General features: G+C 62.1%; 109 protein-coding genes and 3 tRNA genes. 46 read left to right on the top strand and 66 right to left on the bottom strand.

Features of this window, described 5'->3' with window-relative positions; all coding sequences use genetic code 11:
* Positions 1–12 precede the first annotated feature (12 nt).
* Positions 13–612, top strand: coding sequence for a hypothetical protein (locus LDN75_RS00565; RefSeq protein ID WP_223935277.1), 600 nt, complete (start codon positions 13–15; stop codon positions 610–612).
* Positions 613–705: 93 nt separating this feature from the next.
* Here the strand turns inward: LDN75_RS00565 and LDN75_RS00560 are convergent, their stop codons facing one another.
* From LDN75_RS00560 to LDN75_RS00550, 3 genes are read right to left on the bottom strand one after another with little or no spacing between them, the layout of a single operon-like run.
* Complete coding sequence (locus tag LDN75_RS00560) at positions 706–1,281, bottom strand: DUF3618 domain-containing protein (RefSeq protein ID WP_223935276.1); 576 nt, start codon at positions 1,279–1,281, stop codon at positions 706–708.
* Positions 1,278–1,709 (bottom strand): phage holin family protein, encoded by a 432-nt coding sequence (locus LDN75_RS00555; RefSeq protein WP_223935275.1) that lies wholly within the window; start codon positions 1,707–1,709, stop codon positions 1,278–1,280. The genes LDN75_RS00560 and LDN75_RS00555 overlap by 4 nt, the downstream gene beginning before the upstream one ends.
* On the bottom strand, positions 1,706–2,707 hold the full coding sequence (locus LDN75_RS00550) for a hypothetical protein (RefSeq protein ID WP_223935274.1): 1,002 nt from the start codon (positions 2,705–2,707) through the stop codon (positions 1,706–1,708). The genes LDN75_RS00555 and LDN75_RS00550 overlap by 4 nt, the downstream gene beginning before the upstream one ends.
* Positions 2,708–2,869: 162 nt before the next feature.
* On the opposite strand from LDN75_RS00550, the gene LDN75_RS00545 reads away from it, so the two are divergent.
* Entirely contained in the window at positions 2,870–3,952 is a 1,083-nt protein-coding gene (locus LDN75_RS00545; protein ID WP_223935273.1) for an aromatic acid exporter family protein, read from the top strand.
* 18 nt (positions 3,953–3,970) lie between these two features.
* Here the strand turns inward: LDN75_RS00545 and LDN75_RS00540 are convergent, their stop codons facing one another.
* The gene (locus LDN75_RS00540) at positions 3,971–5,002 is read right to left on the bottom strand and encodes an NAD-dependent epimerase/dehydratase family protein (RefSeq protein WP_223935272.1); all 1,032 of its coding nucleotides are present in this window, start codon (positions 5,000–5,002) and stop codon (positions 3,971–3,973) included.
* Positions 5,003–5,036: 34 nt separating this feature from the next.
* Positions 5,037–6,638: a D-glycero-beta-D-manno-heptose 1-phosphate adenylyltransferase gene (gene rfaE2, locus LDN75_RS00535; protein WP_223935271.1), complete on the bottom strand. Its 1,602-nt coding sequence runs from the start codon at positions 6,636–6,638 to the stop codon at positions 5,037–5,039.
* Positions 6,639–6,752: 114 nt separating this feature from the next.
* On the opposite strand from rfaE2 (LDN75_RS00535), the gene LDN75_RS00530 reads away from it, so the two are divergent.
* Positions 6,753–7,904 carry a glycosyltransferase family 9 protein gene (locus LDN75_RS00530; RefSeq protein WP_223935270.1) on the top strand — a complete coding sequence of 384 codons (1,152 nt, stop codon included), beginning with the start codon at positions 6,753–6,755 and terminating at the stop codon, positions 7,902–7,904.
* Here LDN75_RS00530 and LDN75_RS00525 read toward each other — a convergent pair.
* The 7 genes from LDN75_RS00525 to LDN75_RS00495 are packed head-to-tail and all read right to left on the bottom strand — an operon-like array spanning position 7,870 to position 14,721.
* Positions 7,870–8,565 carry an SDR family oxidoreductase gene (locus LDN75_RS00525; protein ID WP_223935269.1) on the bottom strand — a complete coding sequence of 232 codons (696 nt, stop codon included), beginning with the start codon at positions 8,563–8,565 and terminating at the stop codon, positions 7,870–7,872. The two genes, LDN75_RS00530 and LDN75_RS00525, sit on opposite strands and share 35 nt — an antisense overlap.
* Positions 8,566–8,606: 41 nt before the next feature.
* The gene (gene rfaE2, locus LDN75_RS00520) at positions 8,607–10,025 is read right to left on the bottom strand and encodes a D-glycero-beta-D-manno-heptose 1-phosphate adenylyltransferase (RefSeq protein ID WP_223937688.1); all 1,419 of its coding nucleotides are present in this window, start codon (positions 10,023–10,025) and stop codon (positions 8,607–8,609) included.
* Positions 10,026–10,039: 14 nt separating this feature from the next.
* A complete protein-coding gene (locus tag LDN75_RS00515; RefSeq protein WP_223937687.1) occupies positions 10,040–10,732 on the bottom strand; it encodes an SIS domain-containing protein in 693 nt (230 codons plus the stop codon).
* Positions 10,733–10,761: 29 nt separating this feature from the next.
* Positions 10,762–12,030, bottom strand: a complete 1,269-nt coding sequence (locus tag LDN75_RS00510; RefSeq protein ID WP_223935268.1) for a glycosyltransferase — start codon at positions 12,028–12,030, stop codon at positions 10,762–10,764.
* Positions 12,027–13,061, bottom strand: coding sequence for a glycosyltransferase (locus tag LDN75_RS00505; protein WP_223935267.1), 1,035 nt, complete (start codon positions 13,059–13,061; stop codon positions 12,027–12,029). The genes LDN75_RS00510 and LDN75_RS00505 overlap by 4 nt, the downstream gene beginning before the upstream one ends.
* Positions 13,058–14,146 carry a glycosyltransferase family 9 protein gene (locus LDN75_RS00500; protein ID WP_223935266.1) on the bottom strand — a complete coding sequence of 363 codons (1,089 nt, stop codon included), beginning with the start codon at positions 14,144–14,146 and terminating at the stop codon, positions 13,058–13,060. The genes LDN75_RS00505 and LDN75_RS00500 overlap by 4 nt, the downstream gene beginning before the upstream one ends.
* The gene (locus LDN75_RS00495) at positions 14,143–14,721 is read right to left on the bottom strand and encodes an HAD-IIIA family hydrolase (protein WP_223935265.1); all 579 of its coding nucleotides are present in this window, start codon (positions 14,719–14,721) and stop codon (positions 14,143–14,145) included. The genes LDN75_RS00500 and LDN75_RS00495 overlap by 4 nt, the downstream gene beginning before the upstream one ends.
* A gap of 107 nt (positions 14,722–14,828) precedes the next feature.
* Between LDN75_RS00495 and LDN75_RS00490 the strand changes: the two genes are divergently transcribed.
* Entirely contained in the window at positions 14,829–15,779 is a 951-nt protein-coding gene (locus tag LDN75_RS00490; protein ID WP_223935264.1) for a glycosyltransferase family 9 protein, read from the top strand.
* Between the two features lie 48 nt (positions 15,780–15,827).
* On the opposite strand, the gene LDN75_RS00485 is transcribed toward LDN75_RS00490, so the two are convergent.
* On the bottom strand, positions 15,828–16,598 hold the full coding sequence (locus LDN75_RS00485; protein WP_223935263.1) for a sigma-70 family RNA polymerase sigma factor: 771 nt from the start codon (positions 16,596–16,598) through the stop codon (positions 15,828–15,830).
* Positions 16,599–16,739: 141 nt separating this feature from the next.
* Between LDN75_RS00485 and LDN75_RS00480 the strand changes: the two genes are divergently transcribed.
* Positions 16,740–17,480 (top strand): GAF and ANTAR domain-containing protein, encoded by a 741-nt coding sequence (locus LDN75_RS00480; RefSeq protein ID WP_223935262.1) that lies wholly within the window; start codon positions 16,740–16,742, stop codon positions 17,478–17,480.
* 41 nt (positions 17,481–17,521) lie between these two features.
* On the top strand, positions 17,522–17,971 hold the full coding sequence (locus LDN75_RS00475; RefSeq protein WP_223935261.1) for an SRPBCC family protein: 450 nt from the start codon (positions 17,522–17,524) through the stop codon (positions 17,969–17,971).
* Positions 17,972–18,024: 53 nt separating this feature from the next.
* Here the strand turns inward: LDN75_RS00475 and LDN75_RS00470 are convergent, their stop codons facing one another.
* Entirely contained in the window at positions 18,025–18,870 is an 846-nt protein-coding gene (locus LDN75_RS00470; protein ID WP_223935260.1) for an HAD family hydrolase, read from the bottom strand.
* Between the two features lie 350 nt (positions 18,871–19,220).
* Between LDN75_RS00470 and LDN75_RS00465 the strand changes: the two genes are divergently transcribed.
* Positions 19,221–20,129, top strand: coding sequence for an endonuclease domain-containing protein (locus tag LDN75_RS00465; RefSeq protein WP_223935259.1), 909 nt, complete (start codon positions 19,221–19,223; stop codon positions 20,127–20,129).
* A gap of 34 nt (positions 20,130–20,163) precedes the next feature.
* Here the strand turns inward: LDN75_RS00465 and serS are convergent, their stop codons facing one another.
* Complete coding sequence (gene serS / locus LDN75_RS00460; protein ID WP_223937686.1) at positions 20,164–21,444, bottom strand: serine--tRNA ligase; 1,281 nt, start codon at positions 21,442–21,444, stop codon at positions 20,164–20,166.
* A gap of 55 nt (positions 21,445–21,499) precedes the next feature.
* Here serS and LDN75_RS00455 point away from each other — a divergent pair, with 55 nt between their 5' ends.
* On the top strand, positions 21,500–22,561 hold the full coding sequence (locus LDN75_RS00455; RefSeq protein WP_223935258.1) for a diacylglycerol kinase family protein: 1,062 nt from the start codon (positions 21,500–21,502) through the stop codon (positions 22,559–22,561).
* Here LDN75_RS00455 and LDN75_RS00450 read toward each other — a convergent pair.
* The 3 genes from LDN75_RS00450 to LDN75_RS00440 form a co-directional block, all read right to left on the bottom strand.
* Complete coding sequence (locus tag LDN75_RS00450) at positions 22,558–22,788, bottom strand: hypothetical protein (protein ID WP_223935257.1); 231 nt, start codon at positions 22,786–22,788, stop codon at positions 22,558–22,560. The two genes, LDN75_RS00455 and LDN75_RS00450, sit on opposite strands and share 4 nt — an antisense overlap.
* A 118-nt stretch (positions 22,789–22,906) precedes the next feature.
* Complete coding sequence (gene pheA / locus LDN75_RS00445; RefSeq protein ID WP_223935256.1) at positions 22,907–23,836, bottom strand: prephenate dehydratase; 930 nt, start codon at positions 23,834–23,836, stop codon at positions 22,907–22,909.
* A 48-nt stretch (positions 23,837–23,884) separates the two neighbouring features.
* A complete protein-coding gene (locus LDN75_RS00440; protein ID WP_216924267.1) occupies positions 23,885–24,211 on the bottom strand; it encodes a rhodanese-like domain-containing protein in 327 nt (108 codons plus the stop codon).
* 140 nt (positions 24,212–24,351) lie between these two features.
* On the opposite strand from LDN75_RS00440, the gene LDN75_RS00435 reads away from it, so the two are divergent.
* The 3 genes from LDN75_RS00435 to LDN75_RS00425 all read left to right on the top strand — a co-directional run bounded on the left by LDN75_RS00435 (position 24,352) and on the right by LDN75_RS00425 (position 28,090).
* Positions 24,352–25,095, top strand: a complete 744-nt coding sequence (locus LDN75_RS00435; protein ID WP_223935255.1) for a peptidase E — start codon at positions 24,352–24,354, stop codon at positions 25,093–25,095.
* Positions 25,088–26,527 carry an amidase gene (locus LDN75_RS00430; RefSeq protein WP_223935254.1) on the top strand — a complete coding sequence of 480 codons (1,440 nt, stop codon included), beginning with the start codon at positions 25,088–25,090 and terminating at the stop codon, positions 26,525–26,527. Before LDN75_RS00435 ends, LDN75_RS00430 begins: the two co-directional genes overlap by 8 nt.
* A gap of 63 nt (positions 26,528–26,590) precedes the next feature.
* Positions 26,591–28,090 (top strand): peptide MFS transporter, encoded by a 1,500-nt coding sequence (locus LDN75_RS00425; RefSeq protein WP_223935253.1) that lies wholly within the window; start codon positions 26,591–26,593, stop codon positions 28,088–28,090.
* Positions 28,091–28,197: 107 nt separating this feature from the next.
* On the opposite strand, the gene LDN75_RS00420 is transcribed toward LDN75_RS00425, so the two are convergent.
* Positions 28,198–28,866 carry a DUF4190 domain-containing protein gene (locus LDN75_RS00420; RefSeq protein WP_223935252.1) on the bottom strand — a complete coding sequence of 223 codons (669 nt, stop codon included), beginning with the start codon at positions 28,864–28,866 and terminating at the stop codon, positions 28,198–28,200.
* A gap of 254 nt (positions 28,867–29,120) precedes the next feature.
* Between LDN75_RS00420 and pgm the strand changes: the two genes are divergently transcribed.
* On the top strand, positions 29,121–30,782 hold the full coding sequence (pgm, locus tag LDN75_RS00415) for a phosphoglucomutase (alpha-D-glucose-1,6-bisphosphate-dependent) (RefSeq protein WP_223935251.1): 1,662 nt from the start codon (positions 29,121–29,123) through the stop codon (positions 30,780–30,782).
* Between the two features lie 94 nt (positions 30,783–30,876).
* Here the strand turns inward: pgm and LDN75_RS00410 are convergent, their stop codons facing one another.
* Both LDN75_RS00410 and LDN75_RS00405 read right to left on the bottom strand, forming a co-directional pair.
* On the bottom strand, positions 30,877–31,395 hold the full coding sequence (locus LDN75_RS00410; RefSeq protein ID WP_223937685.1) for a 2'-5' RNA ligase family protein: 519 nt from the start codon (positions 31,393–31,395) through the stop codon (positions 30,877–30,879).
* Positions 31,396–31,571: 176 nt separating this feature from the next.
* The gene (locus LDN75_RS00405; protein ID WP_223935250.1) at positions 31,572–32,177 is read right to left on the bottom strand and encodes a malonic semialdehyde reductase; all 606 of its coding nucleotides are present in this window, start codon (positions 32,175–32,177) and stop codon (positions 31,572–31,574) included.
* A gap of 259 nt (positions 32,178–32,436) precedes the next feature.
* Between LDN75_RS00405 and LDN75_RS00400 the strand changes: the two genes are divergently transcribed.
* Both LDN75_RS00400 and LDN75_RS00395 read left to right on the top strand, forming a co-directional pair.
* Positions 32,437–33,786, top strand: coding sequence for a solute carrier family 23 protein (locus tag LDN75_RS00400; protein WP_223935249.1), 1,350 nt, complete (start codon positions 32,437–32,439; stop codon positions 33,784–33,786).
* A 205-nt stretch (positions 33,787–33,991) separates the two neighbouring features.
* Positions 33,992–34,558: a type 1 glutamine amidotransferase domain-containing protein gene (locus LDN75_RS00395; RefSeq protein ID WP_223935248.1), complete on the top strand. Its 567-nt coding sequence runs from the start codon at positions 33,992–33,994 to the stop codon at positions 34,556–34,558.
* Between the two features lie 5 nt (positions 34,559–34,563).
* On the opposite strand, the gene LDN75_RS00390 is transcribed toward LDN75_RS00395, so the two are convergent.
* The 8 genes from LDN75_RS00390 to LDN75_RS00350 form a co-directional block, all read right to left on the bottom strand.
* On the bottom strand, positions 34,564–35,565 hold the full coding sequence (locus LDN75_RS00390) for an IS481 family transposase (protein WP_223933164.1): 1,002 nt from the start codon (positions 35,563–35,565) through the stop codon (positions 34,564–34,566).
* A gap of 1,161 nt (positions 35,566–36,726) precedes the next feature.
* The gene (locus LDN75_RS00380) at positions 36,727–37,785 is read right to left on the bottom strand and encodes a galactosyltransferase-related protein (protein ID WP_223935246.1); all 1,059 of its coding nucleotides are present in this window, start codon (positions 37,783–37,785) and stop codon (positions 36,727–36,729) included.
* Positions 37,769–38,923 carry an MFS transporter gene (locus LDN75_RS00375; RefSeq protein ID WP_223935245.1) on the bottom strand — a complete coding sequence of 385 codons (1,155 nt, stop codon included), beginning with the start codon at positions 38,921–38,923 and terminating at the stop codon, positions 37,769–37,771. The genes LDN75_RS00380 and LDN75_RS00375 overlap by 17 nt, the downstream gene beginning before the upstream one ends.
* 52 nt (positions 38,924–38,975) lie before the next feature.
* A complete protein-coding gene (locus LDN75_RS00370) occupies positions 38,976–39,521 on the bottom strand; it encodes an NUDIX hydrolase (protein ID WP_223935244.1) in 546 nt (181 codons plus the stop codon).
* A complete protein-coding gene (locus tag LDN75_RS00365) occupies positions 39,518–40,249 on the bottom strand; it encodes a hypothetical protein (RefSeq protein ID WP_223935243.1) in 732 nt (243 codons plus the stop codon). The genes LDN75_RS00370 and LDN75_RS00365 overlap by 4 nt, the downstream gene beginning before the upstream one ends.
* Positions 40,239–41,207: a hypothetical protein gene (locus LDN75_RS00360; protein ID WP_223935242.1), complete on the bottom strand. Its 969-nt coding sequence runs from the start codon at positions 41,205–41,207 to the stop codon at positions 40,239–40,241. The genes LDN75_RS00365 and LDN75_RS00360 overlap by 11 nt, the downstream gene beginning before the upstream one ends.
* 14 nt (positions 41,208–41,221) lie before the next feature.
* Positions 41,222–42,916: a carbamoyltransferase C-terminal domain-containing protein gene (locus LDN75_RS00355; protein WP_223935241.1), complete on the bottom strand. Its 1,695-nt coding sequence runs from the start codon at positions 42,914–42,916 to the stop codon at positions 41,222–41,224.
* Entirely contained in the window at positions 42,909–43,958 is a 1,050-nt protein-coding gene (locus LDN75_RS00350) for a hypothetical protein (RefSeq protein WP_223935240.1), read from the bottom strand. The genes LDN75_RS00355 and LDN75_RS00350 overlap by 8 nt, the downstream gene beginning before the upstream one ends.
* A gap of 706 nt (positions 43,959–44,664) precedes the next feature.
* Between LDN75_RS00350 and LDN75_RS00345 the strand changes: the two genes are divergently transcribed.
* Together LDN75_RS00345 and LDN75_RS00340 are read left to right on the top strand one after the other, a co-directional pair.
* The gene (locus LDN75_RS00345; protein ID WP_223935239.1) at positions 44,665–44,988 is read left to right on the top strand and encodes a hypothetical protein; all 324 of its coding nucleotides are present in this window, start codon (positions 44,665–44,667) and stop codon (positions 44,986–44,988) included.
* Between the two features lie 11 nt (positions 44,989–44,999).
* Positions 45,000–45,551: a dihydrofolate reductase family protein gene (locus tag LDN75_RS00340; RefSeq protein ID WP_223935238.1), complete on the top strand. Its 552-nt coding sequence runs from the start codon at positions 45,000–45,002 to the stop codon at positions 45,549–45,551.
* Between the two features lie 173 nt (positions 45,552–45,724).
* Here the strand turns inward: LDN75_RS00340 and LDN75_RS00335 are convergent, their stop codons facing one another.
* The gene (locus LDN75_RS00335; RefSeq protein WP_223935237.1) at positions 45,725–46,168 is read right to left on the bottom strand and encodes a hypothetical protein; all 444 of its coding nucleotides are present in this window, start codon (positions 46,166–46,168) and stop codon (positions 45,725–45,727) included.
* Between the two features lie 91 nt (positions 46,169–46,259).
* Positions 46,260–46,703, bottom strand: coding sequence for a YdeI/OmpD-associated family protein (locus LDN75_RS00330; protein ID WP_223935236.1), 444 nt, complete (start codon positions 46,701–46,703; stop codon positions 46,260–46,262).
* A gap of 95 nt (positions 46,704–46,798) precedes the next feature.
* Here LDN75_RS00330 and LDN75_RS00325 point away from each other — a divergent pair, with 95 nt between their 5' ends.
* On the top strand, positions 46,799–47,056 hold the full coding sequence (locus LDN75_RS00325; RefSeq protein ID WP_223935235.1) for a DUF2630 family protein: 258 nt from the start codon (positions 46,799–46,801) through the stop codon (positions 47,054–47,056).
* Between the two features lie 23 nt (positions 47,057–47,079).
* Here the strand turns inward: LDN75_RS00325 and LDN75_RS00320 are convergent, their stop codons facing one another.
* Positions 47,080–48,222, bottom strand: coding sequence for a glycerate kinase (locus tag LDN75_RS00320; protein ID WP_223935234.1), 1,143 nt, complete (start codon positions 48,220–48,222; stop codon positions 47,080–47,082).
* Positions 48,223–48,276: 54 nt separating this feature from the next.
* On the bottom strand, positions 48,277–49,239 hold the full coding sequence (locus LDN75_RS00315) for a D-2-hydroxyacid dehydrogenase family protein (protein WP_223935233.1): 963 nt from the start codon (positions 49,237–49,239) through the stop codon (positions 48,277–48,279).
* 190 nt (positions 49,240–49,429) lie between these two features.
* Here LDN75_RS00315 and LDN75_RS00310 point away from each other — a divergent pair, with 190 nt between their 5' ends.
* Positions 49,430–51,268: a sugar-binding domain-containing protein gene (locus LDN75_RS00310; RefSeq protein ID WP_223937684.1), complete on the top strand. Its 1,839-nt coding sequence runs from the start codon at positions 49,430–49,432 to the stop codon at positions 51,266–51,268.
* Positions 51,269–51,329: 61 nt separating this feature from the next.
* On the opposite strand, the gene LDN75_RS00305 is transcribed toward LDN75_RS00310, so the two are convergent.
* Positions 51,330–52,127: a glycerophosphodiester phosphodiesterase gene (locus tag LDN75_RS00305; RefSeq protein ID WP_223935232.1), complete on the bottom strand. Its 798-nt coding sequence runs from the start codon at positions 52,125–52,127 to the stop codon at positions 51,330–51,332.
* 13 nt (positions 52,128–52,140) lie between these two features.
* Positions 52,141–52,410, bottom strand: a complete 270-nt coding sequence (locus tag LDN75_RS00300; protein ID WP_223935231.1) for a hypothetical protein — start codon at positions 52,408–52,410, stop codon at positions 52,141–52,143.
* Between the two features lie 134 nt (positions 52,411–52,544).
* Here LDN75_RS00300 and LDN75_RS00295 point away from each other — a divergent pair, with 134 nt between their 5' ends.
* Positions 52,545–53,411 carry an SDR family oxidoreductase gene (locus LDN75_RS00295; protein ID WP_223935230.1) on the top strand — a complete coding sequence of 289 codons (867 nt, stop codon included), beginning with the start codon at positions 52,545–52,547 and terminating at the stop codon, positions 53,409–53,411.
* A gap of 7 nt (positions 53,412–53,418) precedes the next feature.
* On the opposite strand, the gene LDN75_RS00290 is transcribed toward LDN75_RS00295, so the two are convergent.
* The 4 genes from LDN75_RS00290 to LDN75_RS00275 are packed head-to-tail and all read right to left on the bottom strand — an operon-like array spanning position 53,419 to position 56,640.
* Positions 53,419–54,228, bottom strand: a complete 810-nt coding sequence (locus tag LDN75_RS00290) for an HAD family hydrolase (protein ID WP_223937683.1) — start codon at positions 54,226–54,228, stop codon at positions 53,419–53,421.
* A gap of 41 nt (positions 54,229–54,269) precedes the next feature.
* On the bottom strand, positions 54,270–54,797 hold the full coding sequence (locus tag LDN75_RS00285; RefSeq protein WP_223935229.1) for a YbhB/YbcL family Raf kinase inhibitor-like protein: 528 nt from the start codon (positions 54,795–54,797) through the stop codon (positions 54,270–54,272).
* A 38-nt stretch (positions 54,798–54,835) separates the two neighbouring features.
* Positions 54,836–55,777 carry a carbohydrate kinase gene (locus tag LDN75_RS00280; protein ID WP_223935228.1) on the bottom strand — a complete coding sequence of 314 codons (942 nt, stop codon included), beginning with the start codon at positions 55,775–55,777 and terminating at the stop codon, positions 54,836–54,838.
* A gap of 41 nt (positions 55,778–55,818) precedes the next feature.
* Positions 55,819–56,640 (bottom strand): alpha/beta hydrolase, encoded by an 822-nt coding sequence (locus tag LDN75_RS00275; protein ID WP_223935227.1) that lies wholly within the window; start codon positions 56,638–56,640, stop codon positions 55,819–55,821.
* Positions 56,641–56,750: 110 nt separating this feature from the next.
* On the opposite strand from LDN75_RS00275, the gene LDN75_RS00270 reads away from it, so the two are divergent.
* From LDN75_RS00270 to LDN75_RS00260, 3 genes are all read left to right on the top strand, one after another.
* Entirely contained in the window at positions 56,751–57,857 is a 1,107-nt protein-coding gene (locus LDN75_RS00270; protein ID WP_223935226.1) for a RelA/SpoT domain-containing protein, read from the top strand.
* Positions 57,858–57,864: 7 nt separating this feature from the next.
* The gene (locus LDN75_RS00265) at positions 57,865–59,361 is read left to right on the top strand and encodes a SulP family inorganic anion transporter (protein WP_223935225.1); all 1,497 of its coding nucleotides are present in this window, start codon (positions 57,865–57,867) and stop codon (positions 59,359–59,361) included.
* 89 nt (positions 59,362–59,450) lie between these two features.
* Positions 59,451–60,443 (top strand): bile acid:sodium symporter family protein, encoded by a 993-nt coding sequence (locus LDN75_RS00260; protein ID WP_223935224.1) that lies wholly within the window; start codon positions 59,451–59,453, stop codon positions 60,441–60,443.
* A 16-nt stretch (positions 60,444–60,459) separates the two neighbouring features.
* On the opposite strand, the gene LDN75_RS00255 is transcribed toward LDN75_RS00260, so the two are convergent.
* On the bottom strand, positions 60,460–61,464 hold the full coding sequence (locus tag LDN75_RS00255) for a LacI family DNA-binding transcriptional regulator (RefSeq protein ID WP_223935223.1): 1,005 nt from the start codon (positions 61,462–61,464) through the stop codon (positions 60,460–60,462).
* Positions 61,465–61,593: 129 nt separating this feature from the next.
* Here LDN75_RS00255 and LDN75_RS00250 point away from each other — a divergent pair, with 129 nt between their 5' ends.
* The gene (locus LDN75_RS00250) at positions 61,594–62,850 is read left to right on the top strand and encodes a D-arabinono-1,4-lactone oxidase (RefSeq protein ID WP_223935222.1); all 1,257 of its coding nucleotides are present in this window, start codon (positions 61,594–61,596) and stop codon (positions 62,848–62,850) included.
* A 92-nt stretch (positions 62,851–62,942) separates the two neighbouring features.
* Here the strand turns inward: LDN75_RS00250 and LDN75_RS00245 are convergent, their stop codons facing one another.
* The 4 genes from LDN75_RS00245 to LDN75_RS00230 are packed head-to-tail and all read right to left on the bottom strand — an operon-like array spanning position 62,943 to position 68,541.
* Positions 62,943–64,703 carry a biotin carboxylase N-terminal domain-containing protein gene (locus LDN75_RS00245; RefSeq protein ID WP_223935221.1) on the bottom strand — a complete coding sequence of 587 codons (1,761 nt, stop codon included), beginning with the start codon at positions 64,701–64,703 and terminating at the stop codon, positions 62,943–62,945.
* Between the two features lie 7 nt (positions 64,704–64,710).
* The gene (locus LDN75_RS00240; protein ID WP_223937682.1) at positions 64,711–66,381 is read right to left on the bottom strand and encodes a 5-oxoprolinase/urea amidolyase family protein; all 1,671 of its coding nucleotides are present in this window, start codon (positions 66,379–66,381) and stop codon (positions 64,711–64,713) included.
* An 18-nt stretch (positions 66,382–66,399) separates the two neighbouring features.
* The gene (locus tag LDN75_RS00235; RefSeq protein WP_223935220.1) at positions 66,400–67,734 is read right to left on the bottom strand and encodes an MFS transporter; all 1,335 of its coding nucleotides are present in this window, start codon (positions 67,732–67,734) and stop codon (positions 66,400–66,402) included.
* Positions 67,735–67,782: 48 nt separating this feature from the next.
* The gene (locus tag LDN75_RS00230) at positions 67,783–68,541 is read right to left on the bottom strand and encodes a 5-oxoprolinase subunit PxpA (protein ID WP_223935219.1); all 759 of its coding nucleotides are present in this window, start codon (positions 68,539–68,541) and stop codon (positions 67,783–67,785) included.
* Positions 68,542–68,746: 205 nt separating this feature from the next.
* On the opposite strand from LDN75_RS00230, the gene LDN75_RS00225 reads away from it, so the two are divergent.
* Positions 68,747–69,385, top strand: a complete 639-nt coding sequence (locus tag LDN75_RS00225) for a GntR family transcriptional regulator (RefSeq protein WP_223937681.1) — start codon at positions 68,747–68,749, stop codon at positions 69,383–69,385.
* 28 nt (positions 69,386–69,413) lie between these two features.
* Here LDN75_RS00225 and LDN75_RS00220 read toward each other — a convergent pair whose 3' ends face one another.
* Positions 69,414–70,139 (bottom strand): LysR family transcriptional regulator substrate-binding protein, encoded by a 726-nt coding sequence (locus LDN75_RS00220; protein WP_223935218.1) that lies wholly within the window; start codon positions 70,137–70,139, stop codon positions 69,414–69,416.
* A gap of 33 nt (positions 70,140–70,172) precedes the next feature.
* On the opposite strand from LDN75_RS00220, the gene LDN75_RS00215 reads away from it, so the two are divergent.
* Positions 70,173–70,622: a DUF5997 family protein gene (locus tag LDN75_RS00215; protein ID WP_223935217.1), complete on the top strand. Its 450-nt coding sequence runs from the start codon at positions 70,173–70,175 to the stop codon at positions 70,620–70,622.
* A 52-nt stretch (positions 70,623–70,674) separates the two neighbouring features.
* Here the strand turns inward: LDN75_RS00215 and LDN75_RS00210 are convergent, their stop codons facing one another.
* Positions 70,675–71,055, bottom strand: coding sequence for a VOC family protein (locus LDN75_RS00210; RefSeq protein WP_223935216.1), 381 nt, complete (start codon positions 71,053–71,055; stop codon positions 70,675–70,677).
* A gap of 79 nt (positions 71,056–71,134) precedes the next feature.
* Here LDN75_RS00210 and LDN75_RS00205 point away from each other — a divergent pair, with 79 nt between their 5' ends.
* Positions 71,135–71,698: a hypothetical protein gene (locus LDN75_RS00205; protein WP_223935215.1), complete on the top strand. Its 564-nt coding sequence runs from the start codon at positions 71,135–71,137 to the stop codon at positions 71,696–71,698.
* 84 nt (positions 71,699–71,782) lie between these two features.
* Here the strand turns inward: LDN75_RS00205 and LDN75_RS00200 are convergent, their stop codons facing one another.
* The gene (locus tag LDN75_RS00200) at positions 71,783–73,159 is read right to left on the bottom strand and encodes an NAD(P)/FAD-dependent oxidoreductase (RefSeq protein WP_263422412.1); all 1,377 of its coding nucleotides are present in this window, start codon (positions 73,157–73,159) and stop codon (positions 71,783–71,785) included.
* Between the two features lie 107 nt (positions 73,160–73,266).
* Here LDN75_RS00200 and LDN75_RS00195 point away from each other — a divergent pair, with 107 nt between their 5' ends.
* Positions 73,267–74,028 (top strand): TetR/AcrR family transcriptional regulator, encoded by a 762-nt coding sequence (locus tag LDN75_RS00195; RefSeq protein WP_223935213.1) that lies wholly within the window; start codon positions 73,267–73,269, stop codon positions 74,026–74,028.
* Between the two features lie 24 nt (positions 74,029–74,052).
* Here the strand turns inward: LDN75_RS00195 and LDN75_RS00190 are convergent, their stop codons facing one another.
* Positions 74,053–74,739 carry a hypothetical protein gene (locus LDN75_RS00190; RefSeq protein WP_223935212.1) on the bottom strand — a complete coding sequence of 229 codons (687 nt, stop codon included), beginning with the start codon at positions 74,737–74,739 and terminating at the stop codon, positions 74,053–74,055.
* 182 nt (positions 74,740–74,921) lie between these two features.
* Here LDN75_RS00190 and LDN75_RS00185 point away from each other — a divergent pair, with 182 nt between their 5' ends.
* On the top strand, positions 74,922–76,049 hold the full coding sequence (locus LDN75_RS00185; RefSeq protein ID WP_223935211.1) for a mandelate racemase/muconate lactonizing enzyme family protein: 1,128 nt from the start codon (positions 74,922–74,924) through the stop codon (positions 76,047–76,049).
* Positions 76,050–76,059: 10 nt separating this feature from the next.
* The gene (locus tag LDN75_RS00180) at positions 76,060–76,758 is read left to right on the top strand and encodes an FCD domain-containing protein (RefSeq protein ID WP_223935210.1); all 699 of its coding nucleotides are present in this window, start codon (positions 76,060–76,062) and stop codon (positions 76,756–76,758) included.
* A 119-nt stretch (positions 76,759–76,877) separates the two neighbouring features.
* Here LDN75_RS00180 and LDN75_RS00175 read toward each other — a convergent pair.
* Positions 76,878–76,960 (bottom strand) — tRNA-Leu (locus LDN75_RS00175).
* Between the two features lie 386 nt (positions 76,961–77,346).
* Here LDN75_RS00175 and LDN75_RS00170 point away from each other — a divergent pair.
* From LDN75_RS00170 to pknB, 7 genes are read left to right on the top strand one after another with little or no spacing between them, the layout of a single operon-like run.
* The gene (locus LDN75_RS00170) at positions 77,347–78,096 is read left to right on the top strand and encodes a DUF3662 and FHA domain-containing protein (RefSeq protein ID WP_223935209.1); all 750 of its coding nucleotides are present in this window, start codon (positions 77,347–77,349) and stop codon (positions 78,094–78,096) included.
* A 5-nt stretch (positions 78,097–78,101) separates the two neighbouring features.
* Complete coding sequence (locus LDN75_RS00165; RefSeq protein ID WP_031216763.1) at positions 78,102–78,581, top strand: FHA domain-containing protein; 480 nt, start codon at positions 78,102–78,104, stop codon at positions 78,579–78,581.
* 3 nt (positions 78,582–78,584) lie between these two features.
* On the top strand, positions 78,585–80,189 hold the full coding sequence (locus tag LDN75_RS00160; protein WP_223935208.1) for a PP2C family serine/threonine-protein phosphatase: 1,605 nt from the start codon (positions 78,585–78,587) through the stop codon (positions 80,187–80,189).
* Entirely contained in the window at positions 80,186–81,616 is a 1,431-nt protein-coding gene (locus tag LDN75_RS00155) for an FtsW/RodA/SpoVE family cell cycle protein (RefSeq protein ID WP_223935207.1), read from the top strand. Before LDN75_RS00160 ends, LDN75_RS00155 begins: the two co-directional genes overlap by 4 nt.
* Positions 81,613–83,070: a penicillin-binding protein 2 gene (locus LDN75_RS00150; RefSeq protein WP_223935206.1), complete on the top strand. Its 1,458-nt coding sequence runs from the start codon at positions 81,613–81,615 to the stop codon at positions 83,068–83,070. Before LDN75_RS00155 ends, LDN75_RS00150 begins: the two co-directional genes overlap by 4 nt.
* Positions 83,067–84,908 (top strand): protein kinase, encoded by a 1,842-nt coding sequence (locus LDN75_RS00145; protein ID WP_223935205.1) that lies wholly within the window; start codon positions 83,067–83,069, stop codon positions 84,906–84,908. The genes LDN75_RS00150 and LDN75_RS00145 overlap by 4 nt, the downstream gene beginning before the upstream one ends.
* Positions 84,909–84,917: 9 nt before the next feature.
* The gene (pknB, locus tag LDN75_RS00140; RefSeq protein ID WP_223935204.1) at positions 84,918–86,825 is read left to right on the top strand and encodes a Stk1 family PASTA domain-containing Ser/Thr kinase; all 1,908 of its coding nucleotides are present in this window, start codon (positions 84,918–84,920) and stop codon (positions 86,823–86,825) included.
* A 28-nt stretch (positions 86,826–86,853) separates the two neighbouring features.
* Here the strand turns inward: pknB and LDN75_RS00135 are convergent, their stop codons facing one another.
* From LDN75_RS00135 to LDN75_RS00125, 3 genes are read right to left on the bottom strand one after another with little or no spacing between them, the layout of a single operon-like run.
* A complete protein-coding gene (locus LDN75_RS00135; protein WP_223935203.1) occupies positions 86,854–87,495 on the bottom strand; it encodes an aminodeoxychorismate/anthranilate synthase component II in 642 nt (213 codons plus the stop codon).
* A 10-nt stretch (positions 87,496–87,505) separates the two neighbouring features.
* A complete protein-coding gene (locus LDN75_RS00130) occupies positions 87,506–87,661 on the bottom strand; it encodes a hypothetical protein (protein ID WP_223935202.1) in 156 nt (51 codons plus the stop codon).
* A gap of 3 nt (positions 87,662–87,664) precedes the next feature.
* Positions 87,665–88,489: a class E sortase gene (locus LDN75_RS00125; RefSeq protein WP_223937680.1), complete on the bottom strand. Its 825-nt coding sequence runs from the start codon at positions 88,487–88,489 to the stop codon at positions 87,665–87,667.
* Between the two features lie 158 nt (positions 88,490–88,647).
* Between LDN75_RS00125 and LDN75_RS00120 the strand changes: the two genes are divergently transcribed.
* The 7 genes from LDN75_RS00120 to LDN75_RS00090 all read left to right on the top strand — a co-directional run bounded on the left by LDN75_RS00120 (position 88,648) and on the right by LDN75_RS00090 (position 93,463).
* Positions 88,648–88,902, top strand: coding sequence for a cell division protein CrgA (locus LDN75_RS00120; protein ID WP_223935201.1), 255 nt, complete (start codon positions 88,648–88,650; stop codon positions 88,900–88,902).
* A 45-nt stretch (positions 88,903–88,947) separates the two neighbouring features.
* Complete coding sequence (locus LDN75_RS00115; RefSeq protein WP_223935200.1) at positions 88,948–89,457, top strand: methylated-DNA--[protein]-cysteine S-methyltransferase; 510 nt, start codon at positions 88,948–88,950, stop codon at positions 89,455–89,457.
* Positions 89,457–90,020 carry an RNA polymerase sigma factor gene (locus tag LDN75_RS00110; protein ID WP_223935199.1) on the top strand — a complete coding sequence of 188 codons (564 nt, stop codon included), beginning with the start codon at positions 89,457–89,459 and terminating at the stop codon, positions 90,018–90,020. The genes LDN75_RS00115 and LDN75_RS00110 overlap by 1 nt, the downstream gene beginning before the upstream one ends.
* A complete protein-coding gene (locus LDN75_RS00105; protein WP_223935198.1) occupies positions 90,017–90,646 on the top strand; it encodes a methylated-DNA--[protein]-cysteine S-methyltransferase in 630 nt (209 codons plus the stop codon). Before LDN75_RS00110 ends, LDN75_RS00105 begins: the two co-directional genes overlap by 4 nt.
* Positions 90,643–91,359, top strand: coding sequence for an alpha-ketoglutarate-dependent dioxygenase AlkB (locus LDN75_RS00100; protein WP_223935197.1), 717 nt, complete (start codon positions 90,643–90,645; stop codon positions 91,357–91,359). The genes LDN75_RS00105 and LDN75_RS00100 overlap by 4 nt, the downstream gene beginning before the upstream one ends.
* A gap of 103 nt (positions 91,360–91,462) precedes the next feature.
* Positions 91,463–92,080: a DNA-3-methyladenine glycosylase I gene (locus tag LDN75_RS00095; RefSeq protein WP_223935196.1), complete on the top strand. Its 618-nt coding sequence runs from the start codon at positions 91,463–91,465 to the stop codon at positions 92,078–92,080.
* 744 nt (positions 92,081–92,824) lie between these two features.
* Positions 92,825–93,463, top strand: a complete 639-nt coding sequence (locus LDN75_RS00090) for a GyrI-like domain-containing protein (RefSeq protein WP_223935195.1) — start codon at positions 92,825–92,827, stop codon at positions 93,461–93,463.
* Here the strand turns inward: LDN75_RS00090 and LDN75_RS00085 are convergent.
* Both LDN75_RS00085 and LDN75_RS00080 read right to left on the bottom strand, forming a co-directional pair.
* Positions 93,450–94,304, bottom strand: a complete 855-nt coding sequence (locus tag LDN75_RS00085) for a rhomboid family intramembrane serine protease (protein ID WP_223935194.1) — start codon at positions 94,302–94,304, stop codon at positions 93,450–93,452. The genes LDN75_RS00090 and LDN75_RS00085 overlap by 14 nt on opposite strands.
* Before the next feature lie 21 nt (positions 94,305–94,325).
* On the bottom strand, positions 94,326–94,868 hold the full coding sequence (locus tag LDN75_RS00080; RefSeq protein ID WP_216924370.1) for a peptidylprolyl isomerase: 543 nt from the start codon (positions 94,866–94,868) through the stop codon (positions 94,326–94,328).
* A gap of 153 nt (positions 94,869–95,021) precedes the next feature.
* Here LDN75_RS00080 and LDN75_RS00075 point away from each other — a divergent pair, with 153 nt between their 5' ends.
* Both LDN75_RS00075 and LDN75_RS00070 read left to right on the top strand, forming a co-directional pair.
* Positions 95,022–96,002: a hypothetical protein gene (locus LDN75_RS00075; RefSeq protein WP_223935193.1), complete on the top strand. Its 981-nt coding sequence runs from the start codon at positions 95,022–95,024 to the stop codon at positions 96,000–96,002.
* 145 nt (positions 96,003–96,147) lie between these two features.
* Positions 96,148–97,023 carry a glycosyltransferase family 2 protein gene (locus LDN75_RS00070; protein ID WP_223935192.1) on the top strand — a complete coding sequence of 292 codons (876 nt, stop codon included), beginning with the start codon at positions 96,148–96,150 and terminating at the stop codon, positions 97,021–97,023.
* Between the two features lie 56 nt (positions 97,024–97,079).
* Here LDN75_RS00070 and LDN75_RS00065 read toward each other — a convergent pair whose 3' ends face one another.
* Positions 97,080–97,988, bottom strand: coding sequence for a DMT family transporter (locus LDN75_RS00065; RefSeq protein ID WP_223935191.1), 909 nt, complete (start codon positions 97,986–97,988; stop codon positions 97,080–97,082).
* Positions 97,989–98,107: 119 nt separating this feature from the next.
* Between LDN75_RS00065 and LDN75_RS00060 the strand changes: the two genes are divergently transcribed.
* A complete protein-coding gene (locus tag LDN75_RS00060) occupies positions 98,108–100,111 on the top strand; it encodes a beta-N-acetylglucosaminidase domain-containing protein (protein ID WP_223935190.1) in 2,004 nt (667 codons plus the stop codon).
* A 120-nt stretch (positions 100,112–100,231) separates the two neighbouring features.
* On the opposite strand, the gene LDN75_RS00055 is transcribed toward LDN75_RS00060, so the two are convergent.
* The 11 genes from LDN75_RS00055 to dnaA form a co-directional block, all read right to left on the bottom strand.
* A tRNA-Ala gene (locus tag LDN75_RS00055) sits at positions 100,232–100,307 on the bottom strand.
* A gap of 71 nt (positions 100,308–100,378) precedes the next feature.
* Positions 100,379–100,498, bottom strand: coding sequence for a DLW-39 family protein (locus tag LDN75_RS00050; protein ID WP_223935189.1), 120 nt, complete (start codon positions 100,496–100,498; stop codon positions 100,379–100,381).
* A gap of 46 nt (positions 100,499–100,544) precedes the next feature.
* Positions 100,545–100,618, bottom strand: a tRNA-Ile gene (locus LDN75_RS00045).
* 113 nt (positions 100,619–100,731) lie between these two features.
* On the bottom strand, positions 100,732–101,436 hold the full coding sequence (locus LDN75_RS00040; RefSeq protein WP_223935188.1) for a DUF3566 domain-containing protein: 705 nt from the start codon (positions 101,434–101,436) through the stop codon (positions 100,732–100,734).
* On the bottom strand, positions 101,433–104,102 hold the full coding sequence (gene gyrA / locus LDN75_RS00035; protein ID WP_223935187.1) for a DNA gyrase subunit A: 2,670 nt from the start codon (positions 104,100–104,102) through the stop codon (positions 101,433–101,435). The genes LDN75_RS00040 and gyrA overlap by 4 nt, the downstream gene beginning before the upstream one ends.
* Positions 104,103–104,165: 63 nt before the next feature.
* Positions 104,166–106,244, bottom strand: a complete 2,079-nt coding sequence (gene gyrB, locus LDN75_RS00030; RefSeq protein WP_223935186.1) for a DNA topoisomerase (ATP-hydrolyzing) subunit B — start codon at positions 106,242–106,244, stop codon at positions 104,166–104,168.
* Positions 106,245–106,582: 338 nt separating this feature from the next.
* A complete protein-coding gene (locus LDN75_RS00025) occupies positions 106,583–107,137 on the bottom strand; it encodes a DciA family protein (RefSeq protein WP_223935185.1) in 555 nt (184 codons plus the stop codon).
* Complete coding sequence (gene recF, locus LDN75_RS00020) at positions 107,124–108,317, bottom strand: DNA replication/repair protein RecF (protein ID WP_223935184.1); 1,194 nt, start codon at positions 108,315–108,317, stop codon at positions 107,124–107,126. Before recF ends, LDN75_RS00025 begins: the two co-directional genes overlap by 14 nt.
* 23 nt (positions 108,318–108,340) lie before the next feature.
* Complete coding sequence (gene gnd, locus LDN75_RS00015) at positions 108,341–109,225, bottom strand: phosphogluconate dehydrogenase (NAD(+)-dependent, decarboxylating) (protein WP_223935183.1); 885 nt, start codon at positions 109,223–109,225, stop codon at positions 108,341–108,343.
* Positions 109,226–109,325: 100 nt separating this feature from the next.
* Complete coding sequence (gene dnaN / locus LDN75_RS00010; protein ID WP_223935182.1) at positions 109,326–110,450, bottom strand: DNA polymerase III subunit beta; 1,125 nt, start codon at positions 110,448–110,450, stop codon at positions 109,326–109,328.
* Between the two features lie 563 nt (positions 110,451–111,013).
* Complete coding sequence (gene dnaA, locus LDN75_RS00005; protein WP_223935181.1) at positions 111,014–112,435, bottom strand: chromosomal replication initiator protein DnaA; 1,422 nt, start codon at positions 112,433–112,435, stop codon at positions 111,014–111,016.

Here is a 112,435-nt window from a genome sequence, read left to right as displayed (position 1 = left end):
ATGTGATCCACTATGTTCACTCTGACCATCAACCAACGCGACAGTCGTCGGGACGGTGACCTCGTGCCCGAGCTCCTCAAGGACCTGCGGCATATCCCGGCACGGCTCGACTTCGACCGTTCGGTTGAGGATGAGGTGCAGGGCATCGTCGAGTCCGGCCACCAAGCTGTCGACACAGCATTGATCGCCCTCCGCACGGGTCAGTGGTACGTGGGAATCGGCGTGGGGCCCATCAACGAACCCCTTCCCAACCAGGTCAAAGATGCTTCCGGTCACGGCCTGGTCTATGCCCGGCGGGCTGTTGACCGTCTCCGCAGCGGGAAGGAACGAATCCCCGTTGCTGTTGATGGTCCGTTCACGGCATTGGCAGCAGAAGCCGAAGCTGTATTGCGGCTTCTCGGACACATCGTGCAGCACCGGAGCGCGGCCGAGTGGCGGGTGCTGGACCTCCTCACTCCCGGTGTCCGCGGCCAGCAAAAGGCCGTGGCGCACGAGCTCGGCATCACCACGCAGGCGGTCAGCAAGGCCTTGGCCCGCGCGCAGTGGGTGGAGGAACACGCCGCGCGGCCAGCCGCAGCACGCCTGCTGCAGATGATCCTCGAAGTGCACTAATTACCTGCCGCGCACCCAACTGAGTCGCAGTTAATGCCGTTTTGAGGGCTCAAGACGGCATCTGCTGCGACTCAGTTGGGTTGAGCCATGCGATTACTGGTTGCCGAGGTTGTCCCTGGCAGTCGTGGCACGATCCTGGACATCCGCAGCCGCGGCCTGTCCTTCGTCCTTAACGTTGGCAGCTGCCTCAGTGGCGCTGTCTTTGACGTTCTGGAGAGCGTCCTGCGCTGGCTCCTTGAGGTGCTCCGCCATCTCCTGCGCGGCGTGGCTCAGCTCGTCGGTCAATGGCTGGGCCGCTTCCTTGACTGCCTGTGCAGCCTCGCGCTCCGTGTCCGACGGTGGGATGAGGGCGGAAACCAACAGACCGGCACCGAAGGCGATCAAGCCGGCGGCGATGGGGTTGCCTTGGGCCTTTCGTGTAATCACCTGGGGTGCGTCGCCAATGTCCGAAACCACCCCGGAAACAGCGTCCTGGGCTTCGTGGGCTGCGTGGGCCGCCCGGTCCTGCACATCGTCGCGCGCGCCAAACACGGCCGTCTTGATCCTGTCCACCCTCCGGTTAACGATGTGCGAGGGAGTGACCTTGTCAGCAACGGCGTCAACGTTGGTACTGAGCCGCCTGCGAGTTTGTTCGATGTCGGCGCGCAGGGCGTCGGGGTTCTGCGTCATCGTGTCTCCTCAGTATTCGGTTTGAAGGTTGGAGGTATTTCCTTGACTGTCTCGGTGGTGCGCGGCATGCCCTTGATAGTGTTCAGTTCCTTCCGACCCATCGAGGCAAGCACCGCCGCGACTATGCCCCAAATGACCGCCACAACAACTGCGGACCATCCCAGGCCTATGAGCTGACCCAAGGCCCACCAAAGCGCCAGGGACAGGAACAACATGGTCAAATGCCCGGCCCAAGCGGCTCCGGCCATCATCCCGGCGCCCTTTCCGGCCTTGGTGGCCGATTCCTTGAGCTCTACCTTGGCCAGCTCGACTTCCTGCCGCATCAACGTGGAGACGTCGCGGGTCAGGTCGCTCAGCAGTTCGCCGAGGGGTACGGTTTCCGCTTTGATGTGTGCTTCGGTGGGAGGAAGGTCGGCGGGACCACTCATCGGGGACCTCCATATACGGGATCATCGGGATCGCTGGGATCGTCGGGACGTGCGAGCGGATCACCTTGCGCCTTAACCCCGCCGGCTTCGGTTTCCGGGTACGGGACGGTTGATCCCTCGAGGCCACCGGTGGTGCCAGCGCCATATCCCGTGTCCGCTCCGGCACCAGCGGTTGTTCCGGCGGCACCCGTCGTTCCGTATCCACCCGTCGTTCCGTATCCAGCGGTTGTCGCCTGTGGTCCGGGCAGGTCAACTGCCGGAGGCGACACAGCCCCACCCTGCGTGGGGTAGTACCTGGCACGTGGCGTCTGGGTGGTGGCATCCGATGTACCGGTCCCAGTCATGGGCGAGTTGTCGGCCATCCCCCGTCCAAGCCGTCCGGCGAGGACACCCGCACCGGCGGCCAACAGTAAGAACGTGCCCGGCTTGCGGCGGGCAAAGCTCTTCACCTCATCCAGGAGGGAGCCCGGATCCCGGTTCTCCAACCATTGGGCAATGGAGGAAGACCGTTGGGCCGCTTGCTGGACCAAGTCCGTGGCCACCCCACCGTCTTGGGACGCATTGGCCATGGTGGATAGCTCGTCGGAGATGGACCGCAAGCCTTCGGCAACCCTCTGCTGTTGGGTAGCGGCCTGCTCTGTCAGCTCACCCTTGGTCTGCGTCAGCAACTGACGCGCGTTTATCTTGACTTCCTGGGCCACGTTTCCGGCCTCGGCCTTGGCTGTTTCGACGACCCCGCCAGCTGCATCGCGCGCTACTTCAGCTACTTCGGCAGCCTCTTGCTTGGCGGAATCAACGGTCCCGGATCCCCCGGTCGTGCTTCCGTAACCGGTGCCTCCATAACCGGTGGTTCCCGCTTCGGCGTCGGTTTCCATGCCGGTGGGTTCGGTTTCGACCGGCGAGTCCAGGTAACTTCCCGAATATGGCTCGGTCCCTGCGGGGACCCCAGTTCGTGGCGCCGCGAAGCTTCCGTCCTGCGGCGATTGGCTCTCAGTCATTGTCGCTCTCTTTCCACAGTTGGCAGGCTGCGGACAGCAGCCGGGATAGTAAGTATCGTTACTATCAATGGGTGTGTACCCGCTTGCGGGGGATTCAATCGCCCCATACCGAATCGAAATCCCGACTCGACACACGGAGCAAGACCTGCCAACGTTGGATCAATGAGCCACAAGCCCTATAGGCGGCGGCTGATTCCCGCGCTTCGAAAAGCCGTAACGCGTCACCGACTCCTGTTCGCCGTCAAAACCGCTGCGGCGGCCGGACTGGCCTGGTACCTCGCGCCCTTCATGCCAGGTCCTGCGGCGTCCTACCCTTATTACGCACCGCTCGGCGCGCTGGTGAGCATGCATCCCACAGTGGCGGATTCCGCCAGGAACGGCCTGCAGAGCCTCATGGGCCTCGCCTTGGGCATTGGCATGGCTTTCGCCGTGACCACTGTGGCAGCACCCACGGCATTGGCAGTTGCCTTGGTGGTGGGATTGGGCGTGATCATCGGTGGTCTCCCCCGGCTGGGCGCCGCCTCCGAATGGGTTCCCATGGCGGCCCTGTTCGTCCTTGTCCTTGGGGACTCCAATGCAGAGGGCTTCTCCTTTGCCTACGTCCTGCAAATGGCCATGGGTGTTGCAGTTGGCTTCGCTGTCAATTGGCTGGTGTTTCCACCGCTGCACCTCGAAGGAATAGACCCCGCCCTGGCAGGGCACCAACGGGCTTTGTCCCAACAATTGAAGGACATGGCACGCGCCATGGAGGAATCGTGGCCGCCCAACCATGAAGCGTGGGCCAGTCGCAGCGGCGAACTGGCAGCAACCGCCGCAGCAGTGCGGACCGCCGTCCATGAAGCGGAATTGAGCGCAAAAGCGAACCCCAGGTCCCGGCGTCGTGCTGGCCGCCTGCCAAGCGATCTGGCTGGCTTGCGCACTGTGGAGCGGCTGACGTTCCACGTGCAGGACATCACGGACGTCCTGGCCAGCGTGATCTGGGAAGAGGACGCCGGGACCGTCATTCCGGACAGCGTCATAGCGAATCTGTCCGAGGCACTGGAGGCGGTGTCAAGCGTCATTGATCAGTGGCGTGACGGGGAAGCCGGGGAATTGAAGAGCCATTTGGAAGGGGCGAAGGAAAGCGTATCGGCTCTCGGGGATGCGGTCACGGAAGCTGCTGCTGGCCAGGCCTCGGTGAACGCGGCGGCGTCAGTGGCCATGAGCCTGCGCAGAATCATCACCGTGGTTTCCACGGCGGATTAGAAGCCCCGAACGGCAAAGCTAGCGTGGCGTCAATGGCGGCGAGGCCTTCCGTCCCTTGCCGGCGCCGAGGCCATCCAGCACTTCCGTCAGGGCCTCAATCGATGACCGATGCGGCATCCAGCCAAGGAGGCTGTGCGCACGGCTTGTGTCCATGATGGGTGCGCCTGCCGCCATATCCACCCAGCCGCCGTCGGTCACCTGCAGCCGCAGCCGCCAACTGAACTCGACGACGGCGCGGAGTACCGGAAGCGGTAAGGGCAGCTGCCGCCGGGCTTTGAAAATCCAGGCCAAGGCGTTGGGATCCAGCACGGGTTCTGCGGCGATATTGAAGGCCCCTTCGGCGCGACGTTCCAGCACACGCCAGTAAGCATCGGCGACGTCGTCGGCGTGGACTGCCTGGAAGACCAGCTCGTTGGGGATAGGGAGGATAGGCAGCCACGGCTTACGGGGGATAAGCCGCGGGAGGACCTTCCCCAGGAAGTAACGGCCCACTTCACTGCCTGCCTCGGAGCTGAAGATCAGCGCCGGGCGCAGCCGGGCCACCACAATGTCCGGGTTCTCCTTGGCAAAGCCATTCAGGAGCCGCTCTTGCGCTGCTTTGTCCACACTGTAGTGGGACCGTTTTATGCCGCCCGCCGGCCAACCCTCTTTGGTTCTTTGGTCCTTGGGAGCCGGCGAATAGGCACCAACAGAAGAGGCACCGACGACGTGCTTTACTCCGGCTTTCCTGGCCGCGCCCAATACGTGGGCTGTTCCCGCCACGTTGGTCCGGCGCAGAAGCTCGCGATTATGGTTGGGCTGGATCAGCCAGGCCAAATGCACCACTGCGTCAGCACCTGCGAAGGCCGCCTCAAGCGCTTCACGGTCCCTGTAGTCGCCGACGTCCAGCGTGTGCCACTGCACTCCGTTGTACGGGGCGGCATCCTCAGGTTCGCGTCGCGCTATGCCCACGAGTTCTAGGTCCGCGCCCTCTTCCGAACGGGCGGACTGCAATCGCTTCAGCAATGCCGTGCCCGCGTTGCCGGTGGCTCCGGTGATGACTATGCGCATGAAACTCTCCTCCGATTTGGTTGCCGGACCAGCGTCAGGACTCCTGGCTCTCGCCCGTGGCCCTGATACGCTCCAGCACCGCCGTCGTGGAGTGTTCGGGGACGTAATCAAGGATGGTCACGGTGCCGCCATAGCGCTCCACGGCCGCGGTCTCGGCCAGCATTTCGGGCGTGTAATCCCCACCTTTGGCGTACACATCGGGCTGCAGCAAATCGATGAGCGGGATGGGAGTTGGGGTATCGAACACCGTGACATGGTCCACGCAGCTGAGCGCGGCGATCACGGCCGCACGGTCCGCCTCGGGGTTCACCGGCCGGTCCGGTCCCTTCAGCTGCCGCACTGAGGAATCGCTGTTAAGTGCCACCACCAGGACATCGCCCAGTTGCTTGGCTTGGTTCAGATAGCGTGTGTGGCCGCGGTGCAGGACGTCGAAGCACCCATTGGTCAGCACGATCCTACGGCCCTCCCGGCGGTGCGCCTGGACCTGCCTGGCCAGTTCATCGGCGGTCAGCGCAGTATCGGCGAACCCACCAAGGTGCCGGGCAAGTTCGTCCGTGGTGCATACGGAGGTGCCGGGGCGGTGGACCACCACATCGGCAGCGGCCTGGGCGAGGTCCACGCTGGTAGTCAAGGGCAGCCCCGCCGCCCGAGCCAGGGTCAGCGCAGCTACAAACGTATCGCCGGCACCGGAGGCCTGCTTCTCGGCTTCCGGTCGCGCCCAGGTTCGGTGGCTGGCGCTGAGTCCATTTGGGCCCGCGCCGTCCGTATCGATGCCGCTGGAATCCGGACCGCTGGAACGCAGCGTCAGCGTCCCATCCCGGTCCAAAGTTACGACGACGGCGTCCGCCCCTGAGACGCGTAGGAGTTGATCTGCGTGGGCCTCCACAAAGGGGCAACGGGCTGCGCCACCGGGAAGCTCAGTTCCAAGCAGACCGGCAGCTTCCTGGGCATTCGGGGTGGCGAGATCCGGCTTGAGTTCCGCCCAGCGGGCAGGATGATGGGCATCGACCACTACCAGCGTGCGTTGCCTGTGGCCTAGGTCGGCCCGAAAACCAGGGGACCCCATTTGAGAACCACGGCCGGGTCCAAGGGAATTCATCAAAGCGGCGCGCACCGGCCCCTCCAGCGCACCGGCCTCGTAGTCGCAGAGCACCACGGCGTCGGAACCCGCCAGCGCTCCCGGGATGGCGGCCGCCAACTCCTCCAGGCCTTCCGAAGGAATCTCAGTGGCGGCGTCGTCCAGGCGAAGCATCACCTGACCGGCGCTGCTCACCCGGAACTTGGTGGTGGTGACCATTCCTGGATGCCGCAGCACGCTGGATGTGTCTACGCCAGCCGCTGCGAGTCTCCCAAGGAGTTCCTCCCCGGCGGAATCCTGGCCCACCAACGAGGCAAACCTGACGTCAGCTCCGAGGGCTGCCAGGTTCATGGCAGTATTGGCGGCTCCTCCGGGAGCGAAGTTCCGGCGCTGAACCTGGACCACTGGGGCGGGAGCTTCACGGCAAAAGCGCTCAATCAGCCCATCCCACCAACCGTCCAGGATTGCGTCGCCAACAACTGTCACCACGGGCCTTTCCTCAGCCAAGCTACGTGGCAGCCATTCGGCCAAGCCTTCTTGATTGGATAGCCGTGCCATTGGGTACCTTCCGGTAGAGGCGGCATGTTCCTGCTCCCCTCAGGTACCCCACAGCCCCGCGGTTCACACGCCGGGTTCGTGAGTTTTCCAACTCCTTGACGAAGGGAAGCCCAGATGGTTGTTGAACCGAATTCAGGCGTTGGCCCTGTGCTGGAGAAGTTCGCGGACGTGGAAAGGATTGCGGTCCTCAGGGGCGGCGGTTTGGGCGATGTGATCTACACCTACCCTGCGCTCCATGCCCTGAAAGCGGCCTACCCCGAAGCTGCCATCACGCTCTTGGGCACGCCGATCCACGCGGCGTTGGCGGCCAGTACGGATGGGCCCGTTGATGACGTCGAGATTCTCCCGTTTGCCAAGGGCGTCCGCGACCGAGACCCAAAAGACGAGACCGCGGAGAGACTGGCCCAGGAGGAATTCTTCGCCTCCATGCGCGCCCGCAAGTTTGACCTCGCGCTGCAAATGCATGGCGGCGGCCGGTACTCCAACCCTTTCTTGCTCCGCCTGGGGGCGCGGCACACGGTGGGCACCCGAACCAAGGATGCCGAGCCCCTGGAGCGCAACCTCGATTACATCTATTACCAAAACGAGCCCGACCGGTGGCTTGAGGTAGCCGGCCTGGCCGGCGCACCAACCATCATTTCCCCACCTTTGCGTTCCCTGCCCGAACACCAGCAAAACATCAAGCGCCTGCGTGACCCAGGGCGGGCTTCCCTCCTTGTGCTCCACCCGGGTGCCACCGATCCCCGGCGGCGATGGCCGGCGTCGTACTTTGCTGAAGCCGCGGCGACCATCGCGCAGGAAGGTGCGCAAGTTTTGGTCGTGGGTGATCGCTCCGAAAAGGCACTGGCACAGGAAGTAGCAGAACTAGCCGCGGGCCAGCTGATCGCCAGGGACAAGGATACGGTGCGCTCAGTCGCCGGTGAACTGGAGCTCGGCGAACTCGCGGCGCTCCTGGACACGGCCACCGTGATGCTGGCCAGCGACAGCGGCCCCCGGCACTTGGCGCAAGCACTTGGAACACCAACCGTAGGGATCTTCTGGGTAGGCAACGTCTTCAACGCAGGACCCCGGGGCCGGAGCCTGCACCGCCTTCAGATGTCGTGGGTGACCGAGTGCCCGCGCTGTGGAGCCGACGTAACGCAAGTGGGCTGGTCAGCACGGCACTGCGGCCACGACGACACCCTGATCAGGGGCATCGCCGTGGCGGACGTTGTGCAGGATGTGCGCGACCTTATGGCCACGAGCCTTCTTCTGCGGGGCAAATAAGGAGCTCGCGAACTTCGCTGCCAAACGGCTGCGACAACGCGAACACCACGGCCTGCGCCACATTGGCAGGATCATTGAGCTTGGAATCGTCCTGCGGCTTGTACTGTTCGTCGCGGTCATCAAAGAAGTGCGTCTTCATGCCCCCGGGAATGATGGTGGTGACCCCTATGGCTCCCCCGGTTTCGGCGGCCAATGCACGGCTGAAGCCGATCACGCCGAACTTGGAGGCGCAGTACGCCGTGGCATCCGGCAGTGCGCGCAAGCCCAGTGTCGATGCGATGGTGATGGCCCTGCCTTTGGATTCCTTCAAGTAAGGCAGCGCCGCACGGACCACGGAAACGGTGCCCAGGAGGTTCACTCCAATCACCTTTTCCCACTCCGCCGCGGGAACGTCGGCCAGCTTGCCGCAACGGTCGATGCCCGCAGCGGTCACCACGCCGTCCAGGCCGCCGAGGGTCTCGGCTGCCTCCTTCACGGCCGCTTCGACTGATTCACGGTTGGAAACGTCTACTTCCAAGGCTTTCGCTCCCGAGACGTTGCCGATATCGCGATCGAACACGAAGGGAGTGCCTCCGGCGTCACGGATGGCATCGACGATTGCAGCGCCAAGGCCGGAGCCGCCTCCGGTGACGATGACGCGGCCGGGAATTTGGGTGTTCATGCGGTTCCTTTCGGTGGTCGGTTCATTGCAGGCAGTTACGGTCAGCTGACTTTGGCCAATGCTTCGGCCAGGCCACTGGTGGAGCGGGCCGGATGGAAGGGCACTGTGACGCATCGCCCTCCCCACACCGCCACGAGGCTGGCTTCAGGCAATTCATCGGGTTGGTAATCCCCGCCTTTGACCCAAATATCCGGCCGGAGTTGGTTCAGGCAGGCTTCGGGAGTGTCCTCGTCGAAGACCACTACGGCATCGACGCAGGACAACGCGAGCAAGAGTTCAGCCCGGTCCTCCATGCTGACGATCGGCCGGTGCGGGCCCTTGAGGCGCCGCACTGAATCATCGGAATTCAAGCAAACGATGAGGCAATCTCCCATGTCGCGGGCCGCGGCCAACGTGCGGGCGTGACCGGCATGCAGGAGGTCGAAGCAGCCGCCGGTCGCCACCACCGTCCCTCCCTTCGCGCGGACCGCCCGCGCGAGTTGGACCCCGGGTTCCAGGCCGGGGAAGCGCCCAAAAAGCTCGACGACGGGACCCGCCGTTGCCCTTGCGTCCCCTCCAACTGACGGGGTGCTGGTATCCATGGCCAGGGAGGAGGCCCCGCCCTTGGCGAGGAACGCGGAAGCATCTTCGACAGCCCTGGCCGCAGCAGTCGGCGGCGCGAGCCCCTTGCCCAGATACACGGCCAGGCTCCCGGCCAGGCGGTCCCCCGCGCCACAAGGATCGTCCACCATTATCTTGGGAGCGGGGATGATCTTGCCCAGCCCCGAAGCCTCCACTAGAACCGCACCGTCCTCGCCCGTCGTGACCAGGACAGCATTGCTGCGCCAGCGTTCCAGCAAATGTTTCCCCGCATCCGCCGCGGCGGCCCGGGACGGATCGAGCCCGCCCGCCTTCGCAGCGGCCCGGGCCTCTCCGACGTTGGGCGTCACGACGGCGACACCCGGCACCGGCTCCGCACCGGCAGGGTGCGGATCCCACACCACCGGGACGTGGTGGGCAGCATCGGCGAGCGCGGTGCGGATGTCGATGTTGTCTGTCATTCCGCGGCCGTAGTCGGCCACGACAATCGCTTCCGCGGAGGCAATGGCAGCGAGCATCTCCCCGGTGCATGAAGGGGAAGGGGCGGGCGCGCATCCTTCATCGAACCGGACCACGGGGTGGGTTCCAATTCGCACCCGGGTTTTGGTGGGCGTTGGGGCGAGCGGGACTCCGGTGAGTACGGCGACACCGGCCAGGGCGCGCCTGAGGTAGCTCGCGCCGTCGTCGTCCGATACCGCGGTGACCAGGGCGACGTCGTGACCATCACGCGCAAGCAGGGTAGCCACCAGTCCGGCGCCGCCTGCCCGACGCCGGATGTCGGCGACGTCCACCACGGGCACGGGAGCGTCGGGGCTGAGGCGCGTGGCGGTGCCGTTGATGTCCACGTCCAGGAGGACGTCTCCGACCACTGTTACTTTCATGGCCACGGCTACTTTCATGGCTTCGCTCCGTCTGCGGCCGTGCGGGGCCCGGCCCGTCTCGCGACCTCCGCATCGAAGGCACGGCATACCGCATGGACGGCAATGAGGTGGCCTTCCTGGGCGTTGGCTGCGATGGCATCCACAGTGATGGCTTGGTCGCAGGCGTCTGCCAGCGGGTTGGGTCCGGCGCCGGTCAGCGCCCAAGTGGTGATGCCGCGTTCCCCTGCTGCACGGACGGCGGACAGGAGGTTGGGGCTGCGTCCACTGGTGGAGAGCAGGATGAGGACGTCCCCTGCCCGGCCGTGTGCCCTAACCTGCCGGGCAAAGACTTCCTCATAGCCGTAGTCGTTTGCCAGTGCCGTGAGGGCGGAGGTTTCGGCATGGAGGGAAATCGCGGAGAAGGGTGCGCGTTCGGCGTCGAACCTGCCCACGAGTTCGGCGGTCAGGTGTTGGGCTTCGGCGGCCGATCCCCCATTGCCCGCGGCCAGAAGCCGTTGTCCCGACAAGAGCCGGTGGGCGAGTTCTGTTCCCCAGTCGGAGAGGCGGCCGGCCTGCGAGCGCAGCGACTCAAGCGCCGGAAGCACGTTGTCCAGGTGGATGGTGACCTCGGATGCGGTCTGTGGTCCGCGGAAGTCTGTTGACTTTGTATCCGTGGACCCGCTCCAGCCCGCGGGCACGGTATCGGGGACAGGCTGCGTGTTCGGCATGATCCTCTTGGGAACGGTCGATTCCGTAGTCACAGGGCTGTTCCTTCCAGTGGTTCCAAGCCTTCTCTTGCCTGCCGGGACACCCCCGCTGCCAGGACGGACCGGTACGCTTTCTCGGTGTCAGCCGCAATGCGGTCCCACGAGTAGCGGGAGCGGGCCCGGCGGATTCCTGCCCTGCCCATCTCGGCACGCAAGGCGGGGTTGGCGAGGAGGCGCCCCACGGCGTCGGCAATTGCTTCGGGGTCCCGCGGCGGCACGTGCAGTCCGGTTCTCTGGTCGACGACGGTCTCCCGGAGTCCGCCGACGGCAGCGGCAACCACGGGTACTCCGCAGGCCATGGCCTCAAGGGGAACAATGCCGAACGGTTCGTACCACGGCGTGCACACCACGGCATCGGCGCTTCGGAAAATTCGGGGCATGGCGTCGCGTGGTACCTGTCCCCGCATGGTCACCTTGTCCTCCACACCAAGTTCCTTGGTCAGTGCGCGGAGGCGCTGGGCTTCCGGGTCCTCTTCGAGGTTCAGGGCGTCGCCGGAACCTCCGACGATCAGGAGTTCGACGTCGTCGAAACCAGCATCGGCCAGGAGCGGCAGCGCCTGGATCACCAGGTCCACGCCTTTCCTGGGAACAAGGCGGCCCACACTCAGGATGCGGTGCGTGCGGGACCGGCTCTCTGGTTCTTCAGTGCCCGGGAAGAGATTCAGGTCCACACCGCATGGTGCGATGGAAATCCTGGACCGGCCGATGCCGAGGGCTTTCAGCTCGAAGACCTCGTCCGGGCAGGTGGCGATCACCCAGTCCGCGGTGCGCCCGACCCATGGTTCCAACCACGCACGCGCGGGTGGGCTGGTGTCAGCTGAACCTTGGTGCCTGCGCTTGACCGAACCCAGTGCATGGAAGGTCTGGACCACCGCGATGGGCTCAGCGGCGGCCGCCCGCCGGGAAGCCTGGATCGCGGCCAGGCCGGACATCCAGAAGTGTGCGTGGACCACGTCCGGGACCAAACCCGCCCAGTCGTTGCAAATGCCATCCGCGAGCTCGCCCATGAAGGGCAGCAGCTCGTCCTTGGGGATGTGGCGGGCCGGGCCGGCGTCGACGTGGACCACGGTGAGTCCCGGCGCAACCTGCACCTTTGCAGGGAGGTCGGGAGCATCCCGCCGCGTGTACACGGTGACCTGGTGGCCGCGGCTGGCCAAGCTGGATGAGAGGGCCGCCACGTGGACGTTTTGTCCCCCTGCGTCCACGCCCCCCAGGGCGGCCAACGGACTGGCGTGTTCGGAAACCATGGAGATCTTCATGGGTGCGTCCTCTCTGTGTCATGGTTGATGGACTCCAAACCGCGTTGCGGGCGGCGTTCCGGGAGATCGGCCAGGAGTTCATCCCAGGCCTGATGAAATTTCGCGAGCCCATAGCGTTCCAAAGCTGCCGCCCGGGCCACCATCCCCATCGCGTGGGCGTCATCGGGCTCGTCCAGCATCCGGCGGGCGAACCGTTGAAGTTCGTCCACATTGTTCGAGACAAGTCCGGCTCCCTCCGGGACAGCGCGGGTCGCCTCAGTGGTTGCGAGCGCCAGGACCGGCATTCCGAGGTGCATGGCTTCGAGCAGGGCCAGCCCGAGCGAAGTCCAACGCAGGGGATGCAGGTAGAGGCGGCAGCGGGCAAGTTCCTGATGCAGCCCGGGAGCGGGGAGATCCCCGGAAATCCTCAGGCGCTCCTCGCTCAGGCCAAAACCCTTCAGGTTCAGCGCTTCCGGCAAGGCTTCGGTCCCCATCCCGAACACCCGCAGCGGCCCTACGCCGGCGAAGCCCGGGAGGAGGTCCGTGCCCGTCACCCGGCCGCGGCGGACGGGCTCGTTGACAACCACACCCATTTCTTCGCTTTCACCGGTATAGAGCAGGCCGGGATCGGGGATGCCGTGCTCGATCACCACTGTCGGCGTGGATCCGGTGTCCCAGAAGAGCTGGTTGAAGTGCGTCACATGAACCACCGGGATGTCGTGCTGATCGGCCAGTGGATGGAGTGTGAACGGGACGTCGCCTTTGGGCGTGTTGTGCTCAAGGTAGACGGCAGGCAGGTCAATGCCGGGCCTGCGGCCAAGCTTCCGGGCCACGGCCGCAATCTCCTCGGGACGTTGCAGGACCACCACGTCCACGCTGTCCGGATCGACGGTATCGAGGTCAATCTCCTGCGCGGCCATCGGCCACTCACGGCCACCCCGCCCCAAACCCCAAGCACCGCCGTCGGGCTCTACCGGAAGGAGGTATTCGTGTTGGCCCCTGACGAAAGCCTCCATCCATCCTCCGTGGATGTGCCAGACCAGGATCCTCATGGTTTCCACACCTTCCTTCGGGTACTGAGGGAGGAAACTCCCCCCAATAGCCGTTCCACCGCCTCCAGGACCTGTTCCGGGGTGACCGAACTGAGGCAGGGGTGGCCCGGAACCGGGCAGGTTCGTGCCCGCGTGTTCCTGCACGCTGCTTCCTGGTCGCCGAGCAGTTCCAGCGGAACGCCGTAGGGCGCCCAACGAATGGCTGGAACCACGGGGGCGAACAGGCACACCACCGGCGTTCCGACCGCTGCGGCAAGGTGCGCGGGTCCCGTGTTGCCGGTGACCACGACGGCGGCGCCCGCGAGTACCGCCGCCAGCGTGCGCAAGTTTGTCCTTCCCCCGAGATTGTTCGCCGAAGGCCCCGCCACAGTTGCCGTCAGCGATGTTTCGCCCGGCGCACCCGTGACCACCACGCGGTGCCCGTACGCTTCAAGGAGTTCCACTGTGGCCGCGTGGTGGAGTGCAGGCCATGCCCTCGCCGGAGCGGCTGCGCCAGGATGGACCACGATGTATGGGCCCTTTTGGGTGAGTTCGTCCACCAGCTCTTCGGGTTCGCCCATCGGCTTGATGTGCAGCTTGGCGTCGTCCCCTTGGGGAAGCTGAAAGCCGGCCGCCTGCGCAATCCCCAAAGCGCGGACCACTTCAGGTTGGTCCTCGGGGAAGTCTTCGCCGGGTTTCAACCGGATGTCCAGGAGGGAGCCAGCATAGTCAGTGGAGGCGCCCGTGATGTGTTCGACGCCTGCCAGCCGGAGCAACAGTGCCAGCGGAAGCGGGGACTGGTGGAAGGAAGTGAGGATCACGGCTTCCTCAATCCTGGAACTGCGCACGAACTCGATCAGGCCATTGGTCAGTTCAGCGGTCGCAGCCGGCGGCGGATTGACGATCCATGGACACGACCATGTGTGGATCTGCGTCACTCCCGGGAGCATTTCCGCGGCACCGGCACCTTCGGGGCCACAGAGGAGGACGACGTCGTTGGCTCGGCTGCCGTCCGGCCTGCTTCCGTTCGCCACGGCACGCACGGCGGGTCCGGCGAGGAGGACATCGCCCATGCTGTCCAGCCGGGCCACCAGGACGCGGCTCATGCAGGTGGGTCCTGCCTGGCGTCGGGTTTCCGCGATGCTCCCCCCGTCGCCGCGCCCAACAACAGCTCGACGGCGCCCTGCAGGTTCTCCGCCACTACCTCTGCAGCTTCGATTTCCTCGATCCGGGTTACGTGGGTGGGCACCAGTACGGCATGCGAGCCAGCCGCGGCCGCCGCTTCCATGTCTGCACCGATGTCGCCAACAAAGGCCACCTGGGAAGGGTGCAGCCCCAGCGTGGAGCACGCGGCGAGAATCATTCCCGGCGCAGGCTTACGGCAGGCGCAGCCATCCACTGGACCGTGCGGGCAGATTTCCCACACATCGAACGGGCCGAGGAGCTCGTCCACGCGCTGGTTCACAGCGAGGACCTGATTCATGGTCAGCAAGCCACGGGCAATGCCCGACTGGTTGCTCACGACACCTGTTGCCAGTCCGGCCCGGCGTACGCGCTCCAGTGCCGGAAGGGCACTTTCCATGGGCCGCACCAGTTGCGGGTCGCGGTTATATGGCACGTCAACGACGAGCGTCCCATCGCGGTCAAACAGGACCGCTTTCAACGTTCCAGTTCCTCCCATACCCGCAACGTTCCCCAGTTCTCCCGACGCTAAACAGTGCGACGACGACAAGTTTCCCGGGGCCCCGGCGTCCACAGAGGCCGTTAGACTCCTAGCGGGAGGCCACCATGGACAGAGCCGAAATGACCGGACAACCCCTGCTGCTTGCCCTGCGCGCCTTGAAACTCGGGGACCTCCTGGTTGCCGTTCCGGCGCTGCGCGGACTGCGCCGGGCGTTCCCGGAACACCGGATTTTGTATGCGGCGCCAGCTTGGATTGCCGAGGCCCTTGACCTGGTAGGCGGCATCGACCACCTGCCCACGCCGGGCCTCGATGACCCCCTGGCCATTCCCCCCGGCGCTGTGGACATCGCCGTGAACCTGCACGGGAATGGACCCGAAAGCCGCCAACGCATCAACGAACTTCAAGCCACGCGGGTGCTCGCGCACCAAGCGCCGGGGCTCGACGGGCCGATATGGACAACCGGCATCCCCGAGCGCGAGCGCTGGACCCGTTTGCTCAATTGGCACGGCATCGATGCTGATCCCCTGGACTACCGCCTCAACAAGCCAAGCGTTCCCTCACCCCGGCGCGGCGCCACCGTAATCCATGTGGGTGCCGCGTACGGCAGCAGGCTCTGGCCCATTGAGCGATTCGCGGAAGTCGCCGTTGAGCTCTCCCGGGCAGGGCACGATGTTGTGCTTACCGGTGGCACGTCAGAGCGCGAGCGCGCAATGGCGACTGCCGCCTTGGCGAACCTCAAGGGAGCAAACCTCGACGACGTCGTGCTGGCCGGGCGACAGGGCCTCGCAGAGTTTGCAGCGACCATCGCCGATGCCCGGCTTGTGGTCTCCGCGGACACCGGCGCCGCCCACTTGGCGTCCGCCTATGCCCGCCCGTCCGTAGTCCTCTTCGGCCCGGCTCCCGCCGAAGAATGGGGTCCGCCTCCCGGACCGCACGTGGTGCTCACCGCCGTCGAACTCCGCCGCGGTGACGTATTTGCCGCCGATCCCGATCCAGCGCTCCTTGCCGTGACCGTTCGTGATGTGTTGGAAGCCGTGGAGGGACTGGGCTGCTGAGTCTTGACGGCTCTTGTTGTGGCACTGGTTCTTGTTGTGGCAGTGTTCTTAAGGCGCCGTTCCGTCCTGGAGGTGCGCTTCCTCATCCAGCAATTGCGTCTGCAGGGACACCAGGATCCTGGAAAGCCGCCGCGAGACCTGCATCTGGGACATCCCCAGTGCCTCGGCGATCGTGGACTGCGTTTCCTCCCGGTAGTAGCGACGGTAAAGGAGGTGTCTGTCTTCCGCATTCAAGCCCCGGATTGCATTCCGCAGCGCGAGCAGATCCTCCAAGCGATCCGTAGGGCAGCCGAAAGCTGAAAGGAATCCTTGCAGGCCGTCGCGGCCCTCCGCAGCCGGAGCGTCGAGGGAATCCGGCCGCTTGCTGGTGCCGGCCATCAACGCTTCCCTGACTTGGCAGGGTTCCAGCCGAAGGTCCATCGCCACTTCTTCGGGCGTTGGAGTTCTCTGCAGCTTCTGCGTCAGTTCCTCTGTTCTGGCGAGCACCTGGCGCCGCACATCCTGGATGGGCCTCGGTGGCCGCACCACCCAGCAGTGATCGCGGAGATACCTCTTGACCTCACCCGCAATGGTCGGGGCGGCATAGGCCGGGAAGCTGACGCCTTTGCTTTCGTCATATCCTCGCGCCGCCTTGATCAAGCCCATGTACGCAACCTGCCGGACGTCGTCGAGGTCGTGCGTGTGGGCTGAATACCTGGCGGCAATGGACTTTGCAAGATTGAGATGGTCCAAAACCAAGCTGTCCTGGAAACTTTGGCGGATGGTGCTCTCCGGCGCAGGGTGCCGGGCTTGGACGTCGAATGGTCGGGCTTGTCGCATGTGGCTTCAATCCTTAGACCTGCTGGGGTAGGTGAGCCCACGTCAAGACTCCTTAAAAAGAGAAGCACACTTACTATTAGCTTTCAACGGGTATTCAGGACTACGCTCGAAGGGTAGCCTCGTCCAGGATCGGAGATCCACGTGGAAGACCAACAACTCACCGAGCCCCAACTTGTTGCAGCGGACATCCAGGACCTACTCCTCGATACACCGGACGTGGAAGCCTTCCTTACCGAGCTGGCACGCCACTCCGCGGCGATATTCTCCCAGCCGGGCAACGAAGTATTTTGCGGCATCACCCTGCTCAGACATCGCGCGGCCGCCACAGTGGCCAGCAGCAGCGAACGCGCGCAGATGCTGGACGAACTCCAGTACCAGTTCGCTGATGGCCCGTGCATCCATTGCTGCCAGCAGGGCACGCAAGTACACATTCCGGACTTCGAAAAAGACAACACTTGGCCTGACTACAACGAAATGGCCGTGGCGAATGGTGTTCATTCAGTCCTGGCTGTGCCCTTCCCAATGGCGGATGACTCGGCACGGGCCGGGCTCAACCTCTACTCCGAACGGCCCAACGGCTTTGACCAGGCCGCAGTGCAGCGGGCCAGTGATTATGTCCAGCAGGCATCCAAGGGCCTTCAACTGGCGGTGCTGATCGCGCAGCATAGCCAGACCGCCGCCAACCTGCGCGCGGCCATGGCATCCCGGACGGTCATCGACGTCGCCACGGGCATCATCATCGCCCAAAATAGGTGCAGCCAAGCTGAAGCCGTGGAGCTCATCAAAAAGGCCTCAAGCAACCGGAACGTCAAGCTCCGGGACGTGGCTCAGGCAATCGTTGACTCAGCCGGCGGCGGCCCCGTCCAAACCCATTTCACTTAACCCCTCACCTAAACCAGAACAATCCAAACGAGGTGTGTCCAATGCAAACGGTCACGAAGGCCATCGAGGTAGAGGTGCCGGTATCGGTCGCCTATAACCAATGGACCCAGTTCGAAAAGTTTCCCGAGTTCATGAGCGGCGTGGAAAGTGTCCGCCAGATCGATGATTCAACACTGCACTTCTCAACCAAGGTGGGCGGGGTAAGGCGCGAATATGACGCTCGCATCACCCAACAAGTTCCGGATACCGTGATCGCCTGGGAAAGCATCGACGCACCACGCAACGCTGGCTCAGTCCGCTTCGACAACCTTGGACCCGGGCACTGCGGCGTCAACGTGACCCTGGAATGGGAGCCCGAAGGATTCGTGGAGAAGGCCGGCGCCGCGCTCTCCGCAGACGAGATGCAGGTGGCCGCGGACCTGGACAAATTCAAGGAATTCATCGAGGACCGCGGCCACGAAACCGGTGCTTGGCGGGGGCGGGTGGACTAGTGCGCGGTTCTTCCGGGCTGAGCTGGCCGGCTGTCCGGGCTGCCGTGCGGCTGTTACAGCAGGCTACGCAAAACCAGGGCGGCGCCGTCGTCGAATACTGACGCGGTGACCTCGTCCGCGACGGCGATTACTTCCTCGGGAGCTTGGCCCATGGCCACTCCCCGGCCAGCCCATGTAAGCATCTCGATGTCATTGCGGCCATCTCCCACTGCCACCGTGTTGACCTGTTCCGTGCCGATCTTCTGGCGCAGTGCCTCAAGGGCGCTGGCCTTGGTAACGCCCTCCGCGGCAATGTCCAGCCACGCAGTCCAGCCCACCGAGTACGTCACGCCTGAAAGGCCGATGTGACGGATGGCGTGGTTGAAGTCGTCCGAAGTGTTGTCACTGCTGAAGACCACCACGCGCACGGCTGTGGCCTCCAACATGGTCTGGAAGTCCACTCCGATTGCCTCGACGCCGAAGCTGGCATCCTGGAAGCGCTCCGTGGAGAGGAAGTTCCCATCCTCATCCTCCAGCGCGTACTTCGCGTTGGGCAGGCGTTCGCGAAGTGCCCTTAGCGCCGGGGCGGGATCGAACGTTGCCTTGTGGATGATCTCGTAGCCGGTTTCAAGGGTGGGATCCAGCCGGAGGGTCACGCCGCCGTTGCAGCACACGGCGTAGCCGCGTTCCAGGCCGATCTGTTGGATGATCGGAAGGGTTGCATTGAGGGACCGGCCGGTGGCGATCATGACGTCGTGGCCGCTGGCGACCACTTGCTGCGCGGCGGTCCGGACACCTGGGGACATGTGGCCATCGTGGTCGACGAGCGTGCCGTCAACGTCCAAGGCGATCATGAGTTTGTTGTTGTCATTTGGCTGGTCATCGATGCCAGCAACTGGTGTATCAGTCAAAATAGTCATGGTTCCAGTAGATCAGACACCTCTGACACCGCACTAGGACCGAGGACACAGCACCGGATTAACGCCGCGTGAACACTCCGCGCCTAGCCCCAGCCAGACACCCTCCACCGGACAATTCACCTTCGCGCGCGGAGGTGAACTGTCCGCTGGTGGGTGAAATGCGATGAGCTTTTCCACATAGCCCCACCTGTCGGTCCCACGGGCCCCCTCTTCCACCGAAGGTTGTTTCCATGAACGAAACAGCCGAGTTCCTAGTGTCCGCCCAGCAGAGAGCCAACACGGGAGATATTCGTTCGCTCAGCAGGCGATTTACGAAGGGTGAACTAGTCAGAGTGCGCAAGGGAGTCTATATGGACAAGAGCCGGTGGATCTCTCTGAAGCCTTGGGAGCGCTACTCCGCGACCATCAGGGCAGTCGCTTTGGAACTCCCTTCTGCACACTTTTGCTACGAGACGGCAGCCGTGCTCTGGGGGATGCAGGTTGTCGGGATCCCGGCGCACATCCATTTGGCCAATTCGTCATCCGGCCACGCTGGTTCCAAGCGATCGACCACTAAGGCCTCGGGAGACACGAAGTCGGGCAGCACAGGACTGGAGGGCATCAGGAGTTACGGCATCTATCGCCATGCCTACCAAGCGAGCCCAGTGCACCTGACCGGGCTGACCGTCACGGACCTTCACTCAACAGCGGCTGACGTAATGGCCCGGCTTCCCTTCGCACGGGCGGTGGTTCTAGCGGATCACGCCATCAGCCAAGCAAGGTTCGGACCGTCGGCCGCCAGCGTTAAAGACCTGCGTCATGCAGGAGGGAGCCTGGCATCCGGCGCCAAGAGACGGTGGGTCAGCTCGGTCCTTGACTTCGCCGATGCTCGCTCGGGTTCAGCGGGTGAGTCCCTGAGCCGTGCCCAAATGCATCTACTTGGTTTTCCAGCCCCCGAGCTTCAGACGGAATTTTATGACGCCTTGGGATTCGTTGCCCGGACCGATTTCTACTGGCGGGGACTCAAGATTATTGGCGAGTTCGACGGAGAGGCAAAGTACCTCAATGACGAGTACCTCAACGGGGGAACTGCACGTGAAGCCGTGCTCAAGGAGAAGAAGCGCGAGGACAGACTCCGTGCCATGGGCTTCCAGGTAGTGCGGTGGGACTGGGCAACAGCCATCAGGCCGGAGAAGCTGCTTGCAAAGCTCGAAGCAGCCGGACTTTCCAGGACAGGAAACCCCGCCCTACGGACCATTCACCGCCGGGCGCGAGGGTGAGTGGTCCGTTGGACGGGGTCTGCCGGGAAGAGAACTACAGGACCGGCAGAACCTCAAGCCCGCCAATGTACTTCTGCAGGGCCTTGGGAACGTTGACCGAGCCGTCCGGGTTCTGGTGGTGCTCAAGCAGGGCCACAATCCAACGGGTGGTGGCCAAGGTGCCGTTCAGGGTTGCCACGGCGCGGGTGCCCTTGGCAACGCCTTCCTCGTTGATCACGCGTTCGCGGATGTTGAGGCGGCGGGCCTGGAACGTGGTGCAGTTGGACGTAGACGTGAGCTCGCGGTAGGCGTTCTGGGTGGGAACCCAGGCTTCACAGTCGAACTTGCGGGCCGCGGACATGCCGAGGTCGCCCGCAGCTGTATCGATCACGCGGTAGGGAAGCTCGCACTTGGCCAGCATTTCCTCTTCCCAGGCAAGCAGGCGTTCGTGTTCTGCAGCAGCTTCCTCAACAGTGGTGTAGATGAACATCTCCACCTTGTTGAACTGGTGCACCCGGATGATGCCGCGGGTGTCCTTGCCGTGCGAACCGGCTTCGCGGCGGTAGCAGGAGCTCTGGCCGGCGTAGCGGATGGGGCCCCCGGAGAAGTCCAGGATCTCGTCAGCGTGGTAGCCGGCGAGGGCCACTTCCGAGGTTCCCACCAGGTAAAGGTCGTCTTCAGCGAGACGGTAGATCTCGGCGTCGTGCTTTACGTCGAAACCGGTGCCCTGCATGGTCTCCGGCCGCACCAAAGTGGGGGTGATCATCGGGACGAAGCCGGCCTCGATCGCCTGGTCCATGGCCATCTGCAGCAGAGCCATTTCCAAGCGGGCACCCACGCCACGCAGGAAGTAGAAGCGCGCACCGGAAACCTTGGCGCCGCGTTCCATGTCGATCGCACCAATGAGCTCACCGATTTCCAGGTGGTCCTTCGGCTCGAAATCGGTGAACTGACGGGGTTCGCCAACGGTCTTGACCACTACGTAGTCGTCCTCGCCGCCCTCGGGCACGCCGTCCACGATCAGGTTGGGAATGATGCGCAGCAGCTCTTCCTGCTTGGCCTGGGCGGCATCCGCCTCCGCGGAAGCGGCCTTGACCGAGTTGGCCAGTTCCTTGACCTCGGCCAGCAGGGCCTGCTTTTCCTCGCCCTTGGCCTGGGCCACCTTCTTGCCGAAGACATTTTGCTCGGCGCGGAGGGTTTCGTAGCGGATCAGCGCGGCGCGGCGATCGGAGTCTGCGGAGATGATCGCGTCCACAACGGACTCATCGGCGCCACGGGCGCGCTGGCTGGCACGGAACTTGTCCGGATTTTCGCTGAGGTCTTTTACGTCGATCACCACACAAGAGTATCGAATCTGACGTGGCCGCCCAGGACGATAGTGTTGGAGCAGCATGAGCGACTGGATCCTGTACGTGATTCTCGCTGGGGGCGTGGTATTTGCCGTCTCCAGTTGGTGGGGTGTGCGCCGATTGCGGGCCCGGCACATCAGGAGCGCGGTTCGGGAGGGCACCCACAAACCCGAGCCTGGGCACCAGAAGGTTGCGGTGGTCCTCAACCCGGTGAAAAACAAGTCGCTCGAGGCCCGCCAAGCAATCATCGACGCTTGCGACCTCGCCGGTTGGGACAGCCCGAGGTTCTTTGAAACCACTCTGGAGGACCCCGGTTACGGGCAGTCGCGCCAAGCGCTGGAGTACGGGGCCGACGTCGTTCTTGTGTGCGGCGGCGACGGTACAGTGCGCGTGGTGGCTGAGTCTCTGGCGCATAAAGGCGTGGCGATGGGCCTCATTCCCCTGGGCACCGGAAACCTCTTGGCACGCAACGTCGAACTGGACGTCAACGACATCGCCGATTGCATCCAGATCGCCCTCTTTGGCCACCAACGCTTCATCGATACCGCCAGCATGGGCATAGACAACAGCATTACCGGAGAATCATCCACGCATACATTCCTGGTGATCGCGGGTATGGGCCTGGATGCCGAGGTTGTTGGCGATACCAAGGAAGACCTGAAGAAGACCGTGGGCTGGCTGGCCTACACCGAGGCCGGGGTCCGGCATTTACCCGGCCGGCGCAAGCGGGTCACCATCACCATGGATGACCAGCCGGAGCAGGCCAGGAAAATCCGGAGCGTGCTTTTCGCCAATTGCGGCCTGATTCCGGGTGGCATTGACTTCATTCCGGAAGCCATGATCGACGACGGCATGCTGGACATCGTCGTCATGAGCCCGCGCAGCGCATTTGGATGGATCGCCATGTACGCAAAGATCCTGTTCAAGCACAAGCGGAACCTGCCGGTGATGAATTTCTACCGCTCCGGCAAGGTCACCATCCGCAGCCAGGAACCCATGGCGACGCAACTCGACGGCGACCCCGCGGGTGAGGCAACCGAGGTCACCGTTCAGGTCCAGCCCGGTTCGTTGCTGGTGCGGGTACCGAAGGCTCAAACCCTCTAGACTGCGCCCTTCTCGGGTTGCGCCGCATTCGCTGCGGCTGCTTCGGCCGCCGCCTTCGCTGCAGCCCGGGCCTCGGCCTGCTCACGGATCATCGCTTGTTCTTCTTCAAAACGGAGTCGATCCGCGCGGTCAGCTTCGTCGCCGTCCCAGTCGTCCTTGTTCTCGCCGGAGGGCTTGGGATTGACGATCATGCCCTGGCCGTCTTTGTCATCTCGGTGGACAGTCATGACCGCTCCCTTCTTTTGGGCATTCATCCATTGCTTATGGATCAGGCAAGCATACGCACACTTGCATCACTGCGAAAGGGGTTGAAGGTTCAATTATTTGCAGCCACGCAAAGGCGGCCTAGCCCTTCAGAATTGCTTCGACCCACGCATGGGCAGAGGCAAATGCTGCGTCCGAAGTATGCGGGGCCACCACGGCGGCTTGCTTGTCGGCACGCGCATATGAGCCCAGGAAGCGAGTTGCCGGGCTGATCCGGTGAAGACCCGCGAGGGCGTCGGCAACACGGGAGTCCGACGCATGACCGTCCGCATCGATGCTGAAGAAGTAGTGGCCCAGGTACTGGCCAGTGGGGCGTGACTCGATGCGGCTAAGGTTCACACCTCGCGATGCGAATTGGTCAAGGATTTCCATGAGTGCCCCCGGGTGGTCCTCCGGCAGTGGGACAACAACGGTGGTTTTGTCCGCGCCCGTTCGTTCGGGCAATGTACCCGGCTTGCTCACCAGGATGAAGCGGGTGACTGCATCGGGGTTGTCTCCGATGTTTTCGGCCAGAACATTGAGCCCAGATTGTTCCGCCGCAATTAGCGGGGCGCAAATAGCGGCATCGTAGGGGGCGTCTCCCTCCAGGAGGCCCATGGCAGATGCTGCGGTAGAGGAACCGGGTACATAGTCCGCGTTCGGAATATGTTCGTCCACCCAGAGGCGGCACTGGGCCCACGCATGGCCGTGTGTGGAGATGCGCTTTATATCGGAAATCACGACGCCGGGCCTCGCCACGAGCACGAACGTAATAGGAACCAGGGCCTCGCGGATGATCCGGAGTTCGGGCCCTGTGGCAATGGCATCCAGCGTTGCAGTGACGCCGCCCTCCACCGAGTTCTCAATGGGAACCATGGCAGCATCGGCCTCACCATTGCGCACCCGCTCAAGGGCCGTGTTCACGTTGGTGCAAGGAATGCGGGTGGCATCAGCGGCGCCGGGGACCTGCATGAGGGCGGCCTCAGTGAACGTTCCTTCCGGGCCCAGGAACGTATAGGTAGGTGCTGACATGGGAATATTCCTTGCTGGTTATGCGCGGGAGAAGGTCTGGAGCCGGTGCTAGAGAACCACTGGCTTAAGGCCGTTGTCCGACACCATGGGCCGGCCGGCCTCGAACCACATGTCCATACCACCGGCAACGTTCACGGCGGAGTAGCCTTGGCCCACCAGCCACTGCACTACGCGGAAGGAACGGCCACCGGTCCTGCAGATGACGAAGAGGTCGTCGTCGGGGTCCAGTTCATCCAACCGGGCGGGCAGTTGGTCCATGGGAATATGACGTGCGCCCTCAGCATGCCCGGCAACCCATTCATAGTCTTCACGAACGTCAAGGATGCTGGCATCAGCCGGAATGTCGCCCACAGGCACGGTTTCGAAGTCGCTCATGGCGTTTCCTTCCCATCGATTTAGGTCACCATCCAGCCTAGTCCCAGAGGCCACCCAGCGAGACGCCGCTTGCGCGGCGGAGTCCCGGAGCTAAGACTGGGACCCAAAGACTCCCTGAATCGGCTGTTAGGAGCAGGACAATGGCGGCTGGCCAACCCACCATCCTCGCAACATCCGGCGGTTACAAGCCGGGCAGCCGGACCCGCATCGAGTTCGACCACCTCATGCATTACGCCGTGGAGCTTGCCGGCGTAAATGGCCGCGCACCGCGGGTGACCCATATTGGCACCGCATCGGGCGATCAACGCTGGTGGGCGGCAGAAATGGATCAGGCCGCCCGCATTGCGGGGTTTGATTTCACTCATCTCAACCTCTTCACCATGCCCAACATTGAGGATCCGGACGCCCATCTCCTTGAGCAGGACGTGGTGTGGGTCCACGGTGGCTCGGTGGTCAACCTCCTTGCCGTGTGGAGGGCGCACGGCCTGGATGGAATATTGCGGAAGGCTTGGGAAAGCGGCGTGGTCCTGGCTGGCGTTTCCGCAGGTTCCATCTGTTGGTTCAAGGGCGGCGTGACCGACTCCTTCGGCCCTGAACTGAAGCCTGTCACCAACGCACTTGGCTTCCTTCCCTACGCAAACGGCGTCCACTATGACTCTGAACCCACCCGCGCCCCTGCCATCCACAAGTTGGTGGCAAACGGCACGCTCGGCGAGGCGCACTGCACGGACGACGGCGTGGGTCTGGTTTACCGGGGCACTGAGCTTGTGGAGGTGGTGTCCGAAGTCAAGAACAAGGCCGCCTTCCGGGTGACCGCGGGTGCGGGCGAGAGCGTAGACGCCATTGCTGTGGAGGAACGGTTGGAGTCGCGTTTCCTTGGTTGATCCTTCCCCGGCAAAGCTGCAGCAGCTCACCGCGGTGCAGCTTCGCGACGCCCTCGCATCCGGTGAGCTCTCGGCGAGGGAGGCCACCGCACATTTCCTCTCCGTCATCGAGGCACGCAACAAACACTTAGGTGCGTTTGTCACGGTCACGGCCGAACAGGCAATGGACGGTGCCAAGGCTGCGGACAACCTGCACGCGCAACTCTCCCGCACACACCGCCTTTCCGAATTGCCCCTCCTGCACGGCATGCCCCTTGCCTTCAAGGACCTCACGGACGTGGCCGGCATTCCCACCACCCATGGCAGCGCTGCCCTGGAGCACAAGCCAGCGCCGGAGGATGGCGCCCTCGCAGCCACCTTGAAAGGCCAAGGCGCAATCTCGCTGGGCAAAACGCAGGTTCCGGAGTTCGGGCTCACCGCGTACAGCGAAAACCGCATCGCACCGCCGTCGCGCAATCCGCATTCCTTAAGTCGAAGTTCCGGCGGTTCGTCAGGCGGAAGCGCTGCCGCGGTGGCGGCTGGCATGGTTCCTTTCGCTCCCGGGACCGACGGCGGCGGGTCCATCCGCATTCCTGCCGGGGCCTGTGGGCTGGTGGGGCTCAAGCCAGGCCGGGGCGTAGTGCCGTCCGGGGCAAGTGCTGGGGATGCTGCAAAATTGGTGGTCGCCGGACCACTTGCGCGCACGGCTGCGGACGCGGCGCTGCTTATGGACGCGCTGGTCCCGCAGGAACAAGCGCCCGACGGCGGTTACCTCGCCAACGTTGGCCACGCGCCGCTGCCCCTCAAAGTGGGCGTGAGCCTGGATAGCCCATGGGCCGGAGTGTTTCCTTTCGACGTGGAGCAGGAAGCAATGGACTCCCTGGCCCGGGGAATCCTGCTGCTTGAGGAGGCCGGCCACCGCGTCGCGGAAGCGGAGATCCGGTACGACAACCGCTACCCCGATGCGTTCACCGCTGCCTGGACGGCCGGCGTCGGGAGTGCCCGGATAGCACCCCAGCGGGAGGCGCTGCTGACGCCGCTGACCCGCGTATTCCGGCGTCGGGCGCAACAACGCAGCGCGTTGAAAGTGAATGAAGCCCTGGGTTTCCTGCGGCAGTTCGAGCACGACACGATCGCGCAATACGCGGAGTGGGACGTCATCCTCATGCCCACGCTGGCGCAGACACCGCAGCCGATCGGTTGGTTCACCGGCGGCGGCCACAGTGGCGAGCCGTGGCCCAGCGAGTGGGCCGGTGACGCGGACGAAGACTACAAAAGGCAGTGCGAGTACGCGCCGTGGTCCTCCATGGTCAATGTGTGTGGGTTGCCGGCCATCAGCATTCCCGTCCACGTGACAGCGAGCGGCCTGCCGATGGGCATTCAGGTGATCGGCAAACCGGGCTCTGAGCTGCAGCTTCTTCAACTCGCGGCGGTTCTGGAGTCCTTTAAGTAGGCGGGCCTGTGCGGCTGTCTACCATATGGATAGTGGTTGCCATGGGCATCCATCGATGTGACAATGCCCGCAGTCAATGCCAGCATTGAGGAAATGAGCACACCTCTAACCACGGCTACGTCCCAAAAACCATCGGGCGATACCTCATTCTTCGGCCACCCAAAGATGCTGGCCAGCCTCTTCTCCGTAGAGATGTGGGAGCGATTCTCCTTCTACGGCATGCAAGGCATCCTGCTTTACTACATGTACTTCACCGCCGAGCAGGGCGGGTTGTCAATCGACAAGGGCCTCGCCGCCGGCTTGGTTGGCGCTTATGGTGGCGGCGTCTACCTGTCCACGATCCTGGGCGCATGGCTCGCAGACCGGATCTTCGGTTCCGAAAAGGTCCTCTTCGGCTCGGCCCTCATGATCATGGCCGGCCATATCGCCCTTGCCCTCCTGCCTGGCATTCCCGGACTGATCGCCGGCCTTGTGCTCGTGGGCATCGGATCCGGCGGCCTGAAAGCCAATGCCACCGCGCTGGTCGGCAGCCTGTACGGCGAGAAGAATGAACGCCGCGACGCCGGCTTCTCCATCTTCTACATGGGCATCAACATCGGCGGACTCATCGGCCCGCTGGTCACGGGCTGGCTCCAGGAGAGCAACGGCTTCCACTGGGGCTTCGGCGCAGCAGCCGTGGGCATGGCGATCGGCCTTGTCATCTACTCGCTCGGCCGCAACAAGCTCCCCGAGGAAGCGCACCGCGTTCCCAACCCGCTCCCGGCCGCCGAACGCACACGGTACGGGCTGATCTTCCTGGGCATCCTCGCGATCATAGGAGTGCTGCTGGGCACGGGGATCGTGAATGCCGATAACCTTGCCCGCAGCATGGCTTACGCTGCCATCGGCGCCTCGGTGATCTACCTTTTCCTGATCTTCCGCAGCCCCAAGGTCACGGGCCTGGAGCGCAAACGTGTGCTCGCGTTCATCCCGCTGTACATTGCGTCGGCCGCGTTCTGGGCCCTGTTCCAGCAGCAGTTCACGTTCATTGCCGTGTACTCCGAGGAGAAGCTGGACCGCAACCTGTTCGGTTGGGAAATGCCGGCGGCCTGGGTCCAGTCCATCAACCCGGTGTTCATCATCATCTTCGCCGGTGTCATGGCTGCCCTGTGGACCAAGCTGGGCTCCAAGCAGCCGAGTTCCCCGCTGAAGTTCTCGGCGGGCCTGCTTATCATGGGCCTCGCCTTCCTCTGCTTCATCCCGCTGGCTGGCGAGGGCAAGACCCCCCTGCTGGCACTGGTGGGCATCCTGTTCCTCTTTACCCTGGCGGAACTCTTCCTTTCCCCGATAGGTCTGTCCGTGAGCACCAAGCTCGCTCCGCAGGCATTCCACACCCAGATGGTGGCGCTGTTCTTCCTGTCCGTCTCCCTGGGCACCACCCTGGCCGGCATCCTCGCCGGCCTTTACAACCCCGACGACGAACTCCCGTACTTCCTGGGCATCGGCGGCGTGGCAGTGGTATTGGCTGTGGCCCTGGCTGCTGGATCCCCGGCGATCAAGAAGTTGATGGGCGGCGTGCGGTAGCCTTCGGGCTACGCAAACGGCTAACGCCACCCAAACGGACAACGACGGCGACCCTTGCGTTCGGTGGAATTCCCACCCGGGCGAGGGCCGCCGTCGTTCGCGTTTGCCTAGTAGCGGTAGCTGGTGGAGGCGCCGATCGCGGCAAAGAAGAAGATCAGGACCACCACCGTGATCGCCACGCCGACGTAACCCATGATCAGGCCAGCAATCGCCATGCCCTTGCCTGCGGGTTCGCGGTTGAGGGCAAGGTGGCCCAGGATGACAGCTGCGATCTGCGGCAGGATGAAGAACCCGAAGCCAATGAATGTTGCAATGCCGCAGCACATGCTCGCAATGCTCAAGCCCTTGGGCTGGGTGGGCATGGCGTAATAGGCGGGCTGGCCGTAGGGGTTCTGCTGGCCATAGGGCTGCTGCTGGTAGGGCTGCTGCTGGTACGGGCCCTGGTTGTATTGGCCTTGGTTGTATTGGCTCTGGTTATAAGGGCTCGGCGGCTGGCCGTAGGGCGATGGGCTCGGCTGGCTGTAGTCACCGGGCGTGTACGCGCTCTGGCTGGATGTGCCCTGGCTCGGACCACCCTGGCTGGCTGGTGGGACCGGCTGCGTGTAGAAGTCGTCCTGGCCTTGGGCGTTCTGCGTGTACGCATTCTGGTCGTACGGCGGAAGCGGCTGGGTGGGTGAGCTCGGCTCCGGCGCGCTGAATTCGGCGGGTGGGATGTACTGCGGTGGTTCGTAGCCCGCCGGTTTGTCCTCGTTGCCCTTGGATGGTTGGTCTGACATGGGAATCCCCCTCGCTAAGTCTTTGTTTCCCACACTACCGCCGCCGGGTGCGCCGCATAAGGTAGCCCGGCTCGTGGCGCCACAGCCGCCTCCGGGCATCCCGGGGCGGAATCCTCCCACTAAAGCCGCAGCTCGTAAACGCAAGGTAAATCTTTGGCTCATCCGGCGCCACATCACCGCCATTCTGCGTCACAGGGGCCGGATCCCCGGACATTTGCTGTCAGCGGACGGGGTGGTCTGGCATGCTGGACGACATGGCTAGCCGAGCGGGCACAGTTGCCCTTCCCCAGGACCTTGTTGACATCACAGCCCTGCTGGACGCGTACTTCGACGTCACTCCGGATTTGGGCGATCCCGCGCAACGCGTGGCGTTTGGAACGTCAGGACACCGCGGATCCAGCTTGAAGTCGTCGTTCAACGAGCCCCACATCCTCGCGATCACGCAGGCAATCGTTGAATACCGCGGCCGCCAGGGCATCACCGGACCGCTCTTTATAGGGCGTGATACCCACGCCCTGAGCGAGCCCGCGCAGAACTCCGCGCTGGAGGTCCTCGCGGCCAACGGCGTCACCGTGTTGGTAGATGCCCGCCACGGCTATACGCCCACTCCTGCCCTGAGCCACGCGATCCTCAAGTACAACCGCGAAGCCGCGCCGGGGACGCCCCAAGCCGACGGCATTGTGGTCACCCCCAGCCACAACCCGCCCGGCGATGGTGGCTTCAAATACAACCCGCCGCATGGCGGCCCTGCCGACACCGACGCCACCGGCTGGATTGCCGACCGCGCCAACCAGCTTCTCGAAAACGGCCTTCGCGGCGTCAAGCGAATTCCGTTGAACGATGCTTTGAACGCGGACACCACCGGAAAGTTCGACTTCCTCAGCAGCTACGTTGACGATCTCCCGTCCGTCCTGGACCTCGACGCGATCCGCAACGCGGGCGTCCGTATCGGCGCCGATCCAATGGGCGGCGCGTCCGTTGACTACTGGGGTGAGATCGGCGAGCGGCACCAGCTCAACCTGACGGTGGTGAACCCCACGGTCGATCCTCAGTGGGCCTTCATGACCCTCGACTGGGACGAGAAGATCCGTATGGATTGCTCGTCGCCGTCGGCTATGGCGTCGCTCATCAAGCGCATGGCTTCCTCGGACGGTGGCCGCTCGGCTTACGATGTCGCCACGGGTAACGACGCCGACGCCGACCGCCATGGCATTGTCACGCCGGATGGTGGTCTCATGAACCCGAACCATTACTTGGCCGTAGCCATTGACTACCTGTACCGCAACCGCAGTGGCTGGAATCCCGAGTCCGTCGTGGGCAAGACACTGGTTTCGTCCTCGATCATCGACCGCGTTGCTGCCGGACTTGGGCGCAAACTGGTTGAGGTTCCTGTTGGCTTCAAGTGGTTCGTTCCCGGCCTGCTGTCCGGCGAGGGTGCCTTCGGTGGCGAAGAGTCTGCCGGCGCCTCCTTCAACAAGCGCGATGGCAGCGTCTGGACCACGGACAAGGACGGCATCCTGCTTGCCCTGTTGGCCTCGGAGATCACGGCCGTCACCGGCAAGTCTCCGTCGCAGTTGTACAAGGGGCTGACGGATAAGTTCGGCGCGCCGGTCTACGCCCGAATCGATGCCGCTGCCACGCGCGAGCAGAAGGCCAAGCTGGGCAAGCTCTCGGCATCCGACGTCACCGCCACCACCCTGGCCGGCGAGGACATCACTGCCAAACTCACGGAAGCCCCAGGCAACGGAGCTTCGATCGGCGGTTTGAAGGTTGTCACCGAGAACGCCTGGTTCGCGGCCCGCCCCTCCGGCACCGAGGACGTTTACAAGATCTATGCCGAGTCCTTCAAGGGCGCCGAGCACCTTGCCAAGGTGCAGGAGGAAGCCAAGGCGCTGGTGGATGGGGTAATTGCTTAAGTTCTGATTCGCTGGCGACGCGCATTTTCGCTGGCGACATGGAAACGGGCTGAGGCCGCTTGGATGTGGGTGGCCCCAGCCCGTTTCTGTGTCTTCAAGCAGATTGCGTGTCCTCAGCCTCTGCAGCGTCCTGGGTCCAGAGCCTGAGGATGCGCCGGATGGTGTGGTTGCCTTCCGGCGCCATGTCCACCAGCGCAACCTGGTCAAGCACGACGACGTCTCCCGGCTTTGGGCGCTTGCCGTCGTGATGAGAGATGTGCGGCCGGTAGCGTTCGAGGACGTAGTTCGGCGTAGCAATGCGCCCGCCCACGCTGACCACGGCGTCGAAGAGTTCCTCGTGCAGGCCTTGGAGCAGCGGATTTTGTTCCACCAGGCTCACCGGGATGGACCCCATATGGCCGAAGCCTGCTTCTTCGCCAATGATCAGTTGCGTTCCGAGGGCTCCCTGGACCGGCGCCTCGGCCAAGTCCGCGAGGACATCGGCGACGTCGGCACTCACGTCAGTTCCGACGTCGAACCTTAACAACGTGATGTGAAGCGGCCAGTCGCTGCGCGGAAACACCAGCCCTGGCCGTACTGGCTCCGTAAACGCCACCCAGATGAGGTTCCGCATAGCCATAGTTTGCCACTCAGCGAGTCAGAACTGACGGGATCTGCGAGAGGGATGCCAAAATATGCGCAGGAAGTGAGAGCGCAACTGAAACCCCCGGATCCTCGCTCACATCGTCGCCTTTAAACGACGATGCTCTCGCACATCACGTGCGAGAGCATCGTCGGAATGCACAAAAACTAGACCGTGCGGACAACGTCCTCGTAGGCGAACTTCGGCTTTGCTTCGCCCCAGGCGTCCGGGCCGGGCTGGCCAATGTTGACGACGAGGAAGCTCTTCTGGTCACCCTCGGGGAAGAATTCGGCGTCGATCGCGGAGAAGTCGGCGCCGGTCATCGGGCCAGCGGCGAAACCGAGTGAGCGGACGGCGAGGATGAAATAGCCGGCCTGCAGGTGGGCGTTGTTGTTGCCCGTGGTGGCGGTGAAGGCGGGGTCGGCGTCGTACATGGCCTTGGGGGCGGCGTAGACGGGAAGGAACTTGTCCCACTGCTCATGCCACGCGGTGTCGTAGGACAGGATGGCGACCAGCGGGGCGGAGGCGGTCTTGGCCTGGTTGCCCTTGGAGAGGGCGTCGACCAGCTTGGCGCGTGCCTCATCCGAGCGGACGTAGGTCACGCGGAGGGGCTGGGAGTTGAAGGCGGTGGGGCCGAACTTGGTGAGCTCGTAGATGGCGCGGGCCTGCTCGTCGGTGACCTCACCGGCAAAGCTGTTCGCGGTACGGGCTTCGGCAAAAATGGCGTCGACTGCTGCGGCGTCAATGACTGCTTCTTCGTGGGCGATCGTCATTCGTGAACCTTTCGCTGGGCCCTTGCCTTTGGGGACGGCCGGGCACTTCTGCTTTCCATGGTTGCAACTTCAACTTCCGTTGTCCTCTTCCCGTGACGGCCCGTGACGTTGCGCACACTGCGTGACTCCGCGCGTCGGTTCGTTGCGTTGCGAGGCCCGTGTTGCGCCCTATTTGGCGCGCGAGGCACGTAGAGGAGGCCCCGCAACGGCGGTAATGTTGCACCGAACCCATCACTTCTCCTCTGGAAGGCTCCCGGCCATGACTCTGCTCGGCACCAAATGGAAGCTTCATGGCAACGGAAAGTCCATCCGGCCCGGCCACGTGGTGGCACCCGAGGAGCGGCTGGCCTGGCCCCTGACCATCGGCGTGGGCATGCAGCACGTCGTGGCGATGTTCGGCGCGACCTTCCTGGTCCCGATCATCACCGGCATGCCGCCGGCTACCACCCTGTTCTTCTCTGGTATCGGCACGCTGCTGTTCCTCGTCATCACCAAGGGCCGCGTGCCCAGCTACCTGGGTTCGAGCTTCGCCTTCATCGCGCCGATCCTGGCGTCGCAGCAGCAGTACGGCGTTCCTGGCGCGCTGGGCGGCGTGGTGCTGGCCGGCGTCGTACTGGCGCTTATTGGTGCGATCGTCCAGAAGTTCGGCGCCGAATGGATCAACCGGCTCATGCCGCCGATCGTCACCGGCGCGATTGTGGCGCTGATCGGCCTCAACTTGGCGCCGGCCGCGAAGAACAACTTCGACGCCGCTCCCGTCACCGCGCTGATCACCCTGGTCACGATCATGTTGGTCAGCGTGCTGTTCCGCGGAATCCTGGGGCGCCTGAGCATCCTGGTGGGCGTTGTGGTGGGGTATCTCGTGGCGATGATGCGCGGCGAGGTGGACTACGCGAAGATGGACGCCGCCGCGTGGGTAGGTCTTCCGCAGTTCCAGACGCCCGAATTCCACTTGGGCGTCGTGGGCCTGTTCGTCCCGGTGGTGCTGGTCCTCGTGGCCGAGAACATTGGGCACGTGAAGTCCGTGGCCGCGATGACCGGTCAAAACCTCGACGGCGTCTCCGGCCGCGCGCTGATGGCCGACGGCGCCGCAACGGTACTTGCCGGTTTCGGCGGCGGTTCCGGTACTACGACTTACGCGGAGAACATTGGCGTCATGGCCGCCACCAAGGTCTACTCGACGGCGGCCTACTGGGTGGCCGGTATCTTCGCCATCCTGCTGAGCTTCTCCCCGAAATTCGGCGAACTCATCGCGACCGTCCCACCCGGCGTCCTGGGCGGCGCCGCGACCATGCTCTACGGCATGATCGGCGTGCTCGGCGTGAAGATCTGGGTTCAGAACAAGGTCAACTTCTCCAACCCGGTCAACCTGACCACGGCCGCTGTGGCTTTGATTATTGGCATTGCCGATTACACGTGGACCATTGGGGAGCTGAAGTTCACCGGCATCGCTCTTGGTTCCGCGGCTGCACTTGTGATCTACCACGGCATGAAGAGCCTGGCCCGTTGGCGCGGGACCGTCGCAGAGCCGGAAACCGAGACGACGGGGCTGCCGCCTGCGGTGAAGTCGGCGATGAATGCTGCGGCGAAGCGGGGGAAAAAGAAGTAGGGGCAGACCCGGAGACCGGCAGTCACCAGGCTCATGGTGGTGGCGATGCTGGTGACCAGCGGTGCGCCCCCGGAATTAACGGCAAATGAATACTCAGCTTGCTTACTAAAATGACCTTCCCTAGGCTTGAACAAGTCAGACAAACAACTCTCACAGCGGCGGCCCGCGCTCAAAAAGCAATCCGCCGCGCAATGGAGGAGGAACAATGTCAGAACACAGCATCACAGGCAAGAAGGTCGCATTCCTTCTGACGGACGGCGTGGAGCAGGTCGAACTCACCAGCCCCTGGCAAGCCGTGAAGGACGCTGGGGGCCAGCCAACGCTCGTGGCACTTTCGAAGGGAAAGCTGCAGGGATTCAACGGCGTGGAGAAGGGTGACACCTTCGACGTCGACCTTGCAGTCGCCGACGCCAATGCATCGGACTTTGACGCCCTGGTACTCCCCGGCGGCGTGGTAAACGCCGATCACCTCCGCGTGGACAAGGATGCGCAGAACTTCACGCGCGCCTTCTTCGAGCAACACAAGCCGGTGGCCTCGATCTGCCACGGACCGTGGATCCTCATCGACGCGGGCGTCATCAAGGGCCGCAACGTCACCTCCTATCACACGCTCCAAACCGACATAAGGAACGCTGGCGCCAACTGGACCGATGAAGAAGTCGTGGTGGACCAAGGCCTCGTCACCAGCCGGAATCCGGACGACCTCCCGGCGTTCAACCGCAAGGTAGTAGAGGAAATCTCCGAGGGCCAACACGCTGGCCAGACCGCCTAGCTGTACTAACCCGGTTGGTTGGTGACGCGGCTGATGGGTGAGGCGCCTTTGAGTGCAGTGTGTGGCCTGCGTTGATTGTAGTGCTCGATGAAGCTCGGGTAGCAGGCTTGGCGTTCGGCTTCTGAGGTGTAGGTCTGGGCGTAAGCCCATTCTTCTAGAAGGATGCGGTTGAAGCGTTCTACTTTGCCGTTGGTCTGGGGCCGGTAGGGTCTGGTGCGTTTGTGTCGGATACCTGCCTCCGTCAAGGTCTGGGCAAAGAGTCGAGACCGGTAGCAGGAGCCGTTATCGGTGAGCACGCGCTGTATCTTCACCCCGTGGGCTGCGAACGCGGCGATCGCGTTACGCATGAAAGCGGCGGCGGTTTCCTTGGTCTCATCGGCGCGGATCTCTGAGTAGACGTAGCGGGAGTGGTCATCGACGGCATGGTGGATGAACGTGTACCCACGGCGCAGGCCTCTGTTCGTGCGGGCGCCTTCAGCCAGATTCCGGGCCCGGGAGTTCGCTTCCCCGGCCACCCGGCCAAGGCTCCTATGGCCGCCGCCATCGGGGATCCTGCCGAGCTTCTTCACATCGACGTGGATCATTTCCCCGGGCCAGGCGTATTCATAGCGGCGGGCGCGTTCTCGGCGGATCCTGATCCCGGTGGCACGGTCCGTGAAACGCAGGGGTGGGCAGTGATAGCGGTGCAGGATCCGATGGACCGTGGAGATGTTCAAGTGCAGGTGGTAAGCGATCCTGGCCGGTCCCCAGCGCTTGGACGTCCGAAGGCCCACGACGCGATGTTCTATCCGCACTGAGCTGCGGTGCGGGCAGCTCAGTGGTCGGCTGGGACGATCCAGCATGCCGGCTTCCCCGAACTCGACATAGCGTCCCGCCCAGCGGGCCGCGGTCGGCACGGAGACATTGAATCGTTCGGCGGCGCGGCGCAACGGCAAGTGAGCATCCACCACGCACCGGGCGAGTTTCAGACGACCGGCAGGGGTAAGGATCGCGTTAGAGTGGGACACGAGGACCTCCTGGATTGTGTAACTGCTCTCGACAAGCACCACACAACACCCGGAGGTCCTCTTATTGCGTCACATCAATCCCGTGTCACCAACCTGCCGGGACACTACACCTAGCGCGCACCCAGCAGACCCACATAACGTGAGTGCCGCCGTCGAACGTTCACAGCGGACGACGGCGGGGCTTGGCGTCACTGCCCTCCCCGAATGCCTACTGCCTGCGCACAGCACCGGCTGGCATGGGTTCTTGCGGGCGTGCGGGAACAGTGAACAAGGGCATCAGCCACTGAATCATCGGCCCATCAGCAGGATCGCTGCAAAAAGTATCGACCAGCTGAGGGATACTGGCATGCTGCTGACGCCGCTAGTTCCGCACCGGACAATCGTCCAGAAGATGAGGCTTACTCAGGATGGTACGGGGAGTACCGAAAGGGCTCGCCCGTCGTTGACGCCTACAAGGAACTAACAGAGAAGATCATCCGATGACAGAGAGTATGAAAGACAGGCCGGTCCTTCCAGCCCGTCGCGGCCCCAAACCGGCGCCGGACGAGCGCCTGGATCCCGTAGACATCGTCTCGCCCGCACTAAGACTCAACCCGCTGCCGCGCCCGCCCTCCAACAGACTCCCACTGCTGCGACGACAAAGAAACGGGAGGCCACCATCGCAATCGGCCCTCGAATCTCCAATCGGTTATGGAACTGCTGGACCAAGCTGTTGCTGAACATGGGATCTCGCAGCGGAAAGCTATTGAGGATGCCATCGTTGCCCGCTGGGGGCCGAAAAGCTGACGGACAGTCGCGCGGTGCTGGCCTGGCAAATTGGAGATCGTGCAGCAGGAGCGGGCCGGGGTCTTGGTAGTAGTGGAACAGGATTGAACGCTAAGCCTCGTGGTTCGGTAGTGTGAGGGCGCTCCGGTGGAATTCCTCAGTGATGATCAGGCCGCAGTTTTTGGGCGGTTTAGGGGTGAGCTGGCGCGGGCGGATCTGGCGCGGTTCTTCCATCTCGACGCTGCACGCCGCAGCGCTTACACCTGGATCGACGGGTGGTACAACGACCGAAGGCGCCACTCCAGCATCGGCTGTCTCAGCCCGTTAGAGTACGAATGCCGCCAACTCACACTGGCAGCCTAACCAACTAACCACCTGTCCGGGCTCGGGGCAGGCTCAGGCGAGTGAGTCTGTGTACGGATTCATGTCGGGACGCTGATGAGCCAAGTGAAACAAATCACCCCTGAGCCGACCAACACATCTCGCCGCATTCAGCCTCATGTGAAAGTCCCGATCTTCCCCTCCCCAGCCAATAAACGATTCATCAAAGCCGCCAATGGCTCGGAAGTCTCTAACGTTGGTAGCGACGCAAAGACCTCGAGGATCCGCTAGTGCATAGCCGGAAAGCTCGATGACGGCGTCGGGTGTGTCGTGATTGCGCAGATCATCGGAGGACTTGCTGTCGAGAAAAAGCCCTCTGTTTCCCGGCACGAAGTTCCTCCCCTCCTCTTGCCGAGCGTGGACGATTAGCTCAATAAAGTTGTCAGGCAGATAGAGATCGCCGTCGAGAATCAGAATATCCTCGTCACCGTTGGATGATGCAACACCCCGATTTACGAGCATCGATTTGTTGAACGGACCCGAATGTTGAACGTATACATATTCATCGACCAGGCATGAAAGCAAGTCCTCGTGACGCTCAGAGATGTCGCCTTCCACGACCACGATTCGAATTTGTTTCCGTAAGGTTTGTTGATTCAGACGGTCGACGAGTGTGATCAGATTCTGAAACCGAGATTGCCGCGTTGAATCGTCTCGAAATGGCACTACGACGCGAATCTGAGGTCCTGAGACTACCTTGTCTTTGGTCGCCGTCTGGATCGAAAAGGTAAAGGGACTAGTGAAGTAGATGAGCCTTGCGCCTTCACGCACGCGCTCAGCAAGTTCCCGAGTTTTACCGTTCACATTCGCTTTGCTCAGCTCGAGCGACATGACAGCGGTTCTGTACAGGGCTCGCGATTGAGGGGCGTCCAGATTTTGCAGGGTTGACCAAGAAGGGTCGCCAGGCAGTACCTCGGACACCGCAATACGAGCAGCTTCGTAAAGCAGCTCTGCCTGTTTCCAGCGCGGAAGACTTTGGGCAGGCGCGTTGATGTCAACAGCCGTTATTGCGGCTGCGGCTATCAACTCACAGTCGTCTTGTCTAGCGGACTCATCCTCATCGAAGCTTTGCATGCCATTCCTTCAGTTGGGGGATCAATTGGACGAAGCCACCCGCTCCGACTAGCAGAATCAGGGCAACCCACATAAAGAGGGGCGTCTCGACCCCTACTCCTACTAGTAGCGGCGCAGCGGCATATGACAGGGTCCAGGAGAGTTGAAAGACGGCCATGAAAGGGATTTCGCGGCCGGGGGGCGATGCCAGTACAGCTGCTTGCGACGCGGCTGGTTTTGAGAGAATTTCCGCCAGTGCTATACCGACCACTGCGATGAGAGCCGCCGATCCCGTCACTGCGAAATTGTGGCTACGAGAAGACAGCATCACGGAGCAGAGGATGAGAGAGGCAAGGACTAGGACGTACGTCGTTCCCATGACGGTTGAATCTGACCAGCTATTGGTCGCTTTTCTGATAGGGATTTGCAGGAGAGCGATCACGCCATAACGCACGGCGAGCACAACTGTGGCCCAGTAAACGGGTAATCCGAGGCCGGCCACGAGCAGGAGCGGAAAGACTACAGGCGTCACCGCCCAAGCAACTGATAAGAGTGTCTGCCCTGTCAGGAGACGCATAAATGAACGGTTTGCCAAAGGTTCAAGTACATCCTTGAAAGAAGTTTTCTCCAATGGAGCCCACTTCTCGGATCTCAGCCATGCGACAGCCAGCATAGAGAGCGTCTTGCTTGCGATATTGGCTACCACTGCCCAAGTCAGTGCGCGCGTTGAACCGCTGGCCAAAAGCACAGTCGCAGCGATCGAACCGATTGCCACGGCGCCTGTACGAACAGCATTCGCCGTCGCCAGCCAGCTCCCAACCCTGTCGCGGCCGAACATCGAGGCAACAAGCGCCGGCCACGCGGCGCCATATACCTTGTCACCGAACATTCCGACAAAACTCGCTACCGCTGCCAAGGGGGACGAATAGGCAACCAGATAGAGGCCAGCTCCTACTGCAGAAAGTAAATTGCTGGTCTGTAGCCCGCGACGCGGCCCGAGTCGACCCACCAGCTGGCCCGCGCTCGGAATCGTACAGATGGCCACGAGCGCCCCGACGGTTACTGCGGCACCTGCGTCGACCGAGTCGAGTCCATTATGTCGAATGAGCACTAGGAGAGAGATCGGGAGGAAGAAGCCAACTCCTACGGCATCAACCATGACCGCGCCGAAGAGAAGAGAGTTGTTTCTCTGGGCGGTCGGGGCTCTGTCGCTAAACACCGAGAAGGCCCTTCGCCGTAGCGCTCTGCCAAGCTATGAGAAGAGACGGATCAACAAGCTCGCCCGCCGCGATCATTTCCCTGACATGGGACTTCTTAACGCGCCGACCTGCTACTCGTTCCCAAGGGTCGTCTAGAGCAGCCAGGCCTTCCTCCGCGACTTTGGCGAGAAACAAATAAACCGGCCAAGCTGACCGTCCAGGATTAGGGAAGAAGTGTTGAAGGGCCACTATGGAATCAATGCTTAGTCCGAGCTCTTCCTGCACTTCACGGCGCGCGGCAATCTCAGGAAGTTCTCCTTCCTCGCCGGCACCTCCCGGTAAGTCAAAAATCCAGGCGTTTAGAGGGAAGCGGTACTGGCGGGTCAAAAGTATTTCATCGTCTTGCTCGATCAGCACGGCCACGGCGAAGGGCATGCTCTCGTCAACTTCGTAATGGCCCAACTCGCCGCTGGGCAGGCGAACGAGGTAGTCGGTCAACTTCACGCGACCTGCGTACGCCCTGGTCGCCTCCAGCCGGTCCCAGCGAGCTTCATTCATAGGTCTTCTTCTTTCATCAGGGCGTCGACGTGGAGGAACGTTTCTTGGGGTGTCTCGACCGACACAACATGCGCTGCGGAGTTGCGGATGGGCTCGTCGTTACCTCCAGGCCCGAAGTCATCACCCATATAGGTCAGGTCTTCAAGGGCAATGCCCCATCTCGTCGCCAGCCATTCCAACGCTCGCAATTTATTCCAATTGTCGGCTACGACAGAGACCGACCGCTGTCCCGCCCGGTAGACGTTAACTCCAAGGTTGGCCCGGCCTGCAAGAAGAAAATATGCGTCGCGTGCTTGGCCCTCGCGCGATTGTTGCGCCGCGGTCTCGGATGTGAAGGACACGAGAACCTGACTTCCGGACATCGAGCGCATCGGGTTTGGAAGGCCGAGCTCGCGGGCAACCGACTTAGCGAGGGCCGTTAGGGAATCAACGGAGCTAGCAGATGGTCCGGGGGGCTCGGGCGAGGGATGCCCCTCCGGAATCCGAGAAGTTCCCCCGTCGGGCAAAAGAATCAGATTATCGGAAGATGCAAACGTCCATAAAACCGACGGGATGCGTTTCCGAAGGTCTTTCGCGGGCGCGCTCGTGATGATTCCCATGCACGTTCTTCCGACGGAAAGAATCAGGCCAAACCGATCGGAGATGTCCTTACCAATTGGAGCTTTCGGGTACGCCAAAGTGCCGTCAAAATCGAAGACAAGCGACCGATTCCGAACATCAGGTGGCATGAGCAGCAATCCTCTTGGAGATTGATAGGTAGGGGCCCAGCACAGCTACCGCGTGGTCAAATCCGTCTTGGCGAGTGGTGGTGAGATGGTTTGCAATATTGCCTAGGACGCGGAAGCCCCGGTAAACGTCGAACCGCGCCCGCCAATGCGGGTCGTTTCGAAGCCATGCTTGGAGCGCGATGGATTTTAAGGCGGCCGTCAAAACTTCGCCCTCCTTAAAGGGATGACGCATGGGCGTGGCAAATCCAGAGTCCGCCAGAGCTGGCCAAATCGACTCTGCAAAGACACAGAAAGATGCCAGATCCATGATTGGATCCCATAAAGGGACCCCTTGATACCAGACCCCACGCACGTCTAGAAACGTCGTTTCTGGCCCATGGAGAATGACGTTTGAAGGCACAAAATCACCGTGAACGGCTATTGAAAGTCTGGCCCGTTGATCCACATTTTGGCTGTCGATGGCACGCGAGACCCAGTTCGAGGAGTCCGCTACGACCTGATCGAGCAGCGAAACGAGAGAACGCGTCGAAGGTTTCAAGGATAGGTGTGTCTTGGCGATGGCTCGCTTAAACCGGCCCTGCCGCTCCAGTGCTTCTGCGCGAAGGAAGTTGATTCTATGCTCGGCCTCCTGGTGCCACGGCTTCCGTAGCGTGAGAGCAAGATCGAATAATGCGTCAACAGCATTGGCAATGGCGTCGTCCCCATGACTGGATTTATCGAGGTACGAGGACAACGTTTCACCGCGCACAAAAGTCATGTCAAAGCCAGTGTCGAAGGTCCGAATGACCTCTGGGTACATGCGCAGATTGTGAGTGTCATGCATGTAGTGCAGGTGTCTCGCCTGTTCCAGCAAAGGGGAGGCGTCCGCCCCTTCTTCTGCGGTTTTACGCACGATGAGATTTCGCGCGTCAACACCCGCCAGAATTTCTACTTTTCGCCCTGCGTCCGTAGGGATCACACGAGACGCGACATTCATCTGACAGCGGGGGGAAAGTGCGATGGAACGCGGGTTACGAAATGGCCTTCCAGCCAGAGGCCGTCGAGAGGCATTTCATGGAGGGCACGGAGCGCCTGGAGAGGAGTCTCGACAATGGGCTCACCGCGCCTGTTGAACGACGTGTTTACCAGGATCGGCACCCCTGTGATGGCAAAGAACTCGCGAAGCGTTCTTGTAAGAAAGCTGTCTCCTTCTGAGGGCACCGTTTGAACTCGCGAGCCGCCGTCAATATGAACTACAGCAGGAGCTGATGTCTTGCAGAGTTCAGTTGCCTGCGCGACTTTCAGCATGAAAGGGTCCGCTGCACTCGACGGCTCGAAGTAATCGCTAAATTCACTATCCAGGATGAGAGGAGCTATGGGGCGGAAAGGCTCCCGATATTTGATTTGACGGTTAATCCGCTCCCTGACCATGCTTTTGCGCGGGTCGGCCAGAATTGAGCGGCCGCCAAGGGCGCGCGGTCCGAATTCGGATGACCCCTCGAATACGGCAATGATTTCCCCATCTGCCAAACGGGCAGCCAGTTGTTCAGGACTCATCAGGCTCGGCTCAACAAGAAGATCCGGGTAGAACATTCGTACTTCTGCGCGGCCCGCATCTGCAGCGTACGTTTTGGACGGCCGAGCGACCCGATCATCGACTGCTTTACCTCGGAAGGTGACCTGAACTTCGGCATCACGTTCCTTTGCGAAGAGATAAAGGGCGCCAAATGAAAGACCGGCATCGCCGGAGTGAGGTGGGATAAGCACTTTCCTCCCGTCGGCTGCTGCCCGTGCGGCAAGAACTCCGTTGGCAACCGTGTTGAGCCCACAACCGCCGGCAATTGCTAGCGTTCCAGTGGGGGCCTCGTCGCGAAGGAGCTCGTACCCGCGCAGCAGCACCCTCTCGAGAATCGTCTGAACCGTCGCTGCCAGATCCGCATGAGTGGCGAAGGTGTCACCATCGCGGTCTTTGATTGCTTGAAGCTCTTCTAGGAAGCCATCGAAGGGGCTGAATTGGAAGAGCGAGTCCAGCGAGTCTCCAATCCGGGCATGCTTAGCAAATTCATCCAAGTACTGAGGACTACCCCAGCCTGCTAGCCCCATCGTTTTGCCTGACTCGAGGCCGGCGAACCCAACAGCTGCATTGACGATCTCGTAAATCTGTCCTACCGAATTGGTGTAGCCCATTGGAAACATTGTGTGTTCGACAAATCCTTCGCCGTACGTCCCACCAACACGGGTGAAATCGCCTAGCGAGGACACTGCATAGAACGTGAATGTCTCACGCTTGGCGCGCATATCCGGGCCCGGATGTTCGGCGACCGACCCAAGCCCGTCATAGACGATGACGCCTCCTTCTTCTCCTGGCGAAGTCAGGAGCCACGCGGATGCCGCGTGAGAAAGGTGGTGAGGGTAGAGGGTTAACTGATCCGCCGCGAACATTGAGCGGACCCGATGCGGGAGCAAATCGCTTGAGACAACTGAATGAATATCGTCTAGTCCGATTCCGGCGTAATCCAAGCAATACTGAATGGCTCCCCGGATAGGGTTTTGGAAGCCGTTACCGAGGCCGTACTTAACCCGAGAGATACGTTCCTCTTCGATAGCAACAATGATGTCGTTGCCGTGCATGAGGGCAGCTGAGTAGTCGTGCGAAGACCCACCAAGGCCAAGAATCCAGTCAGCCATTTACGTGTGCCTCCGTCTTGTTCGTTGTCTTTTGCGCTGCGGATTGGTAGCCCTCGATGCTCGAGCGGAGCGCATCGAGTATTTCGATATCAACGGACGGCTGTCCCATCTCGGCGCGTCTTCGGTCGACCTCGCTTCGAATCCGCTTCCCAGTTTCCGAACTGAATATGTAGTGTCCGGACAAGATGGCGAGCGTTTCGGGATCGTATGTCTTGCCTGCCACGATCCAGGACGTCCATCTGCCTGATTCCACTGCAGCACTGACGAAAGCCTCACGGAGATCACGGGCCTCTAGGTCCCGCATTGCTTGGAGAAGGACACGTGTCTCGATGACCCCGAACTCAGGCGCAACGTTAATAGCATCTACGCCGGCCGTCATGAGCTGGGTGACCTCGGAGGGGTCTAAATAGTCAACGTTGTGAGCCTTCAGCTGGACAGAGGCGTCATGGCAGAGTGCTGAAAGGACACTGATTCCGTCGAGGACCCTGTTCCGGTCACCCCGCACCAGGGCGCCGGTATTCTTGTCCTCGACCACCTTCGTGCCCGTCTGGGCAACGACAAAGACAGGCATCGGCAATTCTGCTGCGGAAAGACCATCAAGGGCTCGGTTCAGATCCACTTGAAATTGCCGGGGATCGTTCATCTCCTCGCCTTGAACCTCAAAGCCAATTTCGAAGGAAATGTCTCGACCCTTGAGGCGGGCATGCTCCCAGGCCCCTCTGTAGAGCAGCGTTAGTCGATCGAGGGCGCTTTCGATATCGACTGAACCGCTCGACGCCTTGGACGTGTCGATATGCAGAAGGTTGAAGCCCGCATCGATATCGCTCCGGAAAGAGGCGAGTGCATTCTCGAGCTCCACCACTGGATCAGCAGACCATTGAAGTGGTTGCTGCCAAGGTCCTCCGTGGTCGCGGCAGATTGCAATGAGGCCGGAGGGGTCATTTGCGGAAAGAGAAGAGGCGAACTCGGCCGAGGTCCAATTTTCCACATACCCGCCGCCTGCCTCTTTATGGTCAATCTGGCGACGACTTGCAATCGCCATGATTGGCGCCTGTTGCCGATAGGCAACATCAGTCATGGCTTGAACGGTAAGCCGGGACATTGGACCTACCCCAAGGCGTGGTAACTGGGAATTAAATGGGTTATTCACTGGTCCCCACAACTTCTCCGTATGTCTACTAGATGCGTCTGGCTCGGAAAATTATTCCCGCTGGGCCAAGCCAGACCGTCTTCCGTGCGAACGGTCTTAATGACACCAATCATTCTTGTTCCGTTTACCGGGATTTACTCTAACACCTCGTCGAGGGGTCGCTGCAGAAAACGGAAATTACAATGGAATAATCCCGACTGTAAGCCTGATCAGAAGTCATAATAAAGAAATAGGAGGATTTGGCGTCATGATCGCTGGGATACCATCACTGTATTTTGGGGGCACTGCATGTAAGGGTAATCCAGCGACCGGTCATACCCAGGATGCCGACCTGGTTCGGCTGTTGAGCGTCCGTGACGTAGCTGAGCGTTCGGCCGGTTAGCTGACCAGTCCCATCGGCTTCTTCGGCCGATGCGGGTCAACGTGACGCCGGCAAGTGCTTATGACGCTGACCCTGAAGCGCAGCGCAGAACATCGACGCCTGCGTTAACAGTGGCCCGGCTGGCGGCCACCGCCGACGCAAGCCGTGCCGCCGTAATGTTGCGTAGGTCACACCGTGCACATACGCTGGGGGACGCTGCAGCGTGGCAGCAACCTGATGAAAGGCAGCACATTGACCAGCGAGAAGCTCTCCGTCGTTGTTCGAGTCGACGTTGACGGCGAACAGATCCAGATTGCCGCAACCGGTCACGTCACTACTTCGAGCGTGCAGGGCTTCTACCCCGTGGTGCAGCGAACCAAGAGCCTTGCCGGCGGCCTGAACGTCGAGATGGACCTTTCCGAAGCCACCGTTGACAGGGACGCGCTCGGCAAACTTCAGGTCTACGCGGAACTCTTCGAAGTTCCCGTCCGCTTGAACCCTGAGTCGAGCAACGTCACTGAACTGCCGTCCCGTCGTCGCCTGGCAACGGCCGCGGCCTAAAAGGAGAACCCATGCGCAAAGTTACCGCCGGTCTTTTCCACTCCGTGGATGGCGTAGTTCAGGACCCGTTCAAGTTCCAGTTCGACAGCTTCGACGATGAGCTGGGCAAGGGACTGACCAAGATGATCAACACTGTGGACACAGTGGTGCTAGGCCGCATCAGCTATCAGGAGTGGGCCGGATATTGGCCCAATGCTTCGCAAGACGAAGATTTTGCCGCATTCATCAACCCCGTGGAGAAGTTCGTGGCATCCCGCACGCTGTCCGAGCCCCTCGAATGGGAAAACTCGCACCTCATCAATGGTCCGCTGGAGGAGTTCGTCACCGACCTCAAAACGCGCGACGGTGGGGAGATCGCCGTGTGCGGCAGCATCTCCCTGGTGCGGCAGTTGCTCTTCGCAGGCATCCTGGATGAGCTCACGCTCATGACGCATCCCGTGGTGGCTGGCACTGGGCGGCGGCTCTTCGAGGACGGCGATCCACCGAACAGGCTCGAACTCAAAGACCAGTACGCAACGAGCAAGGGCAACGTGGTGAGCACTTACAGCCTGCGCAAGGAGTAAACCGCCCGACGGCGCGGCAACTAGTCCTTCACATCCTGGGCAGGATTCACATGGACGATGATGACCCGCTGGTCTTTAGGGCCGTCCTGAAAAGTAGTCCCCCAAGCAGCCGGTCAGGACGAAGGACATGGCAACGATACTGAGGGCCCCGAGCAAGCGCTTCCGGAACAAGTTCACTTCCGCCTGCCCAGTTCCAGCAGATCCACATCCACGCTCCCTGCACCTGGCTTGGGTGAGCCCCGTTCCTTGCGACGCCGGGTTGCCCGATACTCATCCCTGCTTAGGCTGAACCCATACCAAGCGATAAACGCTGCAAATGCCATAGGCCATAGCGCACCCCATCCAGGCCCGTCTCCCTGCCACGCAGGTGCCAGGAACATCGCGAACGCACCAACAAAACCCATAAACCCAAAGGCGGCCAGGACCGCCATCCCCCACCAGGTGCTGACCTGCGCCTGACCACGCCCTGGTGTAAACCCGATCTCGTCCGAAGGGTAGCTGTGAAGCTCACCCGTGCTGGTCCTGCGCAGTACCCGCTTCTCGCCGCGCGCTACAGCATCCTTATGCTCGGCGTAGACGGCGTCATCGCGTCGGTCACGCTCTCGGTCATAAACCACGGTGCAGTCCCCCCAAGATCCAAAAAGTCCAGCCTATCGCCCGGACGCACGACGGCGGCAGGCACCTCACGCGGGACCGGCAGCCAGGATGCTACTTCTTCCCCGCCTTCAAATCCGCAACGACCTTCGCGATCCGCCGAGCCCGGGTATCTTCCGTCTTGGCGTCCCCAATCGGCTCCACGTATCGGCGTTGGGCACTGTAGTTCAACGTTCCGTAGAACGCCTTGGCCTCGGGCTCAGCCTCAAGGGCCGCAGCAAGATCGTCCGGAACCTCGATCACACGCGGCTGGGTGTCCACTTGCAGATCCACGTCCACGGTGTCGCCCGCGGACGTGCCGGTCAGTTCCCTGTTCGCGGAGCTGACTCCCACCATGTATTTCCCGCCCATCACCGCGATGCTGCTGCGGTAGCTCTGACCGTTGATGGTCACGACCACAGGGGGCCGCTTTCCGGCATCAAGCGCACTAACAACGTTCTCAGGAACCACAATGCCAGCCTTGTTGCCATCGCCGACGATGGTCGTGGTGAATTTCATGTCCCAAGTATGCCGTCGGCCACCCGTAGACGCATCCCGCCGGCCAGACTACGTTCGGTATAAGCAATTACCCAGTGAATCAAGGAGAGCAAACCGTGGACGAGCAGGACCTTCTGGAACGGATTCAGTCACTCGTGGAAGAGGAGCACCGGCTGCGTGATGCAGCGGTTGGCGGGGGAATTGAGGATGACGTCGACGGCGACGGCGGCCGCGCCCGCTTGGCCCAGCTTGAGGCTCAACTCGATCAGTGCTGGGACTTGCTCCGCCAACGGCGGGCCAAGAAGAGCGCTGGTGAGAATCCCGACGAGGCCGAACCCCGCCCGATCAGCGAAGTCGAAGGCTACAGGCAGTAGCCTTCGACCCGGCAACGAAGAGGCTACGCCCCCTCAAGCACCTGGCTGGTAGCCCACGCAACATACTTGGCCGCATTGGCAACGGCGTCGGCGACGTCGGGAACACCGTCCTTGCGCTGCGCGACGTCCAGCAACTGTGCCGCTGCCACGATCCCGTGCTTGGCCAGATCCTCGGGCGTTACCGTGATTCGGCCGGCCACAGCGACCACGGGTATGCCGTGCACGCTTGCGGCGTCGGCCAAGGCGATCGGGGCCTTGCCGGTGAGTGACTGCTCATCCATGGAGCCCTCGCCCGTGATCACGAGGTCAGCCTCGCTTAGGTGCGATGCCAAACCGGTCAGCCCAGCGACCAGCGCGAAACCGCCTTCAAGAGCGGAGTCAGTAAAGGCAAGGAACGACGCCGGGAACCCGCCTGCCGCCCCGGCTCCCGGAACGTTGACGTCCCGGCCCGTGGCTTCCCGAAGGAGCGAGGCCCAGTTGCGGAGACCGGCGTCGAGCTTTTCGACAGCGTCTTCATCGGCTCCCTTCTGCGGTCCGAAAACATGAGCGGCACCATCCGCGCCGAACAGCGGGTTTTGGACGTCGACGGCGATCCGGAACTTCGCGTTCTGCAGTCGCGGATCCAGCTCGGAGACATCCAGGGCAACGACGTCCGCAAGGAAACCTCCGCCAAGAGGCACCACATTTCCGGCAGCGTCCACGGGTTTGAGCCCCAGCGCACGCAAGGCGCCACTACCGCCGTCGGACATTGCGGAACCGCCAAGCCCCAACACAATCTCGGTGGCGCCGGCGTCAAGCGCTGCAGCGATCAGCTGTCCGCACCCGTAGCTGTGGGCACGGAGCGAATTGTCGGGGGTGGGCTCCATAAAGGCCAACCCGGAAGCCTGCGCGGTTTCGATAACGGCCGTCGCTCCGCCGAATGAATCTTTGCGGATGGCCCAGGAAGCTCCGACCGGCTTGAGAATCGGACCCACAACGGCGTGGTTCCGTTCCTCGTAGCCAGCGGCGATAGCGGCGTCGAGGGTTCCTTCGCCGCCGTCCGCTACCGGGAATTGGGTGGTTACGGCGTCCGGATAGACGCGGAGGGCGCCCTCGGCCATGGCCGATGCGGCTTCGGCTGCGGTCAGGGATCCCTTGAATTTGTCCGGGGCTATGAGGATACGCATGGGTCCATCTTGCCAGCTTTGCTCGGAAAGCGTTTCCCGATTACGAAGATTAAATCAGTCGTTCAAGGTCCGAATGGGAGCGCCCGCCACCCATGCCTTAACGTCCTCAAATGCACCGCCGTAAAACTGCCGGTAGCTTTCGTGCGTCACGTAACCGATGTGTGGCGAGAGCACGGTACGCGAGGAATGAAGCAAAGCATGTCCAGCGGGCAGAGGCTCCTCGTCAAAGACGTCCATGGCAGCGCCACGTATCCAGCCTTCCTCCAGTGCACGAATCAGCGCGGCCTCGTCCACCAGTGGCCCGCGGGCGGTATTGACGAGTACGCCTTCGGGACCCAGGAGCCTCAATTCTTCCGCACCTACGACGCCCTCCGTCCGCTCGGACAGCCGCAGGTGCAAGGTCACGACGTCGGACTCCCGGAACAGCTCCTCCTTGCTCACCTTTCGGGCACCGGCAGCCTCGGCCGACTCCGCAGTGAGGTTCTGGCTCCACGCCAGAACATCCATGCCAAAGGCTTTCGCGTAGCCCGCAATCCGCTTCCCAATCTTGCCAAGGCCGACGATTCCCAGCGTCTTGCCTTCGAGTTCAAACCCGACGGCGGTCTGCCAGTCGCCTGCCCTCAGCGAGTTTTCCTCCACAACCAGGTTGCGGGCAAAAGCGAGCAGCAACGCCCACGTCATCTCCGGTGCCGCTGCCGGGGAACCGCCCGTTCCGCACACCAGGATGCCACGCTCCGACGCTGCCTCAAGGTCGATCGCGGCATTGGCCATGCCCGTGGTCACGAGGAGTTTCAGGTTGGTCAATGACTCAAGCACGCGACGAGGGAAGCGCGTCCGTTCGCGCATCGCCACAATGATGTCGAACGGCGCCAAAGCTGCCACAGCCTGCTCTTCCGAAACAAAAGGTGCGCTGAAAACGCTGACCTTCACGCCGTCGTCGAGAAGTGAATCCCAAGGGGCGTAGTCGCTGGCGACCTGCTGATAGTCATCAATGATGGCCAATCGGAAACTCGTCACGTCAATCTCCTCGCGCGGCGGCTGGTGGTACAAACACCATCTCACGTCAGGAATCCGATTTCGCGGCGACTGACGATTTAGTGCCGTACAGAGAGTACGGCACCTGGTGGGTGCACATTCTCCGGTGATGCGATTGACTGGAAATTGAACCCCCTCCCCTTTTGAAGGAGATGCGTTGACAGAGCCCAACATGATGCCGGCCCTACCTAAGCCCGAGCATCCCCGTCCCCAACTTGTCCGCAAAAACTGGATGAACCTCAATGGAATCTGGGGTTTCGAGATCGACGCCGGTGACTCGGGTTTGGAGCGCGGCCTCGCCAAGCGCGAGCTCACCAATGAGATCCTGGTGCCGTTCGCGCCGGAATCAACGCTTTCGGGAATTGAGCACGTGGATTTCATGGAGGCCGTCTGGTACCGGCGTACAGTGACCATCCCCCAGGAGTGGGCTGGCCAGAACGTCCTCCTGCATTTCGGCGCCGTGGATCACGACGCTACCGTCTGGGTCAACGGAATTGAGGTGGCCCGCCACAGGGGTGGCTTCACCCCCTTCACCGCTGATCTTGGTGGAGTGGCCGAACCTGGCACGGACGCGGTCATCGTTGTCCGGGCCCGCGACTCCCGGAACGAACCGCAGGCCCGCGGCAAGCAGGCAACCTGGTACAACAACACACATTGCCAGTACACCCGCACCACTGGAATCTGGCAGACGGTCTGGATGGAGGCTGTTCCCGAGGTCTACATCAAACGCCTCCGGATGACCCCCAACCTTGCCGACTCAAGCATCACTCTTGAGGTCCCGATCAGCCAGAACCGCGCCGGGCACACGCTGACGGCCGTGCTCAGCGATAAGGGCGACGTGAGGGTGGAAGCCACGGTCAAGGCCGATGTGGACCTCACGCCCACATTGCGGCTCAGCATTCCCGCTGAATCCTTGCGTCCTTGGTGCATTGAGGATCCCTTCCTTTATGACCTCGAGGTGACGGTGCGGGACGCTGCCGGCAACGCTACTGACAGCGTCAGCAGCTACGCAGCAGTTCGTTCGGTGGCTCTTGACGGCAAGATGGTTCGTATCAACGGCAAGTCCGTGTTCCAAAGACTGGTACTGGATCAAGGCTATTGGCCGGAGTCGCTGATGACCTCGCCTGATGACCGCGCGCTAGTCAAGGACATCGAGTTGTCCATGGCCGCAGGCTTCAACGGTGCACGACTCCACCAGAAGGTATTCGAAGAGCGCTTCCTCTACCACGCAGACCGCCTCGGCTACCTTGTCTGGGGCGAGTTCGGCGACTGGGGCGTCTCCGGAGGAGGAACCATTGGGCACAACCAAAAGCCGACAGCGAGCTTCGTAGCCCAGTGGCTGGAGGTGTTGCAGCGGGACTTCAACCACCCCTCGATCATCGGATGGTGCCCCCTCAACGAAACGCACCAGGTCCTGCACGATCGACTCACGGTTTTGGACGATGTCACTCAGGCCATGTTCCTCGCCACCAAGCTGGCCGATCCCACGCGGCCTGTCATCGATGCCTCCGGATACTCTCACCGCATCCGCGAAACCGACATTTACGATTCCCATTCCTACGAGCAGAATCCGGAGAGGCTCCGGCTCGAGCAGCAGGGCCTTGCGGAGGGGAAACCGTTTGTGAACCGGAACCCGCAGGGAGAGGATTACTCCGTGCCCTATGCCGGCCAGCCGTACTTCGTATCCGAATTTGGCGGCATTTGGTGGAGCGAGGCCGAAGTCCGGCAAGCGGCAGCTGAACCGGGCCTGGGAACCGACGTGTCGACGTCGTGGGGTTACGGCAAGCGCGTCAGCAGCGAGGAGGAGTTTTATGCCCGCTTCGACGGACTATGTGGCGTGCTGCTGGATAACCCGGACATGTTCGGTTATTGCTATACCCAGCTAACGGACGTCTTTCAGGAAAAGAACGGCATCTTCACCTTCGATCGCAGCCCCAAGTTTGACCTTGAGCGGATCCGGGCCAGCCAGGTCCGCCCGGCCGCCATCGAAACCCGCCCAGATGGCACTTAATGACAATGTTGCAGCCTGGGACTGTCATCAACTGCCACTTCGGCGGAGCTTTTTGGGAGTGCTAGACCCACTGACCGCGGCGTACCAGGACTTCCTTGAGGAGGTCCAGCCGATCCGACACGATTCCGTCCACGCCCAGGTCCAGGTGTCGTTCCATCTCTGCGGAATCGTTGATGGTCCAGACGTGCACTTGGACGCCCACTCGGTGTGCGCGGCGAACAAAAGCGGCAGTCACCACCGGAAACCGACCGTACCGGGCCGGAACCTGGAAAGCGTCGACGCCGGTGAGCACCTTGCGGGCCAGGCCCGCCGGCAGCGCGGGGCCAAGGAGTACGAAGAGCGCGGTCAAAGTGGTGCCAGCCGACGAAGCCGTCCGCTGGCTGAGGAGCTTCAAGACGGCACGACGACGCCGGTCAGAGAAACTCGTGACCAGGACGCGGCCATGGATGCTGTGCTTCTCGATTGCCTCAGCGGTCGATATGACGGAATTCCAGTCCTTCACGTCCAGGTTCAAGCGCGCATCGGGAAACGCAGCTACGAGATCGTCAAAAGTCGGCACGGGTTCCACTCCGCCGATGCGGGCCTTGGCTACCTCGGCTGCCGTTAACTCGGCGATACGCCCGGTCGAATCTGTGACCCGGTCCAGGGAAGCATCATGGAAAACGAGCAACACGCCGTCTGAAGTGGTGTGTACATCAGTTTCAAGATGCAAGGTGCCGAGCTCAACCGCGGCCCCAAACGCAGCCATGGAGTTCTCCATCCCATGCAGGGAGAATCCCCTGTGGGCAAAGGCCAGCGGGCCCACAGTGCCATCCTTGCGGAGGAAATAGGGCAGCGTCACACCCGTAGCGTAGCCCATGGTGCAGGCTCCGCTACGACTCCTCGGAAACGGTCACCTTCTCCTGGGGAACGATCGCCACGCCGTCACTGACGTGCACCAGCGTGCGGCCGCGACCGCCGTCGAGCTCCACCCAGACTGCCGTTGCGTCGCCGGTGCCAGCATCCACAACCCCGGCCGATTCGTAACCGGGCGTCAGCGTGACGCTGACGCGGTCGCCCTGACGGAGTGACCTCCAGTGGTGATCCGGCTCGATGCGCCGCAATGGAGCCGTGTTGAAATCGTTGATCCTACGCTTGGCCATGGTTCCCCTACACAATCAACAAGCTAAACGGGTCTGTGGCTGAAAGCCTACGGGCGCAAGTTGAACGCGGGTTGTATGGAGACTGGGAACTTAGTGACAGCTTTGGGATAGGTCAGGGCTGCGAAACTAGTGGCATGACTGTGTTGATTGCCGGGTGCGGCGACCTTGGAACCGAAGCCGGACTGCGTTTCGCCGAGTTGGGCCACGATGTGATCGGGCTCCGACGCTCTCCAGAAAAGCTCCCCGCCGGAATACGAGGCATGCATGCGGACCTCTCACGTGGAGTCCCGATCCTGCCAGCGGATGTGAAGATCGTTATTGTGTCTATCGCCGCTGACTCGTCCACTGAGGAGGCATACCGCGCGGCGTATATAGACGGTTTGCATAATATTCTGGACGCCTTGGACCGCGATTCCATTGAACCGAGACGCATATTGTTTGTCTCCTCCACCGCCGTCTACAAGGACTCCGATGGAGCGGTGGTGGACGAGACCACACCCACTGAGCCCACGCGTTTCAGCGGCAAAGTGCTGGTGGAGGCCGAAAATCTGCTGCTCGCCCGAACCCGCGGGACGAGGACTCAACCGATCGTCCTGCGGCTCGGCGGCATTTATGGCCCAGGACGAACACGACTGATCAGCCAGGTCCTGTCCGGCCAAGCCGTGATACCGGCGCAGCCCCGGCACACAAACCGAGTTCACAGGGACGACGCCGCGGCCATGATCGTGCACCTCGCCACTATGGAGCAGGACCCTGATCAGGTCTACGTGGGCGTGGACGACCACGCAGCCGAGATGGGTGACGTCATGCGGTTCTTGGCCCTGGAATTGGGAAACCCGGAACCACCAACCGCAGTGGAAGACACCGCGTCCAATCCCGGCCCCGGTGACAAACGCTGCTCCAACCAGCGACTGCGCGAGACTGGATTCGAGTTCGCCTTCCCCACGTATGTTGAGGGCTACCGCGCCGTGCTGGCAGGCCAGGGTATACGTCACCCGTGATGCACGGTTAGACCGTCTGCTCCGTCAGTTTCGCCTCGAGGATCTGGGCCACGCCGTCGTCGTCGAAGTGCGGCGCCTGCTGCCCCGCGGCGAGGATCGCTTCCGGATGGCCACTGGCCATCGCGTAACCGTGGCCGGCCCAGCGGAGCATCTCGATGTCATTCGGCATGTCCCCGAAGGCCACCACGTCAGCAGCCCCGATCCCCAGAGACTCTGCGTATTTGGCGAGTGTGACGGCCTTGTTGATGCCGGGAACGGACATCTCAAGCATTGCGGTTCTCGGTGCCGAGTGCGTGGTGCTGACCAAGTGGGCAACGGCGGGCTGAACCTCGGCAAGGAATTCGTCCGGTGTCCCTTTGCGGGTTATCGCCAGGAACTTCACGACGGCGTCATCCGCAGCCAGCGTCTGGGCCAACGGTGCGGGAGTGAATTCGGCAATCAGCTCGCTGGTTTCGTTCTCTATGAAGCCAGGCTCCAGCTGAAAACCCGTCAGAGTTTCCACGGCGAATAAGGCATCCGGCCGGAGGGACTTTATGATGCGCCGCGCCTCGAAAATGGATTCGACGTCCAATGTGCACGAGGAAATGGGCTTCTCAGTTTCCAGATCCCAGACCACTGCGCCGTTGGAACAGATCACGATGCCGCTGTGCCCAAGTTGCTCCTGGAGCGGGTACAGCCAACGCGGCGGCCGGCCGGTGACGAACACAAGTTCCACCCCGGCGTCCCGGCATGCTTTGAAGGCCTTGACGGTTCGATCACTGATCTTGCCGTCATGACCGAGGATGGTGCCGTCAATATCACTTGCTACGAGCCGCATCATGTCAGTCTACGTGGCTGTTGAGAACCCAAATGCCGCCGCTAACGTTCGAACATGCCCGTAATGGTTCCCCGCGCCAAGGTATGCGCCGGAAGGGCTGAGGCAAGTATGCGCGCTTCGGAATTCTTTGGTACGCCCAGGTCCTCCACATCCAAGGCATGTACGGCCACTATGTACCGATGAGGCCCATGCCCCTTCGGTGCGGCCGCCCCAAGGTAGCCGGCGCGGCCGCCGTCGTTCTTTAACTGGAAGGCACCGGCGGGCAGGGCGTGACCGTCCTGGCCACCGGAACCGGCCGGAAGACTTGACACCTCGGGGGGAATATTGAGCACAGCCCAATGCCAGAACCCTCCAGGATCCGGAGCATCCGGATCCAGCATTGTGACTGCGAAACTCCTCGTTCCGTCAGGAGCTCCGCTCCAGCTCAGCTGTGGAGAGATGTCCTTGCCGCCGGCGCCTAGAATTCCGCTCCGCTGATCGGGACCCAAGGTTTCACCATCGCGGAATGACTCGCTCGTGACCTGTAATTCGGGCACGGGCGCCGAGGCGTAGGGGTCGTGGTCCTTCATGGTGCACCTCCAATCGGCCGGTCTTCCCGGCTAGAGTTTTAACTGGCAACAGCACGGTGGTTCAGCTCAGCCCGCGTGGGCGGATTGGCTCCGGCCCGGGACACCGTGACGGCGGCGGCACGGGTCGCATGGTCCATGATTGCGGCCAGGGTTTCGGCCGGCATGGCCCTCAGTGCCCCGCGGTTTTGCGCGCCGTCCAGCCCGCGGTCAACGATCGCGGACAGCAATCCCGCCATGAACGAATCGCCGGCACCAACGGTGTCTACGACCGTCACGGAAGGCGCCGGCACCTGGGTCTCTCCGGTGGCTGTCGTTCCCCACGGTCCACGCGCGCCCCGCGTCACCACCACCAGCGCGGGGCCTCCTGTACCGCCCAAAGACAACCAGCGCCGAGCCGATTCCAGTGGGTCGACGCCCGGGTACAGCCATTCGAGGTCTTCGTCAGAGGCCTTGACGACGTCGGAGAGCACCACGAAGCGTTCGGCCTGCCTTCGTGCGTACTCGCGGTCGGTGATGATGCTGGGACGGCAGTTGGGGTCGAAACTGATGGTGCAGCCCGGGTGGGCATGCTCGACGGCGGCAAGCACGGCCGCGGCCCCGGGCTCCAAAGCGGTGGCTATCGAACCCGTATGCAGCAAGGTGGCGCCCTGCAGCATGAGCGGCAACCGCTCCGCAAGGCCCGGCAAGTCCCAGGTGAGGTCGAAGGTGTAGGTGGCGGCGCCGTCGTCGTCGATCAGTGCGGTGGCCACGCTGGTGGGTTTGCCGTCGGGCGGAAGGGGAACCATCACCGAACTGGATCGGAGGTGCGCGGCAACGGAATCGCCGTACGCGTCCTGGCCAAACCGCCCGATGAACTGCACGGGGTGATCCAAACGCGCCAAGCCAACAGCGACGTTGAGCGGACTGCCACCAACGTGCGCCTCGATTCCGCTGGGGCGCTGCACGACGTCAACCAAGGCCTCGCCAATCACAGTCAGCATGGGACCACTCTGCCAGAGGAAGGGCGGGCCCTACCAGTGATTCAGGAGAGCAAGCGCTGCACCAATTCGCGGCATTTCTTGTAGGCCACGGCCTTGGGGTCTATGAGATCGAAATGGTCGCCCGGGACACGCAGCAGCTGCGCGGCACTTCCGGCTGCCGTTGCCGCCGCGACATAGGCCTCGGACTGGCTGGCAGGAACGTCTTCATCGTCCGTAGCGTGGACGGCGAAAACTGGAACATTAATGGGCAGGGAGCTCATGGGATCGGCGTACTTATGCCTCTTGGGGTATCTGGCGGAATCACCGCCCATGAGGTTGCAGACAGCACCGTTGCTGAGATTCAGTTTTTCCGCGGCGGCAAGGTCCAGGAGGCCGGACTGGCTGACGACGCCCGTTAGATGGACGGCGTTATCCTCGGGTCCCCGCACGAGCTGGCGGTCGGCGTCGGGCGTTCCGATGGCTGAAAGGCGCTGCCGTCCGGCCGCCCACACAGCCAGATGACCCCCGGCGGAGTGGCCTAAGGCCACCACCTTGCCCAGGTGGAGCTCGTGCTTTTCGGCGATTTCGGCGAGATGGTCAATGCCGGCCAGAATATCTTCGAAGGTATGGGGCCAACCACCGCCGTTGCCGGCCCGCCGGTATTCAAGATTCCAGGCGGTAATTCCATGTGCCGCGAGGTCGCGGGCCAGGGGCTCACCGAGCTCGGCGCCGTACTGTGAACGCCAATAGCCGCCGTGGATCACAACTGCGACACCACCCGCGACAGGTGACGCGCCGCGATGGTTTCCGTTGTTCGGTTCAGGTATGAAGAGTTCGCCCCACTGACTGGGGTGTTCGCCGTAGCTGTACTTGTGCCGCAACATTGCGCCCTCCTTTGTACCGAGCCTATCGTGACGTCCCGCAACTTTGGCTAGGGGCACCCCGACGGCGGGTGGCCCGCTCCAGTGTCAGACCCGCCCCGTAAGCTGGGGGCATGGCAAGCAATTGGGACAGCCTGGACCAGGACCAGCGCGATGCAGTGAATGCGAACGTGGCGCTTTATGAGCGTGTTCGCCCTGCCCTGAAGCGGGTCACGCGGGATGTGTTGCTGACCTTGCGGGACATGCTTAACGACGCCGAGGTCACTCCCCTGTTCGTCACTGGGCGAACCAAAACGGTGGAGTCGTTCCGCGAAAAAATTTCCCGCACGGATGATCCCTTGGAGCCGGGCGGCCCTCGCATCCTCAAGTTCCCTGACCCGTTCCGCACTTTGAACGACATGGTGGGCATCCGCGTCATCACCAAGCTGCCAGCCGAGAACGCTGCCGTGGCCAACATCATCAAGCGGCAACGCCAGCTCTTCGATTGCCGGGGAGACCGTGAAAAGGACATCGGCTCCATCGAATCGGGCACGTACGGATACTCCAGCCGGCACCTCATCCTTCGCACCATCCAGAACGAGGCCGTCAAGGAATACCAGCACGTGTTCAATCCGGACATGCCCGCCAACGGCAGCTACTTCTTCGAGTGCCAGATCCGCACCGTCTTTGCGCACGCCTGGAGCGAGATCGAGCACGATATCCGGTTCAAGGCGGAGGATCCACGCGCCTGGACGCCACATTTCGATCGCCAGTTCACCGCCACTGCGGCCATGTTGGAAACCGTGGAGAGCGCCTTCGCCGACCTCCACGAGCGTTACGAAGAAGTCCGAGGCTATTGGGACCTGGAGGGAGAGGGCGCCTCGCCACTGACTCCCAACCGCGTTCGGGACGTGTGGCGTACGCTCCTGCCTCACGTTGACCGAAAAGTTGATGACGACTGGGGCTGGGCTGCCGAACTCCTTGCGGCCCACGGACTCACCAAAACCGTGGAACTTGCCGGGCTGCTTAGTGCAAACCGGATCACCGAGGTCCGCAAAGCCCTGGACCACCGCTATTCTCCCGGCCCCGACCGTCTCCTGGACGACCTGCTGCTGTGGCAATACGGAACCGAACACATCGACCTCACCGCTGAGGCGCCCGACGTCGTTCCGCACCCGCGGCGCGACAGCCTCCAGCGGCGTCTTAAGCAGATTGAGCGTTACCGCCAGACCGCACTGTAAGGACGCCATGACACCCGAGCAACTCATGTCACTGCGGGCGACCTTCCGCTCGCCCCGCCGCCTGCTGACGGAATCCCTTGCGGGACTGGTTGTGGCACTGGCGCTCATTCCGGAGGCCATTGCGTTCTCGATCATCGCAGGCGTGGATCCCCGGGTTGGACTGTTCGCTTCCTTCACCATGGGCGTGGTGACTGCCGTTGTGGGTGGTCGTCCAGCCATGATCTCCGCGGCGACGGGTGCCGTGGCCCTGGTCATCGCTCCCGTGATGAAGGAGCACGGGCTCAACTACTTGATTGCCACGATCATCCTGGCTGGTGTCTTCCAGATCATCCTTGCCGTCCTCGGCGTCACGCGGCTCATGCGGTTCATTCCGCGCTCGGTGATGATCGGATTCGTGAACGCACTGGCAATTCTGGTGTTCATCTCGCAGATGCCCGAACTCTTCAATGTCCCCTGGATGGTCTATCCGATAGTTGCCGTGGGATTGGTCATGGTCTTTGGCCTACCCCGGCTGACCACGGCCATTCCCGCGCCGCTCGTAGCGATCGTGGTCATCACCTTGGTCACCGTTCTGGGGCACATCGACGTTCCTACGGTCAGTGACAAAGGCGAACTTCCCCACAGCCTGCCAGGATTCTTCCTGCCCGATGTCCCACTGAACCTGGAGACGTTCCAGACCATCGCGCCCTTCGCGCTGTCCATGGCCCTCGTTGGACTGTTGGAGTCACTTCTGACGGCCAAGCTCGTGGACGACATCACGGACACGCGATCCAATAAAACAAGGGTTTCCTGGGGCCAGGGGGTGGCCAACATCGTCACAGGGTTCCTTGGTGGCCTGGGTGGTTGTGCGGTGATCGGACAAACAATGATCAACGTCAAGGGATCCGGCGCACGGAGCCGGCTCTCAACATTCCTGGCCGGCGCCTTCCTGCTGGTCTTGGTGGTTGTCCTTGGCGATGTGGTGGGCATGATTCCCATGGCGGCCCTTGTTGCGGTGATGATCTTCGTTTCCCTGATCACCTTCGAATGGCACTCTATTCGCCTGTCCACGTTGAAGCGGCTGCCCAAATCGGAAACCGCCGTTATGCTCGTCACCGTTGCCGCTGTGGTGGCGACGCACAATCTGGCGGTGGGTGTCGGCGTCGGCGTTTTGACCGCGATGGTGCTGTTTGCCCGGCGCGTTGCGCACTTCGCGACTGTCGAGCGGACGGAACTGGAGCTAAACGGTGAAACGGTGGCCACGTACACGGTGGACGGCGAACTCTTCTTCGCTTCGTCCAATGATCTGTACACCCAGTTCGACTATGCAAAGGATTCTTCGGACGGCATAGATCGGGTGGTGATCGATCTTCACAACTCGCACATCTGGGACGCTTCGACCATCGCAGTGTTGGATTCGGTCACTGAGAAATACCGCAACCACGGGCGCGAGGTGGAGTTCATTGGCCTCAACGAGGCGAGTATCCGAATGCGTGAGCGGCTCGCAGGCAAGCTGAACGGCTAACCCAACCGAGACGACGGATGTCTGACATATACGCCCGTGAGGATGTAACGAAGTCGTCCGGCTTGAATGCTAAGTGTGAGCATGGATGAATGCTTGAGGCAACGAATTCCCAGACGGAAACAGAGTCAGCCCCTCCCCTGAACGCGGCCCTCGCCGCAGAGGCCAAGATAGCGCGCATAGCCGTGACGGTTTTCCCGCTCCTGGTGGTGCTGGCTGGGGTCCTCGGGTTCCTGCTTCCGGACCTGTTCAAGCCCATGGGCCTCGCCGTGCCATATTTGCTCGGTGTCATCATGTTCTGCATGGGCCTCACGCTGACGCCGCCCGACTTCGCTTCCGTGGCGCGTCGACCGTGGGCGGTGGCACTCGGCATCGTGGCCCACTACGTGATCATGCCTGGAGCGGGCTGGTTGATTGCCGTCCTGCTTCAACTACAGCCCGAGCTCGCTGTTGGCCTTATCCTTGTGGGCTGCGCACCCTCCGGTACGGCGTCCAACGTGATGGCGTTCCTGGCCAAGGGCGACGTAGCCCTGTCCGTCGCTGTTGCCTCGGTTTCCACCCTGATCGCTCCCATCGTCACACCGGCACTGACCCTCCTCTTGGCCGGTTCGTTCCTGCACATTGATGCTGGTGCCATGGTGCTGGACATCGTGAAAACCGTGTTGCTTCCGGTGATCGCAGGCCTGCTCGCCCGGCTGTTCCTCTCGAGGCTCGTCGCTAAGGTGCTGCCGGCACTTCCCTGGGCTTCCGCCGTCGTGATTTCACTGATCGTGGCGGTCGTGGTGGCTGGCAGCGCCAGCAAGATCGTTGCCGCCGGTGCCATCGTGTTCCTGGCAGTCGTCCTCCACAATGGCTTTGGGCTGGGCCTGGGTTACCTGGCCGGTAAGCTCGGCCGCCTCGACGACAAGGCCCGCCGCGCCCTGGCATTCGAGGTCGGCATGCAGAACTCGGGTTTGGCCGCGACGCTGGCCACCGCACATTTCAGCCCGCTGGCAGCGCTGCCGTCGGCCGTGTTCTCGCTGTGGCATAACATCTCGGGCGCAATAGTGGCTGCTTGGCTGGCTCGCCGCCCGCTGAAGGACTAGCGCCCCCGGGATCCAGCTAACCCCGGGTGGTGCCGCGCCGATGGAGTGTCCACGGTGACGGGAGGCGGACGCCCTCGGGCGGAGTTGCTCCGGCAAGGCGGTCCAGGAGCATCCTGACCACCTTCTCGAAGATAGGATCCGGACCCACTGTGGTCAACGGCGGATCGTATTCCTGGCCCTCCGTGGAATTCCCGACGCCGACGATTTGGATGTCCTCCGGTACGCGAAGTCCCAGTCGGTAGGCCGCGCGGATCGTCTGAAGGGCTTCCATATCGTCAGTGCAAAGGATGGCCGTGGGCCGGTCCGGTAGCTGGAGCAACTCAAGGGCAGACTGATACGCGATATCCGGCCGATGCTGGGAGGTGCGGACAAGGGATTCGTCCAGCGGTATGCCCGCCCTTTCCAGTCCGGCAGCATACGCCGCAAAACGACTCTTGACCCTGCCCGCAGGCGCCGCCCGGCGAATACAAGCGATCCGGCGGTGTGACGCCGCAAGGAAGTCCATGCCCTCCTCCAGCCCTGCCTCGGATTCGGGAGCAAGGACGTCAAATCCGGCTGGCTTCATGGTTCCTGAAATCACCACTTGGGCGACACCCCGGCGGGCCAGTTCGGTGACGGTTTCATCCTCGGCAGTGGCTTCCGGGAAGTAGCCGATGATGACGCCATCAGCACCGCCGGACATCATGAATTTTCTCCAGTCCTCACCCAAAAGGATCACAGGCTGGTAGCCGTGCTGCGGGAGGATCCGTGCCGCCGCTGCCGCCAAGGCGCGATCCCACGGCCATTCCAGGTTGCCGATTGCCACCGCAACAACATCGGTCTTGCCACGCCGCATGCCGCGCGCCGCCTGATTGGGAACGTAGCCCAGCTCCTTGACGGCCGCCAGAACCCGATCCTGCGTGGGCTGGCTGATCCGCGTGGTGCCCCCATGACGCCCCGAAAGCACATAGGAAACGGTCGTCAGGGATACGTCCGCCGCCGCCGCCACATCCCGGATAGTGGGCTTGGATCCCTTGCTCACGTGCTGCTCCTGATAGACGTCGGATTTCTTGAACTCTATCTTCAACCAGTTGGACACCTCTTGACGCAATTAGTTGTGAACGTTAACAATTACGGGAGCCAGCAAGTAGCCAAGTGGGAAGATCATTCAATGAAGAACTGGGCAGGAAACCTCGAGTACTCGTCCGCGGAAGTCCAGCGGCCCACGTCGGTGGACCAGCTGCGCGCCCTTGTGGCCAACGCGCCCCGGATCAAGGCCCTCGGTTCCCGCCACTCTTTCAACAAAGTGGCGGACACCGATGGCACACACGTTCTCCTGGATGCATTGCCCCAGGAAGTTGTCCTCAACAAGGACAAGGGAACCGTCAAAGTCAGCGGGGGAACCAGCTATGGCGCCCTGTGCCGGGCGATTGAAGAGCAGGGTTACGCCATCCACAACCTCGCATCGCTCCCCCACATCTCCGTGGCCGGCGCTATCCAAACCGGAACGCACGGCAGTGGGGTCAACAATCCCTCCCTGGCTGGCGCCGTCGTGAGCATTGACCTGGTGCGTGCAAACGGCGAGCTGGTGACGCTCACCGAGGACGACGACGAGTTCCCGGCCAGCGTAGTAGGAGTCGGCGCTCTGGGCATTGCCACGGGACTGGAATTGGCTGTCCGGCCGAGCTATCAAATGCGGCAGCGCGTGCTCACGGAATTGCCGTGGGACCGGGCGCTGGCCGATTTCACGAGCATCGCCTCGGCCGCGTACAGCGTCAGCTTCTTCACCAACTACACCGGCGACGCCATCCCGCAGGTGTGGTTCAAAGCCCTGGATTCCGAGCCAGCCCTGCCTGACCTCTTCGGTGCCACCGCGCCTACGGCCGCGCTCCATCCGCTGCCCGGCATGTCAGCCGAGAACTGCACGGGTCAACTGGACGAGCCCGGCAAATGGCTGGACCGGCTGCCCCACTTCCGCCATGAATTCACGCCGAGCAATGGTGAGGAACTCCAGAGCGAGTTCCTCCTGCCACTGGACCAAGCCCCGGCTGCCCTGGAGGCTGTGCGTGAACTCGCTGACAAGCTGGCACCTCTGCTGTTTATCTCCGAAATCCGCACAGTAGCCGCCGACGAGTTCTGGCTCAGCCCGTTCTACCACCAGCAAAGCGTTGCACTGCACTTCACATGGAAGCCGCTGCAGGCCGAGGTGGAGGCGGTACTCCCCGAACTCGAGGAAGCACTGCGTCCCTTCGGCGCGAGGCCACACTGGGGAAAGCTCTTCACGCCAGGCCTGTACGACTTCGCCACGCTCTACCCACGCTTCGAGGACTTCTGCAGCCTTGCCGTCACCCACGATCCCAGCGGCAAGTTCCGCAACGGCCTACTCGACAACATTTTGGGAGCCGCAACCTCGTTGCTTGGCCGCTAATCCGTTGCTGCCGAACAACGAAATAGCGGGTTAGCGACCGCCCAGCCCACGCCCGGGATTTGCCCAGGACGGGATGAGTCAAGCCAGCCGGTCTAATCGATGTGCGCCAGCACAGCGCCCGCCGTCACCACTCCACCGGCAGCCGACAGAACGGAGGAGAGTGTGCCCCCGCGATGTGCGGTGACCTGGGTTTCCATCTTCATGGCTTCGAGGACCACCAACGGATCACCGGCAGACACCTCGGCTCCTGGTTCGACGAGCCACTTCACAACTGTTCCCGCCATGTTGGACACCAAGGCGCTCTCGGACACGGCAGCCTCACCGGCGTCTGAAGCCGGCAGTCCTGTCACGTCCGAAGCCGCGGGAAGACCCTGCCCGGACCGTGCCCAGCCGTCCAACAGGTCCGCCGGAAGTCCTACAGCAAGCCGCTTGCCGTCGACGTCCACAGTGATGGTGCGGCGCGTCCCGCTTGGGGCAACCACGTTGTACTCCGGATCAACCGGGATCTGATCCGCGAAGTCTGTCTCGATCCAACGCGTGTGGACGCGCAGCCCAGCCACGGAGGTGAAATCAGCGGACTCCACCACCGCGCGGTGGAACGGCAAAACGGTGGCCAGTCCAGTGATCTCCATTTCGGCCAGAGCACGCCGTGCGCGGCGCAGGGCTTGCTGCCGGTCGGCACCCGTGACAATCAATTTGGCCAGGAGCGAATCGAACTGTGGCGCTATGTACGAGCCCGGGCGCACGCCGGTGTCCAGGCGAATTCCGGGACCCGTGGGCGCTTGGAACGAAACTACGGTGCCGGGAGAAGGCAGGAAGCCGCGGCCAACGTCCTCGGCGTTGATGCGGAATTCAAAGGAATGCCCGCGCGGGGACGGGTCCTCGGTAATGCTCAAGGGCAAGCCGGCTGCGATACGGAACTGTTCCTGGACGAGGTCGATCCCGGCCGTTTCCTCGGTAATCGGGTGCTCCACCTGCAGGCGGGTGTTCACCTCCAGGAAGGCCACGGCGCCATCGGCCGAGACCAGGAATTCAACGGTTCCGGCACCGTAGTAGCCGGCCTCGCGGACGATTGCCTTGGCGGCATCGTAGATCTGCTGTTGCTGGGAGTCACTCAGGAAGGGCGCCGGAGCTTCCTCCACGAGCTTCTGGTGGCGGCGCTGGAGCGAGCAGTCGCGGGTTCCCACTACCACCACGTTGCCGTGGACGTCGGCGACCACCTGGGCCTCCACGTGCCGGGGCCGGTCAAGGTACTGCTCCACGAAGCACTCGCCGCGCCCGAAAGCCACCACGGCCTCGCGCACAGCGGAATCAAAAGCTTCCTCTACCTCGACGAGCTCGCGGACCACTTTGAGCCCGCGGCCACCCCCGCCAAAGGCAGCCTTGATGGCCACCGGGAGTCCGTGTTCCTCGGCAAAGGCACGGGCTTCAGCAGCAGTGGCAACTGGTCCATCACTTCCGGCCACAAGAGGGGCACCCGCACGGACAGCTATCTCGCGGGCCGTGATCTTGTTGCCCAACTGGCGGATCGACTCCGGCGAGGGACCGATCCACTCAAGTCCGGCGTCGAGCACTGCTTGCGCAAAGTCCGCGTTCTCGGAAAGGAAACCGTACCCGGGGTGGACGGCGTCAGCTCCCGACCGTTCGGCAACGGCGAGCAGTTTCCCAACGTTCAAGTACGTCTCAGCGGGGCTGTTTCCACCCAGGCTATAGGCTTCATCGGCGGCAGCCACGTGCATTGCGTCGGCGTCGATGTCCGCGTAGACGGCCACGGACGAAATGCCGGCGTCATCGCAGGCACGGGCTACTCGGACGGCAATTTCTCCGCGGTTCGCAATCAGGACCTTGCGCATCAAATACTCACTTCTCTGGGGTCTTGGTGAAGTCGGGGGAATCGGGGACGAACCGGAACCGGATCCGTCCGCCAATAGGGACCTGCCCGGCGAGGTCAAGGTGTTCGTCGCGCACCACGCCGATCACGGGATATCCGCCGGTGATCGGGTGGTCGGCCAGGAACAGAACGGGGAGGCCGGCGGGGGGGATCTGGAGGGCTCCGGCCATGGTGCCCTCGCTGGGGAGCTCGCCCTCGCGGGCACGATTCAACGGTGTGCCATCCAGTCGCATGCCCACGCGGTTGGACTGCGGCGTGACAAGCCATTCCTGGCTTGTTAGCGACTCGATCGCGGACTGGTCGAACCAGTCTGCGCGCGGTCCTGGAACGACATCGAGCACAGTGACACCGGCACCCGGGAATTCCGGTTGCAGCTCCGGGCTTCCAACCGCCGTGGAGGCCGTGGCATCGCCCGCCGGGAGCTCCTGTCCAACCAGCAGTGGCGCAGGTCCGATCCCGGACATCGTATCGGCTGACCGGCTCCCCAGGACTTCCGGAACCGCTATGCCGCCGCGGATTGCGACGTAGTTCCGGAATCCGGACCCGGGCGGTCCCAGGGTGAGTACTTCGCCGTCGAGCAGGGCGAAAGGCGCGGCCATAGGGACGGTGCGTATTTCGCCTACGTGGGCGTCGGCAGCGGACTCCTCGGATTCAGCCCACGACGGCGGCTGGATAGTCAGCGTCGTCGGCGCACCGGTAACGGCAATCACCTGATCCCCGACAGCTTCCACGCTTAGCCCGCCGTTGACGGCCTCTATCGCGGCGGCCGATGAGCTGTTGCCGACCAGCCGGTTGGCGCGGCGCAGCGACGCCCTGTCCAAGGCACCGGCAGCGGAGACCCCCAAGGCCCCGTAACCTCTGCGGCCAAGGTCCTCGATGAGGCTCTGCGCGCCGGGGTTGAGTACCCGCAGCCCGGAGTCCGTGTGGTGATCAGCCTCGGGTTCAGATTCGTGTTCCGCGCTGGCTGTGACAACTTCCCGAACAGCGCGGTACTGCACCCTGTCGCCGGGACGAACCAAGGCCGGTTGGGCCCGGTCCAGGTCCCACATCCGGGCTCCCGTTCGGCCAATTAGTTGCCAACCGCCCGGGGAACGCCGCGGATAGACCGCCGAGTACTGGCCGCCGAGGGCCACCGATCCAGCGGGAACTGCCGTGCGCGGTGAGGGGCGGCGGGGAACCGTGAGGGCATCGTTCTCGCCCACCATGTAGCCGAACCCGGGAGCGAAGCCTGCGAAAGCAACTGTCCAGATCTGCCCGGTGTGCGCGGCAACCACGCCCTCCACGCTCAGTCCGGTGAGTTCCGCGACGTCGGCGAGGTCATCGCCGTCGTAAACGGTATCGATGACCACCAGCCCGGAGTCAGTAACCTCGGGTTTGGTGAGCTCGAGTTCCAATAGCCGCGCGCCGATGGCGCGGGTTGCGGCCGCGGATTCGCCAACGACCATAACCGTTTCGGCCGCTGCCAGCACGTCAACCTGGCCAGGGAGCGGGGACTTGTAGAGCATGTCCTGCAGGGCAAGTACATCCTGCAACCCGTCCAGCTCGGCCAGGACGGCGCGGGTGCCAACGGGTCGCACGGAGCGGACCCTTTTCGCTGTACTCGTTTGCTTCGCGGTGGTCGTTTGCATCACGGTCTCCATCATCGGCTTCGCCGCCTATTAGGCGGGCGATTCCTGAAGCAGGCGAACGTCTTCTTCGGGCTTCGGATCCCGGCCCAGAAGCATGCCCACGATCGTGACGATGGCAGCCAGGAGGATGTATGCGGCGATCAAATACCAGCCGCCGGATGCCGCGCCGTAGAGAGCGGTGAAGATGATGGGCGCAATGGCCCCACCAATCACGCCAGCCAGGGTGTACGCCAGCGAGCTGCCGGCATAGCGGAGGCGGGCTGGGAACTGCTCAGTAATGAACGCTGCCTGCGGGCCGTACATGAAGGCGTGGAGGGCCAAGCCAATGACGGTACCGATGGTCAGCATGGCCACGGACTTGCCCTGGATCATGAGGAAGAAGACCGGGATGTAGGCAGCTGTTGCTGCAGCGGCAATGCCGTAGACGAGGCGGCGGTTGAACCGGTCCGTCAAGGCGCCTGCCAGCGGGATCAGGAAGAGCTGGAACGCGGAGCCGATGAGGATGGCGGCAAGGACATTGCCGGTGGTCATGCCCAGTTGCTTGGTGGCATACACAGCGACGAACACGGTGAACAACGCGTAGAGGATGTCAGGGCAAACGCGGGAGAGCGCCGCGGAGACCAAGGCCTTGGGCTGGGTGGTGAAAACTTCCTTGATCGGCGCCTTCGGACGCTCGCCATGGGCCTGGATTGCCTTGAAGACAGGGGTTTCTTCGAGCTTGAGGCGGATGATCAGGCCAAAGACCACCAGAAGTGCTGAGGCGAGGAAGGCGACGCGCCAGCCCCAGGAGAGGAAGGCTTCATTGCTCAGCGAAGCAGCAAGTATGGCGAGGACGCCATTGGCCATCAGGTTGCCTGCAGGCGGGCCGATCTGGGCAGCGGAGGACCAGAAGCCACGCTTGTTGGGGTCGCCGAATTCGCTGGACAGCAGAACCGCTCCGCCCCATTCGCCGCCGACGCCGATGCCCTGGGCGAGGCGAAGAAGCACCAGGATAGTGGGTGCCGCCACGCCAATCACCGAGTAATCGGGCAGTGCGCCGATGAGTACGGTCGCAACGCCGATGAGCACCAGGGTGAACACCAGGACGTACTTGCGGCCAATCTTGTCGCCCAAGCGGCCAAAGATGACGCCACCGATCGGACGGGCCAGGTAGCCCACCGCAAAAGCGGAGAAGGAGAGCAGCAGTGCGACGAACTCATCATTGCCCGGGAAAAAGATCTTGGGGAAGACAAGTGCTGAAGCCACTGAGTAAATGGCGAAGTCATAGTACTCAAGCGATGTGCCTGTGAGGCTGGCTATGTAAGCCTTGAGGGCGCCGGCTGGTGGCTTCCTTGTCACGGCTTTTGCTGCGTTGGTGCTGGTCATGGTTTCCTCCGGGGGATGAGGGTTTTGTAGCGCGGGGCCCGGGATGGGCTAGACGAACGAGCCGATGCTTACGCCGGCGTCGCCGAGTGCGGACTTCACAGCGGTAGCCATTGCGACGGCTCCCGGCGAGTCACCATGCACGCAGATGCTCTCTGCGCGGATCTTCAGGATGGAACCATCGATCGTCCTGACGGACTGATCGGTGGCCATCCGCAAAACGTGCTCCGCTACTTCAGCGGGGTCATGCAGGATCGCGCCTGGCTGTGAGCGCGAGACGAGGGTTCCGTCCGGGTTGTAGGAGCGGTCCGCGAACGCTTCAGAAACGCCACGGAGGCCGGCTTCCTCAGCGAGACGCAGGACTTCGGAACCTGGAAGGCCGAGGATCGGAAGGTTGGGGTCAACCGATTTCACGGCGTCGACGACGGCTTTTGCCTGCGCCGTATGCTTGACGATCGCGTTGTACAGGCCGCCGTGGGGCTTGACGTACTGGACGGTTGCGCCGGCTGTTGCGGCCAACGCCTGCAGGGCGCCGATCTGGTACACGACGTCGTCGGCCAGTTCCACGGGATCGATGTCCAGGAAACGGCGGCCGAAACCCGCCAGATCGCGGTAGCCAACGTGGGCGCCAACCACGACGCCGGCCTCAGCCGCCTTCTTGCAGGTGCTGCGAATAACGCTGGGGTCGCCAGCGTGGAATCCGCACGCAACGTTGGCACTGGAAACAGACTCAAACATGGCGGCATCGTCGCCGAGCGTCCAACGTCCGAAGGACTCTCCAACGTCGCTGTTCAGGTCGATGATTGCCATGGTGTGATCCCTGTCTCATGAAGTGCGTTACATCTAGGATGCACCAAAGTGTTGGATTGTTCAACAATTCAGCAATCCTAGTTTTCGGCAATCGTGTAAATTTTGAGTCATGGCCAGTGCAGATCAGGGATTTCGCGAATCGCGCGGTGCTTCCGCTGCCTCTGTCGCAACCGGCAACGCGGGCATCAGCGGCGCCCGGGCCCGTATGCGCATAGCCGTCCCGTCCGTTGCCGAGCGGGTGGCTGATGAACTGCGCTATCAACTTGCCGAAGGCATGCTGCTGCCCGGCACCAAATTGACTGAAGCCGCAATCGCGGAGGACCTCGGCGTATCCCGGAACACTGTGCGCGAAGCCTTCGCCGAGCTGGCCAGCGAGCGTCTGCTGGTGCGTCAACCGAACCGGGGCGTTTACGTGGCCACGCTGGAAGCCGGCGACATCCACGATGTCTACACCGTGCGCAGGGCCATCGAGGTCAGCTCCATCCGGGCCGGAGGCTCCCCGGAGCGCATCGCCGCGGTGAGGGCCGCCGTCGAAGAAGGCAAACGCGCTGCAGCGGCAGACGATAACGAAGGCCTCGGCAGCGCCAACCAGCACTTCCACGGCGCGATCGTTGGCCTTGCCGAGAGCGGGCGGCTCAACACGATCATGGCCCAGGTTCTCGCCGAGATGCGGCTGTACTTCCACAAGGCCACGGTCAATGCGAACTTCTACAGCGACTGGCTCAAGGAAAACGAGCAGATTTGCTCAGCTCTGGAATCAGGCGATCTCGACCGCGCCGGGGACCTTCTACTCGCCTACCTCAACCGTTCGGAGCAGCAACAGAAGGCAGTTCACGGCGAATAGCCGTAGATTCCCGGCGTGGGCAGGAGCCTTAGCGCTTGCCCTTCTTGCGCGAACCCTTGCCGCGGCCCTTGTCCGGGTTCGGGGCATAGCGTTGCGCCACCGCGGGCTTTTTGGCGCCGCCCCCACGACGATCCGGCTTGGGCGCCTTCTTCGGCTTCTCCTGCTGGGCCGACGGCTGACGGGAACTCTGCGCGGTCCGGCCACGCACGATCCCAATGAACTCCTCGATCACCGGGCTATCCGTTCCGGCAAGCCAAGCGAGGCCAATCTGCGTCCCAGGAGCGCCAGTCAGAAGCCGCATCACAGTCTGCTTGTTGTTAAAGTGCCGGGCGACGGACATAGGCAGGATAGCCAATCCGGCTCCGGATGCCACCATCTGGAGGGCCATGGACGGCCCGCCCATTTCCTCCACATCCAGGAAGTTTTCCTCGGACAGGTCCTCCAGCGCGACTTCTTCAAACACGGAGATCTCGTGCCCCTTGGGCGCCACCACCACCGGCTGCTCTTCATAGAGAGGAATGACATTCAGGCCTTCGCGGTCCACCGGCAACCGCACAAAGCTGAGGTCAGCGGAACCGTCACGCAGCACCGAAAGTTGCGCACCGTCGTCGGACATGAACGCGTGCAACGGAACGTCCGGCATCCGCTCTTCCCAGCGCCGGATCCATTTCCCAGGCGTCACACCCGCAACATAAGCGAAGCGAAGCTCGGTGGGGGGCTCGGTGAATTGGGCGGATTCTTCAGGTGCTGGCACACACTCACAGTACCGGCCAGATACCCTTGAAGCATGACGTCCTCCAACTCCCAGTCCATGAAGCCGGCAACCGTAGCCAAGAAACTCGGCATCTACCTGCCCGCGACACCCCAGGAGTTCCAGGATTCGTCCATCTCCCGCGAAGAATTCGCCGAACTCCAAGCCAACCCGCCGGAGTGGCTCGCTGAACTCCGCCGCAACGGTCCGCACCCGCGCCCGGTTGTGGCACAGAAGCTGAACGTCTCTATTAGCGGCCTCGCCCGCGGTGGCGTGGAAGAAGCCCTCACGACGGCGGAAATCACCGAGCTGCTGCAGGCTCCGCCGCAGTGGCTGGTTGTGGAGCGCGCCACCCACGCTGCGGTCCGCGCTGAGGCCCAGCGCGTCAAGGATGAAGCCGCGAAGAAGGCGGCCACGAAGGAAGCCAAGGACAACGCGGCCGCCAAACGCGATGCCCCGAAGACGTCGAAGCGGGATCACGCATAGCTTTTGAGTTGGCTGTGGCCGGGACCCGTTGGTCCCGGCCACAGCTGTTTAACTAGTCCTGATGGAGCTGGACGAAGTTCCCGCAGCCGTCGTCGAAGACTGCGCTGATGCCGGAGAAATCCTCAGCAGGTTCGCCCTGGAACGTCACGCCGGCAGCCATCAGGCGCTCATATTCAGCCTGGACGTCAGCCACGCCAAAGGTGATCGCAGCGAGCCCGGCCTCGTGCAGAGCGTTCATGTAGTTGGCACCTATTGGGTTGTCACTGGGTTCCAGCAGGAGTCCCACGGAGCTGTTGTCTGCGCCAGGGTCCTTGATGATGAAGAGGTTGTACTCCGGCATGGCCATCAGGGTCTCGAAGCCGAGCGTCTCCGTATAGAAGGCATGGGCTGTAGCGGGGTCCTTGACGTGGATGCTGCACATTTTCAGTCTCATGGTGCCTAGGCTACGCCCGGGGACGGACACAGGCGCATACTGAAATCACAGCAGCGCGTACTCGCTTGGAGGTGGTCCAATGCCCGCCATGATGCTCCTGTGGGGCGTAGCCTTGGTGCTCGCAACAGCGGCAACCACGTTCGTTCTCCACAGAAAACTCACGCATGGGCGCGGCCCGGAACCGGACACGATCTTCTGGGATCTCTTCGCGGGCCTGGTGGTGATTCTTCCCGCCATCCTGGTTCCCGCAGTGGAATGGGCGCCAGCCGGACTCATCATGGTCTTCGTTGCGGTGGCCACCGCAGCGGGAACATTGGCCTCCAGCCGCCGGGTGGAACGGATCCACGCAGCCGAGCCCCGGCGTCGTCCTGGCTTTGCGGAAGCAGCGGCCCGCCACGCGAGCATTCTCCAGCAGTGGCGGCGCTACGAACTCGATCCTGGGCAAGCAATAGACTTCCCGGCAATGACGGACGTAAGAGCGGCCGAGACAGCGGCACTTGCCCGTGCCATGCGCGAGGCCGAGCGCTGCAGGGTGACGCCCGGGACTGACTACCGGGCCGCCGTCGAGCGTCTTGCCCAGGCACTGATCGAAGCGGAACGTGCGGCAGGCGTACCGCCAGCCGGACTATCCACGCCGAGGTGACAAACACCAATTCCCGTGCGGGAACGTGGGTGTTTAGTGCCACCTCGGCGCGTGTCCCAGGCGGAGGGCCAAATCCGCCGTGTCCTAGCCGACCGGCAGTGCGCTCAACTTGTTGGCCTCGACGATCCGGGCAGCGGTCGCCTGGCCCATCCGGACTGCGCCGTCAACGTGCTGGTAGCCCTCGGCGGCGAGGTCGGACGAGGACCAGTAGATCGGTCCCACGTTCGTGTGCTGGTCCTTGCCGTAGCGGTGGAGTCCGCCGAGGTCGTAGCTGGAAGCGTACGCTCCGCGGGTCCATTCCTCCGAGCCCCAGTCGGATTCGTAGTAGACCTCGGGCGTGAGGGCCTTGTCGCCCAGGAATCCGGCGATCGATTCCAGGACGGCCTTCTTGCGGTCTTCGGCGCTGAGCTCGAACACGGCGTCGGCCTTTTCGTCGGACACGAAGCCCACCAGCGTGCCGCGGGAGTCGCCGTGGTTGGTGTTGTCGTAGACCTCCTGGACCAGGGCGCCGGCGCTGAATCCCGTGCCGGAGAGGCCGTCTTCGCGCCAGAACGGCGTGCTGTAAACGGCGTGGACCTTGATGACAAGGCCCAGCGACTGGTGCTGGTGCATCTGGTGCTGGCGGCGCGGCAGCGGCGGGTTGAAGGAAACGCGTGAGTACAGGTTTGGTGGCACCGCCATGATCACATACCGTGCGTTCACCGTGGCCTGCTCCGATTCAACCGTCACGCGGTCGACGTCCCAGTTGATGGTGCGAACCGGGCTGTTAAGTACGACGTCGGAACCCAGCTCGGCTGCCTGCAGCAGCGAAACCTGCTGCATACCACCAATAACGCGCTTGTCGAGGATGAAGTCTTCGTCCGTCAGGTGTGTAAAGGAGCCTGCGGAAGCGGCCATGAGGACGGCCTGCAGCGCCGAGAAGGCGTGTGCGGGCTTTGTCAGCATGCCGCCGGCGATGAAGAGCCCGATGTTATTGCAGGCTTCCTCGTCATTCGAATTCTGGCGGAGCCAGTGGTGGAAGGAGATGGTGTCCAGCTCGCGCGCCTTGGGGTGGGCCCAGGGCTCGGTGGGGCCGATCTCCGCCGCGAGGCCGTCCAGGATGGCCACCAACTTGTCCATCTCGGCCTTGGTTGTTTCGTTCACAGGGAAGGTATCACCGGTGTACTGGACGCGCTTGCCGTCGGCGCCGATGTAGACGGACTCCCCGTCGCGGTACCGGGGGTACATTTTCAGTCCGAGCTCGTCCAGCAGATCCATGAGGGCTGTCTGGTCCGGGGATACCCACTGGCCGCCGATCTCCAGCATGGCGCCGTCGATGGTGTCGGTCCAGGTGCGGCCGCCCACGCGGTCACGTGCTTCAAGCACTGCGACGCTGAGTCCGGCCCTCTTCAATTCGCGTGCCGCCGTCAACCCTGACGGTCCGGCACCGACGATCACAACGTCGCGATCAAGATTTTGCATGATGTCCTCTCCGTGGCCGTCCGTGGTGGCTGACCAATAAATGAATGGCATTCATTTATATTTGATAATAGCCGCCAAGTCCGCGAGTGGGAAGACCCGATGGAATAATGCTGGAGATACAGGCAGCAGAAAGGCTTCCGATGCCCGCACCCACACCCGCTCCAGAACCCGAGCCGGGCGCTGCCCCAGCTTCTGCCAGTAAGGCACGGCGGCGCGCCGGACGGCCCATGGCGCGAATCCTGGACCAGAACGGCATCACGACGGCGGCCCTGGAGTTGATCAGCAGCAAGGGTTACGACGGACTCACCATGGCAGCCCTGGCACGCTCGCTGGGCGTGGCGCCATCCGCCCTCTACAACCACGTAGCCTCCAAGGACGACGTGCTGTTGCTGGTGGAGGACCACCTGGCCGCCATGGTTGATGTGTCCGCCTTTGGGGTGGAGCCGTGGGATGTTGCCGTACGCCGCTGGGCGTGGTCCTACCGGGATGTGTTCTCGGAGCATACGCCGCTGATCCCCGTCATTGCCGTGCTCCCGGTGGCGAACGCCCCGAAGACCCTGGCGATGTACGAGGCCGTGACCGCCGGATTCCGCGACGCCGGGTTCCCGGAAGAGAAGATCATTTCGGCAATTGTTGCCTTGGAGGCCTTCGTGTTCGGGGCCGCGTACGACGTCACCGCGCCCGAAGACATTTTCGACGCCGGCTCGCTTGCCGACCAGGTGCCCAACTTCACCGCAGCCGTGGACAGGCTCGCCTTGGAGCGGCACCCACGGCCCACCGACGTTGCTTTTAGCTTGGGGCTTGAGGCCCTGATCACCGGGTTCGGGGCGCTGCGGGGAGCCCCTACCGATAGCTCAGGCGACCAATAGCGCAAATGGGGACACGTCCAGGATTCAGCGTTCCAAAGGGTTCACACGGATGCTGATGACCGATGGTTCCACGGCATCGTAGGCAATGTCGTAGGTGACCGCCAACCCGGTAGACGTGCCTGGACCCAGCCTGTAGTTCAGCAATTCGGCTGGGCTACGGGTCTTGTTGACGTTCTGGAGCCAATATTCGGCATCATCGGCGTCGAGACCATAGCGGGAAACGGCGTCACGAACGTCCTTTTCCAGATCCTCCCAGTTATCCAAGCGGTGGTAGAAGGCAACCTCCTTGAAATCAGGACGGGTGGAATCCGTTGCGAACCTCAGGGTGTCGGAGCTTCCAGACACCGTTCCCCGCGGACCGGCGATGCTGATCTGGATCTGGCGCCCCTCCTCAGCAAAGATCAGGGGGCCTTTGGCAGCGTCCGCGGGTAGGCCAACGGCCTCCTTGTCGAGTTTCCCCGTAGTCATGTCCAGCTTCGCGGATCCCTGGGACTTGATGCGTTCGGCCCCGCTGGCCGTCAAGGTATCGAAGCCACCGCCAGCTGGCGTAGACGATCCATGGGGGTCGGAAGCAATCCCTGAACAGCCGATTAAGACGAGCGACAAGGCTATGGCGCCCAGGGCCTTCACCAGGCTTTTCCGGGCCCTTCCCAAAACGGCTGCCTTGCCCGCGGCCTTGCTGCCCCGGGTGCCGATGTGATCGATGGCCACCTTAGTCCTAACGGCTGTTTCTTGTACTTGCATCACAGGGAGTCTACGAGCACAGAGGCGGATCGCGCCCAACGCGCCCCGTTCCCCGGTGATTCCGGAGCCGTCGAAAATTACTTGTACTACAAGTTAATAACTTGTAGCCTAAGTGTCAGGCAAGGATGCCTCGCCCCTTTAGGAGAACCATGAGCCCTGTAGATCTCATTCGCCACATCAAACTGTCAACGGCCCGTTTGCCCCTCACCGTGCCCATAAGCGACGCCAAGGTCTTTACCGGCCGCCAGAAGCCGATGACCGAAGTAGTGTTCCTCTTCGCCGAGATCACCACGGAGCAGGGCCATAGCGGCATTGGGTTCAGCTACTCAAAACGCGCCGGCGGTCCTGCCCAGTACGCCCACGCGAAGGAAGTTGCCGAGGGCATCATTGGTGAGGACCCCAACGACATCGGCAGGATCTACACCAAGCTCCTCTGGGCCGGAGCCTCAGTGGGCCGCTCAGGTGTAGCAACCCAGGCCCTGGCTGCCATCGACATCGCGCTTTACGATCTCAAAGCCAAGCGCGCCGGACTCCCCCTGGCCAAACTGCTGGGCTCCTATCGCGACTCCGTCCAGACCTACAACACCTCCGGCGGCTTCCTTAACGCCACACTGGACGAGGTCAAGGCACGCGCAACGCAGTCCATAGAGGAAGGCATCGGCGGCATCAAGATCAAGGTGGGACTGCCGGATTCCAAGGAAGACCTCCGCCGCGTGGCTGGCATCCGCGAGCACATCGGCTGGGATGTACCCCTCATGGTGGACGCCAACCAGCAGTGGGATCGCGCGACTGCCCTGCGCATGGGCCGCCAGCTCGAGGAATTCAACCTCATCTGGATCGAAGAGCCGCTGGATGCCTACGATTTTGAAGGCCACGCGCACCTTGCCCACGTTTTGGACACGCCCATCGCCACTGGCGAAATGCTGGCCTCAGTCGCGGAACACAAGGGCCTCATCAACGCCAACAGTTGTGACATCATCCAGCCCGACGCCCCTCGCGTCGGCGGCATCACCCAGTTCCTGCGCCTCGCTGCACTTGCGGATGAGCGCGGCCTTGGCCTGGCTCCACACTTTGCCATGGAGATCCACCTGCACTTGGCCGCTGCCTATCCGCGGGAACCCTGGGTGGAGCACTTCGACTGGCTGGATCCCCTCTTCGAGGAACGCCTGGAGACCAAGAATGGCCGGATGATCGTTCCGGACCGCCCCGGACTGGGCGTTACGCTCAGCGGGCAGGCCCGCGCCTGGACCACCGAATCGGTGGAATTCGGCGCGTAATCTTGAACCCATGAGCCGAAACCTGACCGCGGATCTCGCCGCCGACCTTCGCAACCGCATCGTCGACGGCGCCATCCAGCCAGGCGAGAAGCTCCCGAGCGAAAACACCCTCATCAACGAGTACGGGGTGAGCCGGACAGTGGTCCGCTCCGCCCTGACCCGTTTGCAGGCAGAGGGCCTTGTTGAAACCGAACGTGGGCGGGGCAGCTTCGCGCTGACCCCGCCAGCGGACGGCCCTACCCAGGCCCCCGGGACGCGTCCCGTCTCCAGCATGGAAGACCGGTTGCAGATGCTCGACTTCCGGATCGGCGTCGAGACCGAAGCAGCAGCGTTGGCGGCCCTGAACCACACGGGGCACCAATTGAAGGCAGTGCATGGTGCGCTGGAGCAATTCACCGCGAGTTCCGGCCACCCGGCCCACTCCATGAAGGCTGACTTCGAATTCCACCGGGCCGTTGCTGCAGCCTCAGGAAATCCCTTTTATACGGACTGCATCACCGCCCTGGGTCAAACAATGATCACCATGCCACGCACGCGCCTCCTGGGCGGTGAAGAGCAGGACTCCCGCGAACGGTTCGAACAAGTGGTCCACGAGCACTCTTCTATATACGCAGCCATCGCCGACGGGGACCCAGCCGCTGCCGCGGCAGCGATGCGCCTTCACCTGAGCAATTCACGACGCCGGTTCAAGGGTTCCGCACGCAGCTGACGGGGCAAGCCGGAAGTCACCATCACCGGACAAATCCAACCGTCCACGGGACAAGTCCAAAGGTCCACAGGACAAAGCAAAAGAGCCCCGATCCTAAGACCGGGGCTCTTTCAATTGCGTGCGCGAGGGGGGATTTGAACCCCCACACCCTTTCGGATACTGGCACCTGAAGCCAGCGCGTCTGCCGTTCCGCCACTCGCGCGCAACTTCTTTTTCAGGACGTTCCGCCGGTCTCCCAGCTTCGTTTCCTTCAAAAGCAGCGAGATCAAGCATAACGGACATTCCAGACAAAACACCAATCGAGTCCCCGCCTTGCTGGGAACAACGCTGTCGTGAGGTCCAAAGCCGCACAACTTCTGCCTAACGGCACGGAAATTTCACACCCTCGCTCCCCCGTCAGGTCGGGCCGGACGCGAACTTTTCCGAGTCGTAAGGCGTTGTGGATTAAGGCCATTCCCAGACACTCCCAGTAGTATCGGGAAGTGGAAGGGCCGTTCGGCGCTCACTTTGCTGTGTGCGTGGACGGGTCGAAGCACCGAGTATTGAACCAGGCACAGTGGGTGCCGCGGCGAGGAAAGGAGAAGAGCCATGGGTTTGCTGGACAAAGTCGAGCGCGGCATTGAAAAGGCTGTCCGCAACGTCTTCTCCACGGGGTCGCGGGCGCGTGTTGAGCCGGTGGAAATCGCGAGCAAGCTACGGCGCGAGCTGGACAATAAGTCCATCACCATCGCAGCCGGGCGCACTCTCGCCCCCAATGTGTTCGACGTCCTCCTCAGCGACGAAGATTTCGGACGCGCCCAGGAGTGGGGAACTCCGCTGGCCGAAGAACTGTGCGATGTCGTCATCCAGCACGTTCGCAGCCAGGGCTACACGCTCCAAGGTCCTGTCCGGATTTCGTTCCGTCGAAACGAAGAGGAACGCGCCGGGCACTTCGAAATAACTTCGCGGACCGAGAAATCCTCGGACGATGCCGCTCCGGCTCCGCAGGCCCCACGCCCGAATGTTCCAGCTGCACCCGCCCGGCAGCCCACCCGACTCCAGCCCGTCCTGGACATTGGCGGCCAGCGGTATTCCCTCAATGCCCAGTCAGTCGTCCTGGGACGCTCTTCGGAAGCAGACATCCTCGTGGATGACACCGGAGTTTCCAGGAAGCACCTTGAGGTCCGCACCCAGAACGGCACTACGTGGGCCGTTGACCTTGGTTCCACCAATGGCAGCTACGTCAACGGCCACAAGGTGGATGGCAGCGTGGAACTCACCGACGGCTCCACCATCACGATGGGACGTACCAAGATTATTTTCCGCCTCCTCCCCCAGACCACGGGTGGCCACGCGTGAACGACATCAGCGAACTGACCATCACGGCACTTCGCTTCGGTTTCCTGCTGCTGCTGTGGGTGTTGATCTTCAGCATCGTGTCCACCATGCGGCGCGACTTCCAGATCGGCCGTAAGGCAGTAACCGGAGCCCCCACGGCACGCGAGGTCCGCAAGCACCCCGAATTGGCTGCGTCCCCGCCGCCTGCCATCCAGCATGCGCGCAACCTTGTTGTCACTGAAGGCCCGCTCAAGGGCACCACTGTTCCCCTGGCAGCCAGCCCCATCCTGTTGGGTCGCGCGCAGGAAGCCACGCTGGTCCTGGAAGACGATTACGCATCCGGCCGGCATGCACGCTTGTTCCCACAGGGCAGCCGCTGGTTCATTGAGGACCTCGGGTCCACCAACGGCACCTACCTGGCCGACCAACAGCTCACCCGTGCCTTGCCGGTGGAGCTTGGCGTTCCGGTGAGAATCGGCAAGACGGTTATTGAATTGAGGCCGTAGTCCATGGCTTCTCCCGAGACCCCCGAGGGCAAGGAAAGGCCTGCGGAGCGCCCGTTGATCATGCGCTACGCCGCGCGCTCCGACGTCGGACGGATCCGCTCCAAGAATGACGACTCCGCTTATGTGGGCCGCCATCTTGCGGTCGTGGCCGACGGCATGGGTGGTCACGCCGGCGGCGACGTCGCCTCTGCCTCCACGGTGCTGGACATGATCCACCTTGATCATGACGACTACCCGGACGGCGCAGACACGATCCTCGCCGATGAGATCCAGACCGCCAATTCGCTACTGTCGGAGTTGGTGCACCAGAATCCCAAACTCTCCGGCATGGGCACCACCGTCACGGCCCTGCTCCTTGAGGACCGTAAACTGCATTTCGCCCACATCGGCGATTCGCGGGCCTACCGCCTGCGGAACAAGAAGTTCGAGCAAGTCAGCATCGACCACACGTTCGTTCAGCGCCTCATTGATGAAGGCCGCCTCAGGCCCGAGGAAGCCGAAACACATCCGCACAAGAACGTCCTGATGCGCGTCCTGGGCGACGTCGACGCCAGCCCGGAGCTGGACTTGGACGCCCTCGACGTCGAGCCGGGCGAGCGTTGGTTGCTCTGCTCAGATGGCCTCAACTACGTCGCAGGCCACGTAGTTGAGCGGGTGGTCCGGGAAACCAAGGACCTTCGGGAATGCGCGGAAATCCTCGTGAACCTCACGCTGGAAGCCGGCGCCCCGGACAACGTCACCGTGGTCGTGTTGGAGATTGTTGAGGAGACCGACGACGACGTCAACACGGCCGCCGTCGACGTCGTTCCTCCGGCGGCGCTGGCCGCTCTGGACGAGCCCGAATCTCCTGCTGCCGCTAAACCGACGGAAGGTCCCACCTCCACAGTCGAGCTCACCTCGGAGAAAGCGGAGCCTGCGGACGAATCCGGAACGTCCAACGAGCCACCTGCCATCACTGACCCCCACCTGGGTGAACACCTTTCCGCTGAGGTACTCCGCGAAGAGTTGGCCAGCCGTCCTCATGAGCTGGTGGGCGCTGCGGCCACAGCAGCCGAGACCGGATCAATCCCAACCGTGGCGGGCCGCACTGTTGCACGACGCGCCGCCACTGTTTTGACCCACAAAGCCGAACAGGACCGCCTGGAAGTCGAAGAACCGGCAAGACGCCGCATCCGCTGGCTCATGCCCTCTGTCGCAGCTGTTGTTGTGCTCGGCGTCGTTGTTGGCCTCTGGCTTGGCTACGCTTGGACCCAGACCCGCTATTACGTGGGCGAGTACGATTCCCGCGTGGCGATCTTCAATGGCATTTCACAGCGCCTCGGACCTATCCAGCTGTCGCGGCTGGAGGCTGTCACTGACCTCCGTGTTGAGTCTCTCCCCGAGTACGGCCAACAGAGTGTTCGCCAGACCGTTCCGGCCGGAGACCTTAGCGACGCCCAGCGCATTGTCGAGAACCTGAAGAACTACGGCAGTACGTCGGGATCCTGCCCGAGCACCACTGCTTCTCCCACTCCTACAACCACCACGAGTGTTCCCATTCCAAGTACCGCAGCCGTTGCCAGCCCCACGCCTTCGCCCGTTCCGACTCCCTGTGGGGCGGCCAAATGATCCAGACTGAAACTGCACCCAAGGCGCGCCGGAACGTTGAACTGGCGCTGATCGTGCTTGCGCTTGCCGTTGGTATCGGCGCCAGTGCATTGGTGAGCATCAATTCCCAAAGTGGGCTGGACAGCGACTTCTGGTTCCAGTCGAGCCTACTCGCCGTCGCCGCCTTTGCCTTCCACGTCGTCCTGAGGCTTCGGGCTAAGTATGCCGATCCGGTAATACTTCCCATCGTCGTGGCACTGAATGGACTCGGCCTTGCTTTGATCCACCGCATGGACGGGCCCGGGGACGACACCGGAAACAACCAACTCCGTTGGACGCTTATTGCCATGGCAGTGTCCATCGCCGTGATCTGGTTCCTCAAGGACCACCGAATCTTGCGCCGGTTTACCTACATTTCCCTCGCGGCCAGTGCTTTCCTGCTGATCCTCCCGCTGGTTCCAGGTATCTCTGCCGGCGAAGTACTGGGTGCGAGCGTTTGGATCCGGATCGGCCCGATGACGTTCCAGCCCGGTGAAATCGCCAAGATCACGCTGGCCATATTCTTCGCCGGGTATCTTTCCTCCAACCGGGACCTGATCCTCCTGGCCGGCCGGAAGATCGGCCCCATGCAGTTCCCGCGCTTCAAGGACCTAGGTCCGATGATCACAGCCTGGTTGGTGAGCATTGGCGTCCTCGTATTCCAGCGCGACCTCGGATCATCGGTACTTTTCTTCGGCCTGTTCATTGTGATGATCTACGTCGCCACAAGCCGTATCTCGTGGGTGGTGATCGGCCTTGCCCTGATCCTTGGCGGTGGCTTCATAGCTTCGAAGATCTTCTCGCACGTGGCCTTCAGGATCGACAGCTGGATCAACGCTTTTACCCCTGAGGTCTTTGGCAGGTCACCCGGTGGCAGTGGCCAGATCGTGCAGGGCTTGTTCGGCATGGCTGATGGCGGCTTGGTGGGCACGGGCCTTGGCCAAGGCAGGCCGGATCTGGTTCCCTTCGCCAACAGCGACATGATCGTGGCACTCATCGGCGAAGAACTCGGCCTCATTGGCCTGTTCGCCGTCGTGATGCTCTACCTGCTGCTTTTCACGCGCGGTTTCCGTGCGGCGCTGGGCACCCGCGATGCGTTCGGCAAACTGCTGGCGTGCGGACTCTCCTTCGCGATCGCGCTCCAATGCTTTGTGGTCATCGGCGGCGTCACCCGGCTTATCCCGCTGACTGGCCTCACCACGCCATTCCTCGCCGCTGGTGGTTCCTCGCTCCTGGCCAACTGGATCATCGTCGGCCTCCTGCTCATGATCTCCAACACGGCCCGCGGGCCTATAGATACAACTCCGATGGTCAATAAACCCCCTGCAAGCAGTACCAACCCGGCCGCACGCAAGCCGGCCGCTGTACCCACACCGGGCGCACCCACGGAGGCGGTGAAGCACCCATGAACCAGGCCATTAGAAGTTCCTGGATGGCTGCCGTCGCCATGTTCGCGTTGATCTTCGGCGCCATTAGCTACGTCCAGGTCATTGGCGCTGACGATCTTAACGCCAATCCTTGGAACCAGCGGGCCATCCTGGCCTCGTTCTGCAACGACCGCGGGGCAATCATCGTCGGCGGCAAGCCAATTGCCGAATCTGTCGCGGGAAACGAGTCCTGCGCATTCCAACGCAAGTACACTCAGCCGGAACTTTATGCCGGCATCACTGGGTACTTCTCCCGGGGCTTTGGTTCCACGGGGTTGGAACAGTCCCTCAGTGACCAGTTGGCTGGCAATTCCGACCAGCTATTCCTGGACCGTGTCAGCCAGATGTTCCTGGGCAATGAGCCCAAGGGCGCCTCGGTGGAACTGACGTTGGATCCCGCCATCCAGAAACTTGCCTATGATCTCATCCCGGAAGGTCAGCGTGGATCGATCGTAGTGACCAACCCCAAAACCGGCGCCATCCTGGCCATGGTTTCCAAGCCGTCCTACGATCCCAACCTGATCGCTACTCATGACAGGGCCGCCGCCGCGGCGAACTACGCACAGCTGAACCAGATTCCTGGCATCAACTTGAATCAGAACGTCAGCGGACCAACGGGGAATTTGTTGTCGCCCGGCTCCGTGTTCAAGCTCGTCGATACTGCGGCCGCCTTGAATTCCGGCAAATACAACAAGGACAGTGAACTGCCGAACCCCAGCAGCCTGCCATTGCCGGGCTCAAGTGCGAGCCTGCCTAACTACGCTGGCGGTAACTGCAACGTCCGTGAAACGGCCACTTTCTCCTTCGCACTGGAGCAGTCCTGCAACACTCCCTTCGCGAGCATCGCGCTGGACCTCGGCCAGGACGCCATCCGGGCGCAGGCAGAGAAATTCGGCTTCGGCGACACCTTCGGTGACCAGCTCAAGCTCCAGCAGGCCGTCAGTGTCTTCCCCCATGACTTGGACCAGGCACAGCTTGCCCAGTCGTCAGTGGGCCAGCGCGACGTCAAGGCAACCCCGTTGCAGATCAACCTGATGACGGCGGCGATCGCCAACGGTGGTGTGCAGATGAAGCCCAACCTGATTAAGACAGTTCGTGCTCCCGACCTCCGGGTGATCAGCGAGTTCAAGCCCGAGGCCCTCCGTACGAGCACCACCCAACCCATCGCAAACCAGATCACCCAATGGATGAGCAGCGCAGTCTCCAACGGCATCGCCAGCGGCGCTGCCGTCCCGGGAGTCCAGGTGGCCGGCAAGACCGGTACAGCCGAACTCGGTGATTCAGGTTTGAACAACTCTTGGTTCACCGGGTTTGCCCCGGCGAACGATCCGCAAGTGGCCGTCACCATCGTCATGGAAGGTGTGGATGTGCTCACAGGCGCCAAGCTAACCAGTCCGAACGCAAAGAAGATTTTTGAGGCGGTGTTGAATAAGTGAGACCTACTTCGGGAATCACACTCGGCGGCAGGTTCCAGCTGACCAGTCGCATTGCGATTGGCGGCATGGGCGAGGTCTGGAAGGCCAAGGACCAGATCCTGGGAAGGATCGTTGCCATCAAGGTGCTCAAGGAGGAATACACCGGAGACCCCGGTTTCCTCCAGCGTTTCCGCGCCGAAGCCCGCCACACGGCACTCCTTAACCACGTGGGCATTGCCAACGTCTTCGACTACGGCGAAGAAGCCGGCTCTGCGTACCTGGTCATGGAACTCGTACCCGGCCATCCGTTGAGCGGCATCCTTGAGCGCGAGCAGGTCCTGTCTCCTGACATGACCCTTTCGATCATGGCCCAGACGGCCCGGGCACTGGCAGTGGCTCACGCACAGGGATTGGTCCACCGCGACATCAAGCCGGGTAACCTCCTGATCACGCCGGACAACCGGGTCAAGGTCACCGACTTCGGTATCGCCCGCCTTGCCGACCAGGTGCCGCTGACCCAGACCGGGCAGGTCATGGGGACCGCCCAGTACCTTGCTCCGGAGCAGGCAACAGGACAGACAGCCACTGGCTCGTCCGACATCTACTCGCTGGGCGTCATTGGTTACGAATGCCTCACCGGCCACCGTCCGTTCTCCGGTGAGTCGCAGATCGCTATTGCCCTTGCACAGGTCAATGATGCTCCGCCGCCGCTTCCGGAGACGCTGCCCACTCCGGTACGGGCCCTCCTGATGTCCATGCTCGCCAAGGACCCCAAGAACCGTCCGGCGAACGCCATCAAGCTGGCTGAGGCCGCTGAGGCTATCCGCAACGGCGACATCACCACCGCACATGCCGCTGTACCGGGAATGCTCCTCTTCGAAGCCTCCACTGGACCCATCACGGCACCGGTCAATACCGCCACGGCTCCCACCGGCGTCGTTACGTCGCCGTTTGGCAAGGAGCACTCGACGACGTCGACTTCCGCACTCCCGGTGCTCGGCGCCGCTGCCGCTGTTGGAGGCGCTGCCGGGGCTGCTGTTGGAGCTTCCTCGGACAACCCCCTGTCGCGCGCGAATGCGCTTGAGGCAGAGCGGCAGCTGAATGACGAAGAAGAAGTTATCTACAGCGATGACGATAATTACGACGACGTCGAGCCTGAGCGAAAGAAGCGCAGCCCCTGGACCTGGCCGCTCGTTGCCCTGATCCTGTTGGTGCTGTTCGCACTGGTCGGTTTCCTGATTTCTCAGTCGGGATTCTTCTCCCCGAATCCGGGTCCGAGCGAGTCCACATCCGCAAGCGCAAGCCGGAGCTCCAGTCCAACGTCGCAATCGGCCAGCCCAACGCAGACGTCCCAGTCACCATCCCCAACGCCGACGCAGTCCACTCCCCAGAAGATCAACCTGATTCCTGAGGAGTACCTTGGACAGCCGTTTGAGACCGTCCGCAGCCAGCTCGTTGGATTGGGCCTGCAAGTAAACGGGCAGGAAGTATTCAACACTGCCGCGGTAGGCACAGTAACGGACCTTAACCCCACCGGTCCTGTTGATCCTGGGGAAGTTATCACCGTCCAGTACTCCAAGGGTCCAGAAATGGTGTCGGTGCCCAGCATCGGTGTCGGCCTCAGCGAGGAGGAGGTCCGTGGATTGATCGAAGCAGCGAACCTTCGGTGGGTCCCGGGTGATCCTGTCAACGGTGCCGTCGGCCAGAAACCGGGCACCTTCGTACGGTCCGAGCCTGCTCCTGGAACAAAGGTTGCTGCTGGTTCGGTAGTCACGTACCACCTGTCCAAATCGGTTGTACCGAGCAATCCGACGTCCCCGAGTGCCAGCCCCAGCGGCTCCGGCAGCCCCAGCAACTAAGTAGCCGCCATGTCTACGCCACGGCCCGGTCCAGCGCACCGAGAGGAGAGCACACCTCTCTCTTCGCAGCGCCTCCTCAATGGTCGCTACGAACTCGGTGACCTGATCGGCCGTGGTGGCATGGCGGACGTGTACCGCGGGACAGATACCCTGCTGGGACGCACCATCGCAGTCAAAGTCCTGCGTGCTGACCTGGCCCGCGATCCCCAGTTCCAGGCCCGTTTCAAACGCGAAGCCCAGGCAGTCGCGGCACTGAACCACCCTTCCATCGTGGCCATCTTCGATACGGGTGAGTACTCTGTCCCGGGCGGGCCGGGTGAGGACGTGCGCGTGCCATACATCGTGATGGAATTCGTCGCCGGACGGACCTTGCGGGACATGATCAAAGCCCACGAACTCGGTGTTGAAGACTCCATCGGATATACGCTTGGCGTCCTCGCTGCACTGGAGTACAGCCATCGGGCAGGCATTGTGCACCGTGATATCAAGCCGGCCAACGTCATGGTCTGTGCGGATACCGGAGACGTCAAGGTCATGGACTTTGGCATCGCACGGGCTATGGCTGACTCTGCCGCCACCATGACGCAGACGCAGGCTGTGGTGGGAACGGCCCAATATCTTTCCCCGGAGCAAGCGCGGGGCGAGACCGTTGACGCGCGCAGCGATCTTTATTCTGCTGGCTGCCTTCTCTATGAACTGCTGACCAGCCGGCCGCCATTCGTGGGCGACAGCCCCGTTTCGGTGGCCTACCAACACGTACGGGAGACTCCGGACCTTCCCAGTGTCCATAACCCCGACGTCTCCGAGGCTTTGGATTCCGTTCTTGCCAAGGCCCTCCAGAAGAACCGGACAGACCGGTTCCAGGACGCTGCCGCCTTCCGCCGCGCCCTCAGGGCTGCGAGCAACGGCATCCCTGTTCCCGCGCTTTCCGCCAGCGAGGCACCCACTGACCCGAACGACCTCATTTCATCGGAAGACCCCGATACGCAGCTGTTGAGCACCACGGCCATTGGGTACCTGGATGTAGAGCACTACACAGACGCCAGCGAGGATCCCATCGAGGAACCGCTGGACCAAGCGCTTCCATTGGACCTCCCACCCGAACGTGAGCGGACCGCACACCAGAAGTCCCGCCGTCGTATGTGGGCCGCGACGCTGGCGATCTTCACCATCCTGGTTCTGGCAGGCGCCGGGTTCTGGATCTACAGCCTGGTCAACGCCCCCGCCGCGGTACCGGCCAAGGTGGCGGTTCCCTCGGTGTCCAACATGTCGGAGTCCCAAGCACTCCAAGAGCTCTACTCCGCCAAGCTGGTGCCCAAAACCGCACGGGTGGCAAGCGACACGGTGGCCAAGGACATGGCGATTGGCACGGCACCAACTGCGGGCTCCATGCTGGAACAAAACGCTGAGGTCATCCTCAACATCTCCAGCGGTCCCAGCTCGGTTACCATCCCTGCGGACATTGTGGGCCGCACCGAGCCCGATGCCCGGGACGTCCTCCGGCGTCTGGGAATCACAGGCAACATCTCCAGCGTCAGGACGCATAGCCCCACGGTTCCCACCGGACTCGTCATCACCACGGGCCCGGCCCCGGGGGCGCCCATAGCAGCAGGTTCCAACGTCGAGCTGCAGGTCTCCTCAGGCAAAGTGCTGATGCCCCAACTGATCGGTCTCGCCCAGTCGGAAGCCGAAGCGCTGCTCAAGGAAAACGGCCTGGCCATGACAGTGGTGGAGCAGGAAAACTCCCAGGTGACGCCCGGCAAGGTCACGGCGCAGAGCGAAACCTTCAATACCGAGGTGGATCAGGGAAAGACAGTCACGGTAACGGTAGCCAAAGCCCCGGCCCCCGTGCCGACTCCCACAGCCACGTCAACAGGCACCCCCAGCCCCAAGCCGACCGACACCAAGAAGGGCTGAGGGGCGCGTCCGGCTCAGCAGCCGCACGTCAGTGCTGGATCAGAGGGCTCAGCTTCGAAGCACGTTCAGCGGCACCGGTCATGCCGAGCGACTCCAACCAGTTGCCCAGCATCTGGTAGCCGCCCTCAGTCAGGACCGATTCCGGATGGAACTGCACACCGCAGAGGGGAGCCGTCTTGTGCTGCAGGCCCATAACTACACCGTTGGTGGTCTCGGCGGTGATCTCCAGAACATCGGGGATCGAGTCGCGAACCGCAGCAAGTGAGTGGTAGCGCGTTGCCGTAACGGGCGACGGAAGCCCGGCAAAGACGCTCTTGCCCTCGTGCTGCACGGGCGAGGTTTTGCCGTGCATGAGCTCAGGAGCATGGGTGACCACGCCACCATAAGCTTCGGCAAGCGCCTGGTGGCCGAGGCAAACTCCGAACATGGGCTTGGCGGCCTCACCGCACCACTTGATGAGCTCGATGCAGACGCCGGCCTCCGCCGGCGTACCTGGACCTGGTGAGATAAGGACTCCGTCGCGGGCCGCGGCAAGCTCTTTGGCTTCCGCGAGTGTCACGTCATCATTTCGGACCACTGTTGTCTCGGCGCCAAGTTCCTGCAGGTAGCCCACCAGGGTGTAGACGAAGCTGTCGTAATTGTCCACGACGAGGATTTTTGTTGAGCTCATGGCTGCTGCACTAACCAATCGTTGAGTCGGTCAAAGAAGTGAATTGGGAGAACCACGGGAAGAGGAACTCCACCATCAGGACGAGGGCTACGGCCACAAGCGCCACCGATGTCAGTATCCGCAGCCACAAAGGTCCGGGCAAATTCCGAAAGATCCAGGCGTACATCCGTTACCCCTTTCCTTGGGTTTTGGCTACTTGGGCGGCGATTTCCGACGGCGGTCCGGCTGAGGCCGGTTGCCATCCCTCAAGGACGGAGTAGGCAATGATGCGTTCCTGGGATCCGAACCGGGGATTGCAGCTGGTCATGGTCAGGATGCTTTCTCGGGGTGTGACTCCGGGTTGTGTTGGGACCGGCATCAGGACGTCGGTTTGGCTGGGCAACACAATCTGGTTGTTGCGGAAGACGTAGGTGTAATAGCCGTCTGAAGTCTGGACGTAGATTTTGTCACCTGGAGCCAAGGTGTGGATGTTATCCAGTACAGCGCCGTGTGTTTGCCGGTGTCCCGCTACGGCAAAGTTGCCCAGGGCTCCGGGCATGCTCGTGTTTCCGTAGTGTCCAAGGCCCAGTGTGTCCAGGACATCCGGGTCCGTTCCCTCGATAATGGGCCGCGTGTAGTCCGGACCGAAACGTGGGATGTACATGATCCCAATCGTTTCCCCATGTGCGGGTGCTGTGCCGACCATAGGCGGACCGTAGTCTGTGGCCTCGTCGCTGGCAGGCGCTACCGGTCCTGCAAATTCCTGTGCAAAGCTCTTCACGGCTTCGGTCTGCTTGGCGTCGGCTTCCACGTTGGTCCACCACAGCTCCCACGCCACAAAAAGAAGCAGGACAATGCCCGCAGTGATGAGCAACTCGCCCAGCACCTGGCTGATTTTGCGGACAACGTATGAGGCAGTAAGCCGGGGACGGGGAGGCTTTCCCTGGGTCCCGCGGGCGGACGGCACGGCGGCGGCCGCCGTCGTCTGCTGGTCCGCCACAGGGTCTCCTCGTATCGGGCGCGGGCGGCGTTGGCCTACCCTGGTTGCGGCTAGACTTGACAGCTAGTAACAACCCGGAGCATCGCGTGGCCGTTGACCGCTGGAATTTTTCCTTCCTGCAGGATACCAAGGCCAGCGGCATCGGGTTTCAATGAAACAGCCAAGGAGGATCCGTGCCCGAGTCCAAGCCCCGCAAGCGGCCTGCCCGTCAGGCCCAGCAGACTTCCGCCGCACAGCAGTACAAGCCGAATCCCGTTTGGTACAAGCCGGTCATGTTCGGCCTGATGATCCTTGGGCTGATCTGGATCATCACGTACTACATCACCGAGGGCAAGTTTCCCGTACAGGAATGGGCTTCGTGGAACATCGTTGCCGGCTTCGGCATCGCGATCATCGGATTCCTCATGACTACGCGCTGGCGCGCCTAGGAATCCCACACCTCACATTTCGGTGCCCGCGAACGTCTACAGGATATGAACACCAGGCACACCACCATGGATTCCCCGTTGGGGCAGTTGACGCTGACTGCCCGCGGGGAGTTTTTGACGGGGATCTTTTACGAAGGCCACTGGCATATGCCTCCGCCGGACTACTTTGGAATCCCTGCAGGGATCGAAGAGCCGCTCTTCGATCAGACCCGTGTCCAACTCGGCGAGTATCTCGAAGGAAAGCGCACTCAATTCGACGTTCCTTTTGAGGCCCGCGGCAATGCTTTCCAAGAGAAGGTCTGGCAGCGGCTCCAGCACATTCCTTTTGGGGAAACCGTTAGCTACGGTGAACTGGCTCTTGAGATGGGGGATCCCCACTTGGCCCAGGCTGTTGGATCCGCAGTGGGCCGGAACCCGATAAGCATCATCATTCCGTGCCACCGCGTGGTGGGACGTAACGGGCAACTCACCGGCTACGCGGGAGGACTGCGCAACAAGCGGTTCCTTCTGGAGCTCGAAGAGCCAGCCGTCGTGAAAGAGGGCAAGCTCTTCTGATGCAGCGCCGGCACCCGGCCCACACCAAGAGGCCGTTCGAAGCAGTTGTCCAGGAACACGGCGCCACTGTGCTCCGGGTGTGCCGTGCGGTCGTGGGCCTCCACGAGGCCGACGACGCGTGGTCCGAAACGTTTCTTGCGGCTCTGCAGGCTTATCCCGATCTCCCTGCAGATGCCAATCTCGAGGCCTGGCTCGTCACTATTGCCCACCGGAAATGCATTGACCTCATCCGTTCCAGCACTCGCCGCGCGTTGCCTGTAGACCAACCCCCTGAGCGGCCTTCCCGGATTGGCATCCCGGGTGACAGCCAGGAGGACCTGCTCAACGCCGTCGGGCAGTTACCGCCTAAACAGCGCCAGGCAGTGGCCTACCACTATTTGGCTGGTCTTCCTTATCGCGACATTGCAGCCCTGTTGGGCGGCACACCGGAAGCCGCCCGCCGTGCGGGATCCGATGGTGTGAAAGCGCTCCGCGCCATCCTGCGCGAAGAGCCCGAATCCATCCAATCTTTCCTGGTTCCCAAATCATCCGTCCCAGCATCGGCGAAAGGAGAAATCCGATGACTCTTGAATCACTCCCGGACCACGCCGAGGTTGCCATGTTCCTTAAACCCCTCGACGCTGGAATCGAACCCGCCCTGTCCAGCCTCCACGCGAGGCTTGTCCGCGCTGCCCAGGAAAGCCATTCCTTGGACATCGCGTACTCGGTGGTGGACTCGCCCGTAGGCAAGTTGCTTTTGGCGGCTACGGAGCATGGCGTGGTCCGCGTAGCGTTCGAGCTTGAGAACCACGAGGCCGTATTGCAGTTGCTGGCCAACACGGTCAGCCCCCGCATCCTGCATGCACCTTCCCAACTTGAGGCCGCCGCCCGCCAGTTGGACGAATATTTCAGCGGCACCCGCAAGGATTTCAACCTTCCCCTGGACTTCCAACTGGCCCGCGGGTTCCGCCTGAACGTCCTCCACCATCTGCCGCAGATCGCTTACGGTAGGACGGAAAGCTACGCACAGGTTGCCCAGGCTGCCGGGAGCCCCAAAGCCGTCCGCGCCGTCGGAACTGCCTGCGCTACCAACCCGCTGCCAGTCATTGTGCCATGCCACCGCGTGGTGAAATCGGATGGCACTTTCGGCGGTTACCTCGGCGGCACCGAGGCAAAACGAAGGCTCCTCACGCTAGAGGCTGCGGCATGAGTGACGACGCCCTGTTTCCGTTGGCTCTTGTCCAGCCTGACACCAACCACGAGGGCCCTCGTGTCATAGCGCCCGGCGCAGTGCATGTGCCGGGCTGGCTCAATCTGGAGCAGCAGCGGTGGATCGTGCAACGCTTTGGCGAATGGACCCAGGGCCCGGTGCCCCTTCGGGCGGCCACACTGCCAGGAGGGCACCAGATGTCTGTCCGGACCGTTTGCCTCGGTTGGCATTGGCAGCCCTACCGCTATACGCGGGAAGCTACGGATGTGAACGGCCGCCCCGTACTCGAATTCCCTGAGTGGATGCTTCGCTTGGGTAGGAAGGCGGTATCCGCTGCTTACTCCACCGGAGCTGAAAGCCATCAGGCTCTGGCCGAACTCGCCGTCCACTACACACCCGATGCCGCGCTGGTGAACTTCTACGATCGTGGCGCCGCCATGGGCATGCATCAGGACAAGGACGAACGATCCGATGCTCCGGTGGTGTCGCTCAGCATCGGGGAGACGTGCCTGTTCCGCTTCGGCAACACGCAGACCCGTACCAAGCCATATACGGACGTCGAACTCCGTTCGGGGGACCTTTTCGTTTTCGGCGGACCATCAAGGTTTGCGTATCACGGCATCCCGAAAGTCCTCCCGGGAACCTGCCCAGACGGATGTGGACTCTCCCACGGACGTATCAATATCACCATGCGTGTAACCGGGTTGTCCTAGGGAACTGGATCGTCGCGGCTAGATTGTCACAGGTAATGGGCAGAATATCCGTAAAGGCAGTAGCAGGGGTCGTCGTCCGCGTGACGGCCGCAGAGGAGCAATCATGACCACGGAAGAAACCGGCATCATCATCGGCCAGGACGGCCTGGCGCGGCCGCTGTGGGCTGCCTCGGACCCGCTGATGCAGGCTTACTACGATCACGAGTGGGGTATGCCCGTCCGGGACGAGCAAGGAATGTACGAGCGCATCAGCTTGGAGGCATTCCAGGCGGGCCTGTCATGGGCAACCATCCTGCGGAAGCGGGATGCTTTCCGGAAGGCCTTCCTGGATTTCCACCCCGAAAGCGTCGCTGCTTTCACAGACGCGGATGTGGAGCGGCTCATGCTGGACGCCGGCATCGTCAGGAACCGCCTGAAGATCCAGGCCGCCATCACCAACGCCAAGGCCACCATCGCCCTCCGGGCAGAGGGCGGATTAGTGGACTTCGTGTGGTCCTTCAAGCCGGAAACCACTCCGGCGCCCCGATCCTTCGCAGACATTCCCACCACATCGCCCGAATCCGTTGCTTTGTCCAAAGCCCTCCGGAAGAAAGGCTTCGCTTTCGTCGGCCCAACCACCATGTATGCACTGATGGAAGCAGTGGGGATCATCGACACACACTTGGTGGATAGCCACAGACGGGGCACGTCAGGCGTCTGGCTGGAGCAAAGCCCGCAGTAGGGTTTCCTCCTGCCCGCAGAACCCACAGTCCTTTTCCACAGAAGTGCGTAACTTTTTCCACAGGCGTGGATAAGTTCTGTGGACATCCACGTACTTTCCGCAGAAACCCCTATCGCAGCGCCGATCCGGGACTACCCGATCAACCGGAGCCTAGTTATACCCACTGTGCATCACGCTGTGGATAGTGGCTGTGTCTTCACTGAACGTTCACGAGCCACGTGTTGACGGATGTACTCAACCATCGTTTCACCGGACGAAGCCAAGCCAAATGCTATCCGAAGACGGCTCCATGCACGTGTGGTCACTGACATAGCCCTGGGAGTTACCCACTTAACAACACCCCCCTAACCCCAAGTTATCCACAGGTGGGGAAAACTTGTGGGTTTCCGAGCGTGGATCCGCGCGCTTGCAGCCTAAAAGGTGCCAAACACGTCCTGAACTACACGTGTGTAAGTTATTAACATTGTTGATAAGGCTGTTGATAGAGCCCGCTCCGGGCGCTCATTAACAGGTTTATCCACAGATCTCCCAAGAATGGCGAGTTTGTCCACAAACCAACCAGGATGTGGGTCGAACTTATCCACAGCTGTGGATGAATTCATGCCATTCGGGGGATATCTACCGCCCTGACAGGCCGCATGGCACTCTGGATACCTAACTACACGGATGTAAGTTACGCACACTGTGGACAACACTTGTGGATAACCTGAGGAACGCGACAGTAGGGGAGTTGGATCGCTTGTGATGAAAGTCGACCTCAAAAAGCAGATCGATACCTACACTGCTTCGCAAGGCAGGTTTTCCGTGGTGACGGTTCCAGCCCTACAGTTCCTGATGATCGACGGCCATGGCGATCCAAACACCGCTCAGGACTACAGGGATGCGCTGACCGCCATCTATCCGGTCGCCTACAAGATGAAGTTCTTCAGCAAACAGGAGTTGGGTCGCGACTACACGGTGATGCCTCTGGAAGGGCTCTGGTCAGCCGAAGACATGGATGCTTTCACAAGCGCCAGGGATAAGTCGCGTTGGGATTGGACCCTGATGAATTTGGTCCCCGATTGGCTCACTCAAGAGCACTTCGAGGAAGCGCGTCGGATCGTCAGCCAAAAGGGCCAAGGGCCGGCAATTGACGGTCTTCGATTGGAAACATTCGATGAAGGGCTAAGCGTCCAGACCCTTCACATAGGCCCTTACGACGACGAGGGCCCAGTGCTCGCGGAAATGCACAACAGCTTCATTCCTGGGGAGTCCCTAACGATGTCGGGGAGGCATCACGAGATCTACCTCAGCGACCCTCGCCGTACTGCACCGGAGAAACTCAGGACGATACTGCGGCAACCGGTCACAGTTGGGGGAAGTGTTGCAACTAACCGGCAGTGACGCGGAACCACGCGACCACGGCTAAAAGGCCTGCCACGAGGAGGAGTCCGCCTGCTTGCAACAGGGCTTGGTTCTTGCCCCGCGGGGCATATGCGATGGCAGCGGCAGCGAGGCCGCCAGTGATCAAGCCACCCAGGTGGGCCTGCCAGGCAATGCTGGGAACAAAGAAGCCGATGGCGCCATTGATGGCGATCAGGATCCATAGTTGTTTAGTTTCACCGCCGCGGTGACGCTGCACCACGAGCATGGCTCCGAAGAGTCCGAAGATGGCGCCGGAAGCTCCCACCACGCCCACCACTGGAAACGTGGGAGTCAACAACAGATAGCCCACGGAGCCGCCGACCGCAGAGAGCAGGTACACGGCCAGGAACCGGATGCGCCCGAGCAAAGGCTCAAGGGCTTGTCCGAAGATCCACAGCGTGTACATGTTCAGGACTATGTGGAGCAGGAACCCTTGCGAGTGAAGGAAGGCCGCCGTCAGCATCCGCCACGGCTCACTGGCAGCCGCGAAATTTGCGAACGCGAAATTCTGGAATACCGCATCATCCGGCACAATCCATTGGAGGACGTAAACCAGCACGCACAAGCCGATGATCGTAAACGTCACCAAAGGCCGGCCGGTTGCCAAGGCACCGCCATAGGGCGAGCGGTATGTCGGCGTCGTGCGCTTTTGTTCGTTGACGCAGTCAATACATTGGAACCCGACGGCGGCCGCCCGCTGGCACTCCGGGCACGCGGGGCGCCCGCAGCGCTGGCACCGCACATAGGAGGGCCTGTCCGGGTGCCGTGGGCACACCGGGATGGCAGCGGACGGCTCTACCGACGGGATTCCGTAACTCATTGGCTCTGGTTCGGCCTGTAGTTAGAGCTGTTCGATGTCGATGCTGTTGATGACGACGTCCTCAACGGGGCGGTCGCCCATGCCGGTGCGGACGCCCTCAATGGCGTCAACAACCTTGCGGGATTCCTCGTCGGCTACCTCACCAAAGATGCTGTGCTTGCCGAAAAGCCAGTCGGTGTTGACCGTGGTGATGAAGAACTGTGACCCGTTGGTGCCCTTGCCCATCTGGATTCCAGCGTTTGCCATGGCCAGCTTGTAGGGAGCGTTGAAGGTCAGTTCGGGGTGGATTTCGTCATCGAACTTGTAGCCCGGTCCGCCAACGCCACGGCCCAGGGGATCGCCACCCTGGATCATGAAGTCCTTAATGATGCGGTGGAAGATCGTGCCGTCGTAAAGGGGCGTACCCGTCTTGTCTTCGCCGGTTTCCGGGTGGGTCCAGGACTTTTCGCCCGTAGCGAGGCCAATGAAGTTGGCCACCGTCTTGGGCGCGTGGTTGCCGAAGAGGTCAACCTTGATGTCGCCGAGGCTCGTGTGGATCGTTGCTTTTGCGGTTGCGATGGTCATGGCCCCATTCTTTCATGCAGGGTCAACGCCGGTGTGGCTGTAAAGCCGGTTCCGCGCTGGGTGAAATCCGGGAAGAATCCTGCAGATGAATAGCCGGTGTTCCTCAAGACACGTAGGCTAGCTTCAAACGAGCATGTGTATCGGGAGGTAGTTGTGAAGAAATCAGACCGTATTGCCCGCGACCTTGAACACTCCGTTGCGGCTGGTGTGGATAACGCCCGCGACTGGGCGGCGCCCCGCGTGGAAGCAGCCGTCAATTGGGCTGTTCCCCGTATTCAGCACGGCATTGATACCGCTTCCCCCAAGATCCAGGAGGGACTGAAGTCTGCGGCGCACAACCTCGCCGACGGCGTGGCAACTGTTACGCCGCGGCTTCAGGATGGATTGGCGCACCTCGCGCCAAAGATCCATGACGCTGTGGAGGACGCAACGCCCAAGATCCAGGAAACGCTCAACAAAGCCACTCCAGTCCTTGGACACGCCCGGGACAAGGTTGTGGAGGAATACCTTCCCAAACTGTCCGAGCAGTTGGGCCACGCTTCTGTAGCTGTTCACCAAGTCCTTGAGAACGCACCCGCCCAAGTGGATGCCGTTGCGCAAAAGCTGGTGGACTCCGGTGTGGTTCACAGCGTGCAGGAGCAAGCGCAAGCCACCAGCAAGCAGATCAAGGCAGTTGCGGACCAGACCAGCAAGGCTGTTTCCCAGCAATTGGGTGCGCAGCAGAAGCCGAAGAAGCGCGGATGGCTGGTTGTCACGGTCATTGCAGCAGCGGTTGCTGCCGGTGTCGCGGCGTGGAAGGCCTCCAAGCCAGTCGAGGACCCCTGGAAGACCCCGGCCCCGGTCAACGCGACCCCGTCAGCGGTGCCCACTGACACCCCCGTTACAACTGACACAGCGGCGACAACTACTGCAGCCGCAGTGACGCCAGCTGCACCAGCCAAAGCCGAGACCTCCGACATTACGCCCAAGGAAGCCGCTGCCGAAGTAGAGCAGGCAACCAAGGATGCGTTCGAGAAGGGCAAGGATTCCACGGCCAACGTTGCAACGGATGCCAAGACCGCGGTCAAGAACATCGCGGCAAGCCGCCAGAAGGACGATGACACCACCTCCACGTCCAAGGACTCTCAGCTCTAGGGTTCTGATCGGCCACCGTTCATGAGGCCGTAATTTGAAACATCATCTGAAGGGACCCCCGCTCAGCCGGGGTCCCTTCAGTGTTTGCCAGCTTGTAACCCAAGGGTTCGCTGGGGACGCTTTGCCGGGTGTTAGATTTGAAGTGATGTCAGCCGATAGACCCGTTGCGGGTGCCCTCAAGGACGTCCCGGAGCTTCCGGGGGTTTCAATCGTCATCCCGGCGTATAACGAGGAAAGCGTCATTCGCCAGTGCCTCATCGCGGCCATCTACCAGTCCGTTCCTGCTGAAGAAATCATCGTGGTGGACAATCTATCCACTGACCGCACCGCGAGGATTGTTCGCCAGATGCAGCAGGAGTACCCGGAAAGTCCCATTGTCCTCTTACGGCAGGACGCCACGCAGGGCCTCATTCCTACCAGGAACTTTGGCCTCAACAGCGCCAAGGCGGAGATCGTAGGGCGCATCGACGCCGATTCAGTCCTGGAGCCTGACTGGGTTGAGCAGGTCCAGAAGGCTTTCATGGATCAGTCCGTCCAGGCTGCTACGGGACCCGTGGTCTACTACGACATGCCGATGCGCCGCTTTGGTCTCAAAGCCGACGACAAAATGCGCCAGCTGATGCTACGCCTGGCCAAGCACCAGTACCATTTCCTGTTTGGTTCCAACATGGCCCTCCGCCGTACGGCATGGGAGACCATCCGCGACGAAACGTGCCTCGATGAGAAGGACGAGATGCACGAGGATATTGATCTCTCACTGCACCTCGCCGAGCACGACCTCCACGTCCGGTACTGCCCGCAGATGGTGTCCGGCATGTCTGCCCGCCGCCTTGAGGACTCTCCCAGGGACTACCGTTATTACGTCACGCGCTTCGACCGGACGTACAAGGCACACAACGTCAAGAAGATGGCCCTGAAGGCGCCGATGGTGGTCTTCTTCTCGGTCTACTTCCCTGCCAAACTATTAAGGGCCATCCACACGGCCAACACAGCTCAGGGCGTTCGACGCGGCGGCCTGTAGGCGCCAACCCTGCCGTCCTGGGTCAACTCAGGCAATACAAGCCCGACGGCGGAAACTCAGTCAGTTCCCAGCTCGGCCTCGCGCCGGTCCGCTTCGCCTCTCCCACGCCGCTGCCCGGCGACAACCACCGCGAGGCCAACCAGAATGAGTGCAAGGCCGGCGTACGTCCCGGCGGGCAATGTCTCGTTCAGGAAGATTGCCGCGAGGATCGCTGCGCCGGGTATCTCCAGAAGGATGATCATGGAAACCAGCAGAGGGCTCATGGTGGCCAGCAAGTGGTTGAAGGCGGTGTGTCCAACCAGCTGCGCACAAACGGTGATGGCTAGAATCCCAAGCCAGCCTCCGGCGTCGAACCCTGCCAACGGTTGGGCGCTGAACAAAGCCAACACCGCAACTATCGCGGCACACATTCCGTAGCAGAGGGTGGTGTACGCGCCCGTTCCCATGGATTGACGGGCCTTGCCGCCAGCCAAGGTGTACAGCCCCGCCAGGGCTCCACCAGCCAGTGCCAGCACGTCGCCCAGCAGGGCCTGCGGCGAGGAGCCCATGTCGAATCCGGTAATGGCCACCACTCCGCCAAAAGCTATCCCCAGGCCCACCAGAACGGGCCAACGATGCCGTGTGCCCCTGAGCAACTGGAAGACAGCGATCCATGCCGACTGGAGGCAGACCAAGGCAGTAGCCGCAGCTACCGAGGTCAACTGCAGTGCGGTGATGAAGCAAGCGAAGTGGAAGGCGAGGGCAACGGCGGCAACCGTGCACCAGCCAAACTCGAGCCGGGTGATTTTCCCAAATTGCTTAGGCTCGCGGATGACCACCGGAGCGGCCATAACGATTGCGCCGATCGCGTTCCGCCAGAAGGCGATCGCCAACGCCGTCACTGACGTGGCACCCAAGGTCCCGGCGATCAGCGGTCCTGACGAGGCGACACCCAGGACTCCCAGGGCGGAAATGAGAAGGTTCACGGATCAACCTTAGTTTGGTGAGGCACCCGTCATGCCCTCTATCTGCTGCGCGGACAGTGTGGTTGTCTTGACTCAACATTCCAGAGAGCCGGAGACGGCCTGCCCAAGGGGACACCTGATTGAACACAACACCCGTCCGTGGTGGAGCCAGGCGGAGGCGATCGGTCCTGCTGCTGATCGCGGTTGCCGCCCTGGCTATCGCTCTCGTCGTCACGGGCTGGTTGGTGGTTTCCCGGGAACGGCCCGGTGGCCCAGGGACAGGCAAGACGACCGGAATCGCGAGTGTCTTCCCCGTCCCGCAACATCTTCGTGCCGGAACGGGAGGCCCCATTCCTTTAAACGGCCACGTCTATATCGTGGCTTCTCCTGGCACCGACCAAGCGTCCATCGCCGCCCTCCAGGACGTGGTGGCAGGGGCGGGGGGCACGGCAGAAACGGTGGCGGCCCTGAACAGCCCAGCAGCGGGGAGCTCGGCCGTGTACCTCGGAACCGCGGCAGATCCCACGGTAAGCCCTGTACTCAAAGAGCTGGGGAAGGAGAGCGCCGCGGAGAACCAGGACGCTGTTGGCCGCGCCGAAGGCTACGCCATTGCTACCGGAAAAACGTCAGGGATCCCGACGGCGGTACTCGCCGGCCGTGATGCCGACGGCGTTTTCCATGCCGTACAGACCATGCGCCAATTGCTCAAGGATGGGTCAATGGCAGCCGTCCGCGTCAGTGACTGGCCGTTGATGGAAACCCGTGGCGTCATTGAGGGCTTCTACGGTATACCGTGGTCCCATCAAGCCCGCCTCGATGTCCTCGAATTCGCAGGACGGCAAAAAATGAATACCTACATCTATTCTCCGAAAGATGATCCATTGCTGCGGGAGAAGTGGCGGGCACTGTACTCGGACGCGGAACTCAAAGAATTACAGGAGCTCATCAATACCGCGGTGGCCAACCACATCCGCTTTACTTACGCCCTGTCTCCGGGCATTGATAGCTGCTACTCCAGCAAGGCGGACCTTGACTTTGCAGTGGCCAAGCTGGAATCCCTGTATTCGATTGGTGTGCGTTCCTTTGTGATTCCGCTCGATGACATTGCCACCAAGGTCCAGTGCGCCGAAGACCTCAAGGACTTCGGCTCCGGCCAGGCCAATCTGGCCAAGGCACAGGCTTCGTTCCTGAATGACGTGAATGACCGGTTCATCTCAGCGAAGGAAGACATCCAACCCCTTCAAACGGTTCCCACTTTTTACAACGGTTCCCGCAGCAATGCGTACAAGAGGGAACTTGGCCGTGCCCTGAACCCGGGGATCGTGGTCCAGTGGACTGGTGAAGACGTGGTCTCCCACAGGATCAGCGGGGACTCGGCGGAGACGGCGAGGCTGACGTACGGTACTCCTGGTTCTCCACGGGAGCTGCTCATTTGGGACAACTATCCCGTCAACGACTTTTCCCAGGACCACCTCTTCATGGCACCGGTGATCGGACGCGACTCCGAGCTGTACAAATCAGTCCGCGGAATCGTCACCAACCCAATGATTGAGCCGTACCTGTCCCTCCCCGCCATCTTCAACTACGCCGATCTCTCGTGGAATGGGCCAGCGTACGATCCCCGCAAGTCCATGGACGCCGCCCTGGATCAGATTTCCGGCCCTGATCTGGAAGTCCAAGCCGCCGTCAAAGCCTTCGTGGACCTCAACCAGGACTGGCAGGACGATGAGCTCACGCCCTCAGCTCCGGAGCTGCGGCGGGACATCGAGCAGTTCTGGGCGGATTACGACGCCGGCAGGTCACCTTCGGGCGGTCTGAAGGCCCGCGCTGAGCTGCTCCAGAGGCTGCCGGAATTGTTGCCGAGGATGGCGGTGCCGGGCTTCGCGTCGGACGCCACCCATTGGGCAACGGCGGCGGCCAACTACGGACGAGGAGTGCAGGAGGCCTTGGTCATGCTCGATGCCGCCAAGCGCGGGGATTCGCCGGTGGTGGCTGAAGCCCGCCGGAACGTCCAGGCTGCGTTGGTGGCGGCCGGTGCCAAGACGCAGCCAACACTGGAGCTCGGAGTGGTGACTCCCGTGCTGGGGGATAGTGAACTGAAGGCATTCCTGGAGCGGGCACTGCAGAGAGTCCCCCCCAACTAGGTCGCAGCTGAGCGCGTTTTGAGCACGCAAAACGCGCTCAGCTGCGACTCAGTTGGAGCCTCAGGTGTGTGAATGGGTTAAATGCAAAAGTCCCGGTCATTTCTGACCGGGACTTTCTTATGGTGGAGGCACGGGGACTCGAACCCCGAACCCCCTGCTTGCAAAGCAGGTGCGCTACCAATTGCGCCATGCCCCCATAAGAAGCAACCCGTCAATCATACCCCATGTCAGGACCAGCTTTTGCCAGTCCCGGACCGGGCTCCGTGGCTAGTCGACCTTGTCGGTTGACCTGCTCCAGAGTTCCTTCCGGGCTTCGGATTCCTGCGCCTTTTTATAGACCAGGACGCTTGCGATCGCCGCTGCGACTACTACCAGCAACTTCTTCACAAGCACCTCATTCCGGTTCAGTGTTACCTGAACCTGTTAGGTTCCGTGGGCGTACCAGGACTTGAACCTGGGACCTCTTCGTTATCAGCGAAGCGCTCTAACCGCCTGAGCTATACGCCCCGATGCCTCATCGGGCCGAGATATGACTGTACAGCACATCCCGGCCCGATCTCAAATCGAGGCATTCTGACCGTTGAATCTCACCGTTTTCGGCGTGAATCCGCGGTTTTTTGCTAGTCGTCGGTCAGGGTCACGCCGATGCCGCCAACCAACGTTGCCGAAATGTTATAGAGCACGGCGGAGAGCATCGACAGTGCAGTCAGCAAGACCACGTTCACCACGGCAATAATCGTGGCGAAGGAAGCCACCTGGCCGAGTGAAGCGATCTTCTTCAGTTCAAAGCCACTGCCTTCAGAGCCCGCCAAGGTTCCCAGCAAGCTGTCCACCTGGTTGAAAATGCCTGTGAGATCCAGCACAGTCCACAGCACGATTGCGGCAACCACGGTCACAATGCCCAAGGCCACGGAGAGCAGGAACGCCATCTTCAGTACTGACCAAGGATCAACCTTGCTGACCAGGAGACGCGCCCGGCGGACCTTGGCCTTGGGTGCCGGCTTTACCAAGCCCGGGGCACCCTGCGAGGGGCGCTGACCGGGCGCGCCTGCCGGACGCTGTCCGGGCTGCGCGGGGCGCTGTCCGGGAGCGCCAGCGGGACGTTGCCCAGCTGATGCGGGACGCTGGCCAGGGGCACCGGCTGGTCGCTGGGCCGAATTGGTTGCCGTAGTCGGCCGGGCTCCAGTGGCTCCGGCGCCGGCAGAGCCGGCTCCCGGGCGTTGCTGGGGCCTCGCAGGCGCTCCTGCCTGCGGGCTGCCCGAGGGCTGCCGGAGTCCGCCGGGGACACCTGTGCTCGGCTTGGGATATGAGTCGGAATTACTCACTCGTTACCTCCGGTGTTGTCTTCGTTCAGCTCCGCGCCCGTTTCAGTATCCGGGTCCGCGTCGTTTTCCGTTTCTGACGTGACGGTCGCCTCTGCGGCACCGTCTTCTGCAGCCAACGTTACGTCATCGTCCTGTCCGTCCTCGGACTCTTCGCTTTCCAAACCGCGTTCGCTGTTGCGTGCGACCTCGATAATCCGGTCATTCTTGTCCGGCTTGGCAAAGATGACGCCCATGGTGTCACGGCCCTTGGCCGGGACGCCACTGACGGCCGAGCGGACCACCTTGCCGCCCTCCATGACCACCAGGACTTCGTCTTCTTCCTGCACAATCAAGGCGCCTACAAGGTCTCCGCGATCCTCGGCAAGCTTCGCCACCTTGATACCCAGGCCACCACGGCCCTGCAGGCGGTACTCGTCCACGGCCGTCCGCTTCGCATAGCCGCCTTCAGTCACAATGAAGACGAATGAGCCATCCTGGACCACATCCGCGGCCAGCAACTCGTCCTCTTCACGGAACTTCATACCAGTCACACCGGATGTCGCCCTGCCCATCGGACGAAGGGCATCGTCCGATGCAGTGAAGCGGATGGACTGGCCCTTGCGTGACACCAGCAGGAGGTCATCAGTTTCGCTGACCAGCTGGGCAGAGACGAGCTCGTCGCCGTCTCGCAGGTTGATGGCGATCACACCAGCCGTACGGTTGGTGTCGTAATCCTCAAGCCTGGTCTTCTTGACCAAACCGTTCTTGGTTGCGAGCACCAGGTACGGAGCTTGCTGGTAATCGCGCAAATCAAGGACCTGAGCGATGTGCTCATCTGGTTGGAATGCCAAAAGGTTGGCTACGTGCTGGCCCTTGGCATCGCGTCCGGCTTCTGCCAGCTCGTAAGCCTTGGCACGGTACACGCGGCCCAGGTTGGTGAAGAACAACAGCCAATGATGCGTGGTGGTCACGAAGAAGTGCTCCACAACGTCGTCGCCGCGCAACTGGGCACCCTTGATGCCCTTCCCACCGCGTTGCTGGGACCGGTAGTTGTCGCTTCGGGTGCGCTTGACGTAGCCGCCACGGGTAATGGTGACAACCATTTCCTCTTCAGGGATCAGGTCCTCCATGGACATGTCCCCGTCGAAGCCCATGAGAATGTGCGTCCGGCGGTCATCGCCGTGCTTCGCCACAATCTCGGCGAGTTCCTCGCTGATGATCTGGCGCTGGCGCTCTTCCGAAGCCAGGATCGCGTTGTACTCCTCGATCATGGCTTCGAGTTCGGAGTGGCGGTCCTGGATTTTCTGGCGTTCCAGGGCAGCCAAACGGCGCAGCTGCATGTCCAGGATGGCGCGGGCCTGGAGTTCATCGATCTCCAGGAGCTCCATTAGTCCCTCGCGGGCTGCCTCGGTGGTGTTCGAGGCACGGATGAGGGCGATAACCTCATCCAGCATGTCCAACGCCTTGAGGAGTGCACGCAGAATGTGCGCTTCTTCCTCGGCCTTGCGCAAGCGGTAACGCGTCCTGCGGGCGATCACGTCCATCTGGTGGGTCACCCAGTGCCGGATAAAGGCATCCAGGCTCAAGGTGCGGGGAACGCCGTCGACGATTGCCAGCATGTTCGCCGAGAAGTTGTCCTGAAGCTGCGTGTGCTTGTACAGGTTGTTCAGGACGACCTTGGCCACGGCATCGCGCTTAAGTACGATCACGAGTCGCTGGCCAGTACGGCCCGAGGTTTCATCGCGGAGGTCCGCGATGCCCTGGATTTTGCCGTCCTTGACGAGCTCGGCAATCTTGATGGCGAGGTTATCCGGGTTGGCCTGGTACGGCAGTTCGGTGACTACCAGGCAGGTACGGCCCTGGAGTTCCTCCACATTGACCACGGCGCGCATGGTGATGGAGCCACGGCCGGTGCGGTAGGCATCCTCGATGCCCTTGTGTCCCAGGATGGTCGCGCCGGTGGGGAAGTCCGGTCCCTTGATCCGCTGCAGAAGCGCCTCAAGCAATTCCTCGCGTGACGCCGTGGGATTATCGAGCGCCCACTGCACGCCCTCGGCAACCTCACGGAGGTTATGGGGCGGGATGTTGGTAGCCATACCGACTGCGATACCGGAGGAACCGTTCACCAGCAGGTTCGGGAAACGCGCTGGCAGGATGGTGGGTTCTTGGTTCTTGCCGTCGTAGTTGTCCTGGAAGTCGACGGTTTCTTCGTCGATGTCGCGGACCATTTCCATGGCCAGCTGGGCCATCTTGGTTTCGGTATAACGGGGAGCAGCGGCGCCATCGTTGCCCGGGGAACCAAAGTTGCCCTGGCCCAAGGCCAGCGGGTAACGCATGGTCCAGTCCTGGATCAGGCGGACCAGGGCGTCGTAGATCGCCATGTCACCGTGTGGGTGATAGGTACCCATGACGTCACCGACAACACGTGCGCACTTGTTGAAAGAGCGGTCCGGACGGTAGCCGCCGTCGAACATCGCGTACAAGACGCGACGGTGCACCGGCTTGAGGCCGTCGCGGACGTCCGGGAGGGCGCGGCCGACGATGACGGCCATGGCGTAGTCCAGGTAGGACCGCTGCATTTCAGTCTGCAGGTCCACCTGCTCCACGCGGTCGGTCAGCACATCGCCTTCAAGGACGACGTCGTCGACGGTGGGTTCCGCCGGGACTTCAGGAGTTTCGTCACTCATAATCTAAGTTTTCCGTTTCAGGTATATGTCAGGTGTGGAATATCTGCGGGCCCTGTAGGGCTACTAGATATCCAGGAACCTGACGTCCTTGGCGTTCTGCTGGATGAAGTTACGGCGCGATTCGACGTCCTCGCCCATCAGCACCGAGAAGGTCTGATCGGCAGCCAGGGCATCGTCCATGGTGACCTGCAAGAGTGTGCGGCGGTCCGGATCCATGGTGGTGTCCCACAACTCCGTGTAGTCCATTTCGCCCAGACCCTTATAGCGTTGGATGCCGTTGTCCTTGGGAAGGCGCTTGTTCATGGCCGCACCCTTACGGATGGTGTCGTCGCGTTCGCGATCGCTGAAGACGTAGTCATGGGCAGCGTTGGACCACTTGATCCGGTACAGGGGCGGCTGCGCAAGATACACGTAACCGTTTTCGATCAGCGGGCGCATGTAGCGGAACAACAGGGTCATCAACAGCGTGGTGATGTGCTGGCCATCAACATCGGCGTCTGCCATCAGGACGATCTTGTGATAACGAAGCTTGGCGATATCGAAATCTTCGCCAATACCAGTGCCGAAGGCTGTAATCATGGACTGGACTTCAGCATTGCCGAGGGCCTTGTCCAGGCGGGCACGTTCAACGTTCAGGATCTTGCCTCGCAGCGGCAGGATGGCCTGCGTTTCCGGGTTGCGGCCACGCTTGGCCGAGCCACCGGCCGAGTCACCCTCCACCAGGTACACCTCGCACCGCGAAGGATCTTTGGACGAGCAGTCGGACAGCTTGCCGGGCATGCCGAAGGATTCCAGCGGGCTCTTGCGGCGGGCGTTGTCGCGGGCCTTGCGGGCCGCCATGCGTGCCTGGGCAGCGGAAATGGCCTTCCGGATGACGTCGCGGGCGGGGCCGGGGTTGCGTTCCAACCAGTCGCCCAGCTGGTCCGTGACGACGCGCTGGACGAAGCCCTTGACCTCTGAGTTGCCCAGCTTGGTCTTGGTCTGGCCCTCAAACTGTGGCTCGGAAAGCTTGACCGAGATGACTGCTGTCAGGCCTTCACGGATGTCATCACCGGTGAGGTTGTCTTCCTTTTCCTTGATGATGCTCTTCTCCCGCGCGTAGCGGTTGATCAGCGAAGTCATCGCGGCGCGGAAACCTTCTTCGTGGGTTCCGCCCTCGTGGGTGTTAATCGTGTTCGCGTACGTGTGGACGCTTTCCGAGTAAGCGGTGGTCCACTGCATGGCGACCTCGACGGCAATGTGCCGCTCGGTGTCTTCAGTTTCGAAAGCGATGACGTCCTCGTGGACGATCTCCACTTTTTTGCTCGAGTTCAAGTGCTTGACGTAGTCCAGTAGTCCGTCCGGGTACTGGTATACGACGGTGCGGTGCTCGGCGGCAACTTCACCTTCGGTAGCGACCGCGTCCAGATCAAGATCGTCCTCACCATCCCGGGCGACCGGACGTTCGTCGGTCAGCGTGATCCGCAGGCCCTTGTTGAGGAAAGCCATCTGCTGGAAGCGGGCGCGAAGCGTCTCGAAGTCGAATTCGGTGCTTTCGAAGATGGTGCCGTCAGGGTAGAACGTCTGCGAAGTCCCTGTTTGGTCCGTCGCTTCGCCCTTAACGAGGCCGCCCTGGGGCTTGCCGCCATCTGCGAATGACATACGCCAAACGTGACCCTGCCGCCGGACTTCAGTGTTGACCCGACGGGACAGGGCGTTCACTACTGAGATACCCACGCCGTGAAGGCCACCGGAAACCGCGTAACCGCCGCCGCCAAACTTACCGCCGGCGTGCAGGATGGTCATGACGACTTCAACAGTGGGCTTGCCCTCAGTGGGGTGGATGTCCACAGGGATGCCGCGGCCATCGTCAACAACCTGGACGCCGCCGTCTGCACGGAGCGTAACTTCAATGTGGCTGCAGAAGCCGGCCAGGGCTTCATCGACAGAGTTATCGACCACTTCATAGACCAAGTGGTGCAAGCCGCGGGGACCGGTGGAACCGATGTACATACCCGGGCGCTTGCGTACGGCTTCGAGGCCTTCCAGGACGGTGATGTCGCTGGCACCGTACTCCCTGGGTGTTTCCGCGGGCGTGTCAGGCTTAGGAACAGTGTCCTCTTCGGGCTCTACTGCCAAGGTCTCTGCATTGTCGTTAGCCACAGGCGCTTTCGACTCCTCTGTATTCGATGACGGCCGTTCCCGAAGAAGGCCGCGGCGAACCGGGGCCTTCAAAGGGTACGTGACTGATTGCGCCGTTTACTCCGACGAAGAGGGTCCCGGAAGCCATGAAAGTGGTTCCAGGACCCTGACGACGTTTCACCGGCGCTCAGTGATCTACGCCAATTCTATCGTGGAAATGCGGGAATCCTTGCAAATACGGGGGCAGCCGAGAGCTGAATATGCCTGTGGGAGGCCACTGGCCCTATCTGAAACGGCCCTGCGGTGGTCCTGATGGGGGCCTATACGGCTCAGGGGCGTTGAAACGCCCTGCACGCCGTTCAGCCGTACGTGTCCCGGGGTCCCCGGCCATTGACGCTCCGCCCACCCTTGCGCCAACTTGGCGCCGAGGGACCGAGCACCTGGATACTGGTCACCACACCCTCGCCCAGTTCGTTGCGGAACATCTCCAAGAGGCTCGTACTCAACAACCGCAGTTGGGTCGCCCAGGCAGTCGAGTCGCAGCGCACATGCAGAGTGGTGTCAGTAAAGCTCTCCGGAGTGCAGTGCGCAGAAATGTCCGGGCCAACCAATGTTTCCCATTCGGCCATGACCGATCCCACGGCCACAGGTGACGTCCAACCACGCTCCGCTACCAAACGGCCAACGACTTTCCCCAGCCCCAAGGGGTCCCGTCCGCTGCCATGGAACTGGGTGAAGCCCCGGGTGTCGCGGAGGCCCTTGCGTTTAGCCGCGGATCCGGGACGCGGAGCGCGCTGCCTTACTTCGCCCCGAGCCGCCGCGGCCTCGCGCATTCGGTTCAGCGCGGCCTGGGCAGCATCGATTTCGTCTGGATCGCGGCCGGGTTGAAGTCCGTCGCGGCTATCCTTCGCCATCGATGCCTCCCGGAACAACGGTTACGCGCCGCCCGGCCAGCTCCTCAGGAATATCGGCGTCGACGGCGGCTGTGACCAGCACCTGCTCGGCGCCGGACACTATTGCTGCCAGTTTACGCCGGCGCTGTACATCGAGTTCGGCAAAGACATCGTCAAGAATGAGGATCGGCGCAGTGCCTCCGGTCCGGGCATCATCGAGCATGACGTAGTACGAAGCGAGGCGTAGCGACAAGCACATGGACCACGTTTCACCGTGCGAAGCATAGCCTTTCGCGGGCGCTTGGCCGAGCACGAGTTCCAATTCGTCACGGTGCGGGCCCACCAAGGAGATGCCACGCTCCAGTTCCTTCTTCCGGGACGTGGCGAAAGCCTGGATATAGCGCTCGGTGAGTTCGTCCACGGACAGCAGTCTGAGGTCCTCGCCCGACGCCGGAGCTTCAGTTGTGCGCTCGGCTGGACCGCCGTCGTCGTCCAGTACGCCTTGGATAGTTGAGCGGTACACCGCGCCGGCGTCTTTTGTACCATCAGTGAGCTGCGCGTAGGCACTGTTCAAATGCGGACGCAGGCGGTCTACGAGTTCCAGCCGCGCGTGCAAAAGCTCAGCACCGGCGCGGGCCATGTGCTGGTCCCACACATCCAGCGTGGCCTCATGTCCTGCGGTAAATTTGCCCGCCCGGGCCGATTTCAGAAGGGCGTTGCGTTGCTTGAGGACGCGGTCATAGTCGCTGCGGGTGGCAGCATGACGCGGAACAAGGCTCACCAGAAGTTCGTCCAGAAAGCGTCGGCGGTTGGAAGGATCGCCCTTGACGAGGGCCAAATCCTCCGGCGCGAACAGCACAGTCTGGCAGATGCCCAAAATGTCCCTGGCGCGTACCGGGTTTCCACGGTTGATCCGGCCACGGTTCGCTCGGCCCGCGTTGATTTCCAACTCAATAACCGTGGACTGCTCGCCTCGGACCAGCTTGGCCCTGATCATTGCGCGTTCCGTGCCGAAGCGAAGGAGCGGGGCATCAGTGCTGACACGATGCGAGCTCAGGGTTGCCAAGTATCCGATGGCTTCCATGAGGTTGGTTTTACCGATCCCGTTGGAACCCACCAGGACAGTAACCCCAGGGCCGAGCTTCAGGTCAACCTGGGCGTAGCTGCGGAAATCGGTCAGCGAAAGATGTTCAAGATACACGCCGTCTGCTGGACTCCCGCGGCCTAGCTCGCCGGACGCGTGGCGTGTCCGCCAAACTGGTGGCGCAGCGCGGAAACCATTTTCATGGCCGGCGAGTTGTCTTCGCGGGAAGAGAACCGGGCAAAGAGCGCCGCAGTGATGGCCGGTGCCGGGACAGCGTTGGCAATTGCCTCTTCAACGGTCCATCGGCCTTCGCCGGAATCTTCCACGTAGTCATCGATTGAGGCCAGGCCCGGATCCTCGTCGAGTGCTTTGACCATGAGGTCCAGCAGCCAGGAGCGAACGACTGTTCCCTTTTGCCAGGCGCGGAAGGTTCCGGGGAGGTCCTTGACAATGTCCTTGGCTGCCAGCAATTCGTAACCCTCGGCATACGCCTGCATGAGCCCGTACTCGATGCCGTTGTGCACCATCTTGGCGTAGTGGCCAGCTCCAACGCCGCCTACGTGGACGAAGCTGTCGGCTCGTTCACCTTCAGGGCGAAGGGCATCGAAGACCGGCATGGCCAGTTCGATGTCTTCCTCAGCGCCGCCAGCCATGAGTCCGTAACCGTTCTGCAGGCCCCAAACACCGCCGGAAACCCCGCAGTCCGCGAAGCGGATGCCTTTTTCAGCGAGTGCAGCAGCGTGCTTCTGGTCCTCAGTGAAACGTGAGTTGCCGCCGTCGATCACCAAGTCGCCCGGGCTGAGCTTTTCGCCGAGTTCGGTGATCACGGCATCGGTGATGCCGCCTGACGGAACCATGACCCATACGAGCTTCGGAGAGGGCAAGGCAGCGATCAGTTCGTCCACGGAAGCAACGTCCGTCACGTCGGGATTCCGGTCGAATCCAGTTACTTCGATGCCACCGTTCCGCATGCGTTCCCGCATGTTGAAACCCATTTTTCCAAGGCCGATTAGTCCGATGTGCACGGGGTGAACTCTTTTCTGCGGAGGTGGTGGTGGCTGCGGAAGGCCCAACTGACTCGCATTAGTGGTTGTTCTAAACGTTCTAAACAACCACATCTGCCAGCTAGTTGGGGAGGCGAACCGGCATCACGAGGTAGCGGTAGTCGTCTTGGTCATCGCCATCAGCCTCAGCCTGGGCCGTGATCATGGCTGGTTTGGGGGCGGTGGTGAAGGAGAAACGAACGTACTTGGTCTCGATGACGCTCAAGCCTTCAACGAGATAGTGCGGATTGAAGGCGACCGTGATGTCCTCGCCAGAGAGCTGGGCTTCCAGTTCCTCCGATGCCTGCGCATCTTCACCCGTTCCGGCGTCGAGGTTCAGCAGACCCTGGCTGAAGGCCAGGCGGACTGGGGTGTTGCGTTCAGCTACCAGCGACACACGTCGAACGGCTTCAACAAGTTCCTGTGTTTGGACCGTTGCGTGGATGGGTGTGGAATCCGGGAAGAGAGAGCGAATCTTGGGGTAGTCGCCGTCCACCAGCAAGGACGTTGTGGTGCGGCCTCCGCTTTCGAAGCCAATCAGGCGGCTGTCATCGTCAGCGAGGGCAAGGTTGATATCACCACTGCCGCCGAGGGTCTTTGCGACCTCGTTCAGTGTTTTTGACTTGACCAGGGCGCTGGTCGAAATGCCTGGAGTCACAGGCTTCCACGGGACTTCGCGCATGGCGAGGCGGTAGCGATCCGTCGCGAGGAGGGTGATCATGTCATCCTCGATTTCCATGCGTACGCCAGTGAGGATCGGCAAGGTGTCGTCCTTGCTGGCGGCGATAATCACCTGGGAAACAGCCTGCGCGAAGGCATCACCTGGCAAGGTGCCGCTTATTGCGGGCAACGCCGGAAGGGCCGGGTACTCGGACTCCGGCATGGTGGCCAGGTGGAAGCTGCTTCGACGGCAGGTGAGAGTGACTTTGCTCCCGTCAGTCTCAACTTCCACCGGAGCGGAAGGCAGGCTGCGGCAGATGTCTGCCAATAGTCGCCCGGAAACCAGGATTGTGCCTTCCACAGCGATATCTGCCGGGATTTCCAAGCGTGCTGAGGTCTCATAGTCAAAGCTCGAGAGACTTACGGTTCCAGCCTCAGCTTTGAGGAGGAGGCCGGAAAGCACTGGTACGGGCGGCCGCGGAGACAACGACCGCGCGGTCCACGTAACGGCTTCTGCCAGGACGTCGCGGTCGACTCTGAACTTCACGGAAGGGTGCCGCCTTTCATTGCTGCTGCCATGTAATAGCTGCGGATTCCTGCTTGGAACCCACCAAACCTTTGCGGTCCGACACCTGAACCTGCATGGTCCGCACTTAACGAACTACAAACAGACCCAAGGATGGGAGCGCTGCTGACAGCTTAGCCGGAAGATCCGCGATTAACCCATCCCCAGCGGCAGCCACCCGTCGTATGTGGACAGCCGCAGGCTGGCCGTTGATCTGGCCGGGGGCCAGTTCGGGTGGGCGCAGAACGAGATTGTTATTTGAGGGATTTCAATTTTTTGGGATTCGTAGTGTTAATAACTGCTGTGGAAACTGTGGATAACCGGGTCTGGCCGCGCCGTTCCGGGGTTAAGCCCTGTTCACGGACTGTGCGTTAACTGGGTTTTAAACAGGGTGTGGATGGGGACAACTCCCAACCCGGTTTTTAACGATCCACAGATGCCTTAAGGGTTTTAAGCCCATTAAGCGCGCTTGTCCCCTTAAGTATCCACAGGGTTATCCACACGCACCTGTTAATAAGGTATGTAGTGCGCGAAGGGATGTGGACTCAGGAGTCGCGCTGCTGCTGCTTGATCCGGTTTGTGAGTTCGGTGACCTGGTTGTAAATCACACGACGCTCGGCCATAAGTTCACGGATCTTGCGGTCCGCGTGGATGACGGTGGTGTGGTCGCGTCCGCCGAGTTCCTGTCCGATCTTCGGCAAGGACATGTCGGTGAGCTCGCGGCAGAGGTACATCGCGATCTGGCGGGCGGTGACAAGGGTGCGCGTACGGGACTTGCTGCAAAGCTCTTCCATGCTGAGCTTGAAGTAGTCAGCCGTCTGGTCCAGGATCTGCTTCGCCGTGATTTCCTGGGCGCCGTCGTCCGTGATGAGGTCCTTGAGGACCATTTCGGCGAGGGCCACATCCACTGGCTGCCGGTTCAGGCTGGCAAAGGCCGTGACGCGGATCAGGGCGCCTTCGAGCTCGCGGATGTTGCTGGAGATCTTGGAAGCGATGTACTCCAGGGCGTCGTCCGGTGCTGACAATCCTTCGCTGAGGCCCTTCTTGCGGAGGATGGCAATGCGCGTTTCCAGTTCCGGCGGCTGGATGTCGGTCAGCAGGCCCCACTCGAAACGGGAGGTCATCCGGTCCTCGAAGCCAGCCAGCATCTTGGGAGGCTGGTCGGAGGTGATGACAACCTGCTTGTTGGCGTTATGGAGGGCATTGAACGTGTGGAAGAACTCCTCCTGCGTCCGGTCCTTGCCAGCCAGGAACTGGATGTCGTCGATCAGCAGCACATCCACGTTTCGATACGTGGTCTTGAAACTGGTGCCTTCGTCATCGCGGATGGAATTGATGAAGTCGTTGGTGAACTCTTCAGAGTTGACGTAGCGTACCCGGATTCCGCTGTAGAGCCTGCGGGCATAGTGGCCGATCGCATGAAGCAGGTGCGTCTTGCCGAGCCCGGAGTCACCGTAGATGAACAGCGGGTTGTAGGCCTTGGCAGGGGCTTCGGCTACCGCGACCGCGGCCGCGTGGGCAAAGCGGTTCGAGGAACCGATCACGAAGGTGTCGAAGATGTACTTCGGGTTCAGCCTGCCGAATTCATGTGAGGTGCTGGGCGGCGTCGGCTGGGGCTTCGGTTCTGCGGCGAGGTCCGGCAACGCGGAAAGCTCGACGGCGGGTTCCGGCTCTTCATGGATGGGCACCAGATCCGTGTCGACGTCGATAGCGCAACGGATGTCATCGGAAAACACGCTTCGCAGGGCGTCGTCAAGGGCGTCCTTGACCTGCGTTTGCAGGACTTCGCGGGTGAGCTCGTTGGGAACGGCTACCAGGAGCGTCGAGCCGATGAGGCCTTGGGCTTGGGCGAGGATGACGAAACCGCGCTGGCGGGGTGTGACCCGGTCGTCCTGTTCCAGAAGGCTCAGCACCCTGCGCCAGGAACTTCCGACAGTATTGGCGTGGTTGGCTTCGTCTACTGTCAT

The sequence above is a fragment of the Arthrobacter sp. StoSoilB5 genome (assembly GCF_019977235.1).
Taxonomy (GTDB): domain Bacteria; phylum Actinomycetota; class Actinomycetes; order Actinomycetales; family Micrococcaceae; genus Arthrobacter.
This window is presented reverse-complemented; position numbering and strand designations above follow the sequence as displayed.

Coding starts and splice junctions, on each gene's coding strand:
- LDN75_RS00285 (WP_223935229.1), bottom strand. CDS start 54,797: ATGAAGGACCACGACCCCTACGCCTCGGCGCCCGTGCCCGAATTACAG.
- LDN75_RS00150 (WP_223935206.1), top strand. CDS start 81,613: ATGAACCAGGCCATTAGAAGTTCCTGGATGGCTGCCGTCGCCATGTTC.
- LDN75_RS00500 (WP_223935266.1), bottom strand. CDS start 14,146: ATGAGCCGCGTCCTGGTGGCCCGGCTGGACAGCATGGGCGATGTCCTC.
- LDN75_RS00250 (WP_223935222.1), top strand. CDS start 61,594: ATGAAGAACTGGGCAGGAAACCTCGAGTACTCGTCCGCGGAAGTCCAG.
- LDN75_RS00560 (WP_223935276.1), bottom strand. CDS start 1,281: ATGACGCAGAACCCCGACGCCCTGCGCGCCGACATCGAACAAACTCGC.
- LDN75_RS00135 (WP_223935203.1), bottom strand. CDS start 87,495: ATGAGCTCAACAAAAATCCTCGTCGTGGACAATTACGACAGCTTCGTC.
- LDN75_RS00540 (WP_223935272.1), bottom strand. CDS start 5,002: ATGCGCATAGTCATCACCGGAGCCACCGGCAACGCGGGCACGGCATTG.
- LDN75_RS00565 (WP_223935277.1), top strand. CDS start 13: ATGTTCACTCTGACCATCAACCAACGCGACAGTCGTCGGGACGGTGAC.
- LDN75_RS00490 (WP_223935264.1), top strand. CDS start 14,829: ATGGACAGAGCCGAAATGACCGGACAACCCCTGCTGCTTGCCCTGCGC.
- LDN75_RS00370 (WP_223935244.1), bottom strand. CDS start 39,521: ATGAATGAAGCTCGCTGGGACCGGCTGGAGGCGACCAGGGCGTACGCA.
- rfaE2 (WP_223935271.1), bottom strand. CDS start 6,638: ATGGCACGGCTATCCAATCAAGAAGGCTTGGCCGAATGGCTGCCACGT.
- LDN75_RS00555 (WP_223935275.1), bottom strand. CDS start 1,709: ATGAGTGGTCCCGCCGACCTTCCTCCCACCGAAGCACACATCAAAGCG.
- LDN75_RS00130 (WP_223935202.1), bottom strand. CDS start 87,661: ATGTACGCCTGGATCTTTCGGAATTTGCCCGGACCTTTGTGGCTGCGG.
- LDN75_RS00080 (WP_216924370.1), bottom strand. CDS start 94,868: ATGACCATCGCAACCGCAAAAGCAACGATCCACACGAGCCTCGGCGAC.
- pheA (WP_223935256.1), bottom strand. CDS start 23,836: ATGTCAGCACCTACCTATACGTTCCTGGGCCCGGAAGGAACGTTCACT.
- LDN75_RS00410 (WP_223937685.1), bottom strand. CDS start 31,395: ATGCGGAACCTCATCTGGGTGGCGTTTACGGAGCCAGTACGGCCAGGG.
- LDN75_RS00110 (WP_223935199.1), top strand. CDS start 89,457: ATGCAGCGCCGGCACCCGGCCCACACCAAGAGGCCGTTCGAAGCAGTT.
- LDN75_RS00405 (WP_223935250.1), bottom strand. CDS start 32,177: ATGACGATCGCCCACGAAGAAGCAGTCATTGACGCCGCAGCAGTCGAC.
- LDN75_RS00290 (WP_223937683.1), bottom strand. CDS start 54,228: ATGCGGCTCGTAGCAAGTGATATTGACGGCACCATCCTCGGTCATGAC.
- LDN75_RS00235 (WP_223935220.1), bottom strand. CDS start 67,734: ATGACCAGCACCAACGCAGCAAAAGCCGTGACAAGGAAGCCACCAGCC.
- LDN75_RS00275 (WP_223935227.1), bottom strand. CDS start 56,640: ATGTTGCGGCACAAGTACAGCTACGGCGAACACCCCAGTCAGTGGGGC.
- LDN75_RS00455 (WP_223935258.1), top strand. CDS start 21,500: ATGAGCGACTGGATCCTGTACGTGATTCTCGCTGGGGGCGTGGTATTT.
- LDN75_RS00245 (WP_223935221.1), bottom strand. CDS start 64,703: ATGCGCAAGGTCCTGATTGCGAACCGCGGAGAAATTGCCGTCCGAGTA.
- LDN75_RS00090 (WP_223935195.1), top strand. CDS start 92,825: ATGAAAGTCGACCTCAAAAAGCAGATCGATACCTACACTGCTTCGCAA.
- LDN75_RS00305 (WP_223935232.1), bottom strand. CDS start 52,127: ATGGGCTACGCTACGGGTGTGACGCTGCCCTATTTCCTCCGCAAGGAT.
- LDN75_RS00435 (WP_223935255.1), top strand. CDS start 24,352: ATGGCGGCTGGCCAACCCACCATCCTCGCAACATCCGGCGGTTACAAG.
- LDN75_RS00495 (WP_223935265.1), bottom strand. CDS start 14,721: ATGGGAGGAACTGGAACGTTGAAAGCGGTCCTGTTTGACCGCGATGGG.
- LDN75_RS00265 (WP_223935225.1), top strand. CDS start 57,865: ATGACACCCGAGCAACTCATGTCACTGCGGGCGACCTTCCGCTCGCCC.
- pgm (WP_223935251.1), top strand. CDS start 29,121: ATGGCTAGCCGAGCGGGCACAGTTGCCCTTCCCCAGGACCTTGTTGAC.
- LDN75_RS00380 (WP_223935246.1), bottom strand. CDS start 37,785: ATGCAAAGCTTCGATGAGGATGAGTCCGCTAGACAAGACGACTGTGAG.
- gyrA (WP_223935187.1), bottom strand. CDS start 104,102: ATGAGTGACGAAACTCCTGAAGTCCCGGCGGAACCCACCGTCGACGAC.
- LDN75_RS00545 (WP_223935273.1), top strand. CDS start 2,870: ATGAGCCACAAGCCCTATAGGCGGCGGCTGATTCCCGCGCTTCGAAAA.
- LDN75_RS00425 (WP_223935253.1), top strand. CDS start 26,591: ATGCCCGCAGTCAATGCCAGCATTGAGGAAATGAGCACACCTCTAACC.
- LDN75_RS00095 (WP_223935196.1), top strand. CDS start 91,463: ATGACCACGGAAGAAACCGGCATCATCATCGGCCAGGACGGCCTGGCG.
- LDN75_RS00510 (WP_223935268.1), bottom strand. CDS start 12,030: ATGAAGATCTCCATGGTTTCCGAACACGCCAGTCCGTTGGCCGCCCTG.
- LDN75_RS00100 (WP_223935197.1), top strand. CDS start 90,643: ATGAGTGACGACGCCCTGTTTCCGTTGGCTCTTGTCCAGCCTGACACC.
- LDN75_RS00105 (WP_223935198.1), top strand. CDS start 90,017: ATGACTCTTGAATCACTCCCGGACCACGCCGAGGTTGCCATGTTCCTT.
- LDN75_RS00230 (WP_223935219.1), bottom strand. CDS start 68,541: ATGGCAATCATCGACCTGAACAGCGACGTTGGAGAGTCCTTCGGACGT.
- LDN75_RS00485 (WP_223935263.1), bottom strand. CDS start 16,598: ATGCGACAAGCCCGACCATTCGACGTCCAAGCCCGGCACCCTGCGCCG.
- LDN75_RS00225 (WP_223937681.1), top strand. CDS start 68,747: ATGCGCATAGCCGTCCCGTCCGTTGCCGAGCGGGTGGCTGATGAACTG.
- LDN75_RS00215 (WP_223935217.1), top strand. CDS start 70,173: ATGACGTCCTCCAACTCCCAGTCCATGAAGCCGGCAACCGTAGCCAAG.
- LDN75_RS00505 (WP_223935267.1), bottom strand. CDS start 13,061: ATGAGGATCCTGGTCTGGCACATCCACGGAGGATGGATGGAGGCTTTC.
- LDN75_RS00470 (WP_223935260.1), bottom strand. CDS start 18,870: ATGACTATTTTGACTGATACACCAGTTGCTGGCATCGATGACCAGCCA.
- LDN75_RS00550 (WP_223935274.1), bottom strand. CDS start 2,707: ATGACTGAGAGCCAATCGCCGCAGGACGGAAGCTTCGCGGCGCCACGA.
- LDN75_RS00280 (WP_223935228.1), bottom strand. CDS start 55,777: ATGCTGACTGTGATTGGCGAGGCCTTGGTTGACGTCGTGCAGCGCCCC.
- LDN75_RS00330 (WP_223935236.1), bottom strand. CDS start 46,703: ATGAAATTCACCACGACCATCGTCGGCGATGGCAACAAGGCTGGCATT.
- dnaA (WP_223935181.1), bottom strand. CDS start 112,435: ATGACAGTAGACGAAGCCAACCACGCCAATACTGTCGGAAGTTCCTGG.
- LDN75_RS00085 (WP_223935194.1), bottom strand. CDS start 94,304: ATGAGTTACGGAATCCCGTCGGTAGAGCCGTCCGCTGCCATCCCGGTG.
- LDN75_RS00400 (WP_223935249.1), top strand. CDS start 32,437: ATGACTCTGCTCGGCACCAAATGGAAGCTTCATGGCAACGGAAAGTCC.
- LDN75_RS00355 (WP_223935241.1), bottom strand. CDS start 42,916: ATGGCTGACTGGATTCTTGGCCTTGGTGGGTCTTCGCACGACTACTCA.
- LDN75_RS00300 (WP_223935231.1), bottom strand. CDS start 52,410: ATGGCCAAGCGTAGGATCAACGATTTCAACACGGCTCCATTGCGGCGC.
- LDN75_RS00395 (WP_223935248.1), top strand. CDS start 33,992: ATGTCAGAACACAGCATCACAGGCAAGAAGGTCGCATTCCTTCTGACG.
- LDN75_RS00240 (WP_223937682.1), bottom strand. CDS start 66,381: ATGGAGACCGTGATGCAAACGACCACCGCGAAGCAAACGAGTACAGCG.
- LDN75_RS00260 (WP_223935224.1), top strand. CDS start 59,451: ATGCTTGAGGCAACGAATTCCCAGACGGAAACAGAGTCAGCCCCTCCC.
- LDN75_RS00270 (WP_223935226.1), top strand. CDS start 56,751: ATGGCAAGCAATTGGGACAGCCTGGACCAGGACCAGCGCGATGCAGTG.
- LDN75_RS00465 (WP_223935259.1), top strand. CDS start 19,221: ATGGACAAGAGCCGGTGGATCTCTCTGAAGCCTTGGGAGCGCTACTCC.
- LDN75_RS00525 (WP_223935269.1), bottom strand. CDS start 8,565: ATGAACACCCAAATTCCCGGCCGCGTCATCGTCACCGGAGGCGGCTCC.
- LDN75_RS00530 (WP_223935270.1), top strand. CDS start 6,753: ATGGTTGTTGAACCGAATTCAGGCGTTGGCCCTGTGCTGGAGAAGTTC.
- LDN75_RS00210 (WP_223935216.1), bottom strand. CDS start 71,055: ATGAGACTGAAAATGTGCAGCATCCACGTCAAGGACCCCGCTACAGCC.
- LDN75_RS00115 (WP_223935200.1), top strand. CDS start 88,948: ATGAACACCAGGCACACCACCATGGATTCCCCGTTGGGGCAGTTGACG.
- LDN75_RS00170 (WP_223935209.1), top strand. CDS start 77,347: ATGGGTTTGCTGGACAAAGTCGAGCGCGGCATTGAAAAGGCTGTCCGC.
- LDN75_RS00205 (WP_223935215.1), top strand. CDS start 71,135: ATGCCCGCCATGATGCTCCTGTGGGGCGTAGCCTTGGTGCTCGCAACA.
- LDN75_RS00155 (WP_223935207.1), top strand. CDS start 80,186: ATGATCCAGACTGAAACTGCACCCAAGGCGCGCCGGAACGTTGAACTG.
- LDN75_RS00070 (WP_223935192.1), top strand. CDS start 96,148: ATGTCAGCCGATAGACCCGTTGCGGGTGCCCTCAAGGACGTCCCGGAG.
- LDN75_RS00375 (WP_223935245.1), bottom strand. CDS start 38,923: ATGGTTGATGCCGTAGGAGTTGGCTTCTTCCTCCCGATCTCTCTCCTA.
- LDN75_RS00365 (WP_223935243.1), bottom strand. CDS start 40,249: ATGCCACCTGATGTTCGGAATCGGTCGCTTGTCTTCGATTTTGACGGC.
- LDN75_RS00320 (WP_223935234.1), bottom strand. CDS start 48,222: ATGCGTATCCTCATAGCCCCGGACAAATTCAAGGGATCCCTGACCGCA.
- pknB (WP_223935204.1), top strand. CDS start 84,918: ATGTCTACGCCACGGCCCGGTCCAGCGCACCGAGAGGAGAGCACACCT.
- LDN75_RS00350 (WP_223935240.1), bottom strand. CDS start 43,958: ATGGCGATTGCAAGTCGTCGCCAGATTGACCATAAAGAGGCAGGCGGC.
- rfaE2 (WP_223937688.1), bottom strand. CDS start 10,025: ATGAAAGTAACAGTGGTCGGAGACGTCCTCCTGGACGTGGACATCAAC.
- LDN75_RS00180 (WP_223935210.1), top strand. CDS start 76,060: ATGAGCCGAAACCTGACCGCGGATCTCGCCGCCGACCTTCGCAACCGC.
- LDN75_RS00420 (WP_223935252.1), bottom strand. CDS start 28,866: ATGTCAGACCAACCATCCAAGGGCAACGAGGACAAACCGGCGGGCTAC.
- LDN75_RS00295 (WP_223935230.1), top strand. CDS start 52,545: ATGACTGTGTTGATTGCCGGGTGCGGCGACCTTGGAACCGAAGCCGGA.
- LDN75_RS00345 (WP_223935239.1), top strand. CDS start 44,665: ATGAAAGGCAGCACATTGACCAGCGAGAAGCTCTCCGTCGTTGTTCGA.
- LDN75_RS00440 (WP_216924267.1), bottom strand. CDS start 24,211: ATGAGCGACTTCGAAACCGTGCCTGTGGGCGACATTCCGGCTGATGCC.
- LDN75_RS00515 (WP_223937687.1), bottom strand. CDS start 10,732: ATGCCGAACACGCAGCCTGTCCCCGATACCGTGCCCGCGGGCTGGAGC.
- LDN75_RS00185 (WP_223935211.1), top strand. CDS start 74,922: ATGAGCCCTGTAGATCTCATTCGCCACATCAAACTGTCAACGGCCCGT.
- LDN75_RS00200 (WP_263422412.1), bottom strand. CDS start 73,159: ATGCAAAATCTTGATCGCGACGTTGTGATCGTCGGTGCCGGACCGTCA.
- LDN75_RS00475 (WP_223935261.1), top strand. CDS start 17,522: ATGCAAACGGTCACGAAGGCCATCGAGGTAGAGGTGCCGGTATCGGTC.
- LDN75_RS00340 (WP_223935238.1), top strand. CDS start 45,000: ATGCGCAAAGTTACCGCCGGTCTTTTCCACTCCGTGGATGGCGTAGTT.
- LDN75_RS00450 (WP_223935257.1), bottom strand. CDS start 22,788: ATGACTGTCCACCGAGATGACAAAGACGGCCAGGGCATGATCGTCAAT.
- LDN75_RS00025 (WP_223935185.1), bottom strand. CDS start 107,137: ATGGCGAAGGATAGCCGCGACGGACTTCAACCCGGCCGCGATCCAGAC.
- LDN75_RS00195 (WP_223935213.1), top strand. CDS start 73,267: ATGCTGGAGATACAGGCAGCAGAAAGGCTTCCGATGCCCGCACCCACA.
- LDN75_RS00160 (WP_223935208.1), top strand. CDS start 78,585: ATGGCTTCTCCCGAGACCCCCGAGGGCAAGGAAAGGCCTGCGGAGCGC.
- LDN75_RS00310 (WP_223937684.1), top strand. CDS start 49,430: ATGATGCCGGCCCTACCTAAGCCCGAGCATCCCCGTCCCCAACTTGTC.